Below are 85,004 nucleotides of genomic sequence, written 5' to 3'. Positions count from 1 at the left end.
CGAACACAGTAGTTAAGCTCGTAAACGCCGAAAGTACTTGGCTGGAAACGGCCTGGGAGGATAGGAAGTCGCTGATTAATAAAGAAAGAGCACCCAAAAGGGTGCTCTTTTTTTATTACTTAGTGAGTTTACATACGAGCAGGTCGCCCTGGGATAAGCAGGGCTCATAATTTAAAGGAGCGGAGCGACGCATAAATTGTAGAGCATCGCTTAGTTCCTGACGTAAGGTTTTAAAGCCCGAAGGGCGAATAAAACCCACAGTCAGGAACAAATAGGAAGTCGCTGATTAAGAAAATAAAGAAGACGCCGAAAGGCGTCTTTTTTATTTTCTCATTCAATATATTATTTTGGTCTGGCCGTTTCCAGCCAGATTGATTAAGTAGCAACTAAGCTATATATGATAAGGCCTGGGATAAGCAGGGCTCATAATTTAAAGGAGCATAGCGACGCATAAAAGTGTGTGAATCGGGGAGTTCCTAGCGTAAGATTTTGAAGCCCTAAAGGGCGCACAAAATCCACAGCTAGGAACATATAGGAAGTCGCTGATTAATAAATCTACTAAGCTGTTTCCAGCCAGATTGATTAAGTAGCAGCTAAGCTATATATGATAAGGCCTGGGATCCCCAGTGAACCATCTTTGAAGGAACGAAGTGACGCACAAAGATATGTGAATCGGGGAGTTCCTAGCGTAAGATTTTGAAGCCCCAAAAGGGGCGCACAAAATCCACAGCTAGGAACAAAGTAGGAAAAGGAAAGTATGAAAAGATAAAAATAGAAGAAGCAACGCATAAATCATAGAGCATTGCTTAGTTTCTGACGTAAGGTTTTAAAGCCCGAAGGGCGTATAAAACCCACAGTCAGGAACACATAGAAAGTCGCTGATTAAGAAAATAAAAGGAGACACCGAAAGGTGTCTTTTTTATTGTTTTCTTTAATGTACAAATAACAATTCTCATTTCCGGTTATGTATATTTATGTATATATAGCTTTAACCTATATATGTATATAGTTTATATCCAATTGACTACATAGGAATAAGAATATACAATAGTAGACGTTACTGTAGCTCCAAATTTATAGTAACCCCATATTAGAAGTATGAAATCATACTAATGTAAATATTGTAATTATGAAATAAAAAGATATATTTATAAAATTAGATATATAGATTATCAATATATAACGCTCATAAATTAATTATTAAAATATCACAATAGATATATATAATATCGGCACATAGTAAATAGTAAATAACAAGTAACTACTAGTATATATAGAGAAGATAACAGTAAGGGGGAATACGTCATGTACCAACATGTAACAGATTTAATTGGCTCGACGCCTTTGGTGGCATTGGATGCTTTTACAAAGCTACATCAATTGAATGGCCGTTTGTTAGGAAAATTAGAATATTTTAATCCATTGGGCAGTGTAAAAGACCGTGTTGCTTATGGGATGATCAAAGAGGGCATTGACTCTGGAGTAATACAAAAAGATACGGTGCTGATTGAGCCTACCAGTGGTAATACGGGTATTGGATTAGCTTTCGTAGCAGCTCAAATGGGTCTTAAGTTAATTCTTGTTATGCCCGACACGATGAGTGTGGAGCGACAGCGTATTGTCAGAGCATTAGGCGCTTTAGTAGTACTTTCACCGGGCATAGAAGGGATGAAAGGCAGCATTCGTGTAGCTGAGGAGTTGCAACAGATACATGGTAATGCGTTCATCTTGCAACAATTCACAAATCCTGCGAATCCGAACACACATTACGAGACCACAGGCCCTGAGATTTGGAAGGATACGAATGGCGAAGTAGATGTATTTATTTCTTCCATTGGTACTGGCGGAACTGTGACAGGAGTGGGTCGCTATCTGAAAGAGCAAAACCCAAATGTGCAGATTATCGGCGTAGAGCCGACGACATCTGCTGTACTATCTGGCAAGGAAGCAGGCCCTCACGGGATCCAAGGCATTGGTGCAGGATTTATCCCGGATGTATTAGATACTAAGCTGTTAGATAAAATTGTCACAGTTTCTACAGAAGATGCCTACGCATGTACGCGGACAATCGCTAGAACAGAGGGTTTGTTACTGGGCATTTCTTCGGGGTCTGCCTTACAAGCGGCTATACAAATTGGTCAGGATCCTGCTTACAAGGATAAGAATATTGTTGTATTACTACCTGATGGTGGGGAGCGCTATTTATCGACAGGGATTTTCGATGCTTGAAGTATTTTAGCGGATGACTCTTAAGTTTTATTTATAGAGTTGAGATATATCATATTTTTAGGCAGAGTATGGTCGCTATTTCTAAAGGTAGATAGGGAATATTAGCAAACTAACTGGTTATAATTAGTGGCGTCTAACAATATGATTGCAGTGCTATGGAATGAATCATGACGATGGAGGATATATGAAACGAAAACGATATAGAAACTGGCTCATCGCCATGATAGGCATTGTATGTATAGGGACTTTCACAGGATGTATGAAAGAGCCCAAAATAGTGGGTAATGAGGTGCACATTACGAATGTGTCCTATGATAGTACACGTGAGTTTTACGAGGATTATAATCGCTTGTTCCGTGAGCATTATAAGACACTCACTGGAAAGGATGTGCATGTCACGCAATCTCATGGTGGATCCAGTGCGCAGGCACGGTCTATCATTGAAGGGAATGATGCCGATGTTGTGTCATTAGGATCTTCGCAAGATATAGAGATGCTGAACCGTGTGCATTTGCTTGATGCGAATTGGGAAGCGATGTTCCCCAATCATTCGGCGCCTTATACGTCGACTATTGTATTCTTGGTGCGAAAGGGTAATCCTCAGCATATACAAGGTTGGGAAGATTTAGAACGGTCTGGCATTTCCATTGTAGCTCCAGACCCTAAAAGTTCTAGCGCGGCTTGTTGGATATTCATGGCAGCTTGGGATCATGGACTTAGGGCATACGGCACAGAGACGGGTGCCAAAGGATATGTGAAATCTCTCTATGACCATGTGAAAGTCTTAGATGCTGGCGCTCGTAGTGCAGCGACGACTTTCGTAGAAAATAAACAAGGCGATGTGCTATTGATTTGGGAAAATGAAGCCTTGCAAATTGTGAAGAATTACCCAGGTCAATATGAAGTGGTCACACCGAAAACGAGTATCGTTGCAGAGCCGAATGTGGCGCTTGTAAAAGGAATTACAGACCGAGATCAGACTACAGAGGTGGCTCGTGATTACATTCAGTATTTATACTCCGATGAGGGACAACGATTGATTGGTTCTTATGGGTTTAGACCGTCTAATCCAGCTATCTTACAGGAGTTTTCTTCAACCTTTAACCATAGGATAGAGTTAACAACGATTCATGCGTATGGCGGTTGGGATGCAGTATATAAAAAGTTTTTTGATGAAGGTGGGGTATTTGATGAAATCTATGGAACCTAATACATCGTGGCTTTCACGAATCATACGCCCTACATCGACGCGGATTATTCCGGGTATGGGATTGTCTTTGGGCATTACCATCGCCTTATTATCGATCTGTATCATCATTCCTTTAGGGTCAGTGTTTTCCCATGGTTTGTCCTTGCCTTGGGACACGTGGAAAGTATTGCTTACAAAAGCGAATGTCATACAAGCTTTTAAAACTAGCTTGGGAACAGCAGCTATAGCAGCTGCTATTAATGTGGTCTTTGGGTTTATCTTGGCTTGGGTATTGGTGCGCTATACCTTTCCAGGAAAAGCTTTACTGAATAGTATGATAGAGCTCCCCTTTGCCCTACCCACAGCGGTGGCAGGTATTACTTTGTCGAAACTGTATACCGATACAGGTTGGTTTGGATCAATTCTGTCACAGTGGGGGATTCACGTGGCTTACAGTCAAATAGGCATTGTGGTAGCCCTCGTATTTGTAGGGATTCCCTTTGTGGTGCGGTCTTTGGAACCGGTGTTAGAAACCTTAGATCCTATTTACGAAGAGGCAGCTTTCATGATGGGAGCGAGCAAGTTTAGACTGTACCGACAAGTTATTTTTCCTGAATTATTGCCACCCTTGTTGACGGGTTTTAGCTTGGCTTTTGCTAGAGGGATTGGCGAATATGGTAGCATTATTTACATTTCAGGGAATAGTTTTAAAAATCACACACAGGCTGTGTCCTATGTGATTATGCAAAAGTTAAATTATGCCGATTATAGCAGTGCTACGGCCATTGCCATTGTGTTATTAGGCATTTCGTTTTCAATATTATTAGTAGTGAATCTGATTCAGAATCATCACGCAAAGCGTATTAAAGGGAGGTAAGGGGACTATGAAAGGACGATACGGTTCTACCTTGTTAATTCTATTAGCTTGGGCATTCATTATTTCTATGCTTCTTATTCCTATGCTTTCAGTAGTGTTTCAGGCCTTATCCTTAGGTTGGCAGTTCTATGTGCAGTCTATTAGCACTGTATATGTGATGAAATCTTTGGGGCTGACCATTTTGGTGATGGTCATTGCTATGTTGGTGAGTGCTATCTTCGGTGTGGCGGCTGCGTTTGCTGTGTCGAAATTCGATTTTCCTGGTAAAACATTGATAGCTACTTTGGCAGATATACCTTTTTCTGTATCGCCAGTCATTGCAGGTTTAGCTTTTCTACTCACCTTTGGTCGATTGGGATGGTTAGGGCCATACATCAATCAGTTCAATGCGTGGACAGGGTTAGATATTCGTATTGTGTTTGCTATACCAGGGGTTATCTTGGTTACTATATTTATGACGATGCCCTTTGTATTCCGTGAAATCTTGCCAGTCTTGTTGAATCAAGGGCGAGAAGAAGAGGAAGCGGCTGCTTTGATGGGGGCTTCTGGATGGCGTATTTTTAAGGAGATCACCTTTCCTCACATCAAATGGCCTTTGTTGTATGGGATTATCTTGTGCGGAGCCCGGGCTATGGGTGAATTTGGAGCCGTGGCGGCCGTATCTAAGGCGAGGGGCTCTACGTTTACCTTGCCATTAGAAATCGATGCTCTCTATATGTCTGGTACTGAAAGCGCTGTGGTTGCATCCTTTAGTGTATCGTCGGTGTTGATTCTATTGGCTTTCATCATGATTGGTTTACGCACCTATGCGGCGCATAAAGCTAGTCATCGGTAATAATCGTCATCGATACAGGTAGAGGGAGGAAATACATGTACGTTAGTTTATCGAATATATATAAAAATTATGGAGACTTTCAGGCATCTAAAGATGTGTCCTTATCCATTGAGAAGGGCAGTTTGGTAGCCCTCTTAGGTCCTAGTGGTAGTGGGAAGACGACCATATTACGGATGATTGCTGGCTTGGAAACACCAGATCGAGGTGATATCTGTATCAATGGGACACGGGTCAATGACGTGGCACCGGCAGATAGAGGGATTGGTTTTTTGTTTCAAAGTTATGCCTTGTTTCGCTATATGACGGTCTTTGATAATATTGCCTTTGGCTTGACTGTAAAGAAAGTGGCCAAGGAGGAAATTCGTCGCCGTGTAACAGAGCTCATCGAACTCATTGGCCTTAGTGGATTAGAAGATAGATATCCGAGTCAACTGTCGGGCGGACAACGGCAACGGGTTGCCTTTGCGAGAGCGTTGGCACCGAATCCAGAGGTATTGCTCTTGGATGAACCCTTTGCAGCCATCGATGCGAAGGTAAAAGAAGAGCTTCGTATGTGGCTACGTAATACGATTCAGCAAATTGGTATTACTACTATTTTTGTCACACATGACCAAGAAGAGGCGCTAGAAATGGCGGATCAAATCGTGGTCACCAACAAAGGTCGTATTGAACAAGTAGGAACACCGCAGGAGATCTACTGTAATCCAGAGACTCCTTTTGTGGCTAAGTTCTTAGGTAAGTCTTCTGTCGTAGAAGGGTATGACGTGTTAAAGGGCTTTCAGAAAATCGAAAATGTAAAAGAAGCCTTAATTCGACCAGAATATATCAGCATTCATCCTCAAGGGTCATTACACCGCTATCGCAGTGTGGTGGAACTAGGTCATATTGAACATATTTTATTCAAAGGAAATCGTTTGGAAGTGACCCTGCGGATTGGTGAGTTAGTACTGGTGGCGAATCATACTATCGATGGACATGCTTTCAAAGTAGGTGATGCGGTGGATGTGTTGATTTCTAGAATTTGCATCTATGATGAGACGGATACGTATCTAGTAGAAAATGAAGGTATGAATACAAGTAGCTTGTTCTATATTTAGTATGAAACTTTCAAAAGGTATAGATAAAGCAGAAACAATATATACAAGGGTATATACGCATGGAAGGAAAGGGTGCATAGGATGTTAGGAAAGAAAGAGCGACTGCGCACAGATGTGTTGATTATCGGCGGAGGGACGGCTGGTTGTTATGCAGCGTTAACCATAGGAAAAACTAGCGATGCCCGTATCATCGTGGCAGAGAAGGCGCATATTAAACGAAGTGGCTGTTTGGCAGCAGGGGTGAATGCCATCAACTGTTATATTTTGCCGAACCGCACAGTCCAAGATTATGTGGACTATGCCACGAAGGATGCGGAGGGCATTGTACGAGATGACTTGTTGCGTACGATGTGCGAACGAGTGAATGGCACAGTTCATGAGCTAGAACGATTAGGACTAGTGATTTTGAAAGACGACCAAGGCAACTACGTGGCTCGTGGGAATCGAAATATTAAAATTAATGGTGAAAATATTAAGCCTATCTTGGCGAGTGCTGTGGAATCTTTGGAACATTGTCAGGTAATTAATCAATTAGTTATCACGGATTACATTGTGAAAGATAACCGTATCTATGGTGCTGTAGGATTCCATAAAGAAACGGGTACCATCTATGAGATTGAGGCAACCTACGTAATCTGCGCTACTGGCGGTGCCTCTGGGATTTATAAACCTAACAATCCGGGCTTTTCTCGTCATAAAATGTGGTATTCCCCATTCAATACAGGGGCGGGCTATGCGATGGGGATCTTGCAAGGGGCGGAGATGACGACCCTAGAGATGCGCTTCATTGCCCTTCGTTGTAAAGATACTATCGCCCCTACCGGGACTATTGCCCAAGGGGTAGGAGCTAAACAAATCAATGGACTTGGCGAGAATTATGAAAGTGTATACGGCATCACTACGTCCCAACGTGTGTACGGCACCGTACAGGAACAGGTGGAAGGCAGAGGACCTTGCTATTTAGGAACGAAGGGGATTTCTCCAGACCAAGAGCAAGACTTGCTGAAAGCCTACCTCAATATGGCACCAAGCCAAACATTGCGTTGGGTAGAACGTGGACAAGGACCTGCCACAGAAAATGTAGAAATTGAAGGTACAGAGCCATATATCGTAGGCGGTCATACAGCGAGTGGCTACTGGGTAGATACGCACCGAGAAACGACCATCACTAACTTGTTTGCTGCTGGTGATGTGGCAGGGGGAGCTCCTCAAAAATATGTCACAGGAGCCTTAGCAGAAGGTGAAATTGCAGGTGATGAAATTGTACGACGGTACCAAGATCAAGGTGAAGTGCCATCTGTAGGAAATGAACCATGGTATAAGGAAGCAATCGATGCTATCTTGAAACGATATGTTGCGCAACAGGGTGCTAATGATGATTCTACTTTAGTCCGTATTGAAGAACAGGAACAGCGCTTACAAGACATTATGGATATCTATGCCGGTGGCATCAGCCAAGCCTACAAATACACAGAGGAAAGCTTAGGTATTGCGAAATCAAAATTGCAAGCTTTAGCCAAAGATGTAGAGCAATTACAAGCCAATACATTACATGAACTGTCCTACCTCTATGAATTGCGAGATCGCATTGTGGTGGGCCGAGCCTTAGTGGCTCATTTAGAGGGACGTAAGGAAACACGTTGGCACAGCTTTGGAGAACATGGTGACTACCCGAATTGTAGCGACGACGGATTGGTGTACGTCAACTCCGTATATCAAGATGGTGAATTTCAGGTCTTTCAACGGCCACTAGTGGAAAAGGGGGATACTTATGAGCATACAAATTAATAAGGATACTTGTATCGGTTGCGGTAGATGCCAACAAGTATGCCCTGGGACATTAATCTATAAAGATGAGGCGAAGAAAGCTTACATCGCCTATCCTTCTGATTGTTGGGGCTGTGTGTCCTGCGTAAAAGAATGCCCTGTAGGAGCTATTTCCTTTTTCTTAGGAGAAGACATGGGTGGTAAAGGAGCTACTATGGTGGTAACAACAGAAGGTCATTTATTGCACTGGGACATTACGAAAGTAGATGGAACTGTGCAACGAATTACAGTGAATGCAAAAGAAAGTAATGCCTATTAAGGAGGTCAATATGAGTCAATTCTCTCATTTAGATGAATTAGAAGCGGAAGCTATATATATTATTCGAGAGGTAGCCGCACAATGTGAAAATCCAGTGATGCTATACTCCATCGGGAAAGATAGTTCGGTAATGCTGCATTTAGCAATGAAAGCTTTTTATCCAGCAAAACCGCCATTCCCATTCTTACATGTGAACACTACTTGGAAGTTCAAAGAGATGATTGAGTTTCGTGACAATGTGGCAAAGAAATTAGGTATCGAAATGCTAGAGTACATCAACCAAGACGGAGTGGATCGTGGTATCAACCCATTCGACTCTGGTGCGGCCTATACAGATATTATGAAAACACAAGCTTTAAAACAAGCGTTGGACAAATACGGCTTTGATGCGGCCTTTGGTGGCGGTCGCCGAGACGAAGAAAAATCTCGTGCGAAAGAACGTATCTTTTCTTTCAGAAATGAACAACATGCGTGGGATCCAAAGAACCAACGTCCAGAGATGTGGAAACTATTTAACACAAAAATCAACAAAGGGGAAAGCATGCGTGTATTCCCTATCTCTAACTGGACAGAAACCGATATTTGGCAATATATCAAACGGGAAAATATCGACATCGTACCATTGTACTTTGCAGCAGAACGACCAGTGGTAGAACGTGATGGCAACTTAATCATGGTCGATGATGAGCGATTCCGCTTACAAGATGGTGAGACCGTAGAAAATAAATTAGTGCGATTCCGTACATTAGGCTGTTACCCATTAACAGGTGGTATTGAATCGAATGCGACGACCCTAGATGAAATCATTGAAGAAACATTGAGTGCTGTATCGTCTGAACGAACTACAAGGGTTATTGACAGTGAAGCGGCAGGTAGCATGGAACGACGTAAACGGGAGGGCTATTTCTAATGAAAAGTTTATTGAAATTCATTACATGTGGCAGTGTAGATGACGGAAAATCTACATTGATTGGACATATCTTATACGATTCCAAATTATTATATGCAGACCAAAAGGAAGCCCTTGAATTAGAAAGTAAGGTGGGCAGTCGTGGCGGTAAAATCGACTACTCCTTATTGCTAGACGGTTTGATGGCAGAGCGTGAGCAAGGCATCACCATTGACGTGGCGTATCGCTATTTCACAACGGACCATCGCAGCTTCATCGTGGCAGACACACCGGGCCATGAAGAATATACACGAAACATGGCGGTGGGAGCCTCCTTTGCGGATTTGGCGATTATTCTAGTGGATGCGAAGCAAGGTGTATTGGTGCAAACTCGTCGCCACGCTCGTATCTGTGCTTTGATGGGGATCCAACATTTTATCTTTGCAGTGAATAAAATGGACTTAGTGGACTATAGTGAAAGTCGCTTCCAAGAAATCCAAACAGATATCCAAGGATTACAACAAGAATTGCAATTGGCAGACATTGCTATCATCCCTGTATCGGCAACAGAGGGTGACAATATCACTGTTCATTCTCCTCATATGCCTTGGTATAAGGGCAATACTTTACTAGGCCATTTAGAAACAGTAGATATCCAAGCTTTTGAAGAAGAAGGATTCTATTTGCCAGTACAACGTGTATCTCGACCAGACCATACGTTTAGAGGGTTCCAAGGACAAGTGGAAAGTGGTACCCTTCGTGTGAATGACACAGTGTGCGTCTTGCCAAGCGGTGAAACGGCAGTAGTAAAATCCTTAATTCGAGGTTTTGATTCTGTTGAGGAAATTCATACAGGGGAAGCGGTGACGATCCAATTAGATCGTGAAGTAGATGTGTCCCGTGGTTGTGTCATTGTGAATGGCACAGAATTACAGGTCAGTGCAAAGTTAGAAACTACCTTGCTCTGGATGGATGATACTACTTTGCAAGAAGGTAGAGAATACCTGATTATGGCAGGTACGAAATTAGTATCTGGGGTAGTGAGCAAAATCCGGTATGCTGTGGATGTGAACACTGGCGATCATGTGGAGCGTGATGGATTAAGTAAAAATGAAATAGCTCGTTGTGTTTTGACCTTACAAGAACCAATTGTGGTGGATACTTTCACTAAGCATAAAACATTGGGCGAGTTCATTTTGATCGACCGTGTGAGCCATATGACAGCGGCCTGCGGTGTGATCCAAGACACCCTCGATAAAGGGGAAGAACTATATACATTTATCGGCGATTCCGTTCGTGGTCGTGGTGATATTTTTGAAGAGTTCTACTATGATGTGGAAGGATTGACAGTCGATAAAGTGCGCCCAGAATGTGCTACGTACCGTGTGGGTGATACGATTCCGTTGACAGGGGATAGTTACCAATATCCAAGCACTTTCGATATCTTGATTTTACGTGATAAAGTGTATATTTCTGTACGAGATGGGGTCATCACAGCCATTGCTCCATTGCGTGAGTATACATACCAAGGTGTACCATTATTAAATGGTCGTGGCTTTGGCATCGAGGTACAATCTGCAGAGGAATACGCTCAGTTTATAGCAGATATTGAGGCATCCAAGAATCTCAATGAGACATTCGCGAAATGGTTGACGTTCACAAGTTATCGTCACATTGCTTTCAAAAAATAAGTTATATTGTTAACCTTACACTCCTACATAAGGTTGCCTATTGTCCTAAACCTCTCTACAAGGTATAATGAAGTAGATTGTAATACGAAGTAACAATTGTACTTACGTAGAGAGGAAACTGAAAACAAGATGAAACAAGTTATGATCAGTACGGACCATATGAGTCATGTGTACCAAGACGAAATGGGCCGTGAGGTACACGCCTTGCAGGATGTGAGTGTTCACATTCATGAAGGTGAGTTTGTCAGCATTATCGGGACAAATGGGAGTGGTAAAAGTACCCTTGCCAAACATTTTAATGTCCTATTACAGCCTACATCTGGTACCGTTACCATTTTAGGAATGGATACAAAAGAAGAGCATTTAATTTGGAATATTCGCCAAAATGTGGGCATGGTATTCCAAAATCCAGATAATCAAATTGTGGCAGCTATTGTGGAAGAAGATGTGGCGTTTGGGCCTGAGAACTTAGGTGTGCCAGCTCCAGAGATTCGCAGTCGTGTGGATGCAGCTTTGGCGGCGGTAAACATGTCGGACTATGCTTTGCATGGACCTCATCTATTATCAGGGGGACAAAAGCAACGTATCGCCATTGCCGGTGTATTAGCGATGAAACCGAAATGCATCATTTTAGATGAGCCAACAGCGATGTTAGATCCGAAGGGTCGCAAAGAAGTGATGGATACGGTGTATCGCCTTAATAAAGAAGAAGGCATCACTATCGTGTATATTACGCACTTTATGGAAGAGGCAGCTTTGGCGGATCGTATCATCGTGATGAAACAAGGTAAAGTCATCGACGAAGGGGCACCGAAAGATGTGTTTATGAATGTAGATACCCTAAAAGGTCTTGGACTGGATGTGCCGGTGCCGTCAGAAATTGCCGTGCGTTTACAAGAACAAGGGGTAGCTATGCCAAAAGGCATTACCACTAATGAAGAACTAGGGGAGGCCATATGTCAATTCAATTAGAACATGTTACCTACACCTATGGACAGGGGACGCCTTTTGAAAAAACTGCCTTATATGATGTGAATTTGACCATTCACGAAGGTGAGTTTGTAGGCATTATCGGTCATACAGGGTCTGGTAAATCCACCTTAGTACAACATCTGAATGGCCTATTGCATCCTACCTCAGGTACCGTAACAGTCAACGGGGTGGACCTAGTAGGTAAAACAGAAGAAGTCAAACAAACGCGCCATAAAGTAGGTATGGTATTCCAATATCCAGAACATCAACTCTTCGAGGAAACCATCGCTAAAGATATTGCCTTTGGACCTAAAAATCTTGGTTTTGATGAGGCGGAAGTAGAGCGCCGTGTGCGAGAAGCGATGCAATTCGTAGGCTTAGACTACGATACCTATGCAGAGCGGTCTCCCTTCCATTTGTCGGGTGGACAAATGCGCCGTGTGGCCATTGCAGGGGTCATTGCCTTAGACCCAGACTATTTAATCCTCGATGAGCCTTCGGCAGGTCTCGACCCATTTGGACGAGAAGAAATCTTTGGAGAAATTGTAAAACTGCACAAGGAAAAAGGAATTACTGTTATCCTTGTATCTCATAATATGGAAGATATTTCCCGTATGGCGAATCGCTTAATTGTGATGCACCAAGGGCAAGTCCTATTGGACGGTAATCCTATCGAGATTTTCCACAATGATCGTGAGAAATTACAGTCTGCCGGCGTGGATGTACCGCCATTGTCGCAAACATTGCAAGCCTTGGCAGAACGAAACATTCCAGTCAATATTGACCGTGTCCATGTCAATGAGGCAGTAGCAGATATTTACGACTATCTCAAGGAGGTGCACCATGCTAAGTAATATTACCATTGGTCAGTACTTTCCAGGAGATTCCGTGCTCCACCGCATGGACCCACGGGCTAAGATTATAGCGACCATGATTTTCATCATTGCCATCTTCTTTGCGGATAGCTTGGTGACTTATAGTATTGTGGCAGCCTTTACCTTTGGCTGTTTGGGACTTTCTCGTTTGCCAGTGCGGCTCGTGTGGCTATCCATTAAACCATTGTGGATCATTATCGTATTCACTTTGGCCATTCACGTGTTCACTACGCCGGGGGAATACCTATTCACCTATGGTTGGCTGCACATCAGCCGAGAAGGACTCAATTTGGGCGGTCTCATGGCAGGACGATTGATTTTCTTAATCGTATTCTCTTCCTTGTTGACGTACACTACGTCCCCTATCCGATTGACGGACGGTATTGAAAGACTCTTAAACCCTTGGAAACGCTTTGGTGTGCCAGCCCATGAATTAGCGATGATGATGACCATTGCTTTACGATTCATTCCGACCTTATTAGAGGAAACGGATCGCATTATGAAAGCCCAAGAATCTCGTGGTGCTGATTTTACTACAGGATCCTTACTAAAACGAGCTAAAAATATGGTCCCTTTATTAGTGCCATTATTTATTAGCGCTTTCCGACGTGCCGATGAATTGGCAGTGGCTATGGAATCTCGTTGTTACCGAGGTGGAGAAGGTCGTACTCGCTTGAAAGAATTGCAATACAGTCAATTAGATACGTACGGTATTGGCGCTGTTGTCTTGGTGAGTGTTGTGTTAGCTGTATTACGCTGGGGCTTTGGCATATAAGAACTAATTGTATATGCTAGTCACAGATATGCTAGCCGCAGATATATATCATAAGGTAGAAAAACAGTAGAAAGAATAGGACATGCCAGATATGACAAGAACGATACAGCTCATCGTCGCCTATGATGGTACAGAGCTCTGTGGCTACCAACGGCAACAGAACGGACCTACAGTACAAGGTTATTTAGAAGAGGCTCTGTCTAAGGTGTGTAACGAGCCCATCACGATTTATGGATCCTCTCGGACCGACGCGGGTGTCCACGCTAGAGGGCAAGTAGTGGCGTTTACTACTACCGGGAAGATTCCTGTAGACAATTTGATGCGTGCCCTCATAGCCCATATGCCACCGTATATCGTGGTTCGTGAGGCACAGGAGCTACCGCCGGATTGGAATCCACGGAATTATGTGAAAGGGAAGGAATACATTTACACCATTCATAATGATGCTGTGGTAGACCCACTGCAATTGCGCTATGCCTACCATGTGCGTAAACCTTTGGATATAGAAGCCATGAGGAGAGCGGCACAAGCCCTAGAGGGGACACATAATTTTAGTACGTTCAAAGGCCATAATACGACGGTACAAGACCCAGTAAAGACCATGTATGCGGTGAAAGTCATCCAACAGGGAACGACGGTGCGCATCCATGTGTTGGGAGATGGATTTGTGTACCACATGGTGCGGAATATGGCAGGATTCTTGGTGGATGTAGGCTTAGGTCGCTTTCAACCAGAGGACGTGCCACGCATTATAGCTGGTGAAAATAGACAATTAATTGGAAAAACAGCACCTGCCCATGGACTGTGTTTAGATACAGTGTTTGTGGATAACGATAGTTTGGCACAAGCCGTATCTAGACTGTCTAACTACTAAGCTAGGGAGTATGAGGTAGGTATTCTAGGGTTAATGGGGTATAATAGAAATATATTGGTATAGATGTACGGAGTATAATCCGTAGTATCTGTGTATACGTTACCATTGCTTATAGCTCTAATGGTTTAGGAGGTTATCATGAAAGAAGACGGGATCCATACGCATATTGCCATTAAAATGCCAGAATATATTATTGATGTAGATGAATTGGTCAATGACCCAGTGAATCGTCGTAAATTGGCGAGATTCATTATGAAACGCCATTTAGATATGGATAAAATTATTGAAGATTTTGTGAACAATCCAGAGAATGAGCAAGAATTAATGCGCTTTGCCGCATCTGTGGTATTCTCTAAAACAGGTCGCGATATGAACGGATATAGCGAAGACTTGTTGCCATTGTTCTTTGAAGAAGCAGTGTACGAAGACGATTTGTTGTAATCCAGTATACTAGCATAGCTCTAGGTGATGATAGTTTCAGAAATTAGAGTGCAAGTAAATAGAAATGTAAAAGGACTGTAACACATGTATGGAGTACATGGATTATAGTCCTTTTTATAATCTATTCTGTTTTAAATATTAAAACCAACGCATTTGTCCCATAACGCTCAAGTACACAATACTAGTAACTTTCAGCCATGATCGATTGGATAGTGTGGAATAGGTAAATATGAATGACAATAGGCATATATGGTTGGTAAGGGATTCAACGCACATATGCCTATAGTTATATTACCATGTAATTAGCCAAAGAATACATATTTAGCCAGCACGATGGCACTCATAACATACACAAACCAGTGTACCTCTTTATACTTACCAGTGATGACTTTAATAATTGGGTAGATGATTAAACCGGCAGCCACACCGTTCGCGATGCTGTATGTAAAAGGCATCAAAACGATAACTAGATAGGCAGGGAAACCTTCTGTCCAATCGGAGAAGTCGATTTCACGAATGGATTCCATCATCAAGGCGCCTACAAGAATTAATACAGGAGCAGTGGCTGCATTCGGTACTAAGGCGATTAATGGAGCAAAGAATAAGGAAAGAATGAACATAAAGCCGCAAGTGACAGCAGTTAAACCAGTACGGCCACCAGCACCAACCCCAGCAGCACTTTCAACGAAGGCTGTAATAGTACTAGAGCCAAGGAGAGCACCAAAGCTAACGCCGAGAGAGTCCACAATCATTGCTTTTCCCAAACCGGGGAATTTGCCAGCTTTTGGATCGGAAATACCAGCTTTAGCTGTGGTAGCAATCAATGTTCCCATGGAGTCAAATAATTCGACAAAGGTGAACGAGAAAATGATAGTTATAAGCCCAATTTGGAAGGCGGAACCGATATCTAACTGCATGAATGCAATTTTGCTGAAATCAGGAATCGCCATAAATGTCAATGTTTCAGGTAGTGTAGCAATACCTGTTACATAGGCGATAATGGATGTGGTAATTACACCAATGAGCAAAGCGCCTGTAATACGGCGTGCCATCAAAGCTGCTGAGAAGAATAATCCAAATAAAGATAAGAGAACTTCTGGGTTTTTGAGATTTCCCAAACTTAATAATGTTTCAGAGGCTCCAGGAGACCCATGCCCTTTGGCAGCGATAATATCATGCAATGTACCTGGTTGTAAGGACAGGGAAATGGTCATTAATCCAGATAGTTTTAACCCGATAATACAAATAAATAAACCGATACCTACAGTGATAGCAAACTTTAAGGATGCAGGAATCACTTTAATAATCAGCAGACGTATATTTGTTACAGTTAATACAAAGAAGACAAGACCAGATATAAAGACGGCACCCAGCGCTGTTTGCCAGGTTAACCCCATACCAATAACGACCGTAAAGGAGTAGAATGCTAAGAGCCCTACACCGGGTGCATAGGCTAATGGATAGTTAACAAATAGTCCCATAATCATAGTAACCAATCCGCCACCTAAGGCAGTAGCGATTAATACGGCATCTCTGTCCATCCCAGCCAATCCTAATAAATTAGGCGCTAGTAGCAAAATGTATGCCATGGTAATGAATGTGGTGAGACCAGCGAGGATCTCTGTTTGAACTGAGGTGTTCCGCTCTTTCAGTGCGAATAGCCTTTCTAACATAGTAAAACCTCCTTCTCTATAACAAATTATGTTTACATTATAGCATGGTAAACATGAGAAAAAAAGATAATTGATAAAAATTTGTGATAAAAATCACATACTTGAGAATTGATATACATATGATAGAAAGATAGGTAATAAAATAGGCATATATGGTTAGAATACAATAAAATTCATACCATATATGCCTATATTTATTTAGTTGAGTAGTAATGAGAATCGATTAATCAAAGAAAATATATTTTGCTAATACAATAGCTCCTAATACGTACATGAACCAGTGTACATCTTTATGACGGCCGGTGATGAATTTCATCAATGGATATACGATAAGACCCGCTGCTACACCATTGGCAATGCTGTAAGTGAAAGGCATTAACACGATGACTAAATACGCAGGGAATCCTTCTGTCCAGTCGGAGAAATTGATTTCACGGATAGCTTCCATCATCAAGGCCCCAACCAAGATGAGTACAGGGGCTGTCGCTGCATTGGGAACTAATGCGATCAATGGAGCAAAGAATAAACAAAGGATGAACATGATACCACAAGTGACAGCAGTGAGACCTGTACGACCACCAGCACCTACGCCAGCGGCGCTTTCAACGAAAGCCGTAATCGTACTAGAACCAAGCATAGCGCCGAAACTAACACCTAGGGAATCTACAATCATTGCTTTGCCAAGACCAGGAAATTCACCTTTTTTAGGATCCGCAATGCCAGCTTTGGAGGCAGTAGCAATTAAGGTACCCATGGAGTCGAATAATTCAACGAAGGTGAAAGAGAAAATAATGGTCACAAGGCCTACTTGGAAGGCAGAAGCAATGTCTAATTCCATGAAAGCAATTTTGCTGAAATCAGGAATTGCTACAACGCTCAAGGTATCAGGCAGAGTGGCTACTCCCGTAGCATAGGCAAGAATGGATGTGACGATAACACCAATCAATAGGGATCCCGGTACACGACGAGCCATTAATGCAGCGGAGAAAAATAGGGAGAACAAAGATAACAGCACTTCTGGATTGCCAAGGTTACCAAGTGTTAACAATGTTTCTGATGCGGCAGGTGCTCCATGACCTTTGGCAGTCACAATGTCATTCAATGTACCAGGTTGCAAAGACAAGGCGATGGTCATAAGACCAGATAGTTTTAAACCAATGATACAGATGAACAAGCCAATACCTACAGTAATGGCAATTTTTAAAGAAGAAGGAATGGCCTCAATGATAAGCTGACGAATTTTCGTTAGTGTCAATACGAGGAATACAAGACCAGAAATAAATACAGCACCTAATGCCGTTTGCCAAGTCAATCCCATACCGAGAACCACGGTGAAAGAATAAAAGGCTAATAAGCCAACACCAGGAGCCAAAGCAATAGGATAATTAACAAATAGACCCATGGCGATAGTGACTAAACCACCTCCTAAGGCTGTAGCAATTAATACGGCATCTTTGTCCATACCAGCTAAGCTTAGTAAGTTGGGTGCCAATAGCAAAATGTATGCCATGGTAATAAACGTAGTCAGTCCCGCAAGGACTTCTGTACGGATCGTAGTATTTCGCTCTTTCAGAGCGAATACGCGTTCTAACATGGGAAACCTCCTAATCATTAAATAAAAATGCTCTTTTATTGTAGCATAGAGGAAGTTATAAGGATAGGTTTTTTGATATAATATATTCAAAAAAATTATAAAAGTTAGATAATTATATAAAAATAACTAATAAGTAGTGTCGATGTATACTAACAGTTGACATTGGTTTTCAGTGTGTGTAAATATACAACAAAATATTGTATATATGACTATATTGCGTGGTAGTTATGCATTTTGCATACTAAATATGTACACAATCTATATAGACAAATTTCGTTGTTATAGATATAATAGAGACTAGGAATAAATCCTACTTTTGAAGAGGTATTATCTATGAAAATTTCTACTAAAGGTCGATATGCATTACGTGTTCTAGTGGACTTAGCAGAACATAGCGTAGATCGGAATGTATCTATCCGCGAAATGGCGGAGCGCCAAAGAATTTCTGATAAATATTTAGAAGGAATTGTAGCACGATTGAGTGCGGCAGGATATGTAAAAAGTGTGCGTGGTAAATACGGCGGCTATCAATTAACTAAGGAACCAAAAGACTATACAGTCTATGATATTCTTGCGGCTACAGAAGATTCCATTGCCGTTGTGGCTTGTTTAGAGGAAGAAGTGAACACATGTCCAATGAGCGATGGATGTCGTACATTACCATTATGGGAGCATTTACAAAACCATTTACGCGAGTATATGCAAAGTTTAACATTACAGGATGTCATCGACCGACATTTCTCAGTGTAAGATTTGAAAAAAGGGTAAGGGAAGTTAGAAGTGAAAAAAGAGAAGGAAAAATTAGACGTAGAAACCCATGTAGGGTTTCCCTTGTATGCAGCAGCCAAAGAAGTATTTCGGGCCTGCCAACCAGAATTGACTAAGCTTGGATTGACCTATACGCAATACTTAGTAATGTCTGTTATTTGGGAATTAAAAACGGTGAATTTAAAAGCTATCGGAACTAGATTGTTCTTAGATTCTGGCACATTAACACCATTGTTAAGAAAGCTAGAATTAAAAGGCTTAATTCTTCGTGAGCGTTTTAAAGAGGATGAGCGTTCTATGGTGATTACCCTAACAGCAAAGGGACAATCATTACAGAAAAAGGTTCGTCATATTCCTGCATTAATCGAATCAAAACTTGGCTTAGAACAAGAGGAAATGCAAGTATTGCAAGGGCTATTGTTTAAAGTGCTGCATCATGTAAAAGGCTACAAAATCTAATTAGACGTACTTGTAAGATGAGTAGAGGATAGTTGATACCATATCAACTATCCTCTACTTTTGTTTCTTCCTATACAGGGGGATTTGTTGGGGCCTAGTAGTAGATGTGTTACAATAAGGTTACAATCTAAAGTTAGTAGAGGATGTGAAATATGAAACGATTACAACAAACAGGAATGGTAGCGGTGTGGATCCTTACCATAGGAATGTCACTGCTAGCTATTTGCTATACCATGATTATTCCTTTCCTTCCCGTATACTTGTTAGAACTGGGAGTAGAACAGGAGCATTTGGCCCTTTGGTCGGGATTGTCATTTTCCATTTCTTTTTTTATTTCTGCTGTTATGGCACCCATTTGGGGGCGACTAGCAGATCAACATGGAAAGAAGCTAATGGCTATTCGAGCAGGAATTTTAATCGGCGTATCCTATTTATGGGGTGCCTTTGTACAAGACGAATATCAATTTTTACTAGTTCGAGCATTCCAAGGGTTTGCCAATGGCTTTATGCCAGCTGCTATGACTATGGTATCGTTGTCGGTGCCGAAAGAACGAGTAGGCACAGCGATGGGTATCTTTCAGATGGGATTAGTCCTAGGGAATACAGTAGGACCTTTAACTGGAGGACTCACAGAACTAGCAGTAGGGATGCGACCGGTATTTATGGTGGCAGGCATTACCTTATTTATCGTAACTGCTGCCATCGCTATTTTTGTGAAAGAACCACAGGTTGAAAGTGCAGCGCCAGTGAAAGTCACTTCTTTCAAGGAAGATTTACAAGAGGCAAAAGGCAATAAGGTATTGCTCCATATTTTAGGGTTATATTTTCTCGTGCAATCTGCCATGCTTATGTTACAACCTATCGTGGCCATTTATGTGGGCGAACTAAAAGGCTCTATGGAGGGTGCTGCTATGTTAGCGGGGTCTATCCTAAGCGGTGGAGGTGTGATGGGCATGATTATGACCAATGTGTGGGCAGCCTATGGGCAACGACGTGGATACTTTAGGGTTATCTCTTATGGACTGTTGGGTACAGGAACTGTATTATTATTGCAAAGCTTACCGTTTGGCCTCTGGTGGTTCGGTATTTTGCAATTGCTCATCGGCATATTTATTGTGGGCATCTTCCCGTCCCTTGGGTCGGCTATGACGGTGAACACCGACCCGTCAGTGCGTGGTCGAGTATTTGGACTTGCCACGACATCGCAACAATTAGGAAACATGATGGGACCTTTGTTTGCCAGTGTAGTCGCTACGTATTGGGGAACGTCTTATGTGTTCTTAGTAGCAGGCATAGGGATGATACTTATTGGCTATGTAGTATTGAAAGTCCATGGAAATCGTCCCAACATTCTATAGGTGGATAGACGTCATATACCAAGTGTGATATAATTCACTCATAAACGACATGCTATATACGCATGGTGCTTTAAACTTCATACGGCAATTGTATAAGGTTATACACGGAGGTGGTTCTATGCAAGACACATTGATTTTGAAAGGACATATTCTGTACACACCGAATCCAGCACAGTTGGTAGCTATACCACATGGATACATTGTGGCTGTAGATGGAGTGGTTGTGAACTGTAGTGAAACTTTGCCAAGCTCCTATGAGGGATTGCCTGTAGTTGACTATGGAGATCAACTTATCATTCCGGGCTTTGTAGATACCCATGCTCATGCACCACAATATTGTAATCGTGGTCTTGGGATGGATAAAGAGTTACTCCCTTGGCTTGATACGTATACATTTCCAGAGGAAACGAAGTTTAAAGACCCAGACTATGCCCGCCTAGTGTATGGTGCATTTGTACGTGATTTATGGCGACATGGCACAACCCGTAGTATTCTATTTGGCACGATTCACAAGGACAGCACAGTAGTGTTAATGGAACTGTTGCAAGAAGCGGGATTATCTGCTTTAGTGGGTAAGGTGAATATGGATCGAAATAGTCCAGACTTCTTGATTGAAACGACGCAGCAGTCTTTAGCAGATACGAAAGCGTGGTTAGAAGCATCGAAATCATTTGGACCCCTTGTGAAACCAATTATTACACCGCGTTTCGTGCCGTCCTGCACCAGTGAACTCATGCGTGGATTAGGGGAATTGGCTAAGGAATATGATGTGCCAGTACAATCGCATTTGTCGGAAAATCACGGGGAAATTGAATGGGTCGCCTCCTTGCACCCAGAATCACCAAGTTATACAGATGTGTATTATGAACATCAACTGATGGGACAGACTCCGACAGTAATGGCTCATTGCATTCATTTGAGCGACGCAGAAATGGATCGCATGGAAGAAACGCAGACCATGGTGTCCCATTGTCCATATTCCAATGTCAATTTGTCCAGTGGTATTGCACCGATTCGTAAATTGTTAGATCATCATATTCCAGTGGGATTAGGGTCTGACATTTCAGGAGGACATGCAGTGTCCATGGCAAAAGTATTGATGGAAGCTATTGGTCTATCTAAAATGAAATGGGTCGAAGTAGACAATCAATATGCACCGTTAACCTTGAGCGAAGCCTTCTACTTAGCCACTAAGGGTGGAGGAACGTTCTTTGGTAAGGTAGGTAGCTTTGAAGAGGGCTATGAATTAGATGCTCTTGTCATCGATGATAGATCTATGTTTGATGCGAATGAACGGTCTTTAGAAGAACGATTGGAACGATGGATATATATCGGTGATGATCGCCATATCATGAAACGCTATGTGGCGGGTCGCTTGCTAGAAGAACCAAAATAATATACATAGATACAAGAAGAGGAACGTTGATCGAATCGGTCAACGTTCCTCTGTTGTATTACAGTATTTTGTTACAGTCCCTTATTGAGTAGTTATGTTATTAGACACATATCTCTAGTCTAGTGGTATACAGGTCTAAGAGTCTATACTTGCTCTTCTAATTCTGTATCCGATTCGGGTTGAAGTGGTAAATGGAATCCGAAGACGGTGCGTACGTCTGGGGTGCTTTCTACTTCTAATGTACCTTCGTGAAGTTGCACAACATTTTGTACAAAGAAGAGTCCAAGGCCGAGACCTTTGTTTTCTTTTGATGTACGAGATGGGTCTACTTGGTATAAGCGGTCCCAAATCATAGGGATACTTTCAGGAGGAATACCGATGCCATCATCTTGGACGAAGATATGAATCGTATCGCCTAAGGAAACTTCAAAATGGATGCTATGATGAGCAAATTTTAAAGCGTTATCCAACAGATTTGCCATAGCTTGCTGCAATAAAATTTGATTGCCATGAACAACGATTGCTTCATCAATGTGGCTAGTAAAGGTTAATCCTTTTTCCTTACTCAATAGCGTATAGGTATGGACTAATTGTTGGGCTACCTCTGAAAGAGGAACTGGCACCTTATCGATATTGGTTAAGCTATCCAGGCGTGCTATTTCTAGTAATTGTGACACCATATCAGCCATGCCCTTACTTTGAACAAAAATATTTTGAAAGCTTTCCTTAGCTTCTTCTAAAGAAGATACATATTGGCGGGCGTAATCACTTTCTGCTTGAATCACAGCGATAGGAGTACGTAATTCATGAGAAATGTCAGAGTTGAAACGTTTCTCCCGATTGGATGCTTCTTCCAAACTGCTGAGCATATGGTTGAAAGTAGAGGCCAACTGATACATAGTGTCTCCCGATTGAGGGATGTTTTCGATGCGTTCCGACAAATCTCGTTTCAATGAAATCTGTTCTGCTAAGTTTGTTACAGTGCGCACTGGTTTTAAACCACGCTGGATAATCCAATACCCGCCAATGGAGGCAACAGTGACAAATAGGATACCTCCTAGCAATAAAGCTAGGAACATATTGTTAGATTTTCTGTCTAGAAAACTCATGGGCACAACGCCACGAATGTAGCCTTGTACGCCTGGAATATGTTGGATAGGGGCATCATAATACAAGAAAGAATGGGTATCCTCATTGACGACTGTTATGCCATCGAAAGAAGGGGGAGCTCCTTTTGGGAAACGATCTGGTGGACTACCTCGTAGGACGATGCCATTATGGGAGTACACCAATAGAAAGATGCCGTCATCGAAGGGTTTGTATTTTTTGGGATTATTAGCTGCTTCAATAACGCTTTTTTGCAAGTCCGTACGCATTTCATTTTGATCCGAAATGTGGGTAAATTGAATGACGAACGTAGCAAGGAGACCAATCATGAGCAAGAGAAAGATGGAGTACCAACTAGTGATTTTATAGACTAGAGGAACACGTGATAGAAAGGCCTCTATAGGATGCCATATAGGTTGTATGACACCATGGTACATGCGATTGACGATAGTGCGCATGACTTATTCCTCGGTACGGAATACATAGCCGACGCCACGGACAGTTTGAATTAATTTTTTTGTTTCATCGATGTCAACCTTTTTACGCAAGTCTTTGATGTATACGTCGATAAGGTTGGAGTAACTTTCATAGTCGTATTCCCATACATGGTCAAGAATTTGTTGACGAGACAAGACGATATTTGGATTGCTAGCTAAATAGAATAAGAGGTCAAATTCTTTGGCAGTTAACGTTAAAGGTTTGTCCTTAAGAAAGACGGATCGACTTTTATGGTTGATGCGTAAAGGACCAGCAATGATATCTTCTACCGCTTGGTTGCGACCACGGCGGGCTAAGGCGTAGATACGAGCGATGAGTTCATCAAACTCAAAAGGTTTGACTAAATAGTCATCGGCACCTAGGTTTAAGCCAGACACTTTATCCTCTAAGGCATCCTTAGCAGTTAAGAAGAGGACTGGTGTTTTGTTGCCTTCCGCACGCATTTGTTGTACTACGGCATGACCATCCATTTTTGGCATCATAATGTCCATAACGATGACATCATAACTGGACGTAGAAATATAATCTAAGCCATCTTCACCGTTATAGCATTGATCTACAATCATAGATTCCACTTTCAAACGTTTGGCGATAATATTATTCAGCATTTCTTCATCTTCAACAATTAAGACTTTCATAAGAGCTCCTTTCATACGTTAGTATATAGTTGTATTGTATCGTATTTTCAACATAGTTTAAAGATATGTTTAGAAGAAGTATAGCCGTTGTACATGAAAAGACCATGAATGATTGCTTTATACGATAGGGTCACCTATAATAAATATAGAAATTATGATCTGTTCTTCCCGAGGAGTGGTTATTATGAATATTAGAACGATAACGGCCTATGCCTTATTGATTGCCCTTTGTGCCATTGGTGGGCAGATTCATTTTGGGGTGTACTCCATTGGATTTGATTCGTCCCCAGCCTTTGTAGGAGCTTTGATGCTAGGACCGGTAGCGGGCGCTGTGCTCGGCGCTTTAGGCCATATAGCAACAGCTGCTTCTACAGGCTTTCCTCTCAGTGTACCTATCCATGTGGCAATAGGTCTCATTATGGCAGGCACCGGGGCTAGTATTGGATATATAACGAAACGAATGACTTCATCTTTCTCTTATGTAGTGAGTGGTATAGTAGGATATATCATTAATGTAGGTATCGGACTTGCTGTGATTGCATGGATGATGCAAAGTATAGAGGTGGTGGCTATTTTATTTGTGCCATTGTCCTTGGCCTATGCGTTGAACTATGTAGGGGCCGCTCTTGTAGTGAGTCAGTTGAATCGAGTGTTTGGTGGTAAACGACATGCGTGATATAACGAGACTGTCTTTGAAAGCGGATGAAGACTGGATCATTGCCAGCGATATTAGCAGTGGCATTGGGTTACAGGAACATGATGTGCTAGCCGTACCATATACTATGGTGGGCGCCTTTGCAGCTCGTGTGGCAATGCTCGAAATTCTATGTGCTAGGGGTACGGTGAAAGCCATACAATATCTCATTGGTGGAGACTATGATACGGTGGTGACCTCTGTGGTACAGGGGATTCAAGAGGAACTGGACACACTTGGTATTGATGTGCCCATTAATGGTAGCCATGAAAGTAATATGAAAGTGAGCACTACGTCCGTAGGGATTACGGCTCTAGGAGTAGGGGCACCAGAAGTGCTTGGCAAGGGGGAACCCTATGCTGTGTACGTATTAGGGAAGCCCTTAGTAGGCAACGAAGTGTTAGAACAACCTGAGTGGATTGTGACCTATGACGAAGTCCGACGGGTTTTAGGACATCCTAGTACATCTAGGATAGTTCCTGTTGGTTCTAGAGGCATCCGTCAAGAGTTAACGGTGGTCAGCTATTTAGAAGGGGCATCCATAGAATCTATAGAGATGACCGATGATGAGTTAGACCATAGTGGAGGCCCTGCTACAGCGGTAGTTGTGGCTGTTCGCGCTAGTGGTGAAACAGCGTGGTTAGCTGACTTTCCTAGGGCACAATATGTAGGTCGTCATAGGTAATAGAAAGGATATAGATATGAAACAATTACGATATTATATAGCATTGGCATTGGTAGCCGGCGGATTGACAGTAGCCCAAGCAGAGGCGAATCCCTATGGTGTAGTGAGTCCTCCTGATTGGGAGTACCAAGCACTCATGACTTTGGTGAAACATGGAGCGATTACGGATACAAAAGGAGTGGACTTAGGATCACGGGCTTTCACTAGAAAAGAACTCATTCCGATGATGGCAGATGTGGTAGCACGTCGTGAGACTATGAATGAAAGTGACCGCATGTTGGCATTGCGGCTGTATAGTGAAAATCGTCGTTCTATTATGAATTATGAAATTGAACGAGAAGAAGCAAAACAAGGTAAAGCACAGGCAGATAGTGTGGATGAGGGTACCCCAATCGTAGTGGAACCTGCCTTGACGAAAGAAGAAATCCAAAAGAAAATGGAAGCCTTCCAAATCGATACATCTGCTTTACCAAGTCGTAGCGGTGTACAAGTACGCACTTTTCAACAAGGAACATCGCAGCGAAGTCATTTAGAATTAGTAGTGCCTTCAGCGAAGGATCAAGGAAAGATAGCTTTACAACCGATTGACGGAGAAGTACAAGAGGCTATGGCTGGCGGTCAATGGGATGCGTCCAAAAAGGAACAGCGACCTCTTATGAAAGCGGCTAAACAAGAATGGGTTCTATTGCAAAAAGCAGAACGTAAACAGGAACGCTTAGATACAAAAGCCCAACGCCAATTAGAGAAAGAACAACGAAAACAAGAAACATTGGCTAAGAAAGAGCAACAACGTTTAGCAAAAGCGGAGCGAGCTAAGTTACAAGCAGAACAAAAGTTAGCGAAGCAGCAAGCAAAAGCGCAAGCTCGACTAGCAAAACAACAGGCTAAGAAGGAAGCGCAACTAGCCAAACAGCAAGCTAAGGAGCAAGAAAGATTAGCGAAACAAGAGCAAAAAGAACAAGCTAGATTAGCGAAAAAAGCTAAGAAATAAGGGGAATATATTTGCTATTATCGAAGAAATTCGGTATACTTAAGGTTAGCAATCCATTTGGTGTACTTTCATCATGAACCGGAGGAACTATGATTATACGAGAAGAGAAAAAGCGTGAATTTTATACGGTCACAGCTCTCGTGCGTGAAGCCTATATTAATGCAGATCGCAGTACAGGGCGAGAATATAAACTAGTGGAATTATTGCGCGAGTCTGATGCGTATATTCCTAAGTTGTCCTTAGTGGCTGTTATCGATAACGCCATTGCAGGGTATGGTATGTTCTTACGTGGTAAAGTAGGCGATCAGGACGTACTTATCTTGGGCTTACTGGCAGTAGCACAGTCTATGCGTGGACATGGTGTAGGGGGTGCGCTCATTTTAGAAGGTCAACGTTTGGCACGTAAAATGGGATACTCTTACTTATTTGTACATGGTAGTAATGTATACTATCCACGGTTGGGTTGTGATTTTGCACACAAATTTGGCGTAGAACCGCCAGCAGGATTGGACCGGGACCATATGATGGGGATTCAACTTGATGCCCAAGCAGAGCCTTTACAAGGTGTATTGGAATATCCGGAACCATTCAAAATCCTAGAAATGTTCTAGGTGACTACGACCTATGTCGTAGTAGGTATTAGATAGACAGTTCGAGATCCTCCTGTCTGTAAACAAAACTAAGGAGTTATAATGAAACAATTTAACAACACACAACGATTGACGATTTCTGCCATTTCCATCGCTATGTATTTGGCGCTTATGATCGGTACACAAGGCTTTGCCTTTGGTCAGTATCAAGTGCGTATTGCCACAGCGCTGTATGGATTGTCAGCGATCTTCCCATTCACCATTCCAGCCTTTGGTATTGCAAATTTTGTCAGCAATACAGTGATGGGCGGCTTTGGTTTAGTGGATGCTATCGGTGGAGCCATCGTAGGATTATTGACAACAGGTCTGATTGTTCTTGCGAAGCGCCAAGGCTTAGGCAACTGGGTATTAATTCCTATCATTACCTTTGTACCAGGATTGATTGTACCAATTTGGTTGACCTATTTCTTGCCAGTTCCGTACTGGGTATTAGTGAGCTCCCTCGTAGTAGGTCAGTTCGTGTGTGGTGTGGTGAGCTACTTCCTCATCAATGCATTGGAGAAAGTAGTGTATAAAAATAAGGAGGCTTTAGTTCGTGAGTAGTGGTCGTAATGCAGCAGAATTACAAGGTGTTCATGCTTTAGGTAGCCATACGGACTATCCTACAGATTATGCACCGCAAGTGCTAGAAGCATTTCCTAATAAGCATCCAGGGAATGACTATTTTGTGAAATTTAATTGTCCGGAGTTTACTAGTCTTTGTCCAATGACGGGGCAACCGGACTTTGCAACGATTTACATTTCCTATGTGCCAGATGAAAAATTGGTGGAAAGTAAATCCTTAAAATTATATTTATTTAGTTTCCGCAACCATGGAGACTTTCACGAAGATTGTATCAATATCATCATGAAAGATTTAGTGGCATTGATGGAACCTAAATACATTGAAGTGTGGGGCGAATTTACGCCGCGTGGGGGCTTGTCCATTGATCCGTATGCCAACTATGGCAAACCGGGTACCGATTGGGAAGCCACAGCGAAGGAGCGCTTGCACTTTCACGATATGCAACCAAAACGGGTAGCGTACCGTTAATTACATACATACTATTGCCAGGTCAATCTGTTGAGGGACCTGGCAATTTTACTAAGTGCCCTAGACATGATAGGATAGAGATAGATGAAACATGTTGAGAGGAAAAGGAGTTGGACATGCAACCACAGTTATATATTGGCGGAGCCGGCACGGGAAAGACTACGGCTTGTTTCGCAGAGATAGAACGAATTTTACAGGACCATCCAGACCACCAGATTATCGTCCTTGTGCCGGACCCTGCCACGTATATGATGGAGCGCAAGCTAGCGGAGTATCGTAAGGAAAAAGGGTTCACTACGGTGCGCGTGGTGGGCATGACACGGTTGGCCTATCAAGTGTATCAATCCTTGGGGAAAGTGAAAGAAGGCGGTTTGTCTGAAATTGGCAAAAAATTAGTCCTTCGGGTGTTATTAAAACAATCGGCAGGGGAGTTGGACTTGTTTAAACAAGCAGCAAAACAACCTCATTTTGGAGATGTTATACAAGGGTTGTTGACGGAGTGCAAAGCCTTTGGAGTAACGCCGAAGGATTTGTCAGGAGCTGTGGAACAAGTAGATTCCATGGTGTTGGGTCGTAAATTACAAGAGCTGTCCTTGTTGTTAGAACGCTACGATGCAGCCTTGGAAGAGTTGGGCGTCCAAGACTCTATGGAAGAATTAATCGACCTATTACCACAGTCTCCGCTCATGAAGCACTGCCATGTCTTTGTAGATGGATTTCATTGGTTTACGCCTTTGCAGTATCGCTTGATTCAACAGTTGTTTTCTCTTAGTGAATCCTGTCATATGACGATTAGCTTACCCTCCTTGGAGGAAGAGATACACAGTCGCAAGGGATCCATGTATTTCCGGGTCTGGGAGACATATCGAGATATGATGACTTGGTATCCGGAGGCGGCAGTGCATACTATGACCGAGGTCTATCGAGGAACCCCTGTATTACAGCAGTTGAATACACAGTTTTTCAGAACTCCCATGAAACCGAATACAACCGATGATACGTTGACTATGGTGAGTGCTTACAATCGAGAACGGGAAGCGGATGCAGTGTGCCGGAAAATCTTGGCGTATCGTCAAGAAGAAGGGCATCGATGGAAGGACTGCACCATTATATTACGGGACATGGAGTCCTATGGTGATGTACTAGAAAAAGCATGCCTAAATTATGGCATCCCTTTCTTCTCGGACCAACGGAAGATGATGACTAGCCATCCACTGGCGGAGTTTTTACAAGGCATCTTCCATGTACATCGTACTTTCTTCGACCATGATGCGGTGTTCCGTTTGCTGAAAACAGATTTTGCTCCTTTCACTCGTGAAGAAGTAGATCGATTAGAGAATTATTGCTTAGAATACGGGATTCAAGGGGCGGCGTGGTTACGAGATACTTGGAACTATGGTGGCGAAGATGATGAGCGACGGGCTGTGATGCAAGACTTACATGACCGTGTGTTGCACCAGTTACTGCGCCCTATTTACGATTTCTGCAAACTGCCACATACGGGACAGGAGTGGAGTGAGTTCCTATTCCAAACCATACAAGATTGGCGCATTCCAGAGCAACTGAAAGTCTGGTATGACGAAGCAGAAGAACGTGGGGATGTGCAAGAAAGTGCTAGCCATGTACAGTTATATAAACATGCCATTCAATTGTTAGAGGAGTGTGCATCTGTAACGGGCACAGAGGAATTAAGCGCTGAAGAGATGGGGCTCATCATCGAGGAAGGTCTCGGTGAAGTGACCTACTCTTTGGTACCACCATCCTTGGACCATGTGACGATTACCACCATTGACCGTAGTTATATGACAGATGCTAAGGAAGTCTTCGTGCTAGGTCTTAATGAGGGCGTATTCCCTCGTAAAATGGGGGACGAAGGCATTCTGCGTGACCAAGAGCGGACGGCGTTGGCTAAGGTAGGTGTGCAACTAGCGGCGGGTGCCTTAGGGCAAATGTTCAATGAAAATTTCTTATTCTATTTAGCCTGCACTCGTGCTAGCCAAGGACTGCATCTGTCCTATGTCACATCCGATGAAGAAGGGTCTAAAATGGAACCATCTTTGGTAGTGCGCCGTTTACAGCAATATGGGTATGTGAAAACTTTCGAAGAAGCACCACTATCTATGCCAGAGGGACGAGAACAGGATTATCTGTGGCGACCATCCCAGAGTTTAGGCCTCTTTTCTAGTCGCATGAGTGCCCTTATGAAAGGAGATTCTATCTCCTCTACTTGGTGGAGTCTTTATAACTGGGGTATAGAAATGGGCTACAGAGGTGAAGTATTCTTCGCCACACGAGGTATGTTTGATTCTAATACAGTGCCACGCATTGAGCAGTCCATTGTGCGAGGGCTATTGCTACGCAGTGATGCCTTAACGGGGTCCGTCACACGATTAGAACGATACCATCGTTGTCCATACAGTTTCTATGCTCAATATGCGTTACGCTTAGCACCACGGAAGGTGAAATCCTTTGGAGCTCCTGAAATCGGGACCTTCCTTCACGATACGTTGCGCTATTTAGGGGAATATCTATTAGAACAGGGTCGACAATGGCGTGATTTAACAGAGGAAGAACAAGAATCTTTATGCCGTGAAGCGGCCGATGCGGTGATGGGTACAGAAGAGCGAGATGCGTACGAAGCGCAACTGTATACTCGATTAATATCTACCTTATCTGCTACGGTAGCACGTCTCGTAGATTGGTCTAAGAAAAGCGAGTTTTCCACTACAGAAATAGAGCAAAGTTTTGGCATGGGCACATCTAACTGGCGTCCAGTGCGCATCCCATTGGGTAAAAACTATGGCGAAAGTATCGTACTGCGCGGTCAAATAGACCGTGTCGATGAATATCGAGGACCTCTTGGTCATTATGCGGCAGTGATTGACTATAAATCAGGGGGCACTACGGTGCGAGCTGATGAAATTTACTACGGCTTGAAATTGCAATTAATGACCTATCTATTGGCATTGGAAAAGAATACACAAGATAGAATTGGCACGGCGGCTGCCCTCTATACCTATGTACGGAATCCGCAAGTGAAATTGTCTGAAGTAGTGAATCACCGACGGGCAGAGGAAGAAAAAGCTACTATCCAAGAGTTGAAAAATAGTGGATACTTTGTAGACGGGGATGTGTTACAATCCTTAGATGTAACGAGGGCTTATCAAAGCAATTCTCCATATGTACCGATTGTTCTGAAAAAGGACGGCACTCCAGATAGTCGCACATCCAAAAGTTTGAAGACGATGGAACAATTTGGCCTTATGAAGGAATACACAAAACAAATTATTTCCAACAGTGGTACACAGATGATGGATGGAGAGTTTCCTATTAGTCCGTACCAAAAGGATAAGCGACGGCCATGTGAATATTGTGAGTTCCAAGCCTTATGTCGCTTTGATGGAACGCGCAATAGATATCGCTATATTAAGACCATGACCGAAGAGGAAGCATTGGAGAAGATGGAAGCATTACAAACAGGAGGGGCTACCTATGAAATGGACTGATGCGCAACAGAGCGCTATTGATGCACCTAGACCAGGGCAGTTACCATCCCAAACTATTTTGGTGTCCGCTGCGGCGGGATCTGGTAAAACGGCAGTCCTCGTAGAGCGTATGATACAACGCCTGAAACGGCGGGAACTAAGTATTCAAGAGCTGATGGTGGTGACGTTTACTAAGGCGGCTGCCGCAGAGATGAAAGCCCGTATCGGTGTGAAACTAGCGGAAGAGTTTCAAGCCACAGGGGACGAGTATTTAGAAGAACAATTGAATATGTTGCCGTCTGCCCATATTTCCACATTGCATTCCTTTTGCCAATGGGTCATCCGTAGTTATTTCTATAAACTAGATATAGACCCTTCTTTTACTATCGGCAATGAAGGAGAATTGGCGCTCATGCGCTACGACGTGCTAGATAAGATTTTGCTAGAGGCCTACGAGCAAGGCTTGTATAACATTTATGACGTGAGCGACATGTTCAGCACGGAACGTTCTGACCAAGTCTTGCGGGACACGGTGTTTCAAATATACAACTTTGCCTTGGCGCAAAGTCAGCCTATGCGCTGGTTAGATCAGGTGTGTACTACCTATGAAAGTGCCTTACACCAGACCTTGCGAGAAACTACCTGGGGGAGACTATTTTGGGACGAACAACAACGTCAAATTGAATATCTTCTAGAACGCTATGAAGAGGCACAGCGCTTGGCGACCTTAGGCAATGGATTTGACAAATGGATGGAGAAGGTCAGCGAACTGCAAACCTTACTGCAAGCCATGCAAAAGGCGGACACTTGGGATGCGATGTATCTAGGTGTTGTCGGCATTGGGGGATTTAGTTTCCCTGTACTCCGTGCCACAAAGGCCATGAATGAAAGCGACCCAGCTATCTTGAGCGAAATCAAAGCCATTTTGGCAGAAGGAAAAGAGATATTACAAGCCATGCCGAAAGGTGTCTTTGCCATTACCGAAGCAGATTGGCGAGAGCAAATGGAATACTTAGTGCCGTTGGTGCGAGGTATTATTGAATTAGTGAAACGATTCCATGAGGACTTTCAGCAGGCAAAACAAGAAGCGGGCATGATTGATTTTTCAGATTTGGAACATCTATGTCTAGCCTTGTTAGTAGCCCCGGAATCCGAAGATGAATTGCAGCTTTCCGAGGTGGCGCTAGAGTTACAAGATACGTTCAAAGAAGTGATGGTTGATGAATACCAAGATACGAATGGTGTACAAGAGGCGATCGTAAACTTAGTATCTCGTGAAGACAATCGATTCTATGTGGGCGATGTGAAACAATCTATTTATGGTTTCCGTATGGCAGATCCACAACTATTTATGGAAAAGTACCATCGGTTTGATCATGATGTAAATGGTGTGGAACGACGCATCGATTTGTCCCAAAACTTCCGTTCCCATGAAGCCATTTTGAATGTGACGAACTTTATTTTCTCTCAAATCATGACCGACGAAGGAGCAGGGCTCACCTATGGTGAGGCAGAGTCCCTCCATACAGGTCGCATCGTAGAAGAGGCGCCACCAGAATGGGTAGGTGGGGACGTGGAAGTGCACGTTCTTTGCTGTGATGAGGATAAGGCGCAGACAGATACGGAAGAAGGAGAAGACCTAGAGAATGATGAAAAGGAAATGCTCTTTGTAATCCGTAAAATCCAAGAGTTAAAGAACAACGGTACCTTGGTGCAAGATAAAGACGGCACCTTCCGTCCTATGGAATGGCGAGATATTGTGCTCTTGAAGCGGTCTATCTCTGGATCTGCCAGTCGTATGATCGACCTTTTACGGCGAGAGGGAATTCCTGCCTATGCGGAGGAGAAATCCGGTTATTTCAGTGCTATGGAAGTACAATTTGTGCTGTCCTTGTTGCAAATCATTGACAATCCAGAGCAAGATTTGCCCATGGCCATCGTCTTGCAATCACCTCTTATCGGGATGGATGCGAACGACCTAGGGCGACTTCGCTTGTCCGTAGGGGAGAACAGCTTGTGGAGCGGATTGCGCCCCTTTGTGGAAGCAACTCAGAATGCAGGGTGGATTCGCTTTGTGGACTCTATGGATACATGGCGCACCATGTCTCGCCGTCAAGGCATTACCGATTTAATCTGGCACATTTACGATACCTTACACGTAGTGGAATACGTGAGCGCTATGCCGAATGGTTTGGTGCGCCGTGGCAATGTACTGGCTCTGTATGAGCGAGCGAAACAATATGAAAATGGCAATTACCGTGGACTATTCCGGTTCTTGCGCTTTATTGAAAGTTTGCAGGCTTCGGGAGAAGATTTGAGCGTTGCCAAAACGGTGAGTGAAGCGGATAATGTGGTTCGTATTATGACCATCCATAAAAGTAAAGGCTTAGAGTTCCCTGTGGTGTTCCTCATGGGCACCCAAAAGGGCTTTAACAAAATGGATTTGAACCGGTCCTTGCTATTGCATAAGGAATATGGGGTGGGCTTAAAAGGATACTTCCCAGATTTGCGCGTCATGTATAATTCGGTCCCATGGATTTTCGTGCGACAAGCCTTAGAAGAAAATTTGAAAGCCGAAGAGGAGCGTATCCTCTATGTGGCGCTGACTCGACCTAAAGATAAACTGTATATTACAGGCTATATGAAGGGGTCTATCAATGGTTCCACGGATCGACCAGCCACGAAGAAAATGGGCGAGTGGGTGGCACCTGTATTGCAGTGGGGTGAAAGTGCTTTCACGAAAGAGCAAATTCTAGGATGTAATTCTTATTTAGATTGGATCTTGAGGAGTTTGGCTCGCCATGTAGCAGGGGGCACGCAGTTGCGCCAATTTGCAGAGGTAGAAAGCCCGCAATTCCCAGATATACCGTACAAAGATTGTCCGGTGTCATTCCATGTTCATGATGGGAATGACTACAGTGTTTCACAGGAAACACTGTCTGTAGAGGTGGACATTTTGGAACAAGTACGTGCCCAATTACCAGTGGAAGCGCCATCATTGGACCCTGTTGTGGTAGACCGATTGACCTCTGTGTATCCTTATGAAAGTTCCACAGAACGAGCAGGAAAAATCTCTGTATCTGAAATCAAACGACGCTTTGTAGAGCTAGAAGAATTAGCGAAACAGATGATTGAACCGAATTATCGGGGAGAGCAGGGCGATGGTAGTCTAGAGACGGAGTCTACACAAGTAGATAGTTTCACGGATAACGTTGTACATGAAGATAGGTCTAAAGGTTCGGATGATCTCACCGAAGATGCTTTAACAATAGGTATTACGACTGATTTGAGTAAAGCGGAGGTGGATGTAGCTGCGCAGAGCGGCATAGAAAATAGTGTAGGGAATGGCGCAGAGGATATGTTAGAAGACGCCCCAGAAGACCTTGGGCCTTTTGATGTCACTCTATCATCCATAAATGAGTCCACGCCGATTCGCAGTGGTGCCCGTTGGGGTACTCTCATGCATGAAGTGATGCAGTGGTTGCCGTTGCAAAGCTATACGCGACCATCTTTGCGACAAGCTTTAGATAACCTTGCGTTGCAAGAGTATCTGACAGATGAGGAGCGAAAGGCAATCAGTGAAAAACGGATTTATGATTTCTTTCAGTCTCACCTAGGACAACGATTGTTAAGAGCGGAGCGAGTGGAACGAGAATTGCCGTTCAGTATGCTATTCCCAGCTAAGCGAGTATACCCAGAGATGCTAGACGGAGAAGATTTATTCCTACAAGGTATCATCGACACGGCATTCCTAGAAGAGGGATCTTGGGTGTTGGTGGATTACAAGACCGACCGCTTAGACGAAGAGGCTCTAATAGAACGCTATCGCATTCAGCTCATGCTCTATAAAGAAGCTTTGGAACGATTGACACCATACCCTGTAAAAGAGGTATACATCTATTCCTTCCGACTAGAGAAGGCTATATCGGTATAAAGTGCGATTGCAACATTAGTAAGAACAATAATCTCATAGATATGTTAGATATATTATTCTACATGCGTTGTAATGGTACTAATAAATACGATCAAATACAGGTTTGTAATATAATACCAGTGAATACAAAGAAATGTAATACAGATCAAAAAAGAGGAACGTTGCACACATAGCGTCAACGTCCCTCTTTTTTATATGTTAATCATATACTTTATGGGCTACGATTGTTATAACATATAGTGCAGCTTCCCAACATAAAGGGATAGCGTACAGTATATGATAAGCATGAAAAAAGGGCCCCGAAGGACCCTTTCAGTATAGTATTATTCGTTTTCGTGACCTTTATGCCACCAAGTGATACCTTTTTGAGTTGGTAAAATAGCACGGTCGAAGATTGGATCTTCAATACCTTTAGATTTTTGGCTTACATAGTCTTTCAGAGCAATGGTTACCAATTTACCTAAACGCAAGATAGATGTAATATTGCAAAGCACTAGGAATGCCATGAACAAGTCCGCTAAGTTCCATACAAGGTTCAATTCAGCGATACAGCCAACATAGACCATGATGATAACTAATGCACGGAATACATTAATAGCAACTTTATTATTTTTTGTCATATGCGCAATATTCACTTCGCCGTAAAAATAGTTGCCAATAATGGAACTGTAAGCAAACATGAATACGAATAAGGCGATAACCGCAGGTGCCCAAGCGCCTAATTGATGACCAATACTGTGTTGCACAAGGGCTATACCAGTTAAATCAGTGTGTACGTATTCGCCAGATACAAGAACGATGAAGGCGGATGCAGTACATACAAACATAGTATCCACGAATACCCCAAGGGACATGATTAAACCTTGTTTTACTGGGTGATTTACATCAGCAGAAGCGGACGCATTTGGTACAGAACCTTCACCAGCTTCGTTAGAGAACAAGCCACGTTTAATACCTTGCATTACCGCAGCACCGATGAAACCGCCTGTAGCAGAATCAATCGTGAAAGCTTGTGTAAAGATAGCAGAAATTACGTCTGGTAATACAGAGATGTTAGCAATCACGATGTACAATGCGATTAGGAAATATAAACCTGCCATGAAAGGCACTAAAAACTCAGCTGTTTGAGCGATACGTTTGGCACCACCGAAGATAACCAGTGCAGATAAAGCTGCTACGATAAGACCTGTTGTGGACGCATCGATATTCCAAGGTTGTACGGCGATAGCGATGGTGTTTGCTTGTACAGAGTTATAGATTAGACCGTAGGTAACGCTGATTAAGATGGCAAATAAAACAGATAAGAATGGGCTGTTCAAGCCATGGCGAATATAATAGGATGGACCGCCACGGAAAGAGCCATCAGGTAAACGCTCTTTGTAGATTTGGCCTAATGTGTTTTCGATGAAGCTAGTAGCCGCACCAAGAAGAGCGATGAACCACATCCAGAACACAGCGCCCGGACCACCTAAAGCGATAGCAATAGCGATACCCGCAATATTACCAACACCTACGTGAGAGGCAACACTGATACAGAAGGCTTGGAATGGAGAAATATGATGGTCACCTTTACTTTTTTCTCCTGCCCCAGATTTTAAAATACGGAACATTTCTGGTAGTTGTCGTAATTGCACGAATCGTGTGGTTGCCGTAAACCAAACTCCGGCAATAATAAGGAGTGCGATGATGATATTATTCCAGAGGAATCCGTTCACATCGCCCAAGAGTTGAATGATTTGTTCTTGCATAAGGACATCCTTTCTTTCTATGGACATAGCATATTTTCTATAGTATATCATAGGAAGATAAGGAAATGATAGAAAGTTATAACAATCCCAGAAAATTTGTGAAAAAACATCTATCCATGAGGGGTAAAAGGTGTTACAATGAATCGATAAATGAATGAAATTGCGTCACTACATCCGAACCCATTCCGTACGGACTAGTGGCGCTAGCGGTTTTTGACGACACGGATACTTGAAATGCTCAAGTGATGTATGGAAAGGGGCTTGATACATGAAAACCACCGCTAAAAAAATGTCTGTATTCCAACTGACATCCATCGTGGCAGCCAATATGTTGGGTGCTGGAATTATTATGCTACCGTCTCAATTAGCACAGGTAGGGACCATTTCTATCCTATCTTGGATTATTACGGTACTAGGGTCCTTGACCTTGGCCTATATTTTCGCCCAATGTGGTTTATTTACAAAGAAAGCAGGCGGCTTAGGTGGCTATGTAGAATATGCCTTCGGTAGGACAGGCCATTTTATGGCGAACTACTCCTATGCAGTGTCCTTGGTCATTGCCAATGTGGCTATCGCCATATCCATTGTAGGGTATGGGGCTGTGTTGTTTGACGTACACCTTTCACCGTTAGAAGTGAGTTTAGCAACTATCGCGTTGCTCATGGTGGCAGCTTTAATCAATGTGCGTGGTAATAAGAGCACAGGGCGCATTAGTAACATTACCATTTGGGGAACGATGTTGCCAGTCCTATTTATTGGCGTGTTTGGTTGGTTTTGGTTCGATCCAGAGATGTTTGTGTCTGTTTGGAACCCACAAGAACTGCCCGTGTTTGATGCGGTTAGTCAGTCCATTTCCCTTACCTTGTGGGGCTTTTTAGGCTTTGAGTCGGCGGCAGCTAATGCAGATGCTGTTGAAAACCCTAAAAAGAATGTACCTATAGCGACATTTTTTGGCACGTTGGCAGTAGCCGTGGTGTATATTGTATCTACAAATATTATGGCGGGTATCATTCCTAACATCGAGTTAGTGAATTCCACCGCTCCTTTCGGGTTAGTGTTTGCTTATATGTTTAATGGCACAGCAGGCAAAATCGTGATGGCTCTCATGGCAGTTTCTTGCTTTGGGGCGATTATGGGATGGCAATTTACTTTGAGCCGTGTGTTTAAAAGTTGTGCAGAAGCAGGATTCTTTCCTAAAGTATTTGCCCGTGTGAATCGTGTGGATTCTCCGGTGCGAGGTATTTTCATTCTCTTGGCATTGCAAGGTATCTTAGCTTTGATGACCACCGATGAAAGTTTGAATGAACAGTTTGCACAGCTTGTTAACTTAGCGGTAGTGACCAATGTATTCCCGTACATTCTTTGCTGCGTGGCAGTGAATAAGATGTTATCTGTTGAGGGCGCTAGTACGGGATTACGTCGCCTCATCTATGTGATGAGCGCCGTAGCCATTGCCTACGATAGCTATGCGATTTACGCTTGTGGAGAAGTTCCTGTACAAGGCGGGGCCTCCGTTATCCTGTTTGGGTATATAGCATACCAAGCTGCCTTCCATTGGAGACCACGCTTAGTGAAAGCCATTGGTAAAAGTTCTGCTTATTAATAGCAACATACAAGTTTGAAAATGAAGATTTCATGAACTTATATTTTCTTCATTTTTTCTTCATGAAGATTATATATAATTGAACATGTGATTGATTATTACGGTATTAAATCTATAACATTTAATACTGTAATTTTTGATTTAGGAATTATAAACAATTTTATAGATTATTTTATAGTGAAAAGGTAAAGGAAGAGGAAAAGAACATGTTAAAAACAACAGGAAAAAAACAAACATTAAAAGCGGCAGTGTTGAGCGCTGTTATGGTTATGAGTGCTATTGGCATGAATGTAGCTGATGCTGCATTGAATGAAGCGGGTACTGGCGCTGATAATAATGTAGCATTTGGTGCAGGATCAAATGCAGGTGGAAAGAATAGTACTGTTATTGGGCCAAATGCTAATACAAATGGAGAAAATGCAATAGCTATCGGTACCGGCGCATCTGCAGGTAGCACAGGAACGCAGGCACAATCTGGTGTAGCAATAGGTGGTAGTGCAAATGCGAAGAGTAATCGTGCAGTAGCAGTTGGAGATAGTGCTCAAGCTTCTTGGTATGGTACAGCTTTAGGCTCTAGATCTATTGCTGCCGCAAATAGTGTAGCTATCGGCGGCGGTGGAAGCGCAGATCAGTCCTATGCGGTGGCATCATTAGGTAACTCTGTAGCGTTGGGATCTTTTGCTAGAACCACAGCAGGAGTAGCTACTAAAGATGCATCTGTTACATCAGATGATACTACATTAAAGTTGACAAACTTTGCTGGAGATAAATTAGCAAAGGGCACAGGGTTTGTCTTATCTGTAGGTGATAAAGGCAAAGAGCGACAAATTCAACATGTGGCAGCAGGTCAAGTAACTGCTGATTCAACGGATGCCATGAATGGTAGCCAATTATATTCAACTCTAGCTACACTAGCTAATGTGGCTGGTTCTGTTAAAAACATCGTAGGCGGTGATGCAAAGGTTGATGAGAATGGTAAAATTACTGTTACAAATATTGGTGGTACAGGAAAAGCTACTATTTCTGATGCAATCAAAGCGGGTAAAACAGAAGTAGCAGAAGGCAAGAATGTAACTGTTACTAAAGACGAGGGTACTGACGGACAAGCTATCTACAAAGTAGCTGTAAAAGATGATATTACATTAAATAGTGTAACAACTGGAACAACAAAAATGGATGCTAATGGTCTTAGCATTGGAGATAAAAACTATGTTTCTGTCGCTGGATTGAATGCGAATGACCAAGCAATCAAAAATGTAGGCGCTGGTAAGGTAGCGGCAGGCTCCAAAGACGCCGTGAATGGTGATCAACTACATAAAGTAGAAGAAAAAGTTAACAAAGTAAAAAATACAGCAGAATCCTTAAAAACTGCATTAGGTGGTAATGCAACTATTGAAGATGATGGATCTGTAAAAGTAACTGATATTGGTGGTACAGGTAAAGATACTGTTGATGCTGCTATCAAAGCAGTAAAAACAGAAGTAAAAGCTGGCGATAATGTGACAGTAACGCCTTCCACTAATGGAAAAGACGGACACCCTATCTATACAGTAGCTGTGAATAAAGATCTTACAGTAGATACAGTCACAACAGGAGCTACAAAAGTAGATACAAATGGTATCACAATTGATAACAAACAATTTGTTACAAAAGATGGTATTAACGCAAACGATACAAAAGTTACTAATGTAGCTGATGGTAAAGTATCAAAAGATTCTAAAGATGCAGTTAATGGTAGCCAATTATATACAGTAAAAGAAAATATTGAATCTACAATTAACCAAAAATTGGGAGATATCAATACAGCAACTACAAATATTAATAGTAAAATTGATGGTATTAACCAAAATATGAATGCCTTAGAAAACCGTGTGAACTCTCGTATGGACAAAGCAGTAGCTGGTTCTGCAGCGTTAGCAGCATTACATCCATTGGAGTTTGATGGTAATGATACATGGAGTATTGCAGCTGGTTATGGTAACTACCACAGCGGTAATGCATTAGCTTTAGGTGCATTCTATCGTCCAAATGAAGATACTATGGTTAGCCTTGGCGGTACTGTAGGAAATGGTGAAAAATTATTTAATGTAGGCGTAAGCTTAAAAGTTGGTCAACGTGGACATATCCCTATGACTAAAGTGGCAATGGCAAAAGAAATTGATACATTGAAAGCTCAATTAGAAGATCAAAATCAAAAAATTGCTATGTTAATGAATACCATGACAAGTATGCAACAAGGTAAATAATCCATAGGTTCTAGTATACTGTGTTACATTTACTGATATGCAATACTATATGAATAATAATTGCATAGAAATTACAATAGTAACATTTAAAATAATAGAGGAAAGTTGATATTTTTGATCAACTTTCCTCTATTGTATTTAGATTCATTTTGTTACAGTCCTTTATAGTTAAACAGGATAACAGAGTAACAAGATGATTTGCTCTATCTATGTTTTTAGGGGACTGTCTTGATTATCCTGTATAATCTATATTTCGTGTATTATACTTATAAATATAGGAAAGAATCAAGATGATAATTATTTTATATATTGTCTAGATTACATGTGTTTATAACGATGTCATCAACCGATTTCAAGAGTCGAGAACCCCTTGTATTAATGGATTTATTGGCATTTGCGAAATGAATATTTTAAAACTTGATTTTAAATATCTAGTTATGCTATATTTGAAAAGCAATATACATAATAAAAGTATATGCTAGGTTTGTTGTGATCATGCATTATGCATTTCACATAATACTAATTATAGGTAAAGGACTGACACTTGTGTCAGTCCTTTCCTATTAATATTGTATGAAGTTAAAATTCAAAAAGATAGAAGCTAGGAGTTGTTGAACCTATCATTCTTTGATAGCCAATTCAGCTGTGCAATGTGGACAGCGTGTTGCATCGTCAGCAATTGTTTCACGGCAATAGTCGCATTTACGGACTTCAACCGGCGCTTCTGCAGGTGTAAAACGCTTGATTTGGCTGATAATTGCGAAAATACAGAAAGCAATGATAAGGAATTCAAACACTGTATTCAAGAAAAGACCATAGGCTAGTACAGGGATACCAGCTGCTTTTGCTTCTGCCAAGGTAGTAGGAGCACCACTAGTAGTTAAAGGAATAAATAAATTGGAAAAGTCTACACCACCTAATAATAAACCGATAGGCGGCATAACCACATCATTTACTAAAGAAGTAACAATTTTACCAAAAGCGGCACCAATGATAACGCCCACAGCTAAATCTACTACGTTACCGCGCATGGCAAAGTCTTTAAAATCTTTGAAAAAACTCATACTAATCTCCATTTCAAAACTTACAAACTAAAAAAATATAATGTATATTATAACGCAAATACATCGAAAAAGATAGATGTTGAAGTATAAAATAAATGCATAGATAAACAATGATTCATAGATTACAAAAAAGCTGTCATACAATATGGGGGAGAGACCAATGGATGACAGCTTTTGTATTAACGATGATGATCAACTTCTTGAATATTTGCATAGTTCCGATATAATTCATTAGGTAATTTCGTAGTAATAATAGACGCTTTATCAATGGAGGCAAAGGTTACAGATGAAATGCGATCAAACTTGGATGGATCTGCTAAGACGAAGGCATTGTGACATTTTTGTAATGCTTTTTCTTTCACAGACGCATCAAGAGGATCTTCTGTAGTAAAGCCTGATTTAAAACTAATACCATGGGTGCCAAAGAACCCTTGAGTAAAGTTATACGATTCCAATTGATTAAGGGCTACGCTACCGACGATTGATGAGGAAATGGGATTTACAGCGCCACCTAATAAGATGACTTTCAAATGACGTGATGCCAAGTGTGTAGCATGGTGAATGCCATTTGTTACAAAGGTTGCATTCGTATGCTGTAGATAGTGTAATACCATTTCTGTTGTACTGCCCGCATCGATAAAGATGAACCCAGAGGAGCTCACAAGCTCAGAAGCAGCTAGAGCAATAGATTCTTTCGCATCACGGTACATGACAGATTTAGGAACCATATCAATGTCCGTTGTTGTATGATCGATTGTGAGGCTCGCAGCACCACCGTGAACCTTTTGTAATAAACCTTTGTTGTGGAGATAGGCTAAATCTCTGCGTATTGTGGGCGCTGAAGAAGACAAAGCTCTTACCAGTTCATGTACGGTAACTACACGATTTTGTTTCAAGCGTCGTAAAATAGCAGAATAACGTTCTTCAGGAAGCATAGTAAAATCACCTCCAATATATGATTAACCTAATACTGCTTAGGAAAACGTACCTATTATTTTTCCTATATTCATGGTAATATAAATGACAAATAAATTATAGTAGTCTAAGGTGGTTTTCATCAAAATGTATAAAAGTAAAGACTATATTTTGCGATAAATTAAATATCCGCTCTGTGCGGATAGAGATTAGATAATACAGATGAGGAGATACGTATGAAAATAACAAAAATGCATGGTTTAGGAAATGATTTTATCGTTTTCTTCGATGATGGTACAAGCCAATTTGATGTGACAGGTATGGCACAACGTCTTTGTGATCGTCATACAGGTATCGGCGCAGATGGTCTTGTTATTGTCATGCCTTCTAAGGTAGCGGATGTGCGCATGCGCATTATTAATTCTGATGGTAGTGAAGCGGAAATGTGTGGCAATGGTATTCGTTGCTTTGCGAAGTATGCGTACGACCGCAAGATTATTGACAAAGAAGTATTCACGGTAGAAACGCTAGCAGGTATTATGACACCTACTATTATTGCAGAGGATGGGGTGGCTAAACTGGTGAAAGTAAACATGGGCAAACCGACTTTCCCAGCAAAGGATATTCCCATGGAGATAGAAGCAGGCAAAGTGATTGACTATACCATTGATGTAGATGGCAAATCCTATGTGGTGAGTTCTGTGTTGTTAGGGGTGCCGCATACAGAAGTGTTCGTAGAAGATGTAACGACAGTTCCGTTGACAGTATTAGGGCCAAAGATTGAAAAACATCCACTTTTCCCAAGAGGGACGAATGTAAACTTTGTACAAGTAGTGGATGAAAATACCGTGAAAGTCCGCACTTGGGAACGTGGTGCAGGGGCAACATTGGCATGTGGTACAGGCTCTTGCTCTAGTGCTGTTATGGCTCATGAAAAAGGTCTTACTGGTCGCTCTGTAGATGTGGAATTATACCTTGGTACTTTGCACATCGACTATGATGAGGACGGAACAGTGTATATGACAGGACCTGCTGCAGAGGTATTCACGTTAAATTTAGAGTCTGTAACTTGTTAGATAGATGCTAATAGGTAGAAACATAAGAAGTGTGAGCACTTAAATTATATAAATAATCAAGATATAATGACATCGCCATGTAGTCTTAGGAATATAATACATGTTAACGATAAAAGAGGAACGTTGATCAAATCGTATCAACGTTCCTCTTTTTCTATGTGCCATCATGAAAATATAAAAATAATAATATGGCTTTACATTAGATATGGCATGTTGTATTAGAGCTAGCTGCTCTAGTGCATTGCTAATTAATGCATGCTTAGGAATTAGTTTTGAGCTGGATTTTCTTGCCAAATTTTTTCATAAACGCTGTTTGTGTCGTAGCATGTAATTTGTCTACGGTTAAAATTAATCCATCTACATTTGGTGTAGGTGTTACAGCTAGGATAGTACCATGGGGTTCCAACTGACGATACAAGTAGGCTGCATCGGTTTGTAAATTATCGAAGTCCCCTAAGCTATAGGTACCTGTTGTAATGATGTGATTATCTAAGAAGTTTTTATCTTTGATGTAAGCCGTTTCTGCAGTAATGGCTTTCACATCACTAGAAGAGGTGAAGGAAATGACTAACTTGCCGTCACGCCAGAACATGGCTCCACGGTTGTGGAAATCATAGTTTTCACCAAATGTTTTTTTGATCAGACCTCGTGCGGTTTCTTCCATTTGCTGTTGCTGAATAGTGTGTTGAATAGCAGTCGATTCTTTGGAGAAGAGTAAACGATAGGTAATTTCTGCAGCTTCTGCCCGTGTTACATATTTTTCAGGATTGAACAAACCGGTTGTGCTGTAGTTGATAAATCCAAATAGAGCTAATTCACGTACCGAAGATTGCGCCCATGGAGCAATGAATTTTTGATCGCTAAAGTGAATTGTATCTAATGCAGTAGGGTCTTCTGTTCGGTATCCTTGGTAGTGTAAAAACTTATCTGCCACAACGGCAAACTCTTGGCGAGACATATACTGTTCTGGACGATAGGTAGAATCGCCATAGCCACTGATGATATTAGCCCTTGCGACGCTTTCAATGGCTAAGGAGGACCAACGATCAGAGGTGATGTCTGAGAAAGAGCTAGCTAACATGATGGAAGGCGTATCACCGAGCATCTTGCTGAATAAGGAGGCAGCCTCTTCACGAGATAAGGGATCATTCGGCTTGAATGTACCATTACGATAGCCACTCATGAGACCTTCCTTTGTCATTTTTGTAATCGACTCAAAGGCCCAAAAATTAGTTGGTACATCGGTAAAACGATATTTTTGGATTCGATCAAAAGTAGGAATACTGTTGGGCTGTGAGTAGGTAAATGTATTAGGTGCCACAGGAAGCGCACTGGTGGAGAGTGAGGTTGGAGCTTGTGCTTGGGCTAGTATTATAGGAAATGTAGTTAAAAAAAATGCTGTTATTATACGTTTCATAAAAAGACCTCCAGATATAGAGAATCGAATTGTGTTCTAGTATGTTTATCATACCATATTTGAAAGATTCGCTCCATGCGAAAAGAGTGATATTTATCAATGAATTTACTATAGAAAAAGTTGAATTATACATTGATAGTTATTTCTATTATGAGTTTTGGTTATAGAACTAATTTTGGGTAGGAATTAACGAATGAAAAGACATGTGTGTTTTAATAGAAGATTTGATATGTATTAAAATACATAAAAATTATACAAGCCTTGATGCTATAAGGCTTGATACGACTAGGGAAAACGTGTGATTTTTGCTACAAACTGGCCGATTGATAATGAATAGCAAATAGGCATAAAAATGGCTTCTTGCTAATATTGCAAGTCTTTTGTAATTACAGAAAATTTACTATATAATAAAATCATCAAAAAACTATTTAGACTAGATTGTTCTAAATAGTACATAGATGGAATACGATTGTTGCATTTTGCCAATCAAGTGATAGTAGTTTACTTTAAAGTTGAGGATGTGAAAAAATGAAAATTCATTTATTTCAACAATGTTTGATTGATATGTTCTACCCTCATGTAGGCATGGCAGGTGTAAAGGTTCTTGAAAACCTTGGCTGCGAATTAACAGTTCCTAAGAAGCAAGTGTGCTGTGGTCAGATGTTTGTTAACTCTGGTTATAACGAAGCTGCAAAAGGAGCTATCAAAAACACAATTGAACAATTCGAAAATGCTGATTATGTAGTGAGCATGTCTGGATCTTGTGCGTTCGCTATTCGCGATGAGTATCATCATATTTTAAAAGATGAACCAGAATGGTTAGCACGAGCTGAAAGATTGAGCTCTAAAATTTATGAGTTCACACAATTCATCGTTGACGTATTAGGGGTAACTGATGTGGGTGCTCGCTTTAATGACAAAGTGACATACCATAAATCTTGCCACGTAACACGCTTGATGGAAATCAAAGAACAACCTATGAAATTATTAGCAGGTATTCAAGGTTTAGAATATTTACCATTGCATCGTGCTGAGCGTTGTTGTGGATTTGGTGGTACTTTCACAGTAAAAAATCCTGAAATTTCCGCTGTTATGACAAAAGAAAAAGCGTTGAATATCGCTGATTCTGGCGCTAACATTGTAGCAGGTTCCGATATGGCTTGCTTGATGAATATTGAAGGTATGTTAGATCGACTTTACAAAGAAGGCGAAATTGATCGCCATATCCGTGTGATGCACATTGCGGAATTGTTGAATAGTCGATAGGAGGAGTCACCATGAGTAATATTTTATACGATACACGTCCGTTTAAGACACGCGTTAACGATGTGCTTGCTAATGACTTCAAAGTGAAAGCCATTCAAACAGCACAGGATGTATTTTATGAAAAACGTAAAGCTGTAGTAGATCAAGTTGCGGAATGGGAAGAGTTCCGTCAAGAGTCCGCTGATTTGCGTGACCATGTGTTGGCTAACTTGGATTACTATTTAAACCAATTTGCGGAAAATGCTGAAAAAGCAGGTGCCCATGTGCACTTTGCGGCTGATGATAAAGAAGCGACAGCGATTTGCATGGAAGTGCTTCGTGCAAAAGAAGCAAAAATGGTTGTTAAATCCAAAACCATGGTATCTGAAGAAATCGGTTTGAACCATGAATTAATTGAAGCCGGCATCGAAGTAAATGAAACTGACTTGGCAGAATTTATTTTGCAAACAGCGGACTTCGATCCTCCATCTCATATCGTAGTACCTGCCTTGCACTTCGAGCGTAACCGTATTCGTGATACATTTGCTAAAAAATTAGGTTATGAAGGCACTGAAAATCCAGAAGAAATGACTCGTTTTGTACGTCGCTATATTCGTGATCGTTTCTTGCGTGCAGATGTTGGTTTCACTGGATGTAACTTCGGCGTAGCTGAAACTGGTACTATTACTATCGTATCTAACGAAGGTAATGGTCGTATGGCAAGCTCCATGCCTAAAACGCAAATTGCATTGATGGGTATGGAACGTTTGGTGCCAGACTTTGCCTCTTTGGATGTCATGATGGAAATGTTGATTCGTTCCTCTGTAGGTGCTAAAATTTCTAACTACTTCTCCATGATCACAGGTCCTGCTCGTGAAGGGGAAGCAGATGGTCCAGAAGAATTACACATCGTTATCATCGATAACCGCCGTTCTGGTATTTTAGGTGGCGATTTTGAAGAAATGTTACGTTGTATCCGTTGCGGTGCTTGCATGAACATTTGCCCAGTATATCGTCATATTACAGGTCATGGTTATGGCTCTATCTATCCAGGTCCAATGGGTGCTGTATTAACTCCATTATTGGTTGGTTATGAAGAAGCTGGCGATCTTCCTTACGCGTCCACATTGTGCGGCGAATGTTGGGAACATTGCCCAGTAAAAATTCCGTTGCATGAATTATTGTTGAAACATCGTCAAGTGATTGCTGATAAATTACAAATGCGTCCAGCTCTTGAACGCAGTATCTTCCACACAGTGGCAGGTGTATTTGCGAATTCTTTCTTGTTCGATATGGGTACTAAAATGGGTGCTATCGGCATGAAATTAATGAGTAACAATGGACATATGGCAGATTGGACGAAAGTATTGCCAGTAGTTGGTGGCTGGGTGAAAGCAAAAGACATGGGCTTGCTCAAAATGAGTAAATTCCGTGATGAATATGCGAAACACGTAGCACAAAAGGGAAAGGAGAAATAAAATGGATCAAGCAAAAAAACAAGCCTTTTTAGGTCGCCTATCTCGTGCGTTAGGCCGTGACTCAATTCCTACATCTGTAACACCTTTTGATTTTTCAAAAGGCCCTCAAGAGACTATGTATTCTGACCTTAGCCATGAGCAAGTAGTACAGATGTTTAAAACAGAAGCAGAACGCTTGGGTACTAAATTAATCGAAGTGGACGCATCTCAAGTAGGCCAAGCTTTGGTAGATGAAATCGTTGCTCGTGGTGGCGGCAGTGTTGTGTACCCTAAATCTGCAGAAGTAGAAACATATGGTTTAGAAGCTGCATTCCAACAATTAGGGGAAGACCAAGCTACATTCTATCAATGGGATGCTACGAAAGGTCGTGAAGCGAACATCAATGTGGCGAAGGATTCTAATATTGGTATTACATTCCCAATCTTGGGGATTGCAGAAACAGCAACAGTAATCCAACCAAGTACAGAAGAATCTGGTCGTTCCTTGGGCTTATTGCCTTTAACGCATATTTCTGTATTGCGTGAAGATACAATTCATCCACGTATGACACAAACGATGGCAGAATTAGCGAAAATCTATCGTAATGATCCAGCTAAGTTCCCTACAAATGTGGTTCACATCTCTGGTCCATCCAATACTGCAGATATCGAGTTAGTTCGTGTCGTTGGTGTACATGGTCCGATTAATGTAACTTTCATCTTAGTTAAATAAGAGATATAGTTCATAAACAATTAGGATATAGGGTAGTTGATAGGCATATCAACTACCCTATATTTCTTGATTGTATAGTTTTTTTGCGGCTATAGGACAAAATGAGTTGGTTTTAATAGGGGTGAACCTAGTTAAATACTTGGCTTATTGAATTTTAAAGTTGTTAAAAATTTTGAAATAGGACAAAATGGGGCTATAGTAAATGTAGAGAATACCCTTATAGCAGTAGCTATCACATTTGATAAAAATCTCGTTGTATACTTTATTGACAAGTTTTGTTTCATGGATATAATAGAAGCTAATACTATGGAAAACTCATATCCTTACGCTATGAGTTACGCAATGACAACATAGATAAAGGAAAGGAGTAATGTATGTTATTAGCAGAAGAAAAAATTGCTACAGCTACAGCGGCGGGTGCTGAAAAAGTGGCGGAACATGTGGAGGAAAGTATTTCCTTTGTTAATCAAATGCAATCCTTATTGATTGAATATTTACCGAGTATTATCTTGGCCATTGTTGTATTAATAGTAGGTCGTTATATTGCTCTATTCGTAAGACGTGTGGCAGTACAGTTGATGAGCCGTGCCAGTTATGATCAAACGGTGCGCAGCTTTGCGTCTCAAATTATTTACTACACTATTTTGTCCGTAGTCGTGCTATCAGCTTTGTCCTTAGTGGGATTCCCGACGAATAACTTTTTAGCCGCTTTTGGTGCCTTTGGTATCGCTATTGGTTTAGCCTTACAAAATAATATGTCCAACTTGGCATCTGGTTTGATTATCTTGGCTTTCAAACCGTTCAAGGCAGGGGACTGGATTTCTGTAAATGGTGTAGAAGGTTCAGTGAAATCTATCCATCTCATTAACACAGCCATTGCTACCAAAGAAAATCGTATTGTATTCATCCCTAACTCGGCGATTACGTCTAATAACTTGATGAATAGTAACTATGAACAAACGAGATATATTACGTTTGTATTTGGTATTAACTATAATGCGAACCATCACCGTGCCATTGAAATTATTAAAGAAATTCTTGCGAGCACAGGTAAGGTTCATAATATGGATACATTAGAAATTGGCATCAAAGAATTTGGTGATAGCTCTGTGAATATTGTGGCATATCCTTTGATTAATGCGGACGAATTTAGAGAAGTCTATTATGGCGTCATGTCTGAAGTAAAAGATCGCTTTGATGCAGAGGGCATCGACATCCCGTATCCACAACGTGTGGTGCATATGGCTAACTAATCGCATACGGTAATGCTGTTTCGTGTCCCAATGTGCGGTACTTATAACAAAGTAATATGGTAGGATAGAGGTATACTTGCTTGAATCTATTCGTATTCATGGAAAGGAAGGTGCACCTATGAATGAAAATCTATATGAGTCTATGAAATCTGCTATAACGGAATTGGCTATGACAGCGAAACTGCAAGAAGGTAAACTACTGGTAGTAGGATGCTCCACTAGTGAAGTACGTGGTGGACATATCGGTAAGGACTCCTCTTTAGAGGTGGCATCGGATTTATTTAGAGCTCTGTCTGAGGTGCAAGGTGAATATGGCTTCGATGTGGCTATTCAATGCTGTGAACATCTTAATCGGGCCTTGGTAATGGAACGTCATGCTGCAGAGGCTAGAGGCTATGAAGAAGTAAATGTAGTGCCTGTACAACATGCAGGAGGTTCTATGGCAACTACAGCCTATGCCACATGGTCAGATCCTGTGTTAGTGGAGTGTGTAAAGGCTGATGCAGGTATTGATATAGGAGATACTTTCATCGGCATGCATTTGAAACATGTAGCAGTACCTGTGCGTTTAAGCGTAATAGAAATTGGCGCAGCCCATGTAACGGCGGCTCGTGTGCGACCTAAATTTGTAGGTGGCGAACGGGCGCAGTATAATGAAACATTAAAGTAAGAACTGTGAGGTAATTATGGAATTTTATACCTATGCCTATGTGGTGCAACGAGGAGAGTTTACATCTCTGTTGCAATACATTATGACATCTATTTTGCTAGTAGCATTGCTAGTAGTAGGTGTAAAAGTTATGTATAATCGCTTTGATACTAAGTTCCGTGACTTAGGAATTATCATTGTATTGGGGCTTGTGTTTTTATTGGGTTTACAAGTTAATGATTACACTCGTGATATTAATAGTGCAGAAGAATCAAGCTACATGGTGCAATTTTTAAATAATTTAAGTGAACGTGCCGATGTACCTAAGGATAAGATTCGAGTTAATACATTGCGCGTGCAAGATCGTATGATTGTCAGTATTGAGGAAGCTTATTTCGAGGTGACTTTCACTATGAATAAGGATGGTTATTCTTTACGGCCTGTGGAGATGATTAATAGTAATCCTAAGATTGTAGATGTGAAGAAGGATAAATGATAATATGTTAACAGGATATACATTAGTATTTATTAAGCTAGCCCTTGGTATCCTAGCCCTCATTTTGCAAATGAACTTGATGGGTAAAGGAAATTTAGCGCCGAACTCGGCCTTAGATCAGGTACAAAACTATGTACTAGGTGGTATTATTGGTGCTGTTATCTACAGTGAAAGTATTGGTATCTTGCAATTCTTTCTAGTCCTTATCGCGTGGACTATCGTGGTCATGGGCTTGCGTTTTCTTAGCGCTCATGTGCGATGGATTAAAACGCTCATCGATGGACGTCCTAGCATTGTTATTGACCGGGGTAAGATTCGTGTTGGTGAATGTTTGAAACGTGGTCTTCGTGGCAGTGATTTGCAGTTGAAGCTTCGCAGTGCAGGGGTTACCCTTGTGAGCGATGTACGCCGTGCTGTACTCGAGCAAAACGGGCAATTAACATTAGTCATGAACGGTGATGATATCATTCGCTACCCAGTGATTGTGGACGGAGTGGTAGACCCAGATATACTAGAGCTTGCGGACAAAGACATGGCTTGGTTGGAAGAAGAAGTACAAGACCAAGGATATTCTATTAGTGATATATATGTAGGAGAATACTCCAAAGGTCATCTAATTCTGCATCCTTATGAAGGGCGCAGAGGATAATACCATTGTATTTTAGGAGAGAATGGTGTATACTTGGAGCAGAAGGAATGAATCTTTCTGAGAGCGTTGTAGAAAATCATTCATGAACTCAAAAAAGGACGGTGGCAGCCGTCCTTTTTTCTTTCTACTTTCTATTCTTATAATACTTCAGAATTGCATATGTTAAAAAATTAACAATCAATCCTTGCAGAATAGGGGTAAGAAAGTTAACCCACCATACGAGAGCGTCGTAATCAACCTCCATGAACTCACCTCCTTTCGTTTAAAGAGGATACTTAAAGTATAGCATATTTTATGAGAGAAAGGGGTATAAAGCCTTGAATAGGACAAGGAAAACATGTATAATAATAGGGTAATAGCATTGGAATATGACAGTTCTATGGGGCTTGTGCAAGGAGAGCCTGTGAACCATGTCAGGCCTTGATTGGAGCAGCATTAAGCGGTAACTCTCTTGTGCCACGAGGAAACCTATAGGGCTGTCAGATTCGAGTGCTATGGTAAAGCAGCTAGCTTAGCTGCTTTTTTTCATATCTTAAGGGAAAGGAGGGGCTATGAGTTATTTAGCGTTATATAGACGATGGAGACCGAAACAGTTTACCGATGTTGTGGGTCAACACCACGTGTCGGATACATTACAACGAGCCATTCGTGAAGATAAAGTGGCCCATGCCTATTTATTTGCTGGTCCTAGAGGTACGGGTAAAACGAGTATGGCAAAGATATTTGCTCGCGCTATTAACTGTGAACAGGGGCCTACAGACACACCTTGCGGTCACTGTGAATCGTGTCAGCAAATGTTACAAGGACAAGCCTTGGATGTGATCGAAATTGATGCGGCTTCCAATCGAGGTATTGATGAAGTGCGTGCCTTGCGAGAACAGGTGAACTTCTTACCTGTGGTAGGTCATAAAAAAGTGTTTATCATCGATGAAGCCCACATGCTCACCAATGAAGCGTGGAATGCTTTGCTGAAAACCATCGAGGAACCGCCGAGCCATGTAATGTTCATTTTCGCTACTACAGAATCTGAGAAGTTACCAGTTACTATTTTATCTCGTTGCCAGCGCTATACGTTCCGCCGTATTACAGCTAAAGATATTACAGCTCACTTATTGCATGTAGCAAAGGAGAGTAACATTTCTCTTGATCCGGCAGCAGCACAAGTTATTGCGGTCCATGCAGATGGGGGCTTGCGGGATGCCTTGAGTATTCTGGATCAATGTTCTGGTATGACCTCGGATATGATTACAGCTCCTCTAGTAGAGACTATGATTGGCTTAGTGAGTAAATCTTGGGTTCTCGATATGGTGGATATATTGAAAGCCGGTAACGGAGCAGCATTACTGCAAGCTGTAGATGAAGCGCTACAAATGGGTCGTGATGCTCGTCAAATTGTAACGGCTTTAGTGGAACATTTGCGCGCTATGATTGTGGCAAAAGTATTGCCTGAGGCGGAAGAATTATTAGCCTATGATACGCATAAAGAGCGATTATTGGCGCAGACCAATGAGTTATCTATGGAGGAGATCGGGCGCTATATCAATGTACTCCAAGCGGTACAAAATAATGCAAAACAAGTAGATAACCCACGAGTGATTGTAGAAATGGGATTACTTTCGCTATTGCAATTAGGAGGAGGTACGTACCAAACATTAGAAGGGCGTATGACAACGATAGAGCAATTTGTAAGTCGTCAAGAAGATGCATTGCTCCAAAAGCTGAATGAGTGGGCAGAACAGCGACCTGTAGTAGTTGCCAAACCTGTGGTTGAATCTGCACCACCTGTGGCAGATACGGATGTATATGATGGTGTTCTAGAGGAGATTCCCCATCCAGTGGAGGATGATGTGTTATTGCCATCTGTCTCGCCGGTGAGAACTAGTTCTGCAAAAGCAACATCTCCTTTACCACCACCTCGTATAGCTAAGGTGGTTGGCTCTGGTGGTAAAAGTCCATTGCCACCCCCGTTGCGAAAGAAAACATCTCCAACGGTGACACCTAAAACGACGACATTTGACACGGCACAAGAGACGACTGTAGGACAGGGAATGGTCAGTCCTCATGAATATAGCACGATTTTAGCAAACGTGATAAAATGGTTGAGAGGTAAGAATTATGGATTGCTAAACACTATCTATCAGCAAGGAACCTTGGTGTACTTAGACCAAGAGCAAGCTATCTTGGTGTTCCCTACGCCGATTGCGGGTCCTATCTTGGTGCAACAGCAGCATGTAGAATGCGGAAAACAAGCGTTCCAACAAGTGACAGGACGACCGATTGTGGTGAAAGCCATCGATAAGAAGGATCCAAAACTGCAGGTGTATTTAGAGGCAGCAAAATCCTTTGGAGGAACTTCACAGCAAGGCGGACAGTCACAACCAACGATAACAGCTCCTGTGGTGGAACGTTCTAGCGAACCCGAGGAGATAGTACAACCGACAGTTGTGACGCAAGAAGTGGCACTGACTGCATCTCATGAGGAGATACCAGCTGTATCCAAAGTAGAGCAAACGCCTGAGAGTAGTAAACCTACTTATGTAGGGACAAATACAAATTCAAAGGTAGGCGCCGGTAGTGACCCTACTAATGTAGATGGTATTATTGATGATTTTCTTACAGTCTATGATAATCCAGAGGAAGTATTAAATCCATACTATCAAGCAAAAGGAGATGGCATGCTTTCAGAAGAAGGCATAGAGGAGATTCGGAAGTTGCCGAAGTGGTCTTCAGCAGAGGCCAGTGATGAAGAAAAACAAGAGCCCCTACTCTATGATGCATTGCAGCATATGGAGGCCAGTGGGTATGATATTTATGTTAAAGAAGTAGACGATTTGTCTAATAGTTAAGGAGGTTCACTATGTTTGGTGGCGGTAATATGCAAGGTATGTTAAAAAAAGTTCAAAAAATGCAAAAGGATATGGAAAAAGCGCAAGAAGAAATTAAAAACACCGTAGTGGAAGCATCTATCGGTGGTGGTGCTGTATCCGTAACAATGAACGGAGAACAAGAAGTGTTGTCCATTAAAATTGCTCCTGCTGCAGTCGATCCAGAAGATGTGGAAGCATTGGAAGATTTAATCTTAGCAGCTGTGAATGAAGCAAATCGCAAAGCAAAAGAAGTGGCAGAGAAAAAATTAGGCGCTGTCACAGGAAACTTAAAACTTCCTGGAATGCCAGGTATGTTCTAATATGACAAATCCTTTAGAACGATTAGTAGAAGAGTTGCGTCGCCTTCCAGGGGTAGGTGCTAAATCGGCTAGACGATTAGCATATCATCTCATTGAGGCCGATGCAGAAGATGTACAACGCTTAGTAGAAACCATTCTTGCAGCGAAAGAAGCCACACATAGATGTTCCCAATGTTTTAATTTATCTGCTCAAGATCCTTGTGAGTTTTGTGCTAGCTCTAAACGGGACCGATCGATGATTTGTGTGGTGGAAACATCGCGGGATGTCATCGCTATCGAACGCAGTGGTGACTATAAAGGGTTATACCACGTGTTAGAGGGGGCTTTGTCTCCTATTGATGGGGTAGGCGTGGAAGACATTCGCTTAAAAGAACTTATGTTGCGCCTTCAAGATAATACAGTGCAAGAGGTCATCATCGCTACAGACCCTGATGTAGAAGGGGAAGCAACGGCGCTATACATTGCTCGATTATTGCAACCTACGGGTATTAAAGTTACTCGTATTGCCCGAGGCATTCCTGTAGGTGGAGATATTGAATATGCTGATGAGGTGACTTTGAGCGGGGCTGTATTACATCGTCAAGAAATGAGGTAATGATGGATTACATATTGCAAGCAGTAGTAGCCATTGTTGTAGCTTGGGTGATTATCAAAGTAGCTTGGTTCACCATCAAACGAGTGGCGATAAATGTCTTTTTAGGTATGATTACCTATGCAGTGGCTACAGAAGTATTCCATATTCCTATGAATATGAATATTATGTTGTGGGCACTAACAGCCGTGTTAGGGCCTATACCAGTGCTAGGCTTAGCGTACTTTCATTGGTAAAATAAGGAGCAACTATGCAATCAAATACTGTTATACTTAATGACATTCAACAACAAGTTGTACAGGAATTAGACAGAAATATTGTATTGCTAGCTTCTGCAGGAACGGGAAAAACAAATACATTGTCCTATCGGGTGGCACATATCTTGGAAACAGGGCGTGCCACGGGCGATCAAATTTTGTGTCTTACATTTACGAATAAAGCATGTCGTGAAATGAAAGAGCGCATGATTGCCATTGTAGGACAAGAGGCACAAGCTGTGAAAGTATCTACATTTCACAGCTTTTGTTATACCATTTTGCAAGAAGAAGCAAAATTACAAGAAGACTTATTTAAAGAGTTTCTCATCTTTGATGAAGAAGATGCAGAGGAATTATTAAGCGAATTTTTGCCAGACCTTGTGAAAGCTTATAGTGAAGAGCAAGGTATTATGGCACCTAAAATACATGCAGATACGATTCGTCAGGTTATCAGCGCTGTGAAAGAGCACCGATCTAAGTATCAATATTATTCTTCTGATATAAGCAATGATTACAGGCGTACAATGGAGCAAATGAAACGGGATGAATCTGTTTGGTATAGCATTATGTCAGAAGAGACGGCTGCATTTTTAGATGAAACAGGTCTACAAGTGTTGATGGAATACGAGTGTCGCTTGCGAAACCTTAATGGATTGGATTTTGCCGATTTAATTACTCGGGTGCACCAGATCTTTCGGCGACCAGAAGTGGCGAATCGTTGGCGCCAGCGCTATTCGTATATTGCAGTAGATGAAATGCAGGACACCAGCGCATTAGAATATGAAGTAATGAATATCATGTGGAAGGGAAATCATATTTTGCTATGTGGGGACTACTTTCAAACGATTTATGAATGGCGTGGGTCTAATCCGATGACATTAATCGATCGGTATCGGAGAGATTATAACCCCATAGAATTGGTGTTTGACACAAACTATCGGTCGAATCAGATGCTGTTTAAAGGGGCCTTTTCCATGCTGAAAGATATGTTCCCTCAACGGGTGCGAGAGTTGTATCGAAAAGAGCCGAAAGCGATAGCCACACAACAAGGCGAGCCTATTTCCATATTTGCGGCTGAAGATGCCTATGATGAGGCTAAGTATATATTTCAGTCTATCCAACAGCTGAGAACTAGTGAAGAGATGCCGTCAGTAGGAATTTTAGTGCGCACCAATAAACAAGCTGTGCGATTAAGTGAACAGTTTAAACGATGCAATCAATCTTTGCCAGAAGAGAAACAATTGAAATTTATTTTGGCAGATGAGCTTAAATTTTTTCGACGTTTAGAAATCAAAGATATGATGGCATTTTTTAAATGCTTAGTGAATCCTTGGGATGTGATGAGTACAAAGCGCATCATTAGAACCTTTGTGAAAGGGATTGGTGATAAGCGCATGGAAGAATTAGAAAGCGCAGAAGTGAGAAAAACTGGCTTACGGATCACTGATTTTATGAGCACGAAAATCTTTACTCGGGAGCCTTATGAACAATTAGAAAAGGGGCTAGTGGCTAAAGATATCGTTGTGTTTGATGTAGAGTCTACAGGCGTGAATATTATGGAAGACCGTATTGTGCAGATGGCAGCCATCCGTATCGATGAAGAGGGTAATCAAATTGATAGTTTTGAACGATTCATCAACCCGGGAGTACCTGTAGGGGATTCAGAATTAGTCCATGGCTTTAGTGATGCGTACTTACAGAAGGTTGGGGGCGATGCACGAACTGTATTGGAAGCATTCAGACAGTTTGCAGATGGATCCATCATAGTAGGCCATAATGTGCAATATGATATGGGTATATTGGAGCAAGAGTGTAGCCGTCATGGTGTTGCTATGCCGAGAATACAAGCCATCTATGATACCTTAGATATCTATCGCCGGTTCTATCCTAATTTGCCAAACCATAAACTAGAGTTTTTAAGTGGGCACTTTCCAATCGACCATCAGTCTACGCACAATGCGATGGATGACATCATCGCAACGGGTAAATTATTGGTGTATGCGATGAAAGAAAATATTCTTCCCACAAAAGCACAGCGTATGGCATTTGTAAATAAGTACAGAGGTATATTTGCCAATATTGCTGCCTCTATGGATGCTTTACGTAGCAAGTGGAGTACGAGTAAGCCTACAGAGATCGTAGAGTATATTATGAATCATATGGGTGTTTTGACGCATTACCAAAAGAAAGTGCAAGAAGATCCTACAGGGCAACGCCGTGTACAAAGTATTCGTGAGCTATACCGCATTATGAAAGAGTTAGAAGCGGAACATCCACACTATGTAGGACGTGATGGAGTCAAAGAGATACTAGAAATGTCTGCCCTTCACTCCGGAGAGGGCATGTTTCGAAGAAAAGGAGATAGTCGTATCCCCATAATTACGGTCCATCAAGCTAAAGGCAGTGAATTTGAACATGTCTTTATTGCCAGTGCTCATGATGGAGGGCTTCCTTTTTATTATGCTGTGAGAGATGGAAAACTAGAAGAAGAAAAACGTATTTTCTATGTAGCATTAACCCGTGCTAAGAAACACTTGACCATCACCTATGCAAAGGTCAATGCGAATGGGTACTTTCAACAACCGAGTCGATTTCTAGCTTCTATTCCAGAGGAGTATGTAAAGCGAGTCACGTACAATCGCTGGTAGGGAATTTATTGGGCTAACCCTACCCTAATGTTTTCAATTTATGCTATAATAAAGTGTAAATAGTGTACGTTAGGCGCCTATTTACGAAGGTAATACTAATAATGGAAGAACTTTTAGAGCGATGACTTAATGTAGTCATTACGATAGAAAGTTCTATGATGTAATGGAGGCAATTCATATGGGAACCAATGTAGCAACAAGTATGGTAATTGGCACACAATGGGGCGATGAAGGTAAAGGTAAAATCGTTGATTATTTATCTGAACGCGCTGATGTGGTAGTACGTAGCCAAGGTGGTAATAATGCAGGTCATACAGTAGTCGTAGATGGTAAATCTTTCGCATTGCGTTTATTGCCTAGCGGTATTCTTTACGATGATAAAATGAATATCATTGGTACTGGTGTCGTTGTGGACCCTAAAGTATTGTTGGAAGAAATTGCAAACCTTGAAAAAGAAGGTAAAAGTGCAAAATCCTTATATATTTCTGACCGTGCTCACGTGATTTTACCGTATCATAATCGTTTAGATGAAGCGGAAGAATCTGTAAAAGGTGATGCTAAAATCGGTACTACAAAAAATGGTATCGGTCCATGCTATGCAGATAAAGTAAATCGTATTGGTATCCGTATTTGTGATTTAATGGATCCAGTTGTATTTGAGAAGAAACTTAAATTCAACGTAGAATTGAAAAATAAAATGTTAACAGCCGTATATGGTTTTGAGCCAGTTAGTTTTGAAGAAATCTTAAACGATTACTTAGGCTATGCAGAACAATTACGTCCGTTTGTGAAAGATACAAACTTTGCCGTTATCGATGCAATCAAAGCTGGCAAAAAAGTATTGTTTGAAGGGGCGCAAGCAACTATGCTTGACCTTGATCATGGTACATATCCATTCGTAACAAGTTCCCATCCAGTAGCAGGTGGTGCTTCTGTGGGTGCTGGTGTAGGTCCTAACTACTTAAAAAATATCTTTGGCGTAGTAAAAGCGTACTCCACTCGTGTTGGTGAAGGGCCATTCCCATCTGAATTGTTAGATGAAACTGGTGAATACCTTCGTCAAACAGGTCATGAGTTCGGTACGGTTACAGGCCGTTCCCGTCGTTGTGGTTGGTTAGATTTATCTGTTGTAACCTATGGCGCAGCATTGAACAGCTTGGATTATTTAGCTATCACTCGCCTTGATATCTTAGATGGTTTGGATGAAGTGAAAATTTGCGTAGGTTACACACGCAATGGTGAGCCTGTACAAGGATTCCCTGCTAGCTTAGATGTATTAGCAGAATGTGAACCAGTATACGAAACATTCCCAGGTTGGAAAACAGATATTTCCGGTATCCGCAAGTACGAAGAATTGCCAGAAGCAGCACGTCGTTATGTAGAGCGTATTGCAGAAGTAACCGGTGTAGAAGTAGGTATCGTTTCTGTAGGTCCTGGTCGTGATCAAACGATTGACTTAGTGAATGTATTTGCTTAATTATATGATGAAAAAGACCCTATATAGGGTCTTTTTTATATTGTGGCAAAAATAACGGCAGGCTATGCAAAAAATGCAAGAATAAAGAAACAATGATTATCTTGATAATAAAGAATCATTGTAATATAAAAAAACTAAGAATAAAAATTAATTAAATCTTGTATTGGTGGATAATTTATTAATAAATATTCGTAAGACACAATCTATATTGAGATATATTATCAATATAAGGAGTAGAAATATTAAAATATGATTACTATCTTATGAAATGCAATGTTAGTTTTGCATATCTAAATAAATGGGAATGTAAATGCATTTTTTAAGATGAAATAAAAAATAATATTCTATAGAATATAATACATTAGCGGTTTAACAGGGTAAAATATAACAAATTGCTATAATAGAAATAGTTAATTAAGGTTGAATTAAATTGTCATTCGGTGTAAGATTATTACGAAACGGCTACTGTATATTTTTATATCCATAGCTACCATGTCGACAATGGTTTTCAATAATTATGTCTATTCATAGTATGCAATAGGAGGCTTTATTATGAATCACTTACACATTGCGTTCTCTCATGATGCATTACAAGATTTTGAGGATTCTATTACTCGTTATGCAGTGACATTAGATGAAACTGATTTTTCTGATGTAGCTGCAATTGTGATTACTGATGCAGATCATGAAGAGGTACTAAGCAATCCATTGATTGAAGCTCTTCGCATTCCGGTATTCTTAGTGAAAAAAGATGCGAACTCCACTATTAAACCTGAATTGGTAGGCAAGATTACTCGCGTAATCGATGCTAATGAAGTGAATTACGAATTATATGTAAAACAAATTGAAGCGGCAGCTAAAAAATATGAAGAAGATATGTTGCCTCCATTCTTCCGTGCATTGGCAGATTACGTAGAAGATGGTAACTCTCAATTTGACTGCCCAGGTCATCAAGGGGGACAATTCTTTGCTCGTCATCCGGCGGGTCGTGCATTCTATAACTTCTATGGTGAAAATTTATTCCGTAGTGACCTTTGTAATGCAGACGTTAAATTAGGCGACTTATTGATTCACGAAGGACCGGCTTGTGATGCACAGCAACATGCAGCACAAGTATATAATGCTGATAAAACGTATTTTGTGTTAAATGGTACATCCTCTGCTAATAAAATGGTGTTAAATGCACTATTAGCTCCTGGAGATGTTGTTTTATATGATCGCAATAACCATAAATCCATCTCCCATGGTGCGTTAGTACAAGCTGGTGCCACTCCTGTATACTTAGAAACAGCTCGTAACCCATTCGGTTCTATTGGCGGTATTTTAGAACATTGTTTCAATGAAGAATATATCCGTAAATTAGTAGCAGAACAAGATCCTGAAAAAGCAAAAGCTGAACGCCCTATTCGTTTGGCGGTGATTCAATTAGGTACATATGACGGAACTATCTATAATGCTCGTCAAGTAGTCGATAAAATTGGTCATTTATGTGATTATATCTTATTTGACTCTGCGTGGGTTGGTTATGAACAATTTATTCCAATGATGAAAGATTGCAGTCCATTATTATTAGAACTAGGTCCTAATGATCCGGGTATCTTGGTTACACAATCTGTTCATAAACAACAAGCTGGTTTCTCGCAAACATCTCAAGTACATAAAAAAGACTCTCACATTAAAGGGCAAGATCGCTATGTAAATCATAAACGTTTGAACAACGCATTTATGATGCATGCTTCTACATCTCCATTCTATCCATTATTTGCAGCTCTTGATATTAATGCGAAAATGCATGAAGGAGAAGCAGGTAAATTATTGTGGAAAGATTGTGTAGAAACAGTTATTGATGCTCGTAAAGCAGTCCTTAAAAATTGTAAATACCTTCGTCCGTTAGTGCCACCAGTTGTAAATGGTAAAAAATGGGAAGATGGAAATACGGCTGAAATGGCACAAGATGTTAAGTACTTCGCCTTCGAACCAGGTGCGAAATGGCACTCTTTCGAAGGGTATGGTGAAGGCCAATACTTCATTGATCCATGTAAATTCCAATTGATTACACCAGGTATCAACGTAGAAACTGGAGAGTATGAAGAGTTTGGTATCCATGCTAATATCTTGGCTAACTATCTTCGCGAACATGGTATAATCCCAGAAAAATGTGACTTGAACACAATTCTATTCTTGATGACTCCAGCAGAATCCAAAACAAAAATGGATGACTTGGTAGCACAATTAGTTCGTTTCGAACAATTAATTGAACAAGACGCACCAATGCAAGATGTATTGCCATCCATTTACTACAACAATATTGATAAATATAAAGGCTATACAATTCGTCGTCTATGCCAAGAAATGCATGATTTCTACAAAGATCGTAATGTAAGCGAACTTCAAAAGAAATTATTCTTACACGAATACTTGCCTGAGTATGTAAAAACACCTCAAGAAGCAAACTTTGATTTTGTGCGTGGACAAGGTGAGTTAGTTCCTTTGACAGAAGCTGTTGGACGTATGGCATTAGAAGGCGCTCTTCCATATCCTCCAGGAGTACTTTGCGTACAACCAGGTGAAAGATGGTCTGAAACTGCTAGAGACTACTTCTTAGCATTAGAAGAAGGTATCAATAAATTACCAGGCTTCGCTCCTGAAATCCAAGGTGTATATATTACAACTCAAGAAGATGGAACTAAAAAAGCCTTTGGTTATGTATTGAAAAAAGAATTTGATAAATAGTTGTTTATAATGAGGTGAAGCTAGGAGCTTGCTCCTAGCTAAACCTTTCTGAGTGAGGTGCCTATGAGCAGCACAAGCGAAAATAAAATGAGTGTTTTACAGCTTACTATTTTAACAGCTGTAAATATGATGGGATCCGGTATTATCATGCTTCCAACTAAGTTGGCGCAAGTAGGATCATTGTCAATTGTATCTTGGTTAATTACAGCCGTAGGTTCTATGGCTCTTGCATATGCCTTTGCAAAAGCAGGTATGTATAGTAAAAAAGGCGGCGGTATGGGCGGCTATTCCGAATATTCCTTCGGTAAAGCAGGTAACTTTATGGCGAACTATACCTATGGCGTATCCCTTTTAATTGCGAACGTGGCCATTGCTATTTCTGCAGTAGGTTATGGTGCAACATTCTTAGATGCGAACTTATCTCCATTTACAACAGCAATGTGGACAATTGCTACATTATGGTTAGCTACAGTTCTTAACTTTGGCGGTGCTAGTATCACTGGTCGTGTATCTAGCTTTACTGTATGGGGTGTTATTGGCCCTGTATTTGTTATCTCCACCGTAGGTTGGTACTTCTTCTCTGGTCATTTGTACATGGAAAACTGGAATGTAAACAACTTGCCGTTTAACGAAGCAGCAACTAACTCCATTGCTATGACATTATGGGCATTCTTAGGTTTGGAATCAGCAGCAGCTAACTCTGATGCAGTTGATAACCCTGAAAAAAATGTACCGATTGCCGTACTTGGTGGTACATTAGGGGCAGCAGTTATTTATGTATTATCCACTAATATCATGTTTGGACTTGTACCAGCAAATGATTTAGTAAATAGTTCTGCTCCATTTGGATTAGCATTTGCTAGTATGTTTACACCAACAGTAGGTAAAATTGTTATGGGCTTGATGGTTATGTCTTGCTTTGGTTCCCTACTAGGTTGGCAGTTTACAATTGCGAACGTATTTAAACAATCTGCTGATGAAGGTTTATTCCCTAAATTATTCAGTAAAATCACATCGAAAGATGCTCCAGTTGTAGGCATGGTTACAATTACAATTATTCAATCATTATTATCTTTGATGACAATGTCTGAATCATTAAATGCACAATTTGAAGTATTAGTTAACCTTGCAGTTGTTACTAATATTATTCCTTATTTATTATCCATGGCAGCAATTATTGTTATCTTAAAATCTGCAGGACGTGGTGGTAGTGAATTAAGTGGAACTACTTTTATTGCCTTTATTGGTTCCTTATATAGCTTGTATGCTTTATATGCATCTGGCTTAGAAGCAATGACATATGGTTCTATTGTAACATTTATAGGTTGGACATTATACGGATTCATCTCTGATAAGTTCGACTTAGAAAAACAAGCCTAATTGTACAAAATAGTAATAGATGTTTCCTAGATATGGTTAATGGGAGGCAAGAATTACTCATATGATAATGATAAATGGTGTATCATACTTGTATGATACACCGTTTTTATATATACTTGTATATGAATACTTAAAACTGTTTCATAGCGTGTAGACCGCACATTATGCCTATAGGCTATAAAATAGTTAACCAAAAGATATTTTATTAATATCCATAGGAGATTGAGCCTGGGGCTCACTAGATTAGATAGGAGTATATATGTTAATACAAGATAAACATGCAGTGGAGCAACGATTATTAATTCAATCGGCTATACTCATGTCATTTGTGGCTATAGGTGGTACTATGATGGGGGTCTTTAGTGGATCCAGTGCAATCTTATTAGATGGGGTAGTGTCGTTTATTGCCGTTATTATTAAGGTGATGATGATCATTACCTCTAGATTGGTATCCAATGAAACAAGTAAACGCTTTCAGTTTGGCTATTGGCAGTTTGAACCGTTGGTGTTAATTGCAGAAGGTAGTTTTACCTTGCTTATCGTAAGCTATGCCTTTTTGTCGGGATTGACGGATTTATTGGGCGGCGGTCGTGCTGTTCATGTGGGACCGGCTATTATCTACGCTACGATTTTTACCATTGCTGATACGTGCTATTATTTCTATGTACACCAAATCAATAAAAAATTACAATCGAATTTGGTGAAATTCGATAATATTAGCTGGTCCATCGATGCCATGTTAGAAGCTGGGATTTTAGTGAGCTTTTTAGTGGCTTTCGGATTAGAACATTTTGGCTATGCAGAATGGGCCGTATACGTGGATCCTATTGTGCTCATCATTTTGTCGCTACAAATGATGCCGTCTGCTTTAAAAATTATCATTCCATCGGTAAAGCAAATTATGGGGGTGGCACCGTTAACCTTGCATAATCGAATTCAATTTATTATGGATTCTTTCATGGAAAAGTATAAATTTAAAGATTATGTGACTAGTGTACAAGCCTATGGGAATGTAAAAATGATTGAAATTGATATTTTGATTCCTAAGAACTTCCCTAAACAGACGATTGTAGAATTAGATGAAATTCGCGATGAAATTGACCTTGCCATTGGTGGTGACCCGGCAGAGAAATGGGTGACCATAACGTTTACATCTACGAAAAAGTGGATGGCAAAAGATTATTTATTAGATGAAGAAGACGAAGATTAATATATCTTCTGATGAGGCGAGAAAAATGGATTATGTATTGGGTGTCATGGAGACCTATGGCTATGCAGCCATGTTTATTTGCATGGTCTTAGAAAATGCGAACATTCCCATTCCTAGTGAAATTATTTTAGGATTTGCCGGATATTTAGTGTTTCAAGGCGTATTTGATTTGAATACAGCGATTATTGTAGGCGTTGTGGCTGGTGTTGTGGGTTCTGTGTTGTCCTATTGGTTAGGAGAATACGGTGGTAGACCAGTATTGATGAAATATGGAAAGTATATTTTATTTAGTGAAGATAAATTTGGTGCTGCAGAAAAATTATTCAATCGCTATGGCGGTGCCGCTGTATTTATCGGCCGCCTGTTGCCAGGCGTACGTACTTTTATTTCATTTCCGGCAGGGGTAGCTAGATATCCAATGACTCCCTTTGTGATTTGGACTACCGTTGGTACCATTCCTTGGACAATCTTATTAGTTTGGCTGGGCATGAAGCTAGGGGAACATTGGAAAGATTTGATCGAGTATAATCATGAACTACTGATTGCGATGATTGTCGTATTTGCTGTAGTGGCGGTAGTATATGGTTTGAAATATTGGAAACGTCGTCATAGATAGGGAGATGCGTATGAAATTACATCGTATGACCTATGTAGTATTTCTCTTTTTTTTAGGAGTTTATGTGCTAGGTAATCATCTGTTACCAGTGTCGGACCCAGTGGAGTCGAATTACGCTTTGACTGCAAAAGAGATGGTCTTGTCTGGAGATTGGTTGTCTCCGCAAATTTATGGGCACTATTGGTTCGATAAACCAATTATGATCTATTGGTTATTGAGTTTGTCTTATTCCGTATTTGGTATAACAGATTTTGCAGCCCGGTTTCCATCAGCTCTTTTTGGGGCTTTGTCAGTAGCTATGGCTTACCAAGGGGTGCGCACCTTAACGGGACAACGCTTAGGAGCTTTATTATCGGCTTTTATACTGGGCACTTCTCTTATCGTGTGGACCATTGCTCATGGGATTATCACAGACATGGTACTCCTATTTGCTACGGTAGGCACATTCTATTATGCCTATCGTGGACTACTAGTTAAGAATCCTTGGTATATGGCATTAGCTTATGGCTTTGCAGGCATCGCAGTATTGACGAAGGGCCCTGTAGGTCTCGTATTGCCGGGGTTCTTGTTCCTTGTGTATGCAGGGGTTAAACGCTCTTTATTAATGGTGAAAGCTTTATTTCCATGGCAAGGTATCCTCGTATTTTTAGCGATTGTCTTACCTTGGTATGGATATATGTACCATACTCACGGTATGGAATTTATCAATGGGTTTTTAGGGCTTCATAATGTAACGAGAGCGACTCAATCGGAGCATCCCGAGGTGAATCATTGGTGGTACTATCTACCTATTTTCCTAGGAGGCTCTCTCCCTTGGACGGGGGCTATTTTATATGGTATGTATCGGGGATGGAAAACAAGATCTGATGCTTATGTATATACCATGATTACTGGCTGGGGAACGATTTTATTTTATACGGTTATGGCTACAAAATATCCGACCTATGCCTTTATTTCTGTCATTCCTTTTAGTCTATTAGGGGCTTATGGGGTGATTTCTTTGAAAGATGCCAGTCATCGTGCTTGGTGGTGGCTATTAGGTCCTACCTTGGTCCTATGGTGGGCTCTTGGTATTGGTACTTTCTTTGCACCTTGGGGCTTTTGGTGGATACTGCGAGCATTTGTGGTAGGCCTTACCATATTCCTTGCTGGATGTTATTGGTATGGGAAACGATTAATGATGCCTTTCACAGTGGGCATGGGTACCTTGGTAGTGCTAGGTATTGTTCTCATGGAAGGACTGGTACCATTCTTGGGCTTGCGTTCTTCTGTGACCTATCATGAACAAATACGTAGCTTTCATGGACCTGTCTATTATTATGGAGAATATGCGGCGTCTGTACCGTATTATTTGGATATCACTCCCGTCCGTGTGGAGCCTAGTCCAGAGCGATTGGCGAAGTATAATGTACAACGAAGTGCGAAGTGGAATGGTAAGAATGTGATGCCTCAAATTGAGGAACAAGAATTATTTAAACGGTTGCAATCTGGAGAACGGATGCTGATTATTACCAATAAAAATTACGGTAAAGAATTAGAAGAATCTTCGGTAGGCCAATACTTAGAACGTGATACAAGTAGTTCTAAAGTAGTGTTATTGCATTCTAAATAGTGAGGTACCTATGTCAGTAGAACGATTGTTACGACAGTTAAAAGGGTTTTCTAGTCCGCATGTGTATAATCCTTGGAATGATTTTGATGAACGCTATGATACGAATCAGCGAGCGAGTTCCATTCGGAGAAAGCAATTACAGGCCTATTTAGAGCAGCGGTTAGATCGCGCCAAAATTCTTATCATTGCAGAAGCCGTAGGCTATCAAGGGGGACGGTTTACAGGGATTGCTATGACCTGTGAAAGAATGCTTTTAGGGCATCACCCTACAGTAGGACCCTCTATGGCGTTTACTGGTGTAGAGCCGAAGCGGACAAGCAATCCGAAGAGTGCATATATTACAAAACCGACACAAAAAGAAAAGGGCTTCAATGAGCCTACTGATTCTGTGGTGTGGAATGCCATGTTAGAAGCTAACATTGATCCTTATGAAGTGGTGCTCTGGAATATCTTTCCTTTTCATCCCTATAAGGACACAGATGGTTTGACGAACCGAACGCCTACAAAGCAAGAATTAGATTTAGGGTGGGCCTATACAAAACAACTTTTGGACTTATTTCCACAGGCTCGGATCATTGGAGTAGGACAGAAAGCAAGTTTTACACTCGGTGACTATGGCATCGATGTACAAGCTACATTACGACATCCAGCAAATGGAGGAGCAGGATTGTATAAACAGCAGTTCCGAGCTTTTATTGAGGAAGAGATGAAAGCTTAATAGATAAAGCAAAAAATGAAAAGTCGTGGCACTTCTGAAAAAGCGAAAAGCCGCAGAGCTTCTAAAAGACGAAAAGCCGCAGCGCTTCTGAAAAAGCGAAAAGCCGCAGCGCTTCTAAAAACAGACCTACGCTAATGTTTTTAGTAAGCACTACGGCTTTTCTTTGTGGGGGTGTTATGGAGAACTATGATGATTTTGCGCTGTATATTAAGAGACAAACGAAGAAGTGCCTCCTTTGTGGTGAATATTATAAAGAAACAGGTATTGCAAAAAATCCTACTATCGATAATGATGGTAGGATTTTTATATAGGAATTTAGAGGAAGCTTTGTTATAAGGTCTTTTGTATTGGTAGTCTTTGCAATACTTGGATGACCTTTTGTAATTCTGCTTTTGTGTGTGAAGCGGTTACGGTTAAGCGCAATCGCCCTGTGTTGATAGGCACGGTAGGTGGACGAATGGCACTCAGGATAATGCCTTCTTGTTCACATAGGCGACTGGCTTCTAATGTGCCTTCGTTGGATCCAATGATGATGGGGAAAATCGGTGTTTCATCACTACTAGGGATGCCTAAAGAATGCAATGCTTTGTGCATATATTCTGTATTGCTTCGCAGGTTTTGATAGACTCTTGGTTCCTGTGCTAATACTTCTAGGGCGCCAAGGCTAGCACCAATGTCAGCTGGAGATAAGGCGGTAGCAAAGATGAAAGGACGACTATGGTTGATGATATAGTCGATGATGGTTTGGCTGCCGCAGACATATCCACCGATGGACCCTAAGGCTTTACTCATAGTGCCAGTGGTGATGATACGTGGGCTTTCACAGTGAAAGTGATGTGCTGTGCCACGTCCCTCACCAATGACGCCAGTAGCATGGGCATCATCCACAATGAGAAGAGCGTCGTAGCGCTCAGCTAGCTCTAGTAGTTCCGGTAAGGGGGCTATATCCCCATCCATGCTGAACACCCCATCGGTAATGATGAAACGCATACCATAGTGCATAGGCTCAGCTAGTAATGGCTCAAGGGCGTGTACATCTCTGTGGGGGTAGACTTGTACTTTGGCGCCACTGAGACGACATCCATCGATCAGGCTAGCATGGTTAAGCTCATCACTGAAAATGATGTCCCCTTTATTAACAAGAGCAGATATAGTTCCGAGATTTGCCATAAATCCAGCTGTGAAAGTGAGTGCCTTTTCACATTCTTTCCACTGGGCAAGACGGGCTTCTAATTCTTGAAATAAAGGAAAAGAACCAGACGTAAGACGAGCACCACCAGAGCCAGTACCATATTGTTGAATAGCCTGTAAGGAACGTTCTTTCACGTGCGGATGGTGGGTTAAGCCTAAGTAATTATTCGATGCCATCATCAGATAGGTGGAACCTTCATACATAACATGAGTTGCATCGATAGGCGTATACGTACGAGGAGAACGTAATTGTGATTCCTCTTGACGTAGAGTTAAGGCTTTGGCATATCGATTAAACATGGTGAAGCCCTTTCGTTGTGACCCAAGTAGGGGTGGATGTAAAATACTGTAGTAATGTATCTAAAGGTGCCTCTTCGGTGATGAAGAAGGCACGACCACCAATGGGACTACCATAGACTTTCATAGGGCTCAATCGATGGTAGGTAGTGCTGTAAGACACATAGCCCGTTGTATAATCTGGATCGTCAGACCAACATAGTTCACCTAGCACAAAGGGAGACGCCAAGACCTTGCTAGCCAAGATGAGAGCCTCCCTAGAATGGACAGAGGAACATCCGAAGTGTTGTAAATGTCGATGTATATCAGCATCGCTTTCTGCATCCATACGGGACACGCGCACTGTTTGGGGATATACTTCACCAGTGATAGCGTTAACGAGCCACGCGCCGCTTACAGACTCTGTGTTTTGACTGAGTTTGGTAAAAGCACTTTGTATGGCCTGTTCATGGATGTGTGCTTGTTGTAATAGTTGTGTTGCTACCCGATGAGATTCCTTAATCGTTGATGATTCTGTAGTAGCTACCGTGAGAGCAGGAACTTTCACAATGGATTCATCAGGAATCTCATCGATTTGTAAATTGATAAAATCTGGACGACCTTTGCTGTGTTGCAAAGCTCGCTGTAAAAATTCTTCTGAAATGCGTGATAAGGACTCTAAGGAGACGAGACGTTCGGCTCCAGAAATGTGAGAGCCCCCTTGTTCATGAGGACCACCCTTAGCAGCGCGCATGCGAATGCTGTAGACCATGAGTAACTAACCTTGTTTTACTTTCAAAGTCGTAGCCAAACGAGGTAGTCGGTGTAAGATGCTGTAGAAGATAGGACTTACAATGACTGTGAAAATCATGCCAGGGACTGCCATCACAAGCATAGGAATGACCATTTTGCCAAAGGATAAACCAATGGTGATACGGGCGATAGCAGACGCAATAGGGCCAGAGATAAGAATGGACCACATACGGTTTTTACCAATCCATAAGATAAGACCTACGATGAGGCGGAACTGCATGGCAATGGCAACATTTAGCAAGTTTTGTGTGCCCAACACAAGACCAATCAAACTAGAAAGACAACCGCAGATGATATATTTGCGGAATCCGAAGGCAGCGCAAATGGCTACCGCCAAAGGAGCAGATAATTGGAACTCCACTCCGGGAATTAAGTTGGGAATTTTGATGCCTCCCAGAATTGTCATCATCGCTGTTAAGATACCGATCTCTGCAATTGTGTGAATACTTACGTGTTTCATGTGACCTCCTATTGTAAACTTTCAAAAACCTTACTTCGTTTACATTATAAAACGCAATTGCATTTAGTGCAATATTCAATTGCAAATTTTTATGACTTATCATGAGGGACCTCAGTTGCTTAGGTTGGAATTTCTATAGTATAATGAAGATAATTATTTTGATCGGCTTATGAACCTTATGGGTTCCCAAATGTTTCACAGTAGAAGTATGTATAGAGGGTATATGCTTTGCTGTGTAGAAGAATGTGACATAGATAGTGAGAAAGGTTTCTCACAGTGTTTTACTGTATGAATACGAACAGAAATAGATACTTATTTGTGCTTACATGCCGATACATGCTCAACCATCAGCGGATGGAATTAGATAGTCTTGGACTATAGTAGTATGTATAGACAGTACGACTATAGTCCCGTAGGAGGAAAATTTGAATACACAAGAAGAAAGAACAACGGTAACTGCACCAATAGGTGAAGCTACGCAACAACGACCACGTCCGACAACACGTACACGTCGTACAACAGGTCAAAATCGTCGTACCACTGTGAAAGCGGAAGGAGAGCGTCCAAATCGCCCACGTCCACAAGATGATAATGGCGAACGTCGTCAATCCAATCGTGGTCCACGTAGACCGCAACGGACGAATACAACTGTCGAAAAACATGAACAAACAGCACGTCCACATGTGCGAAAAGATAAATTGCAAATCATTCCATTAGGTGGGTTAGGTGAAATCGGTAAAAATATGACCATCTTCCAATATGGCGATGATATTGTCGTATTAGATGCAGGCTTAGCATTCCCAGAAAATGATATGTTAGGGGTGGATATTGTAATCCCTGACATGAGTTATTTAATCGAGCATAAAGATAAAGTGCGTGCCGTGGTGATTACTCATGGCCACGAAGACCATATTGGGTCCTTGGCGTACTTATTAAAAGAAGTGAATGTGCCTGTATATGCTACGAACTTAGTATGCGGATTGATTGAAGGTAAACTAAAAGAACATCATGTGAAAGCTAAAAAATTACAAGTTGTAAAAGCTGGCGATGAATTTAAAATTGGTTGCTTCAAAGTGGGCTTTATCCAAACAAACCACTCCATTCCAGATGCGTGTGCTATTTTCTTAGAAACTCCAGTTGGTACTGTAGTACATACAGGGGACTTCAAAGTAGATCAAACTCCTGTAGATGGGAAATTGATGGACGTTCACAAATTTGCAGAGCTTGGCAACAAAGGCGTATTGGCGCTTATGTCCGACTCCACAAATGTAGAAAAACCAGGGTTTACTCCATCTGAAAGTTCTGTAGGACCAGCGATTATGCGTGCTGTCGCAGAAGCTACGGGTCGTGTTATTTTAGCGACATTTGCATCTAATGTGTCTCGTTTGCAACAAGCCATTGATGCAGCGGTAGCCACAAAACGTAAAGTAGTGGTGTTAGGTCGTTCCATGGTAAATGTTACAGAAATTGCTCAAGAACGTGGCTACTTAACAGTACCAGAAGGAACGATCATTGGTGATGATGAAATGAATCGCTACCGTGCTGATGAAATTATGATCTTAACGACAGGTTCCCAAGGTGAACCAATGGCAGGTCTATCTCGCATGTCTACGAACAATCACCGTACCGTAGAGATTACGCCAAATGATACTGTTATTATCTCTGCCACACCAATTCCTGGTAATGAAGCGGCCGTAGGACGTACCATCGATAACTTATTGCGCCAAGGCGCTCATGTAGTTTATGGCAAAGATCGTGGCATTCACGTATCTGGTCATGGTAGCCAAGAAGATTTAAAAACTATGTTGAACTTGGTGAGACCTAAATTCTTTATCCCAGTTCATGGGGAATACCGCATGTTGAAAAAACATGGTGAACTGGCTGTATCCATGGGAATTGTAAAACCTAGCAATGTCTTGGTAGGCGATAATGGACAAATTTTTGAGTTTACTACTCGTACAGGTCGCTTAGCAGGTCGTGTACCAGCTGGTAAAGTCTTTGTAGATGGCTTAGGTGTTGGTGATGTAGGTAATATCGTTATCCGTGATCGTCAACAATTAGCGCAAGAAGGCATGGTTGTGGTTGTGATGGCAATGGACCGTGCATCTGGTACGATCGTAGCGGGCCCAGATATGTTATCCCGTGGCTTTGTATATGTTCGTGATGCAGAAGAATTATTAAGCGAAGCACAACGTCGTGTAGATGCTGCAGTGGAAAAATGTGAAATGGACCATATCAAAGATTGGACAACTATCAAAACAGTGGTGCGTGACACATTAGGTAAATTCTTCTATGAAAAAACACGCCGTCGTCCAATGATTCTACCAATCATTCAAGACGTATAAGGATTGTGATATAATAGGCATATGACGAAAGTCATATGTCTATTTATTGTATTGGCATAGAACGATGTCGACCCTTGAGGGAGACATAGTGTGGAGTTAGTATATGAATCAAACAAGTACAAAGTCTGTCGTAGAGTCTGGTATCTTAACGGCATTGATGATTGTCTTTGCCATGATAGGTCTCAGTGTACCTATGCTTGGATTTTTTGGATCTATTTTTGTGCCTATGACGATTGCTATCGTAGGTGTACGCCATGGCTTTCGGTGGAGTTTATTGTCTGTTGTATCCGCAGTCATTGCCATTGCCTTTTTATTGGGGCCATTGACAGCCATAGTCGAAGGTGGCGTCTTTGGTGTGATTGGTATTTTAATTGGCTATGGATTGCGCAAGCACTGGTCAATTTCTAAATTGTTGATGATTCCTGCGGTGGTATTAATGCTAGCAGTAGTGGTTCAGTTTTGGGCATCCGCTTTGGTGATGCAAGTAAGTCCTACAGATATGTGGTCCTCTTTGGAAGAACAAATTACAGTATCCATGCAAGATATGTATGTACAGCAAGGGCTTTCAGAGGAGCAAGTGACAACAGCGATGGCAGCCTTGCAAGATCAAATTGAAATCATGAAAAAAGTATTGATTGCAGGACTGTTTTGCTCTGGCGTAGCGATTTCGTATATTATTAATCGTCTTACCTATCTTGTGCTCAGTCGTATCGGTACCTATCATGTTCCTGAAATGCCTACCATCAAAGGGTGGCGTGTACCAGACTGGGCCTTGCATATCTTTTTAGTGGGGGTCATTTCCTATTTTGTGAAACAATATATTCCACTCCTTGAATACGCAGGCTATAATTTGATGTATTTAGGTGGTATAATGCTATTTATACGAGGTATATCTTGCGTTTGGCGTATTAGTAAAAGTTACAATCCGCCGAAGATTGTGCCGTGGATTGTGCTAGCTATATTTGTTGTGATGTCACAATCTGCTGCGATATTAGGCGCCTTAGATGTATTCTTGCACATAGAGAAACGATGGGGCAGACGAAGTGAGTAAACCTAGAGGAGGTAGTATGGATATACAAACTGAATACAGTTCTATTGAAATGACTGCTGCCGTTCTCATTATTATCTTATTAGGTATTATTTTCTATTTAAATTGGCAACTAGCCATGTTGGCTTGTATCGTGGTGATCGCTGCCTATTTATATGTGGGACGAACCATTCGCCGAGGACGACATCTTAGAAAAGCTCAATTTGACTGTATGGCAAAAGGGATTACACAGGCATCGACCTTTGCATTACAAAATTTACCCGTAGGGATTGTTATCATTGATGAACACAATGTGATCTGCTGGAGTAATAGCGTATTTAGAGATTGGTTACCTAGTGATTCCGATAAAACAATAAAATTAAGTGGATTTATTCCTACTTTGCGGATTGATAAATATTGGGGCAAGTCGGGATTCTTTCACGAAGAAATTGATGGTAAATATTACCGTGTATTATATAAAACGTTGGTAGCTCCGAAGTCTAATTATTCCGATGTTAATAGCGATGAACTAGAATCGTATATGGCATTTTATTTTGATGACATAACAGACATCGAAGTGGAGAAACAAAAAGCGATTTCTATGTTACCAGCTCTTGGCTTTATTGCTATGGATAATATTGAAGATTTGCGTTCTGGTTTGAGTGATATTGAATATACGCAATTATGGTCTGATATGAATCGCTTGATTGTAACGGAAATTGACAAGCATGACGGATTTATACGAAATGCTACAGAAGATACGTATACCTTCAGTATTAGTAAAGCAGCTATGTTGCACATGATGGAGTCGAAGTTTAGCATATTAGATAAAATTCGGGCCTTAACTACATCGAAACATATTCCTCCAACTATCAGTATGGGCATTGCTTTAACAGAAGATACTGTAAAAGTACAAGGGGAAAAGGCAAAATCAGCCTTAGAAATCGCTTTAGGGCGTGGCGGTGACCAAGTTTGTGTATATCATGGTGAGGAAGTAAAATTCTTTGGTGGGAAGTCATCAGGGAATGAAAAGAATACACGTGTTCGTGCTAGGGTCGTATCTCATGCATTGCATGAAATCATGTTGGATTCTGATCGCGTGCTTGTGATGGGTCATGATCGAGAAGATTATGATAGTATTGGTGCTTCTGTAGGCGTAGCAGCGATGGCAAGAGCCCTTAATAAACCAGTGCATATTGCCTTGAGTTCACATCCTACAGCAGTTCGTAAATTAGTAGAAGTACTGGTAGAACATCCAGATTTTCAAGGTCTAATTATTGATGAAGAAGAAGCAGCTCAGTTTGTAACAGATAATACTGTGGTCATCGTGACCGATGTGCATCGGTCTGAAATGGTAGCCGCTCCATCAGCGCTGAAAAAAGCAAATCGCCGTGTTGTGATCGACCATCATAGACGGGGCTCAGATTTTATTGAATCGCCATTATTAACGTATTTAGAGCCTTCTACGTCATCTACTAGTGAACTGGTAACAGAGTTAATTCAATATTTCCCAGAACATGTAGAGATTAAGCATATTGAAGCTAGTGGTTTATATGCAGGTATTGTAGTAGATACAAAAAACTTTGTGGTTCAAACAGGGGCACGTACCTTTGAAGCAGCCTCTTTCTTGCGCCGATCAGGAGCAGATGTATCCTTAGTACGACACTTATTTATGGATAGTTTTGAAGGTATGCGTATACGTTCTGCTATGCTAGCTTCTGCAGAAGAAATAGAAAATATGGCTTTCACAGAAGCACCACAAGATGCGAAGAATGCCACTGTGATTGCGGCCCAAACGGGGGATAAATTGATCACCCTAGAGGGGATTGAGGCTAGTTTTGTATTCTATGTACTACCAGATGGTGGTATTGGGGTCAGCGCTAGGTCGCAAGGTAAATTGAATGTACAAATAATTATGGAAGCTGTTGGTGGCGGAGGTCATCGTACTGTGGCAGGTGCTCAAATTTACAATATGTCTATGAAAGAGGCACGCCAATGGGTGACTGAAGTAGCCGTATCCCATATGACAGAGTTACAAAGAGAATCTAAGGAGGAATTATCATGAAAGTAATTTTATTAGAAGATGTTAAAAAAGTTGGTAAACGTGGCGAAATCGTAGAAGTGTCTGAAGCTTACGGCCGTAATGTATTGATTAAAAAAGGCGTAGGTCTTGAGGGTACACCACAAAACTTAAACAATGCAAAACAAAAATTAGGTGCTCAAGCCCATAAAAAACAAGTGGACTCTGATGAAGCTACTGTATTGGCTAGCCAATTGTCGAAAGTATTTGTTACAATCCCAGTAAAAATGGGTGATGGTGGCCGTGTATTCGGTTCTGTAACAGGTAAAGATATTTCTGATGCATTGCAAGCGCAAGTAAAAGTTGATGTGGATAAAAAGAAAATTGACTTAAAAGAGCCAATCAAAACATTGGGTACTCATGAAGTGTTAGTTCGAGTGCATCCAGAAATTACAGCTAAGATTACTGTAGAAGTAGTTGCAGGTTAATAGAAAGAGGGGCTAGGCCCCTCTTTTTTGGTATAGATATATGTAGTTGTGAATTGGGAGAATAGTATGTCAGGAAGGATACCACCGCACAGTATAGAGGCAGAACGAGCCATACTAGGAGCGATTTTGCTTAATAAAGATGCCTTTGATGCAGTCAGCTCTATTGTAAAAGCAGAAGATTTCTATAGCGATAATCATCGTGTCATTTATGAAGCGCTCGTAAGCATTGTAGGGAAAAATCAACGTGCAGACTATGTGTTATTATCGGAGGAGTTGAAAAAGTCTCAGAAGTTAGAGGCTGTAGGGGGGATTCTGTACCTTACGAATTTGACCACAGATATTGTAGATGCGTACAACGTAGAAGATCATGCAAAAATTGTAAGAGATAAAGCTCATTTGCGTAAATTAATCCATGTGGCAAATGCAGTGGAATCCATGGCTTATCGAGAAGAAGAAGAGACGGAAGATATCGTCAATCGAGCAGAACAAATGGTTCTCGATGTGAGTGGTACTACCAAAGGAGAGTCTTCTTTTAGTGCTATGCGAGACGTAGTCTATGAAACCATTGATCGCATTAATGAACTACAACGACATAAAGGGATATTGACGGGCGTATCAACAGGATTTAAAGATTTAGATAACTTGACTAGTGGCTTGCAAAAATCGGATTTAATTTTAGTAGCTGCTCGTCCTTCTATGGGTAAAACAGCATTTACATTGAACATTGCTCAAAATGTGGCGATGAAATCAAAGAAAAATGTAGCCTTTTTCTCCCTAGAAATGTCGAAGACACAACTTGTTGCCCGTGTGTTGGCAGCGGTAGCTGGCATTAACTCTGGTCGTATTCGGAATGGACAGCTTAGCCAAGAAGATTGGGGAAAAGCCATTAATGCTTTGAATGATTTAGCAGAGGCACCATTGTACATTGACGATACTTCAGGGTTAACTCCACAGTTAATGAAGAAAAAGTTGCGCCGTTTAATTCAAGAACATGGTGAACTAGGCTTGGTAGTAGTAGACTATATTCAGCTTATGGAAAATGGCGGTAAAAAAATGGCGGACAATCGCCAACAAGAAGTATCTGCCATTTCTCGACAATTAAAAATCATGGCACGGGAGTTTAATGTACCATTGATTGCTTTGTCTCAGTTGAGTCGTGGTGTGGAAAGCCGGGCAGATAAGACTCCGATGCTAAGCGATTTACGTGAATCTGGTTCTCTAGAACAAGATGCGGATATTGTAGCTTTCTTGAATCGTGAGAATTATCAAGATACAGAGGATACTAGTGATGGTGTAGAAACGCAAGTTATTATCCGTAAGCACCGTAATGGGGAATTAGGAATTGTAAAACTATGGTTTGAAGGGGCATATACACGATTTAGGGATTTAGCCTATCGTGAGGATGATCCTGGTATGTAATAAGAGGAGAGAGACTATGAGAAACACTTGGAAACACATACTTTGTGTAGGCGCATTGACTATGGGTATCGTATCAGTAGGAACATCTGAGGTTCATGCCAGTGGTATTTGGGAGGCTCTTGGTAAAAGCGTGTTAGGAGGCATTTCTGTGCATCAACATTTGAGTGACCTAGATAATACTGAGCAAGGTCAACAGGAGATGCTAGAAAAAACAAAAGATCGTACGGGCGTGTATGATAATTATGCTTATCAAATGCGAGCGAAGCGCATTGTAGATGAACTTTCAAAATCACCACATGTAAAGCGTAGTTATGTAGTCTATGTAAATCCAGATGAAGATTTCAATGCATTTATGACCTTTGGACGTGTTATGTCTATTAATAAAGGGACTATGGATTTACTAGATGATGATGCGCTGGCCTATGTTATTGGTCATGAATTGAGCCATGGTGAGCACAAAGATTTAGTGAATGGAGCTAAGAAAAGCAGTATTTTAACCACTGTGATTGGAGCAGCTACCTTCAATTCTGGAGATTTAGGGCAAATTGCGGCGGGACTTACTGGCAAATACTTAGATAGTCAAGTATTCACCATGTCGCAAGAGAAGAATGCAGATGAATTAGGCTTTAGCATTTTGGCGGATTCCTCATATAACGTAGGTGGGGCAGCTCTTGCCATGGAAGTTATAAAAAATAAATATGGTGATACCTATCGTGAGGGATTTGGTAAAATTTTGAATCCTAATGATCATCCGAAAACATCACAACGGGTATTAGACAATTTGCAACGGTTATACGTGTATTCAGGAAATCATGTGAAAGTAGAACAACAAACAGTATTCATCAATGGTAAGCCTGTCTATGAAGGAACGACAAAGGGAAATTATACGGCTCCAATGCGCGCTTATTTGGTGGCAGGTAAACTAGCTAGACTGTATCATGATAATGCTATTGGTGGTGCCCGTGTAGATGTTTCTACCGTGGCGATTGGTACAACGAACATCGTGACTATGCCAACATATGATGCTGCATTTCAGATTGCGAAACAAATGAATGCAGCCATCAGTGATGAGTCAGGTGTTGTAGCAGATAAAAAAGTAAATAAAAAAGATAAGAAGGATAAAAAAGACAAAAAAGACAAAAAAGATAAAAAAGATAAAAAAGATAAAAAAGAGAAGCAAGAGAAACAAGATAATAAATAATAAATAATAAATAATAAAAATAAGGATACATACAACTAATCGTTATAGTAAACTATACATCATCTCCATGTTATCGATGGATATCGATAGAGAAGAACGATAAATATAGATTTTCTTTCATGGAATTCGATATGCAAGTATAGGAAAATGAAGTTATGATGAAGAAAAAAGATCAGGTATAACTAAAAGTAATGATTGGTTTACCCACTGAAATAGCTACTTTTTAAGAAAAATATTAATAAAAACAATTAATTTATCTCTTAACTATGCATATATGATAAGGGTAAAATGCTGATAAATAGGGGATTTCTATTCCATGTGGTGTACATGTGTGCTATAATTTACGTATCAAGAGTCGTGACCACCTATAGAGGAGTACAGGCGATGTCACACATATTTTTTAGTTAGGGAAAGAGGTTTTAACGATGGGAAATTTTGTTTACATCCAAGAAGAAAAACTTAACGCATTCTGTCAAGATGCATTTGAAGGATTTGGCTTCAGCCCTGAAGAAGCTAGCATCATTAAAGACGTATTGATGATGTCCGACATGTACGGTATCCAATCCCATGGTATGCAACGTGTAGTTCGTTACCACAAAGGTATTGAAAAAGGTCTTATCGACATTAAAGCAAAACCAGAAGTGGTATTCGAAACTCCAGTATCCGCAGTTGTTGAAGGTCATGACGCAATGGGTCAATTAGTTGGCCATTTCGCTATGGAATTAGCAATTAAAAAAGCTAAAGAATCCGGTATCGGTATCGTATCTGCTCGTAACTCTAACCACTATGGTATCGCTGGTTACTATGCTGATCTTGCTTTAAAAGAAGGCTTAATCGGTTTCTCTTGCACTAACTCTGAAGCAATCATGGTTCCTACATTTGCTCGTAAAGCAATGCTTGGTTCCAACCCAATTGCGTTCGCAATGCCTGCTGAACCATACAATTTCTTCTTCGACGCTTCTACAACAGTAGTAACTCGTGGTAAATTAGAAATGTACAACAAATTAGGTAAAGAATTACCTAACGGTTGGGCATTAAATAAAGACGGTAAAGCATCTCAAAATGCTAGTGAAGTATTAGGTAATATCTCTGACCACGTTGGTGGCGGTATCATGCCTTTAGGTGGCAACACTGAACAATTAGGTTCCCACAAAGGTTATGGTTACGGTATGCTTTGCGAAATCTTCGCATCCATCTTCTCTCAAGGTGGTACATCCAATAAATGTATGACTGGTGGCCGTTCCAACATTTGTCATGGTTTCATGGCTATTAACCCAGCTATCTTCGGTAACCCAGAAGATGTTAAAAAACACTTCTCCACATTCTTACAAGAACTTCGTGAAGCTCCTAAAGCTGAAGGTGCTGAACGCATCTACACTCATGGTGAAAAAGAAGCAGAAGCTATCGAAGTTTGCCGTAAAGAAGGTATTCCAGTTATCGACAAAACTGTGGCAGAATTGTTCGACGTATGTAACTTGTTGAAATTGGATCCTAAAAAATATTTCGGCGACTATGAACCACCTAAAGCAGTTGCATCTAACTACTAATTAGCAGGTCATTAGCTGACAATTACAAATCTTTATCGATGCAGAATCAGTAGTTTTGTATCCCTAAGGAATACTTCTTAGAGACTGGTAACAGTCAACATCTTTGAACATATGAGAGAGGGAATCTGTGGATTTCCTCTCTTTTTGTTTATATCACACTGTGCGTATGCTAGAATTTGAATTACAGTGATTCATACTATAGAAAGGGATTGTTAATATGGATATATTTTTAGCAGTCTTGCCAATCCTATGGCTTATTGTAGCGTTGGCAATTTTAAAAATGCCAGCATGGAAAGCATGTTTGGCAGCAGCAATTGGTACATATATTTTAGCGGTTTTCTATTATGGAGAAAATGCTTATATCATGTATACAGGGGCTATGGAAGGTGTGGCTCTTGCAGTTTGGCCAATTCTTTTGGTTATTACAGCAGCCATCTTCACATACCAATTAGTAGTTCATACAAAAGCTATGGATACAATTAAAATTATGTTGTCTTCCGTAACTAGCGATATGCGTATTTTAGCATTATTGTTAGCATGGGGCTTTGGTAACTTTATGGAAGGTATGGCAGGTTTCGGTACAGCCGTTGCAATTCCAGCAGCGATGATGGTAGCAGTAGGCTTTGATCCATTGAAATCTATCTTGGCTTGCTTAGTAGCGAACTCCGTGCCTACTACCTTTGGTTCTATTGCGATTCCAACAACTACATTGGCATCTTTAACTGGTTTACAACCAGCTGAATTAGGTACATTCATTGCAGCGCAATTATTCATTTTAAATGTAGTGACTCCACTCTTTATTGTTGGTATTATTGCTGGTGGCGTGAAAGCAATTAAAGGTGTATTTGTACAAACTTTAATAGCTGGTCTAGCATTAGCTGTTCCTGAGTTATTAATTAATATGTATGCAGGTGGTCCAGAACTTGCTGTTATGGGCTCCTCTATTGTTATCATGGCTGTTATTATAGCTATTGCAAAAATTATGCCTGTAAACGACCCAGAATATAAAGTCGATATGGGAGCAAAAAAAGTATCTGCTAAAGAAGGCTTGATTGCAGCATCTCCATTCATCTTGATCTTTATCTTGTTGATCGGTACATCTAAATTGGTGCCAGCTGTGTATAATGCATTGATGGTGTTCAAAACATCTGTACCTATCCATGCAGGTGTGAATGCAAAACCTTACACATTCGTTTGGATTGCAACACCTGGTATCATGATTTTCATCTCCGCTTTGATTGGTGGTTTCATCCAAAAAGCTGGTCTTGGAACTCAAAAATATGTATTAACAAATACATTTAAAACATTAAAATTAACATATGTAACAATTATTTCTGTAGTAGTAACTGCTAAATTGATGACATACTCTGGTATGACTGGTATGATTGCAAATGCATTAGTAGCGGCAACAGGATCTATGTACCCTGCATTTGCGCCTGTAATTGGTGCGTTAGGTGCGTTCTTGACTGGCTCTGGTACAAATGCAAACGTATTGTTTGGACCATTGCAAACAGCAGCAGCTCATCAATTGACTCCAGGCCATGATACATTAGCATTGTGGTTAGCAGCAACTAACTCTGGCTCCGCTGGTGTTGGTAAAATGTTCTCCCCACAAAGTATTGCCATTGCGATTGGTGCCGTAGGTCCTGCTTTGAATGCATACATCGAAGAACATAAAATCGATGCACAAAAAGCAGACCAATTACGTCACTCTATCGATGCAAGTTCCATCATGGTTCATGTATCTAAATACTTCTTGTTATATCTAATCGTTTTTGGTATTTTAACTTATTTTGGACAAGAATTCTTCCCTCAATTGGAAAATCTTTTGGCATTAGTTAAACATTAACGATTAAACTAGCATACTTAAACAGACAAAGAGACAACATTTCGGTGTTGTCTCTTTTTGTTATTGTTAATGCAGTTTCTTATATGTAATATATTTTGTAGGATGAGGCTTGATTACTCAATGCGATGTATGTGATTGAATCCATCTAATAAGGGTTAAAACTTCATGGAACATTCATTGTAACTTCATGGTTGATTCATATTTTTTTCATCATTCTTTCATAGATAAGGAGTAAGATATAAGCAAGTTAGAAATAACGAATATTCCTTAATTAAACAATAGACACGATGCATATAGCACGTGAAGGAGGAAACTATGAAAAAAATGTTTCGTTTAGGAGCTGCTGTAATGGCTCTAGGTGTAGGTCTTATGATGACAAGTGGCGTAGCTAATGCTGCGAATACAAGTATGATGAAAAATATGCCAGCAGATCAAATGGCAAAAATTAATTCTTGGAATGGTGTAGGCAGCGTGGTTCCTAGCGTATTACCATTAAGTGATGTAGATTATAAAGGGGTTGTTACAACTTTCAAATCCTTATATCCAGATGCACAAATTGTAGGTATTTCTTATGATGGAAAACATAATCCAATCTATGAAGTAGATGGCATTGCAGATGGCTTAAAAATTGAAATGCACATCCGTGAAAATGGAGACATTTTGAATACAGAAGTAAAACCAATGAAACCTGGTAAACATACGAAACAACAAGGTTCCATGATGTATGGTCAAGCTATGAAAGGCAGCCATAGTATGTCTAAAGCATTTGATGTTAATGATATTATCATGCCAGAAGTAGCGGAAACAAAAGCTCAAGAAAAAGTGGGCGGTACATTTGAAGCTATGGATTGGTCTGTAGAAAAAGAACATGGTCGTCTAGTGTATGAATTAGATATGATCGATGGCAGTGGTAAAGAAGCTGAAGTCAAAGTAGATGCAATGACTGGTGAAATTATCAATGTAAAAATGAAAACTAGCAAATACTAATCTTAGTATTACTCTCCTTAAAACTCCCTTACTATATAAATACAAATAACACAAACATAACACAAACAATAAAAAATACCCCCCTTTTATTAAGACGTCACTGGCTTCGTTATGAAACCAGTGGCGTTTTATTTGATTGGCAAAGGAAAGAGCACGCCACATTCCTCCACAAACTGATACTGCGTTAGGTTTGCTCCGGAACATGGCGTGCTCTTCTAGTATTGCTTTATTTAGACAAAAAAGGAACGCCGCTGGTGTTCTACACGCAACTGCGTTCATTAGGGTTAAAACGACCGTTTGCCTAGGCTTGGGTGCTTGCACGGTTTTAATGTGTATCGATCGATGATACGGCATGCCTCGTCTAGGGTTAGGTCTTCTTTTATAGAACCTTGTTCGAATATGCATCGAGGGTCGCTAGAACCAACTTCTCCGGCTGGTAGGTACAGGTATTCTTCGTTATGAGGGTCACCAAAGATGTACCCTGCTTGTAAGTGTTCTTTGTGGATACGGCTCATGGTATCTCCTTCATCATAAAATTAGCGGCGTCCGCTGAGACTAAGTGTAATTGTGTGTGTCCCCAATGGGATGGGACTTTTTGGAATGATGC

70 protein-coding genes and 1 other RNA gene (1 of these 71 only partly in view) are annotated in these 85,004 nt (G+C 41.1%); 58 read left to right on the top strand and 13 right to left on the bottom strand.

The genetic code is table 11. The annotated features are described in order from the left end of the window. The first annotated feature begins 1,305 nt into the window (after positions 1 to 1,305). The 14 genes from cysK (at position 1,306) to EO127_RS06725 (ending at position 14,830) form a co-directional block, all read left to right on the top strand. Complete coding sequence (gene cysK, locus EO127_RS06790) at positions 1,306 to 2,229, top strand: cysteine synthase A (protein ID WP_127448686.1); 924 nt, start codon at positions 1,306 to 1,308, stop codon at positions 2,227 to 2,229. 184 nt (positions 2,230 to 2,413) lie between these two features. Beyond that, complete coding sequence (locus EO127_RS06785; protein ID WP_164742310.1) at positions 2,414 to 3,439, top strand: sulfate ABC transporter substrate-binding protein; 1,026 nt, start codon at positions 2,414 to 2,416, stop codon at positions 3,437 to 3,439. Further along, positions 3,420 to 4,295, top strand: a complete 876-nt coding sequence (cysT, locus tag EO127_RS06780; RefSeq protein WP_127448684.1) for a sulfate ABC transporter permease subunit CysT — start codon at positions 3,420 to 3,422, stop codon at positions 4,293 to 4,295. Before EO127_RS06785 ends, cysT begins: the two co-directional genes overlap by 20 nt. Before the next feature lie 7 nt (positions 4,296 to 4,302). After that, positions 4,303 to 5,130 carry a sulfate ABC transporter permease gene (locus EO127_RS06775; protein ID WP_127448683.1) on the top strand — a complete coding sequence of 276 codons (828 nt, stop codon included), beginning with the start codon at positions 4,303 to 4,305 and terminating at the stop codon, positions 5,128 to 5,130. Between the two features lie 35 nt (positions 5,131 to 5,165). Then, positions 5,166 to 6,227, top strand: coding sequence for an ABC transporter ATP-binding protein (locus EO127_RS06770; RefSeq protein ID WP_127448682.1), 1,062 nt, complete (start codon positions 5,166 to 5,168; stop codon positions 6,225 to 6,227). An 81-nt stretch (positions 6,228 to 6,308) separates the two neighbouring features. Then, positions 6,309 to 8,015, top strand: a complete 1,707-nt coding sequence (locus tag EO127_RS06765; RefSeq protein ID WP_127448681.1) for an adenylyl-sulfate reductase subunit alpha — start codon at positions 6,309 to 6,311, stop codon at positions 8,013 to 8,015. Beyond that, on the top strand, positions 7,999 to 8,313 hold the full coding sequence (locus tag EO127_RS06760; protein ID WP_127161399.1) for a ferredoxin family protein: 315 nt from the start codon (positions 7,999 to 8,001) through the stop codon (positions 8,311 to 8,313). Before EO127_RS06765 ends, EO127_RS06760 begins: the two co-directional genes overlap by 17 nt. A gap of 10 nt (positions 8,314 to 8,323) precedes the next feature. Continuing rightward, positions 8,324 to 9,223, top strand: coding sequence for a sulfate adenylyltransferase subunit CysD (gene cysD, locus EO127_RS06755; protein ID WP_127069053.1), 900 nt, complete (start codon positions 8,324 to 8,326; stop codon positions 9,221 to 9,223). Further along, positions 9,223 to 10,893 (top strand): sulfate adenylyltransferase subunit 1, encoded by a 1,671-nt coding sequence (locus EO127_RS06750; RefSeq protein WP_127448680.1) that lies wholly within the window; start codon positions 9,223 to 9,225, stop codon positions 10,891 to 10,893. Before cysD ends, EO127_RS06750 begins: the two co-directional genes overlap by 1 nt. Before the next feature lie 129 nt (positions 10,894 to 11,022). Further along, positions 11,023 to 11,865, top strand: a complete 843-nt coding sequence (locus EO127_RS06745; protein ID WP_127448679.1) for an energy-coupling factor transporter ATPase — start codon at positions 11,023 to 11,025, stop codon at positions 11,863 to 11,865. Then, the gene (locus tag EO127_RS06740; protein ID WP_127448678.1) at positions 11,850 to 12,719 is read left to right on the top strand and encodes an energy-coupling factor transporter ATPase; all 870 of its coding nucleotides are present in this window, start codon (positions 11,850 to 11,852) and stop codon (positions 12,717 to 12,719) included. The genes EO127_RS06745 and EO127_RS06740 overlap by 16 nt, the downstream gene beginning before the upstream one ends. Further along, on the top strand, positions 12,709 to 13,515 hold the full coding sequence (locus tag EO127_RS06735) for an energy-coupling factor transporter transmembrane protein EcfT (protein ID WP_127161394.1): 807 nt from the start codon (positions 12,709 to 12,711) through the stop codon (positions 13,513 to 13,515). Before EO127_RS06740 ends, EO127_RS06735 begins: the two co-directional genes overlap by 11 nt. 91 nt (positions 13,516 to 13,606) lie before the next feature. Continuing rightward, positions 13,607 to 14,389 (top strand): tRNA pseudouridine(38-40) synthase TruA, encoded by a 783-nt coding sequence (truA, locus tag EO127_RS06730; protein WP_127448691.1) that lies wholly within the window; start codon positions 13,607 to 13,609, stop codon positions 14,387 to 14,389. A 138-nt stretch (positions 14,390 to 14,527) separates the two neighbouring features. Next, entirely contained in the window at positions 14,528 to 14,830 is a 303-nt protein-coding gene (locus EO127_RS06725) for a hypothetical protein (RefSeq protein ID WP_127448677.1), read from the top strand. Positions 14,831 to 15,132: 302 nt separating this feature from the next. Here the strand turns inward: EO127_RS06725 and EO127_RS06720 are convergent, their stop codons facing one another. Both EO127_RS06720 and EO127_RS06715 read right to left on the bottom strand, forming a co-directional pair. Next, positions 15,133 to 16,503 (bottom strand): NCS2 family permease, encoded by a 1,371-nt coding sequence (locus tag EO127_RS06720; RefSeq protein WP_127448676.1) that lies wholly within the window; start codon positions 16,501 to 16,503, stop codon positions 15,133 to 15,135. A 223-nt stretch (positions 16,504 to 16,726) separates the two neighbouring features. After that, positions 16,727 to 18,097, bottom strand: coding sequence for an NCS2 family permease (locus tag EO127_RS06715; RefSeq protein ID WP_127069061.1), 1,371 nt, complete (start codon positions 18,095 to 18,097; stop codon positions 16,727 to 16,729). Positions 18,098 to 18,430: 333 nt separating this feature from the next. Between EO127_RS06715 and EO127_RS06710 the strand changes: the two genes are divergently transcribed. From EO127_RS06710 to guaD, 4 genes are all read left to right on the top strand, one after another. Beyond that, positions 18,431 to 18,847 (top strand): Rrf2 family transcriptional regulator, encoded by a 417-nt coding sequence (locus tag EO127_RS06710; RefSeq protein WP_127069062.1) that lies wholly within the window; start codon positions 18,431 to 18,433, stop codon positions 18,845 to 18,847. A gap of 30 nt (positions 18,848 to 18,877) precedes the next feature. Continuing rightward, complete coding sequence (locus EO127_RS06705; protein ID WP_127448675.1) at positions 18,878 to 19,324, top strand: MarR family winged helix-turn-helix transcriptional regulator; 447 nt, start codon at positions 18,878 to 18,880, stop codon at positions 19,322 to 19,324. Between the two features lie 152 nt (positions 19,325 to 19,476). Further along, positions 19,477 to 20,682 carry an MFS transporter gene (locus tag EO127_RS06700; RefSeq protein WP_127448674.1) on the top strand — a complete coding sequence of 402 codons (1,206 nt, stop codon included), beginning with the start codon at positions 19,477 to 19,479 and terminating at the stop codon, positions 20,680 to 20,682. Positions 20,683 to 20,800: 118 nt separating this feature from the next. Further along, a complete protein-coding gene (gene guaD, locus EO127_RS06695; protein ID WP_127448673.1) occupies positions 20,801 to 22,078 on the top strand; it encodes a guanine deaminase in 1,278 nt (425 codons plus the stop codon). Between the two features lie 143 nt (positions 22,079 to 22,221). Here the strand turns inward: guaD and EO127_RS06690 are convergent, their stop codons facing one another. Together EO127_RS06690 and EO127_RS06685 are read right to left on the bottom strand one after the other, a co-directional pair. Further along, positions 22,222 to 23,643, bottom strand: coding sequence for a cell wall metabolism sensor histidine kinase WalK (locus EO127_RS06690; protein WP_127448672.1), 1,422 nt, complete (start codon positions 23,641 to 23,643; stop codon positions 22,222 to 22,224). 3 nt (positions 23,644 to 23,646) lie between these two features. Beyond that, positions 23,647 to 24,321 (bottom strand): response regulator transcription factor, encoded by a 675-nt coding sequence (locus EO127_RS06685; protein WP_127448671.1) that lies wholly within the window; start codon positions 24,319 to 24,321, stop codon positions 23,647 to 23,649. Between the two features lie 184 nt (positions 24,322 to 24,505). Here EO127_RS06685 and EO127_RS06680 point away from each other — a divergent pair, with 184 nt between their 5' ends. The 8 genes from EO127_RS06680 to addA all read left to right on the top strand — a co-directional run bounded on the left by EO127_RS06680 (position 24,506) and on the right by addA (position 35,793). Further along, complete coding sequence (locus tag EO127_RS06680) at positions 24,506 to 24,997, top strand: ECF transporter S component (protein WP_164742309.1); 492 nt, start codon at positions 24,506 to 24,508, stop codon at positions 24,995 to 24,997. Further along, entirely contained in the window at positions 24,990 to 25,700 is a 711-nt protein-coding gene (locus tag EO127_RS06675; RefSeq protein WP_127448669.1) for a hypothetical protein, read from the top strand. The genes EO127_RS06680 and EO127_RS06675 overlap by 8 nt, the downstream gene beginning before the upstream one ends. Before the next feature lie 16 nt (positions 25,701 to 25,716). Further along, positions 25,717 to 26,691, top strand: coding sequence for a hypothetical protein (locus EO127_RS06670; protein ID WP_127448668.1), 975 nt, complete (start codon positions 25,717 to 25,719; stop codon positions 26,689 to 26,691). An 89-nt stretch (positions 26,692 to 26,780) separates the two neighbouring features. After that, on the top strand, positions 26,781 to 27,302 hold the full coding sequence (locus EO127_RS06665) for a GNAT family N-acetyltransferase (RefSeq protein ID WP_127448667.1): 522 nt from the start codon (positions 26,781 to 26,783) through the stop codon (positions 27,300 to 27,302). An 81-nt stretch (positions 27,303 to 27,383) separates the two neighbouring features. Beyond that, the gene (locus EO127_RS06660; protein ID WP_127069072.1) at positions 27,384 to 27,884 is read left to right on the top strand and encodes a QueT transporter family protein; all 501 of its coding nucleotides are present in this window, start codon (positions 27,384 to 27,386) and stop codon (positions 27,882 to 27,884) included. After that, positions 27,877 to 28,374, top strand: coding sequence for a preQ(1) synthase (queF, locus tag EO127_RS06655; RefSeq protein ID WP_009353151.1), 498 nt, complete (start codon positions 27,877 to 27,879; stop codon positions 28,372 to 28,374). The genes EO127_RS06660 and queF overlap by 8 nt, the downstream gene beginning before the upstream one ends. A 116-nt stretch (positions 28,375 to 28,490) precedes the next feature. Then, positions 28,491 to 31,880, top strand: a complete 3,390-nt coding sequence (locus EO127_RS06650) for a PD-(D/E)XK nuclease family protein (protein WP_127448666.1) — start codon at positions 28,491 to 28,493, stop codon at positions 31,878 to 31,880. After that, entirely contained in the window at positions 31,867 to 35,793 is a 3,927-nt protein-coding gene (gene addA, locus EO127_RS06645; RefSeq protein ID WP_127448665.1) for a helicase-exonuclease AddAB subunit AddA, read from the top strand. Before EO127_RS06650 ends, addA begins: the two co-directional genes overlap by 14 nt. A 323-nt stretch (positions 35,794 to 36,116) precedes the next feature. Here addA and EO127_RS06640 read toward each other — a convergent pair whose 3' ends face one another. Next, entirely contained in the window at positions 36,117 to 37,541 is a 1,425-nt protein-coding gene (locus tag EO127_RS06640; protein ID WP_127448664.1) for a sodium:alanine symporter family protein, read from the bottom strand. Positions 37,542 to 37,809: 268 nt separating this feature from the next. Between EO127_RS06640 and potE (EO127_RS06635) the strand changes: the two genes are divergently transcribed. Then, positions 37,810 to 39,144 carry a putrescine-ornithine antiporter gene (potE, locus tag EO127_RS06635; protein WP_127448663.1) on the top strand — a complete coding sequence of 445 codons (1,335 nt, stop codon included), beginning with the start codon at positions 37,810 to 37,812 and terminating at the stop codon, positions 39,142 to 39,144. Positions 39,145 to 39,350: 206 nt separating this feature from the next. Next, positions 39,351 to 41,390: a YadA-like family protein gene (locus EO127_RS06630; protein ID WP_127448662.1), complete on the top strand. Its 2,040-nt coding sequence runs from the start codon at positions 39,351 to 39,353 to the stop codon at positions 41,388 to 41,390. A 620-nt stretch (positions 41,391 to 42,010) separates the two neighbouring features. Here EO127_RS06630 and mscL read toward each other — a convergent pair. Then, positions 42,011 to 42,454 carry a large-conductance mechanosensitive channel protein MscL gene (mscL, locus tag EO127_RS06625; protein WP_127448661.1) on the bottom strand — a complete coding sequence of 148 codons (444 nt, stop codon included), beginning with the start codon at positions 42,452 to 42,454 and terminating at the stop codon, positions 42,011 to 42,013. 179 nt (positions 42,455 to 42,633) lie between these two features. Next, the gene (locus EO127_RS06620) at positions 42,634 to 43,389 is read right to left on the bottom strand and encodes a DeoR/GlpR family DNA-binding transcription regulator (protein WP_127448660.1); all 756 of its coding nucleotides are present in this window, start codon (positions 43,387 to 43,389) and stop codon (positions 42,634 to 42,636) included. Positions 43,390 to 43,605: 216 nt separating this feature from the next. Here EO127_RS06620 and dapF point away from each other — a divergent pair, with 216 nt between their 5' ends. Further along, complete coding sequence (gene dapF, locus EO127_RS06615; protein WP_127448659.1) at positions 43,606 to 44,445, top strand: diaminopimelate epimerase; 840 nt, start codon at positions 43,606 to 43,608, stop codon at positions 44,443 to 44,445. A 259-nt stretch (positions 44,446 to 44,704) separates the two neighbouring features. Here the strand turns inward: dapF and EO127_RS06610 are convergent, their stop codons facing one another. After that, positions 44,705 to 45,862 carry an S-layer homology domain-containing protein gene (locus EO127_RS06610; protein ID WP_127448658.1) on the bottom strand — a complete coding sequence of 386 codons (1,158 nt, stop codon included), beginning with the start codon at positions 45,860 to 45,862 and terminating at the stop codon, positions 44,705 to 44,707. 528 nt (positions 45,863 to 46,390) lie between these two features. Between EO127_RS06610 and EO127_RS06605 the strand changes: the two genes are divergently transcribed. From EO127_RS06605 to EO127_RS06510, 20 genes are all read left to right on the top strand, one after another. Further along, positions 46,391 to 47,128 carry a (Fe-S)-binding protein gene (locus EO127_RS06605; RefSeq protein WP_127069083.1) on the top strand — a complete coding sequence of 246 codons (738 nt, stop codon included), beginning with the start codon at positions 46,391 to 46,393 and terminating at the stop codon, positions 47,126 to 47,128. Between the two features lie 11 nt (positions 47,129 to 47,139). Continuing rightward, a complete protein-coding gene (locus EO127_RS06600; protein ID WP_127069084.1) occupies positions 47,140 to 48,585 on the top strand; it encodes a LutB/LldF family L-lactate oxidation iron-sulfur protein in 1,446 nt (481 codons plus the stop codon). A 1-nt stretch (position 48,586) separates the two neighbouring features. Next, a complete protein-coding gene (locus tag EO127_RS06595) occupies positions 48,587 to 49,297 on the top strand; it encodes a lactate utilization protein C (protein WP_009353186.1) in 711 nt (236 codons plus the stop codon). A 374-nt stretch (positions 49,298 to 49,671) separates the two neighbouring features. Continuing rightward, positions 49,672 to 50,550 carry a mechanosensitive ion channel family protein gene (locus EO127_RS06590; RefSeq protein WP_127448657.1) on the top strand — a complete coding sequence of 293 codons (879 nt, stop codon included), beginning with the start codon at positions 49,672 to 49,674 and terminating at the stop codon, positions 50,548 to 50,550. Between the two features lie 118 nt (positions 50,551 to 50,668). Further along, positions 50,669 to 51,220, top strand: coding sequence for a TIGR01440 family protein (locus EO127_RS06585; protein ID WP_127448656.1), 552 nt, complete (start codon positions 50,669 to 50,671; stop codon positions 51,218 to 51,220). Positions 51,221 to 51,236: 16 nt separating this feature from the next. After that, positions 51,237 to 51,695 carry a DUF3290 family protein gene (locus EO127_RS06580; RefSeq protein ID WP_127448655.1) on the top strand — a complete coding sequence of 153 codons (459 nt, stop codon included), beginning with the start codon at positions 51,237 to 51,239 and terminating at the stop codon, positions 51,693 to 51,695. Positions 51,696 to 51,699: 4 nt separating this feature from the next. After that, entirely contained in the window at positions 51,700 to 52,344 is a 645-nt protein-coding gene (locus EO127_RS06575; protein WP_127448654.1) for a DUF421 domain-containing protein, read from the top strand. A 355-nt stretch (positions 52,345 to 52,699) separates the two neighbouring features. After that, an RNA gene (ffs, locus tag EO127_RS06570) (signal recognition particle sRNA large type) lies at positions 52,700 to 52,840 on the top strand. 55 nt (positions 52,841 to 52,895) lie between these two features. Beyond that, positions 52,896 to 55,190: a DNA polymerase III subunit gamma/tau gene (gene dnaX, locus EO127_RS06565; RefSeq protein WP_127448653.1), complete on the top strand. Its 2,295-nt coding sequence runs from the start codon at positions 52,896 to 52,898 to the stop codon at positions 55,188 to 55,190. An 11-nt stretch (positions 55,191 to 55,201) separates the two neighbouring features. Continuing rightward, positions 55,202 to 55,531: a YbaB/EbfC family nucleoid-associated protein gene (locus tag EO127_RS06560; RefSeq protein WP_009353175.1), complete on the top strand. Its 330-nt coding sequence runs from the start codon at positions 55,202 to 55,204 to the stop codon at positions 55,529 to 55,531. Position 55,532: 1 nt separating this feature from the next. Further along, positions 55,533 to 56,126 (top strand): recombination mediator RecR, encoded by a 594-nt coding sequence (gene recR, locus EO127_RS06555; RefSeq protein WP_009353178.1) that lies wholly within the window; start codon positions 55,533 to 55,535, stop codon positions 56,124 to 56,126. Continuing rightward, positions 56,126 to 56,359 carry a hypothetical protein gene (locus EO127_RS06550; RefSeq protein ID WP_371412863.1) on the top strand — a complete coding sequence of 78 codons (234 nt, stop codon included), beginning with the start codon at positions 56,126 to 56,128 and terminating at the stop codon, positions 56,357 to 56,359. The genes recR and EO127_RS06550 overlap by 1 nt, the downstream gene beginning before the upstream one ends. Before the next feature lie 14 nt (positions 56,360 to 56,373). Then, entirely contained in the window at positions 56,374 to 59,028 is a 2,655-nt protein-coding gene (locus EO127_RS06545; RefSeq protein ID WP_127448652.1) for a 3'-5' exonuclease, read from the top strand. Positions 59,029 to 59,206: 178 nt separating this feature from the next. Further along, entirely contained in the window at positions 59,207 to 60,505 is a 1,299-nt protein-coding gene (locus tag EO127_RS06540) for an adenylosuccinate synthase (RefSeq protein ID WP_127448651.1), read from the top strand. A 552-nt stretch (positions 60,506 to 61,057) separates the two neighbouring features. Beyond that, complete coding sequence (gene speF, locus EO127_RS06535) at positions 61,058 to 63,238, top strand: ornithine decarboxylase SpeF (protein ID WP_127448650.1); 2,181 nt, start codon at positions 61,058 to 61,060, stop codon at positions 63,236 to 63,238. 63 nt (positions 63,239 to 63,301) lie between these two features. Beyond that, positions 63,302 to 64,618 (top strand): putrescine-ornithine antiporter, encoded by a 1,317-nt coding sequence (potE, locus tag EO127_RS06530; protein WP_127448649.1) that lies wholly within the window; start codon positions 63,302 to 63,304, stop codon positions 64,616 to 64,618. Positions 64,619 to 64,877: 259 nt separating this feature from the next. Continuing rightward, positions 64,878 to 65,828 carry a cation diffusion facilitator family transporter gene (locus EO127_RS06525; protein WP_127448648.1) on the top strand — a complete coding sequence of 317 codons (951 nt, stop codon included), beginning with the start codon at positions 64,878 to 64,880 and terminating at the stop codon, positions 65,826 to 65,828. Positions 65,829 to 65,853: 25 nt separating this feature from the next. Further along, positions 65,854 to 66,444: a DedA family protein gene (locus EO127_RS06520; RefSeq protein WP_127448647.1), complete on the top strand. Its 591-nt coding sequence runs from the start codon at positions 65,854 to 65,856 to the stop codon at positions 66,442 to 66,444. 10 nt (positions 66,445 to 66,454) lie between these two features. Next, positions 66,455 to 68,056, top strand: coding sequence for a glycosyltransferase family 39 protein (locus EO127_RS06515; protein ID WP_127448646.1), 1,602 nt, complete (start codon positions 66,455 to 66,457; stop codon positions 68,054 to 68,056). A 10-nt stretch (positions 68,057 to 68,066) separates the two neighbouring features. Further along, positions 68,067 to 68,774, top strand: coding sequence for a uracil-DNA glycosylase (locus tag EO127_RS06510; protein ID WP_127448645.1), 708 nt, complete (start codon positions 68,067 to 68,069; stop codon positions 68,772 to 68,774). Positions 68,775 to 69,104: 330 nt separating this feature from the next. Here the strand turns inward: EO127_RS06510 and bioF are convergent, their stop codons facing one another. The 3 genes from bioF to EO127_RS06495 are packed head-to-tail and all read right to left on the bottom strand — an operon-like array spanning position 69,105 to position 71,514. Next, positions 69,105 to 70,265 carry an 8-amino-7-oxononanoate synthase gene (gene bioF, locus EO127_RS06505; RefSeq protein ID WP_127448644.1) on the bottom strand — a complete coding sequence of 387 codons (1,161 nt, stop codon included), beginning with the start codon at positions 70,263 to 70,265 and terminating at the stop codon, positions 69,105 to 69,107. Then, a complete protein-coding gene (locus EO127_RS06500; protein WP_127448643.1) occupies positions 70,258 to 71,013 on the bottom strand; it encodes a 6-carboxyhexanoate--CoA ligase in 756 nt (251 codons plus the stop codon). Before EO127_RS06500 ends, bioF begins: the two co-directional genes overlap by 8 nt. A gap of 6 nt (positions 71,014 to 71,019) precedes the next feature. Continuing rightward, positions 71,020 to 71,514, bottom strand: coding sequence for a hypothetical protein (locus tag EO127_RS06495; RefSeq protein WP_127448642.1), 495 nt, complete (start codon positions 71,512 to 71,514; stop codon positions 71,020 to 71,022). Positions 71,515 to 71,939: 425 nt separating this feature from the next. Between EO127_RS06495 and EO127_RS06490 the strand changes: the two genes are divergently transcribed. The 9 genes from EO127_RS06490 (at position 71,940) to EO127_RS06450 (ending at position 84,397) form a co-directional block, all read left to right on the top strand. Further along, positions 71,940 to 73,859 carry a ribonuclease J gene (locus EO127_RS06490; protein ID WP_127448641.1) on the top strand — a complete coding sequence of 640 codons (1,920 nt, stop codon included), beginning with the start codon at positions 71,940 to 71,942 and terminating at the stop codon, positions 73,857 to 73,859. Positions 73,860 to 73,962: 103 nt separating this feature from the next. Beyond that, a complete protein-coding gene (locus EO127_RS06485) occupies positions 73,963 to 74,910 on the top strand; it encodes a YybS family protein (RefSeq protein ID WP_127161026.1) in 948 nt (315 codons plus the stop codon). A 16-nt stretch (positions 74,911 to 74,926) separates the two neighbouring features. Continuing rightward, positions 74,927 to 76,951 carry a DHH family phosphoesterase gene (locus EO127_RS06480; RefSeq protein ID WP_127448640.1) on the top strand — a complete coding sequence of 675 codons (2,025 nt, stop codon included), beginning with the start codon at positions 74,927 to 74,929 and terminating at the stop codon, positions 76,949 to 76,951. Then, on the top strand, positions 76,948 to 77,394 hold the full coding sequence (gene rplI, locus EO127_RS06475; RefSeq protein ID WP_127448639.1) for a 50S ribosomal protein L9: 447 nt from the start codon (positions 76,948 to 76,950) through the stop codon (positions 77,392 to 77,394). Before EO127_RS06480 ends, rplI begins: the two co-directional genes overlap by 4 nt. A gap of 66 nt (positions 77,395 to 77,460) precedes the next feature. After that, positions 77,461 to 78,813 (top strand): replicative DNA helicase, encoded by a 1,353-nt coding sequence (dnaB, locus tag EO127_RS06470; protein ID WP_127448638.1) that lies wholly within the window; start codon positions 77,461 to 77,463, stop codon positions 78,811 to 78,813. Positions 78,814 to 78,829: 16 nt separating this feature from the next. After that, positions 78,830 to 80,014, top strand: a complete 1,185-nt coding sequence (locus EO127_RS06465) for a M48 family metalloprotease (RefSeq protein WP_127448637.1) — start codon at positions 78,830 to 78,832, stop codon at positions 80,012 to 80,014. Between the two features lie 425 nt (positions 80,015 to 80,439). Then, positions 80,440 to 81,561: an Ldh family oxidoreductase gene (locus EO127_RS06460; protein ID WP_127069108.1), complete on the top strand. Its 1,122-nt coding sequence runs from the start codon at positions 80,440 to 80,442 to the stop codon at positions 81,559 to 81,561. 217 nt (positions 81,562 to 81,778) lie between these two features. Further along, positions 81,779 to 83,410 (top strand): L-lactate permease, encoded by a 1,632-nt coding sequence (locus EO127_RS06455; RefSeq protein ID WP_371412862.1) that lies wholly within the window; start codon positions 81,779 to 81,781, stop codon positions 83,408 to 83,410. Between the two features lie 315 nt (positions 83,411 to 83,725). Next, entirely contained in the window at positions 83,726 to 84,397 is a 672-nt protein-coding gene (locus EO127_RS06450) for a PepSY domain-containing protein (protein ID WP_127448635.1), read from the top strand. A 284-nt stretch (positions 84,398 to 84,681) separates the two neighbouring features. Here the strand turns inward: EO127_RS06450 and EO127_RS06445 are convergent, their stop codons facing one another. Beyond that, positions 84,682 to 84,912 (bottom strand): hypothetical protein, encoded by a 231-nt coding sequence (locus tag EO127_RS06445; protein WP_127448634.1) that lies wholly within the window; start codon positions 84,910 to 84,912, stop codon positions 84,682 to 84,684. Continuing rightward, positions 84,909 to 85,004: the end of a metallophosphoesterase gene (locus EO127_RS06440; RefSeq protein WP_127448633.1), read on the bottom strand. Its footprint extends 621 nt past the window's final position; 96 of the gene's 717 nt are visible here — the last part of the coding sequence; the start codon falls outside the window, past its right edge — the gene reads right to left on this strand; it ends in the stop codon at positions 84,909 to 84,911. The genes EO127_RS06445 and EO127_RS06440 overlap by 4 nt, the downstream gene beginning before the upstream one ends.

Origin of the sequence: Veillonella sp. 3310, from assembly GCF_003999875.1 — a bacterium.
Taxonomy (GTDB): Bacteria; Bacillota; Negativicutes; order Veillonellales; family Veillonellaceae; genus F0422.
The sequence above is the reverse complement of the archived record's forward strand: the minus strand, read 5'-3'. Positions and strand labels throughout refer to the sequence as shown.

Excerpts from the sequence above, each read along its gene's own strand:
- cysK (WP_127448686.1), top strand. The coding sequence starts at position 1,306 with ATGTACCAACATGTAACAGATTTAATTGGCTCGACGCCTTTGGTGGCA.
- EO127_RS06785 (WP_164742310.1), top strand. The coding sequence starts at position 2,414 with ATGAAACGAAAACGATATAGAAACTGGCTCATCGCCATGATAGGCATT.
- cysT (WP_127448684.1), top strand. The coding sequence starts at position 3,420 with ATGAAATCTATGGAACCTAATACATCGTGGCTTTCACGAATCATACGC.
- EO127_RS06775 (WP_127448683.1), top strand. The coding sequence starts at position 4,303 with ATGAAAGGACGATACGGTTCTACCTTGTTAATTCTATTAGCTTGGGCA.
- EO127_RS06770 (WP_127448682.1), top strand. The coding sequence starts at position 5,166 with ATGTACGTTAGTTTATCGAATATATATAAAAATTATGGAGACTTTCAG.
- EO127_RS06765 (WP_127448681.1), top strand. The coding sequence starts at position 6,309 with ATGTTAGGAAAGAAAGAGCGACTGCGCACAGATGTGTTGATTATCGGC.
- EO127_RS06760 (WP_127161399.1), top strand. The coding sequence starts at position 7,999 with ATGAGCATACAAATTAATAAGGATACTTGTATCGGTTGCGGTAGATGC.
- cysD (WP_127069053.1), top strand. The coding sequence starts at position 8,324 with ATGAGTCAATTCTCTCATTTAGATGAATTAGAAGCGGAAGCTATATAT.
- EO127_RS06750 (WP_127448680.1), top strand. The coding sequence starts at position 9,223 with ATGAAAAGTTTATTGAAATTCATTACATGTGGCAGTGTAGATGACGGA.
- EO127_RS06745 (WP_127448679.1), top strand. The coding sequence starts at position 11,023 with ATGAAACAAGTTATGATCAGTACGGACCATATGAGTCATGTGTACCAA.
- EO127_RS06740 (WP_127448678.1), top strand. The coding sequence starts at position 11,850 with ATGTCAATTCAATTAGAACATGTTACCTACACCTATGGACAGGGGACG.
- EO127_RS06735 (WP_127161394.1), top strand. The coding sequence starts at position 12,709 with ATGCTAAGTAATATTACCATTGGTCAGTACTTTCCAGGAGATTCCGTG.
- truA (WP_127448691.1), top strand. The coding sequence starts at position 13,607 with ATGACAAGAACGATACAGCTCATCGTCGCCTATGATGGTACAGAGCTC.
- EO127_RS06725 (WP_127448677.1), top strand. The coding sequence starts at position 14,528 with ATGAAAGAAGACGGGATCCATACGCATATTGCCATTAAAATGCCAGAA.
- EO127_RS06720 (WP_127448676.1), bottom strand. The coding sequence starts at position 16,503 with ATGTTAGAAAGGCTATTCGCACTGAAAGAGCGGAACACCTCAGTTCAA.
- EO127_RS06715 (WP_127069061.1), bottom strand. The coding sequence starts at position 18,097 with ATGTTAGAACGCGTATTCGCTCTGAAAGAGCGAAATACTACGATCCGT.
- EO127_RS06710 (WP_127069062.1), top strand. The coding sequence starts at position 18,431 with ATGAAAATTTCTACTAAAGGTCGATATGCATTACGTGTTCTAGTGGAC.
- EO127_RS06700 (WP_127448674.1), top strand. The coding sequence starts at position 19,477 with ATGAAACGATTACAACAAACAGGAATGGTAGCGGTGTGGATCCTTACC.
- guaD (WP_127448673.1), top strand. The coding sequence starts at position 20,801 with ATGCAAGACACATTGATTTTGAAAGGACATATTCTGTACACACCGAAT.
- EO127_RS06690 (WP_127448672.1), bottom strand. The coding sequence starts at position 23,643 with ATGCGCACTATCGTCAATCGCATGTACCATGGTGTCATACAACCTATA.
- EO127_RS06685 (WP_127448671.1), bottom strand. The coding sequence starts at position 24,321 with ATGAAAGTCTTAATTGTTGAAGATGAAGAAATGCTGAATAATATTATC.
- EO127_RS06680 (WP_164742309.1), top strand. The coding sequence starts at position 24,506 with ATGAATATTAGAACGATAACGGCCTATGCCTTATTGATTGCCCTTTGT.
- EO127_RS06675 (WP_127448669.1), top strand. The coding sequence starts at position 24,990 with ATGCGTGATATAACGAGACTGTCTTTGAAAGCGGATGAAGACTGGATC.
- EO127_RS06670 (WP_127448668.1), top strand. The coding sequence starts at position 25,717 with ATGAAACAATTACGATATTATATAGCATTGGCATTGGTAGCCGGCGGA.
- EO127_RS06665 (WP_127448667.1), top strand. The coding sequence starts at position 26,781 with ATGATTATACGAGAAGAGAAAAAGCGTGAATTTTATACGGTCACAGCT.
- EO127_RS06660 (WP_127069072.1), top strand. The coding sequence starts at position 27,384 with ATGAAACAATTTAACAACACACAACGATTGACGATTTCTGCCATTTCC.
- EO127_RS06650 (WP_127448666.1), top strand. The coding sequence starts at position 28,491 with ATGCAACCACAGTTATATATTGGCGGAGCCGGCACGGGAAAGACTACG.
- addA (WP_127448665.1), top strand. The coding sequence starts at position 31,867 with ATGAAATGGACTGATGCGCAACAGAGCGCTATTGATGCACCTAGACCA.
- EO127_RS06640 (WP_127448664.1), bottom strand. The coding sequence starts at position 37,541 with ATGCAAGAACAAATCATTCAACTCTTGGGCGATGTGAACGGATTCCTC.
- potE (WP_127448663.1), top strand. The coding sequence starts at position 37,810 with ATGAAAACCACCGCTAAAAAAATGTCTGTATTCCAACTGACATCCATC.
- EO127_RS06630 (WP_127448662.1), top strand. The coding sequence starts at position 39,351 with ATGTTAAAAACAACAGGAAAAAAACAAACATTAAAAGCGGCAGTGTTG.
- mscL (WP_127448661.1), bottom strand. The coding sequence starts at position 42,454 with ATGAGTTTTTTCAAAGATTTTAAAGACTTTGCCATGCGCGGTAACGTA.
- EO127_RS06620 (WP_127448660.1), bottom strand. The coding sequence starts at position 43,389 with ATGCTTCCTGAAGAACGTTATTCTGCTATTTTACGACGCTTGAAACAA.
- dapF (WP_127448659.1), top strand. The coding sequence starts at position 43,606 with ATGAAAATAACAAAAATGCATGGTTTAGGAAATGATTTTATCGTTTTC.
- EO127_RS06610 (WP_127448658.1), bottom strand. The coding sequence starts at position 45,862 with ATGAAACGTATAATAACAGCATTTTTTTTAACTACATTTCCTATAATA.
- EO127_RS06605 (WP_127069083.1), top strand. The coding sequence starts at position 46,391 with ATGAAAATTCATTTATTTCAACAATGTTTGATTGATATGTTCTACCCT.
- EO127_RS06600 (WP_127069084.1), top strand. The coding sequence starts at position 47,140 with ATGAGTAATATTTTATACGATACACGTCCGTTTAAGACACGCGTTAAC.
- EO127_RS06595 (WP_009353186.1), top strand. The coding sequence starts at position 48,587 with ATGGATCAAGCAAAAAAACAAGCCTTTTTAGGTCGCCTATCTCGTGCG.
- EO127_RS06590 (WP_127448657.1), top strand. The coding sequence starts at position 49,672 with ATGTTATTAGCAGAAGAAAAAATTGCTACAGCTACAGCGGCGGGTGCT.
- EO127_RS06585 (WP_127448656.1), top strand. The coding sequence starts at position 50,669 with ATGAATGAAAATCTATATGAGTCTATGAAATCTGCTATAACGGAATTG.
- EO127_RS06580 (WP_127448655.1), top strand. The coding sequence starts at position 51,237 with ATGGAATTTTATACCTATGCCTATGTGGTGCAACGAGGAGAGTTTACA.
- EO127_RS06575 (WP_127448654.1), top strand. The coding sequence starts at position 51,700 with ATGTTAACAGGATATACATTAGTATTTATTAAGCTAGCCCTTGGTATC.
- dnaX (WP_127448653.1), top strand. The coding sequence starts at position 52,896 with ATGAGTTATTTAGCGTTATATAGACGATGGAGACCGAAACAGTTTACC.
- EO127_RS06560 (WP_009353175.1), top strand. The coding sequence starts at position 55,202 with ATGTTTGGTGGCGGTAATATGCAAGGTATGTTAAAAAAAGTTCAAAAA.
- recR (WP_009353178.1), top strand. The coding sequence starts at position 55,533 with ATGACAAATCCTTTAGAACGATTAGTAGAAGAGTTGCGTCGCCTTCCA.
- EO127_RS06550 (WP_371412863.1), top strand. The coding sequence starts at position 56,126 with ATGATGGATTACATATTGCAAGCAGTAGTAGCCATTGTTGTAGCTTGG.
- EO127_RS06545 (WP_127448652.1), top strand. The coding sequence starts at position 56,374 with ATGCAATCAAATACTGTTATACTTAATGACATTCAACAACAAGTTGTA.
- EO127_RS06540 (WP_127448651.1), top strand. The coding sequence starts at position 59,207 with ATGGGAACCAATGTAGCAACAAGTATGGTAATTGGCACACAATGGGGC.
- speF (WP_127448650.1), top strand. The coding sequence starts at position 61,058 with ATGAATCACTTACACATTGCGTTCTCTCATGATGCATTACAAGATTTT.
- potE (WP_127448649.1), top strand. The coding sequence starts at position 63,302 with ATGAGCAGCACAAGCGAAAATAAAATGAGTGTTTTACAGCTTACTATT.
- EO127_RS06525 (WP_127448648.1), top strand. The coding sequence starts at position 64,878 with ATGTTAATACAAGATAAACATGCAGTGGAGCAACGATTATTAATTCAA.
- EO127_RS06520 (WP_127448647.1), top strand. The coding sequence starts at position 65,854 with ATGGATTATGTATTGGGTGTCATGGAGACCTATGGCTATGCAGCCATG.
- EO127_RS06515 (WP_127448646.1), top strand. The coding sequence starts at position 66,455 with ATGAAATTACATCGTATGACCTATGTAGTATTTCTCTTTTTTTTAGGA.
- EO127_RS06510 (WP_127448645.1), top strand. The coding sequence starts at position 68,067 with ATGTCAGTAGAACGATTGTTACGACAGTTAAAAGGGTTTTCTAGTCCG.
- bioF (WP_127448644.1), bottom strand. The coding sequence starts at position 70,265 with ATGTTTAATCGATATGCCAAAGCCTTAACTCTACGTCAAGAGGAATCA.
- EO127_RS06500 (WP_127448643.1), bottom strand. The coding sequence starts at position 71,013 with ATGGTCTACAGCATTCGCATGCGCGCTGCTAAGGGTGGTCCTCATGAA.
- EO127_RS06495 (WP_127448642.1), bottom strand. The coding sequence starts at position 71,514 with ATGAAACACGTAAGTATTCACACAATTGCAGAGATCGGTATCTTAACA.
- EO127_RS06485 (WP_127161026.1), top strand. The coding sequence starts at position 73,963 with ATGAATCAAACAAGTACAAAGTCTGTCGTAGAGTCTGGTATCTTAACG.
- EO127_RS06480 (WP_127448640.1), top strand. The coding sequence starts at position 74,927 with ATGGATATACAAACTGAATACAGTTCTATTGAAATGACTGCTGCCGTT.
- rplI (WP_127448639.1), top strand. The coding sequence starts at position 76,948 with ATGAAAGTAATTTTATTAGAAGATGTTAAAAAAGTTGGTAAACGTGGC.
- dnaB (WP_127448638.1), top strand. The coding sequence starts at position 77,461 with ATGTCAGGAAGGATACCACCGCACAGTATAGAGGCAGAACGAGCCATA.
- EO127_RS06465 (WP_127448637.1), top strand. The coding sequence starts at position 78,830 with ATGAGAAACACTTGGAAACACATACTTTGTGTAGGCGCATTGACTATG.
- EO127_RS06460 (WP_127069108.1), top strand. The coding sequence starts at position 80,440 with ATGGGAAATTTTGTTTACATCCAAGAAGAAAAACTTAACGCATTCTGT.
- EO127_RS06455 (WP_371412862.1), top strand. The coding sequence starts at position 81,779 with ATGGATATATTTTTAGCAGTCTTGCCAATCCTATGGCTTATTGTAGCG.
- EO127_RS06450 (WP_127448635.1), top strand. The coding sequence starts at position 83,726 with ATGAAAAAAATGTTTCGTTTAGGAGCTGCTGTAATGGCTCTAGGTGTA.
- EO127_RS06445 (WP_127448634.1), bottom strand. The coding sequence starts at position 84,912 with ATGAGCCGTATCCACAAAGAACACTTACAAGCAGGGTACATCTTTGGT.